96 protein-coding genes and 7 pseudogenes (1 of these 103 running past the window's edge) are annotated in these 115,343 nt (G+C 51.0%); 56 read left to right on the forward strand and 47 right to left on the reverse strand.

The window, feature by feature from the left end:
* Positions 1 to 300: 300 nt before the first annotated feature.
* Positions 301 to 1,449, reverse strand: coding sequence for an ABC transporter ATP-binding protein (locus ACGG90_RS07375; RefSeq protein WP_390407806.1), 1,149 nt, complete (start codon positions 1,447 to 1,449; stop codon positions 301 to 303).
* Between the two features lie 146 nt (positions 1,450 to 1,595).
* Here ACGG90_RS07375 and ACGG90_RS07380 point away from each other — a divergent pair, with 146 nt between their 5' ends.
* The 3 genes from ACGG90_RS07380 to metG all read left to right on the forward strand — a co-directional run bounded on the left by ACGG90_RS07380 (position 1,596) and on the right by metG (position 5,150).
* Positions 1,596 to 2,054: an NUDIX hydrolase gene (locus ACGG90_RS07380; protein WP_390407809.1), complete on the forward strand. Its 459-nt coding sequence runs from the start codon at positions 1,596 to 1,598 to the stop codon at positions 2,052 to 2,054.
* Complete coding sequence (locus ACGG90_RS07385; protein WP_390407811.1) at positions 2,051 to 2,869, forward strand: DUF72 domain-containing protein; 819 nt, start codon at positions 2,051 to 2,053, stop codon at positions 2,867 to 2,869. Before ACGG90_RS07380 ends, ACGG90_RS07385 begins: the two co-directional genes overlap by 4 nt.
* A 304-nt stretch (positions 2,870 to 3,173) precedes the next feature.
* Positions 3,174 to 5,150 (forward strand): methionine--tRNA ligase, encoded by a 1,977-nt coding sequence (metG, locus tag ACGG90_RS07390; RefSeq protein ID WP_390407813.1) that lies wholly within the window; start codon positions 3,174 to 3,176, stop codon positions 5,148 to 5,150.
* A 51-nt stretch (positions 5,151 to 5,201) separates the two neighbouring features.
* Here metG and ACGG90_RS07395 read toward each other — a convergent pair whose 3' ends face one another.
* A complete protein-coding gene (locus tag ACGG90_RS07395) occupies positions 5,202 to 6,140 on the reverse strand; it encodes an alpha/beta hydrolase (RefSeq protein ID WP_390407816.1) in 939 nt (312 codons plus the stop codon).
* A 91-nt stretch (positions 6,141 to 6,231) separates the two neighbouring features.
* On the opposite strand from ACGG90_RS07395, the gene ACGG90_RS07400 reads away from it, so the two are divergent.
* The 9 genes from ACGG90_RS07400 to ACGG90_RS07440 all read left to right on the forward strand — a co-directional run bounded on the left by ACGG90_RS07400 (position 6,232) and on the right by ACGG90_RS07440 (position 18,731).
* Positions 6,232 to 6,594, forward strand: coding sequence for a MerR family transcriptional regulator (locus ACGG90_RS07400; protein ID WP_390407819.1), 363 nt, complete (start codon positions 6,232 to 6,234; stop codon positions 6,592 to 6,594).
* Positions 6,595 to 6,637: 43 nt separating this feature from the next.
* Positions 6,638 to 7,189 (forward strand): TIGR01440 family protein, encoded by a 552-nt coding sequence (locus ACGG90_RS07405; protein ID WP_390407822.1) that lies wholly within the window; start codon positions 6,638 to 6,640, stop codon positions 7,187 to 7,189.
* Between the two features lie 437 nt (positions 7,190 to 7,626).
* Positions 7,627 to 12,093 carry a glutamate synthase large subunit gene (gltB, locus tag ACGG90_RS07410; protein ID WP_390407825.1) on the forward strand — a complete coding sequence of 1,489 codons (4,467 nt, stop codon included), beginning with the start codon at positions 7,627 to 7,629 and terminating at the stop codon, positions 12,091 to 12,093.
* 616 nt (positions 12,094 to 12,709) lie between these two features.
* A complete protein-coding gene (locus ACGG90_RS07415; RefSeq protein WP_390407828.1) occupies positions 12,710 to 14,167 on the forward strand; it encodes a glutamate synthase subunit beta in 1,458 nt (485 codons plus the stop codon).
* A gap of 167 nt (positions 14,168 to 14,334) precedes the next feature.
* On the forward strand, positions 14,335 to 15,111 hold the full coding sequence (locus ACGG90_RS07420) for a TatD family hydrolase (protein ID WP_390407831.1): 777 nt from the start codon (positions 14,335 to 14,337) through the stop codon (positions 15,109 to 15,111).
* Entirely contained in the window at positions 15,108 to 15,677 is a 570-nt protein-coding gene (gene rnmV / locus ACGG90_RS07425) for a ribonuclease M5 (RefSeq protein WP_390407832.1), read from the forward strand. The genes ACGG90_RS07420 and rnmV overlap by 4 nt, the downstream gene beginning before the upstream one ends.
* The gene (rsmA, locus tag ACGG90_RS07430; RefSeq protein WP_390408034.1) at positions 15,664 to 16,542 is read left to right on the forward strand and encodes a 16S rRNA (adenine(1518)-N(6)/adenine(1519)-N(6))-dimethyltransferase RsmA; all 879 of its coding nucleotides are present in this window, start codon (positions 15,664 to 15,666) and stop codon (positions 16,540 to 16,542) included. The genes rnmV and rsmA overlap by 14 nt, the downstream gene beginning before the upstream one ends.
* A gap of 135 nt (positions 16,543 to 16,677) precedes the next feature.
* Complete coding sequence (locus ACGG90_RS07435; protein WP_390407834.1) at positions 16,678 to 16,929, forward strand: Veg family protein; 252 nt, start codon at positions 16,678 to 16,680, stop codon at positions 16,927 to 16,929.
* A gap of 491 nt (positions 16,930 to 17,420) precedes the next feature.
* On the forward strand, positions 17,421 to 18,731 hold the full coding sequence (locus tag ACGG90_RS07440; protein ID WP_390407836.1) for a D-serine ammonia-lyase: 1,311 nt from the start codon (positions 17,421 to 17,423) through the stop codon (positions 18,729 to 18,731).
* Between the two features lie 83 nt (positions 18,732 to 18,814).
* On the opposite strand, the gene ACGG90_RS07445 is transcribed toward ACGG90_RS07440, so the two are convergent.
* Positions 18,815 to 19,783, reverse strand: coding sequence for an alpha/beta hydrolase (locus tag ACGG90_RS07445; protein WP_390407839.1), 969 nt, complete (start codon positions 19,781 to 19,783; stop codon positions 18,815 to 18,817).
* Positions 19,784 to 19,949: 166 nt separating this feature from the next.
* Here ACGG90_RS07445 and ACGG90_RS07450 point away from each other — a divergent pair, with 166 nt between their 5' ends.
* Positions 19,950 to 22,112 carry a glycoside hydrolase family 65 protein gene (locus tag ACGG90_RS07450; protein WP_390407840.1) on the forward strand — a complete coding sequence of 721 codons (2,163 nt, stop codon included), beginning with the start codon at positions 19,950 to 19,952 and terminating at the stop codon, positions 22,110 to 22,112.
* Positions 22,113 to 22,873: 761 nt separating this feature from the next.
* Here ACGG90_RS07450 and ACGG90_RS07455 read toward each other — a convergent pair.
* Positions 22,874 to 23,047: a hypothetical protein gene (locus tag ACGG90_RS07455; RefSeq protein WP_390407843.1), complete on the reverse strand. Its 174-nt coding sequence runs from the start codon at positions 23,045 to 23,047 to the stop codon at positions 22,874 to 22,876.
* Between the two features lie 229 nt (positions 23,048 to 23,276).
* Between ACGG90_RS07455 and ACGG90_RS07460 the strand changes: the two genes are divergently transcribed.
* The 9 genes from ACGG90_RS07460 (at position 23,277) to ACGG90_RS07500 (ending at position 33,312) form a co-directional block, all read left to right on the forward strand.
* Complete coding sequence (locus ACGG90_RS07460; protein WP_390407845.1) at positions 23,277 to 23,459, forward strand: hypothetical protein; 183 nt, start codon at positions 23,277 to 23,279, stop codon at positions 23,457 to 23,459.
* A 467-nt stretch (positions 23,460 to 23,926) separates the two neighbouring features.
* Positions 23,927 to 24,775, forward strand: a complete 849-nt coding sequence (gene ispE, locus ACGG90_RS07465) for a 4-(cytidine 5'-diphospho)-2-C-methyl-D-erythritol kinase (RefSeq protein WP_390407848.1) — start codon at positions 23,927 to 23,929, stop codon at positions 24,773 to 24,775.
* 76 nt (positions 24,776 to 24,851) lie between these two features.
* Positions 24,852 to 26,021: a DUF2075 domain-containing protein gene (locus ACGG90_RS07470; protein ID WP_390407849.1), complete on the forward strand. Its 1,170-nt coding sequence runs from the start codon at positions 24,852 to 24,854 to the stop codon at positions 26,019 to 26,021.
* A gap of 103 nt (positions 26,022 to 26,124) precedes the next feature.
* A complete protein-coding gene (locus ACGG90_RS07475; protein ID WP_390407852.1) occupies positions 26,125 to 27,003 on the forward strand; it encodes a cation diffusion facilitator family transporter in 879 nt (292 codons plus the stop codon).
* 400 nt (positions 27,004 to 27,403) lie between these two features.
* On the forward strand, positions 27,404 to 28,252 hold the full coding sequence (gene purR, locus ACGG90_RS07480; protein WP_390407855.1) for a pur operon repressor: 849 nt from the start codon (positions 27,404 to 27,406) through the stop codon (positions 28,250 to 28,252).
* A complete protein-coding gene (locus ACGG90_RS07485; RefSeq protein WP_390407858.1) occupies positions 28,249 to 29,397 on the forward strand; it encodes a VanZ family protein in 1,149 nt (382 codons plus the stop codon). The genes purR and ACGG90_RS07485 overlap by 4 nt, the downstream gene beginning before the upstream one ends.
* A 902-nt stretch (positions 29,398 to 30,299) precedes the next feature.
* Positions 30,300 to 31,688, forward strand: coding sequence for a bifunctional UDP-N-acetylglucosamine diphosphorylase/glucosamine-1-phosphate N-acetyltransferase GlmU (glmU, locus tag ACGG90_RS07490; RefSeq protein ID WP_390407860.1), 1,389 nt, complete (start codon positions 30,300 to 30,302; stop codon positions 31,686 to 31,688).
* 192 nt (positions 31,689 to 31,880) lie between these two features.
* Positions 31,881 to 32,861 carry a ribose-phosphate diphosphokinase gene (locus tag ACGG90_RS07495; protein ID WP_390407863.1) on the forward strand — a complete coding sequence of 327 codons (981 nt, stop codon included), beginning with the start codon at positions 31,881 to 31,883 and terminating at the stop codon, positions 32,859 to 32,861.
* A gap of 184 nt (positions 32,862 to 33,045) precedes the next feature.
* Entirely contained in the window at positions 33,046 to 33,312 is a 267-nt protein-coding gene (locus ACGG90_RS07500; protein ID WP_390407865.1) for a hypothetical protein, read from the forward strand.
* Between the two features lie 76 nt (positions 33,313 to 33,388).
* Here the strand turns inward: ACGG90_RS07500 and ACGG90_RS07505 are convergent, their stop codons facing one another.
* The 3 genes from ACGG90_RS07505 to serC all read right to left on the reverse strand — a co-directional run bounded on the left by ACGG90_RS07505 (position 33,389) and on the right by serC (position 38,572).
* On the reverse strand, positions 33,389 to 36,115 hold the full coding sequence (locus ACGG90_RS07505; RefSeq protein WP_390407868.1) for a YhgE/Pip domain-containing protein: 2,727 nt from the start codon (positions 36,113 to 36,115) through the stop codon (positions 33,389 to 33,391).
* A 217-nt stretch (positions 36,116 to 36,332) separates the two neighbouring features.
* Entirely contained in the window at positions 36,333 to 37,493 is a 1,161-nt protein-coding gene (locus ACGG90_RS07510) for a phosphoglycerate dehydrogenase (RefSeq protein ID WP_390407871.1), read from the reverse strand.
* On the reverse strand, positions 37,493 to 38,572 hold the full coding sequence (gene serC / locus ACGG90_RS07515; protein ID WP_390408036.1) for a 3-phosphoserine/phosphohydroxythreonine transaminase: 1,080 nt from the start codon (positions 38,570 to 38,572) through the stop codon (positions 37,493 to 37,495). The genes ACGG90_RS07510 and serC overlap by 1 nt, the downstream gene beginning before the upstream one ends.
* A gap of 288 nt (positions 38,573 to 38,860) precedes the next feature.
* Between serC and ACGG90_RS07520 the strand changes: the two genes are divergently transcribed.
* The 6 genes from ACGG90_RS07520 to ACGG90_RS07545 all read left to right on the forward strand — a co-directional run bounded on the left by ACGG90_RS07520 (position 38,861) and on the right by ACGG90_RS07545 (position 46,029).
* A complete protein-coding gene (locus ACGG90_RS07520) occupies positions 38,861 to 39,484 on the forward strand; it encodes a histidine phosphatase family protein (RefSeq protein WP_390407873.1) in 624 nt (207 codons plus the stop codon).
* Between the two features lie 901 nt (positions 39,485 to 40,385).
* Positions 40,386 to 42,380, forward strand: coding sequence for a transketolase (gene tkt, locus ACGG90_RS07525; protein ID WP_390407876.1), 1,995 nt, complete (start codon positions 40,386 to 40,388; stop codon positions 42,378 to 42,380).
* Positions 42,381 to 42,401: 21 nt separating this feature from the next.
* Positions 42,402 to 43,385, forward strand: coding sequence for a 3-deoxy-7-phosphoheptulonate synthase (gene aroF, locus ACGG90_RS07530; protein ID WP_390407878.1), 984 nt, complete (start codon positions 42,402 to 42,404; stop codon positions 43,383 to 43,385).
* Positions 43,382 to 44,443, forward strand: a complete 1,062-nt coding sequence (aroB, locus tag ACGG90_RS07535; RefSeq protein ID WP_390407881.1) for a 3-dehydroquinate synthase — start codon at positions 43,382 to 43,384, stop codon at positions 44,441 to 44,443. Before aroF ends, aroB begins: the two co-directional genes overlap by 4 nt.
* Before the next feature lie 6 nt (positions 44,444 to 44,449).
* Positions 44,450 to 45,175 carry a type I 3-dehydroquinate dehydratase gene (aroD, locus tag ACGG90_RS07540; protein ID WP_390407883.1) on the forward strand — a complete coding sequence of 242 codons (726 nt, stop codon included), beginning with the start codon at positions 44,450 to 44,452 and terminating at the stop codon, positions 45,173 to 45,175.
* Entirely contained in the window at positions 45,172 to 46,029 is an 858-nt protein-coding gene (locus ACGG90_RS07545; RefSeq protein ID WP_390407886.1) for a shikimate dehydrogenase, read from the forward strand. Before aroD ends, ACGG90_RS07545 begins: the two co-directional genes overlap by 4 nt.
* A 421-nt stretch (positions 46,030 to 46,450) precedes the next feature.
* Here the strand turns inward: ACGG90_RS07545 and lepB are convergent, their stop codons facing one another.
* From lepB to ACGG90_RS07560, 3 genes are read right to left on the reverse strand one after another with little or no spacing between them, the layout of a single operon-like run.
* The gene (gene lepB / locus ACGG90_RS07550) at positions 46,451 to 47,035 is read right to left on the reverse strand and encodes a signal peptidase I (RefSeq protein WP_390407888.1); all 585 of its coding nucleotides are present in this window, start codon (positions 47,033 to 47,035) and stop codon (positions 46,451 to 46,453) included.
* Complete coding sequence (mscL, locus tag ACGG90_RS07555; RefSeq protein WP_390407890.1) at positions 47,032 to 47,406, reverse strand: large-conductance mechanosensitive channel protein MscL; 375 nt, start codon at positions 47,404 to 47,406, stop codon at positions 47,032 to 47,034. The genes lepB and mscL overlap by 4 nt, the downstream gene beginning before the upstream one ends.
* Before the next feature lie 39 nt (positions 47,407 to 47,445).
* Positions 47,446 to 48,480 carry a YdcF family protein gene (locus ACGG90_RS07560; RefSeq protein ID WP_390407893.1) on the reverse strand — a complete coding sequence of 345 codons (1,035 nt, stop codon included), beginning with the start codon at positions 48,478 to 48,480 and terminating at the stop codon, positions 47,446 to 47,448.
* 70 nt (positions 48,481 to 48,550) lie between these two features.
* Between ACGG90_RS07560 and ACGG90_RS07565 the strand changes: the two genes are divergently transcribed.
* Positions 48,551 to 49,003 carry an NUDIX hydrolase gene (locus tag ACGG90_RS07565; protein WP_390407896.1) on the forward strand — a complete coding sequence of 151 codons (453 nt, stop codon included), beginning with the start codon at positions 48,551 to 48,553 and terminating at the stop codon, positions 49,001 to 49,003.
* Positions 49,004 to 49,052: 49 nt separating this feature from the next.
* Here the strand turns inward: ACGG90_RS07565 and yidA are convergent, their stop codons facing one another.
* Genes yidA through ACGG90_RS07580 form a run of 3 tightly spaced genes read right to left on the reverse strand, consistent with a single transcriptional unit; the run spans position 49,053 to position 52,017 of the window.
* Positions 49,053 to 49,862 carry a sugar-phosphatase gene (yidA, locus tag ACGG90_RS07570; RefSeq protein WP_390407899.1) on the reverse strand — a complete coding sequence of 270 codons (810 nt, stop codon included), beginning with the start codon at positions 49,860 to 49,862 and terminating at the stop codon, positions 49,053 to 49,055.
* Positions 49,863 to 49,886: 24 nt separating this feature from the next.
* Entirely contained in the window at positions 49,887 to 51,203 is a 1,317-nt protein-coding gene (locus ACGG90_RS07575) for an HD domain-containing protein (RefSeq protein ID WP_390407902.1), read from the reverse strand.
* The gene (locus ACGG90_RS07580; protein ID WP_390407905.1) at positions 51,193 to 52,017 is read right to left on the reverse strand and encodes a lipoyl protein ligase domain-containing protein; all 825 of its coding nucleotides are present in this window, start codon (positions 52,015 to 52,017) and stop codon (positions 51,193 to 51,195) included. The genes ACGG90_RS07575 and ACGG90_RS07580 overlap by 11 nt, the downstream gene beginning before the upstream one ends.
* A gap of 171 nt (positions 52,018 to 52,188) precedes the next feature.
* Between ACGG90_RS07580 and ACGG90_RS07585 the strand changes: the two genes are divergently transcribed.
* The 5 genes from ACGG90_RS07585 (at position 52,189) to ACGG90_RS07605 (ending at position 58,064) form a co-directional block, all read left to right on the forward strand.
* Positions 52,189 to 52,635, forward strand: a complete 447-nt coding sequence (locus ACGG90_RS07585) for a DUF1934 domain-containing protein (protein WP_390407908.1) — start codon at positions 52,189 to 52,191, stop codon at positions 52,633 to 52,635.
* A 91-nt stretch (positions 52,636 to 52,726) separates the two neighbouring features.
* Positions 52,727 to 53,290, forward strand: coding sequence for a DNA-directed RNA polymerase subunit delta (gene rpoE / locus ACGG90_RS07590; protein WP_390408039.1), 564 nt, complete (start codon positions 52,727 to 52,729; stop codon positions 53,288 to 53,290).
* A gap of 1,197 nt (positions 53,291 to 54,487) precedes the next feature.
* Positions 54,488 to 56,089, forward strand: a complete 1,602-nt coding sequence (locus tag ACGG90_RS07595; protein ID WP_390407911.1) for a CTP synthase — start codon at positions 54,488 to 54,490, stop codon at positions 56,087 to 56,089.
* 358 nt (positions 56,090 to 56,447) lie between these two features.
* The gene (locus tag ACGG90_RS07600) at positions 56,448 to 57,731 is read left to right on the forward strand and encodes a UDP-N-acetylglucosamine 1-carboxyvinyltransferase (protein ID WP_390407914.1); all 1,284 of its coding nucleotides are present in this window, start codon (positions 56,448 to 56,450) and stop codon (positions 57,729 to 57,731) included.
* A gap of 81 nt (positions 57,732 to 57,812) precedes the next feature.
* Positions 57,813 to 58,064 carry a type B 50S ribosomal protein L31 gene (locus ACGG90_RS07605; protein ID WP_390407917.1) on the forward strand — a complete coding sequence of 84 codons (252 nt, stop codon included), beginning with the start codon at positions 57,813 to 57,815 and terminating at the stop codon, positions 58,062 to 58,064.
* A gap of 130 nt (positions 58,065 to 58,194) precedes the next feature.
* On the opposite strand, the gene ACGG90_RS07610 is transcribed toward ACGG90_RS07605, so the two are convergent.
* The 6 genes and pseudogenes from ACGG90_RS07610 to ACGG90_RS07635 form a co-directional block, all read right to left on the reverse strand.
* A complete protein-coding gene (locus tag ACGG90_RS07610; protein WP_125754397.1) occupies positions 58,195 to 59,457 on the reverse strand; it encodes a tyrosine-type recombinase/integrase in 1,263 nt (420 codons plus the stop codon).
* Between the two features lie 51 nt (positions 59,458 to 59,508).
* Entirely contained in the window at positions 59,509 to 59,823 is a 315-nt protein-coding gene (locus tag ACGG90_RS07615; protein ID WP_225357439.1) for a helix-turn-helix domain-containing protein, read from the reverse strand.
* Between the two features lie 307 nt (positions 59,824 to 60,130).
* Entirely contained in the window at positions 60,131 to 60,388 is a 258-nt protein-coding gene (locus ACGG90_RS07620; RefSeq protein ID WP_019899265.1) for a helix-turn-helix domain-containing protein, read from the reverse strand.
* A gap of 20 nt (positions 60,389 to 60,408) precedes the next feature.
* Positions 60,409 to 60,807, reverse strand: coding sequence for an RNA polymerase sigma factor (locus tag ACGG90_RS07625; protein WP_005691070.1), 399 nt, complete (start codon positions 60,805 to 60,807; stop codon positions 60,409 to 60,411).
* Positions 60,808 to 61,134: 327 nt separating this feature from the next.
* Positions 61,135 to 61,818 (reverse strand): IS6 family transposase, encoded by a 684-nt coding sequence (locus ACGG90_RS07630; protein ID WP_049152355.1) that lies wholly within the window; start codon positions 61,816 to 61,818, stop codon positions 61,135 to 61,137.
* Between the two features lie 66 nt (positions 61,819 to 61,884).
* A pseudogene (locus ACGG90_RS07635) lies at positions 61,885 to 62,337 on the reverse strand (transposase); the annotation flags it as partial.
* 209 nt (positions 62,338 to 62,546) lie between these two features.
* Here ACGG90_RS07635 and ACGG90_RS07640 point away from each other — a divergent pair.
* The 5 genes from ACGG90_RS07640 (at position 62,547) to pglX (ACGG90_RS07660) (ending at position 71,511) form a co-directional block, all read left to right on the forward strand.
* Positions 62,547 to 62,804 (forward strand): hypothetical protein, encoded by a 258-nt coding sequence (locus ACGG90_RS07640; protein WP_125754390.1) that lies wholly within the window; start codon positions 62,547 to 62,549, stop codon positions 62,802 to 62,804.
* Positions 62,805 to 62,935: 131 nt separating this feature from the next.
* Positions 62,936 to 63,535, forward strand: a complete 600-nt coding sequence (locus ACGG90_RS07645) for a BrxA family protein (RefSeq protein WP_125754391.1) — start codon at positions 62,936 to 62,938, stop codon at positions 63,533 to 63,535.
* Complete coding sequence (locus ACGG90_RS07650) at positions 63,535 to 64,116, forward strand: DUF1788 domain-containing protein (RefSeq protein ID WP_125754392.1); 582 nt, start codon at positions 63,535 to 63,537, stop codon at positions 64,114 to 64,116. The genes ACGG90_RS07645 and ACGG90_RS07650 overlap by 1 nt, the downstream gene beginning before the upstream one ends.
* Positions 64,117 to 64,127: 11 nt before the next feature.
* The gene (brxC, locus tag ACGG90_RS07655; protein ID WP_390407925.1) at positions 64,128 to 67,811 is read left to right on the forward strand and encodes a BREX system P-loop protein BrxC; all 3,684 of its coding nucleotides are present in this window, start codon (positions 64,128 to 64,130) and stop codon (positions 67,809 to 67,811) included.
* A 52-nt stretch (positions 67,812 to 67,863) separates the two neighbouring features.
* A complete protein-coding gene (pglX, locus tag ACGG90_RS07660) occupies positions 67,864 to 71,511 on the forward strand; it encodes a BREX-1 system adenine-specific DNA-methyltransferase PglX (protein ID WP_390407928.1) in 3,648 nt (1,215 codons plus the stop codon).
* A gap of 57 nt (positions 71,512 to 71,568) precedes the next feature.
* Here the strand turns inward: pglX (ACGG90_RS07660) and ACGG90_RS07665 are convergent, their stop codons facing one another.
* Entirely contained in the window at positions 71,569 to 72,648 is a 1,080-nt protein-coding gene (locus tag ACGG90_RS07665) for a tyrosine-type recombinase/integrase (RefSeq protein ID WP_390407931.1), read from the reverse strand.
* Positions 72,649 to 72,709: 61 nt separating this feature from the next.
* The gene (gene pglX / locus ACGG90_RS07670; protein ID WP_390407934.1) at positions 72,710 to 75,061 is read right to left on the reverse strand and encodes a BREX-1 system adenine-specific DNA-methyltransferase PglX; all 2,352 of its coding nucleotides are present in this window, start codon (positions 75,059 to 75,061) and stop codon (positions 72,710 to 72,712) included.
* Here pglX (ACGG90_RS07670) and pglZ point away from each other — a divergent pair.
* The 6 genes and pseudogenes from pglZ to ACGG90_RS07700 all read left to right on the forward strand — a co-directional run bounded on the left by pglZ (position 74,974) and on the right by ACGG90_RS07700 (position 83,619).
* Positions 74,974 to 77,508 carry a BREX-1 system phosphatase PglZ type A gene (pglZ, locus tag ACGG90_RS07675; protein WP_390407936.1) on the forward strand — a complete coding sequence of 845 codons (2,535 nt, stop codon included), beginning with the start codon at positions 74,974 to 74,976 and terminating at the stop codon, positions 77,506 to 77,508. The two genes, pglX (ACGG90_RS07670) and pglZ, sit on opposite strands and share 88 nt — an antisense overlap.
* Positions 77,509 to 77,554: 46 nt before the next feature.
* Positions 77,555 to 79,627, forward strand: a complete 2,073-nt coding sequence (gene brxL / locus ACGG90_RS07680; protein ID WP_185908109.1) for a protease Lon-related BREX system protein BrxL — start codon at positions 77,555 to 77,557, stop codon at positions 79,625 to 79,627.
* Between the two features lie 28 nt (positions 79,628 to 79,655).
* Positions 79,656 to 81,443 carry a GmrSD restriction endonuclease domain-containing protein gene (locus tag ACGG90_RS07685; RefSeq protein ID WP_390407938.1) on the forward strand — a complete coding sequence of 596 codons (1,788 nt, stop codon included), beginning with the start codon at positions 79,656 to 79,658 and terminating at the stop codon, positions 81,441 to 81,443.
* Positions 81,444 to 81,466: 23 nt separating this feature from the next.
* Entirely contained in the window at positions 81,467 to 81,760 is a 294-nt protein-coding gene (locus tag ACGG90_RS07690) for a hypothetical protein (RefSeq protein ID WP_018041538.1), read from the forward strand.
* 111 nt (positions 81,761 to 81,871) lie between these two features.
* Positions 81,872 to 82,090, forward strand: a pseudogene (locus tag ACGG90_RS07695) (recombinase family protein); the annotation flags it as partial.
* A 215-nt stretch (positions 82,091 to 82,305) separates the two neighbouring features.
* A complete protein-coding gene (locus ACGG90_RS07700) occupies positions 82,306 to 83,619 on the forward strand; it encodes an APC family permease (RefSeq protein ID WP_274784934.1) in 1,314 nt (437 codons plus the stop codon).
* 45 nt (positions 83,620 to 83,664) lie between these two features.
* Here the strand turns inward: ACGG90_RS07700 and ACGG90_RS07705 are convergent, their stop codons facing one another.
* Together ACGG90_RS07705 and ACGG90_RS07710 are read right to left on the reverse strand one after the other, a co-directional pair.
* Complete coding sequence (locus ACGG90_RS07705) at positions 83,665 to 83,859, reverse strand: hypothetical protein (RefSeq protein ID WP_345939667.1); 195 nt, start codon at positions 83,857 to 83,859, stop codon at positions 83,665 to 83,667.
* Positions 83,860 to 83,890: 31 nt separating this feature from the next.
* Positions 83,891 to 84,663 (reverse strand): IS5 family transposase gene (locus ACGG90_RS07710; protein WP_390408043.1). Its coding sequence is split into 2 segments (ribosomal slippage): positions 83,891 to 84,411 and positions 84,411 to 84,663, totalling 774 coding nucleotides; the frame shifts between segments, so codons are not numbered across the junction.
* A gap of 88 nt (positions 84,664 to 84,751) precedes the next feature.
* Between ACGG90_RS07710 and ACGG90_RS07715 the strand changes: the two genes are divergently transcribed.
* The 6 genes from ACGG90_RS07715 (at position 84,752) to ACGG90_RS07740 (ending at position 91,366) form a co-directional block, all read left to right on the forward strand.
* Entirely contained in the window at positions 84,752 to 85,768 is a 1,017-nt protein-coding gene (locus ACGG90_RS07715) for an IS30 family transposase (RefSeq protein WP_125766670.1), read from the forward strand.
* Positions 85,769 to 86,119: 351 nt separating this feature from the next.
* Positions 86,120 to 86,305 carry a hypothetical protein gene (locus tag ACGG90_RS07720; protein WP_125583057.1) on the forward strand — a complete coding sequence of 62 codons (186 nt, stop codon included), beginning with the start codon at positions 86,120 to 86,122 and terminating at the stop codon, positions 86,303 to 86,305.
* Entirely contained in the window at positions 86,295 to 86,672 is a 378-nt protein-coding gene (tnpB, locus tag ACGG90_RS07725) for an IS66 family insertion sequence element accessory protein TnpB (protein WP_179394485.1), read from the forward strand. Before ACGG90_RS07720 ends, tnpB begins: the two co-directional genes overlap by 11 nt.
* 64 nt (positions 86,673 to 86,736) lie before the next feature.
* Complete coding sequence (gene tnpC / locus ACGG90_RS07730; protein ID WP_390407944.1) at positions 86,737 to 88,287, forward strand: IS66 family transposase; 1,551 nt, start codon at positions 86,737 to 86,739, stop codon at positions 88,285 to 88,287.
* 201 nt (positions 88,288 to 88,488) lie between these two features.
* Complete coding sequence (locus ACGG90_RS07735) at positions 88,489 to 88,920, forward strand: CopY/TcrY family copper transport repressor (RefSeq protein WP_049145455.1); 432 nt, start codon at positions 88,489 to 88,491, stop codon at positions 88,918 to 88,920.
* Positions 88,921 to 89,170: 250 nt separating this feature from the next.
* Positions 89,171 to 91,366 carry a heavy metal translocating P-type ATPase gene (locus ACGG90_RS07740; RefSeq protein ID WP_202960464.1) on the forward strand — a complete coding sequence of 732 codons (2,196 nt, stop codon included), beginning with the start codon at positions 89,171 to 89,173 and terminating at the stop codon, positions 91,364 to 91,366.
* A 74-nt stretch (positions 91,367 to 91,440) separates the two neighbouring features.
* Here the strand turns inward: ACGG90_RS07740 and ACGG90_RS07745 are convergent.
* Both ACGG90_RS07745 and ACGG90_RS07750 read right to left on the reverse strand, forming a co-directional pair.
* Positions 91,441 to 91,767: pseudogene (locus tag ACGG90_RS07745) on the reverse strand (MFS transporter); the annotation flags it as partial.
* A 92-nt stretch (positions 91,768 to 91,859) separates the two neighbouring features.
* Positions 91,860 to 91,946 (reverse strand): annotated as a pseudogene (locus ACGG90_RS07750) (transposase); the annotation flags it as partial.
* A gap of 113 nt (positions 91,947 to 92,059) precedes the next feature.
* Between ACGG90_RS07750 and ACGG90_RS07755 the strand changes: the two are divergent.
* Positions 92,060 to 93,076, forward strand: a complete 1,017-nt coding sequence (locus ACGG90_RS07755) for an IS30 family transposase (RefSeq protein WP_125766670.1) — start codon at positions 92,060 to 92,062, stop codon at positions 93,074 to 93,076.
* Positions 93,077 to 93,135: 59 nt separating this feature from the next.
* Here ACGG90_RS07755 and ACGG90_RS07760 read toward each other — a convergent pair.
* Both ACGG90_RS07760 and ACGG90_RS07765 read right to left on the reverse strand, forming a co-directional pair.
* Positions 93,136 to 93,270: pseudogene (locus tag ACGG90_RS07760) on the reverse strand (IS5/IS1182 family transposase); the annotation flags it as partial.
* Positions 93,225 to 93,551, reverse strand: coding sequence for a transposase (locus ACGG90_RS07765; protein ID WP_003660034.1), 327 nt, complete (start codon positions 93,549 to 93,551; stop codon positions 93,225 to 93,227). The pseudogene ACGG90_RS07760 and the gene ACGG90_RS07765, both read right to left, overlap by 46 nt.
* Positions 93,552 to 93,747: 196 nt before the next feature.
* Here ACGG90_RS07765 and ACGG90_RS07770 point away from each other — a divergent pair, with 196 nt between their 5' ends.
* The 4 genes and pseudogenes from ACGG90_RS07770 to ACGG90_RS07785 all read left to right on the forward strand — a co-directional run.
* Entirely contained in the window at positions 93,748 to 95,280 is a 1,533-nt protein-coding gene (locus ACGG90_RS07770) for an ABC transporter permease/substrate-binding protein (RefSeq protein ID WP_118988791.1), read from the forward strand.
* Complete coding sequence (locus tag ACGG90_RS07775; RefSeq protein WP_390407947.1) at positions 95,280 to 96,218, forward strand: ABC transporter ATP-binding protein; 939 nt, start codon at positions 95,280 to 95,282, stop codon at positions 96,216 to 96,218. Before ACGG90_RS07770 ends, ACGG90_RS07775 begins: the two co-directional genes overlap by 1 nt.
* A 113-nt stretch (positions 96,219 to 96,331) precedes the next feature.
* Positions 96,332 to 97,015 carry an IS6 family transposase gene (locus ACGG90_RS07780; RefSeq protein WP_002816607.1) on the forward strand — a complete coding sequence of 228 codons (684 nt, stop codon included), beginning with the start codon at positions 96,332 to 96,334 and terminating at the stop codon, positions 97,013 to 97,015.
* Positions 97,016 to 97,078: 63 nt separating this feature from the next.
* Positions 97,079 to 98,014 (forward strand): annotated as a pseudogene (locus tag ACGG90_RS07785) (IS5-like element ISLrh2 family transposase); the annotation flags it as partial.
* Positions 98,015 to 98,071: 57 nt separating this feature from the next.
* On the opposite strand, the gene ACGG90_RS07790 reads toward ACGG90_RS07785, so the two are convergent.
* From ACGG90_RS07790 to ACGG90_RS07885, 20 genes and pseudogenes are all read right to left on the reverse strand, one after another.
* On the reverse strand, positions 98,072 to 98,605 hold the full coding sequence (locus ACGG90_RS07790) for a biotin transporter BioY (protein WP_265906404.1): 534 nt from the start codon (positions 98,603 to 98,605) through the stop codon (positions 98,072 to 98,074).
* 142 nt (positions 98,606 to 98,747) lie between these two features.
* Positions 98,748 to 99,725: pseudogene (locus ACGG90_RS07795) on the reverse strand (IS30 family transposase); the annotation flags it as partial.
* A 137-nt stretch (positions 99,726 to 99,862) separates the two neighbouring features.
* On the reverse strand, positions 99,863 to 100,228 hold the full coding sequence (locus ACGG90_RS07800) for a hypothetical protein (protein WP_265906406.1): 366 nt from the start codon (positions 100,226 to 100,228) through the stop codon (positions 99,863 to 99,865).
* An 82-nt stretch (positions 100,229 to 100,310) separates the two neighbouring features.
* A complete protein-coding gene (locus ACGG90_RS07805; RefSeq protein ID WP_265906407.1) occupies positions 100,311 to 101,075 on the reverse strand; it encodes an SHOCT domain-containing protein in 765 nt (254 codons plus the stop codon).
* Between the two features lie 33 nt (positions 101,076 to 101,108).
* Positions 101,109 to 102,098 carry an IS30 family transposase gene (locus ACGG90_RS07810; RefSeq protein ID WP_390407955.1) on the reverse strand — a complete coding sequence of 330 codons (990 nt, stop codon included), beginning with the start codon at positions 102,096 to 102,098 and terminating at the stop codon, positions 101,109 to 101,111.
* A 271-nt stretch (positions 102,099 to 102,369) separates the two neighbouring features.
* Positions 102,370 to 103,293 carry a conjugal transfer protein gene (locus ACGG90_RS07815; RefSeq protein WP_274784926.1) on the reverse strand — a complete coding sequence of 308 codons (924 nt, stop codon included), beginning with the start codon at positions 103,291 to 103,293 and terminating at the stop codon, positions 102,370 to 102,372.
* Positions 103,290 to 103,823 (reverse strand): hypothetical protein, encoded by a 534-nt coding sequence (locus ACGG90_RS07820; protein WP_390407956.1) that lies wholly within the window; start codon positions 103,821 to 103,823, stop codon positions 103,290 to 103,292. Before ACGG90_RS07820 ends, ACGG90_RS07815 begins: the two co-directional genes overlap by 4 nt.
* Before the next feature lie 9 nt (positions 103,824 to 103,832).
* Complete coding sequence (locus ACGG90_RS07825) at positions 103,833 to 104,828, reverse strand: bifunctional lytic transglycosylase/C40 family peptidase (RefSeq protein ID WP_390407959.1); 996 nt, start codon at positions 104,826 to 104,828, stop codon at positions 103,833 to 103,835.
* Entirely contained in the window at positions 104,825 to 106,918 is a 2,094-nt protein-coding gene (locus tag ACGG90_RS07830; protein ID WP_390407961.1) for a CD3337/EF1877 family mobilome membrane protein, read from the reverse strand. The genes ACGG90_RS07825 and ACGG90_RS07830 overlap by 4 nt, the downstream gene beginning before the upstream one ends.
* Positions 106,905 to 109,370, reverse strand: coding sequence for a conjugal transfer ATPase TcpF (tcpF, locus tag ACGG90_RS07835; RefSeq protein ID WP_390407963.1), 2,466 nt, complete (start codon positions 109,368 to 109,370; stop codon positions 106,905 to 106,907). The genes ACGG90_RS07830 and tcpF overlap by 14 nt, the downstream gene beginning before the upstream one ends.
* The gene (locus ACGG90_RS07840) at positions 109,354 to 109,746 is read right to left on the reverse strand and encodes a conjugal transfer protein (protein WP_265906414.1); all 393 of its coding nucleotides are present in this window, start codon (positions 109,744 to 109,746) and stop codon (positions 109,354 to 109,356) included. The genes tcpF and ACGG90_RS07840 overlap by 17 nt, the downstream gene beginning before the upstream one ends.
* Positions 109,747 to 109,807: 61 nt before the next feature.
* The gene (locus ACGG90_RS07845; RefSeq protein WP_057821181.1) at positions 109,808 to 110,305 is read right to left on the reverse strand and encodes an antirestriction protein ArdA; all 498 of its coding nucleotides are present in this window, start codon (positions 110,303 to 110,305) and stop codon (positions 109,808 to 109,810) included.
* Positions 110,306 to 110,308: 3 nt separating this feature from the next.
* The gene (locus ACGG90_RS07850) at positions 110,309 to 110,530 is read right to left on the reverse strand and encodes a hypothetical protein (protein WP_003606383.1); all 222 of its coding nucleotides are present in this window, start codon (positions 110,528 to 110,530) and stop codon (positions 110,309 to 110,311) included.
* A gap of 98 nt (positions 110,531 to 110,628) precedes the next feature.
* Positions 110,629 to 111,363: a DNA-methyltransferase gene (locus ACGG90_RS07855; RefSeq protein ID WP_265906415.1), complete on the reverse strand. Its 735-nt coding sequence runs from the start codon at positions 111,361 to 111,363 to the stop codon at positions 110,629 to 110,631.
* A 130-nt stretch (positions 111,364 to 111,493) separates the two neighbouring features.
* Entirely contained in the window at positions 111,494 to 111,820 is a 327-nt protein-coding gene (locus ACGG90_RS07860; RefSeq protein WP_265906416.1) for a hypothetical protein, read from the reverse strand.
* Positions 111,810 to 113,000 carry an XRE family transcriptional regulator gene (locus tag ACGG90_RS07865; protein ID WP_265906431.1) on the reverse strand — a complete coding sequence of 397 codons (1,191 nt, stop codon included), beginning with the start codon at positions 112,998 to 113,000 and terminating at the stop codon, positions 111,810 to 111,812. The genes ACGG90_RS07860 and ACGG90_RS07865 overlap by 11 nt, the downstream gene beginning before the upstream one ends.
* A gap of 315 nt (positions 113,001 to 113,315) precedes the next feature.
* Positions 113,316 to 113,576 carry a hypothetical protein gene (locus ACGG90_RS07870; RefSeq protein ID WP_390407968.1) on the reverse strand — a complete coding sequence of 87 codons (261 nt, stop codon included), beginning with the start codon at positions 113,574 to 113,576 and terminating at the stop codon, positions 113,316 to 113,318.
* Positions 113,573 to 113,848: a hypothetical protein gene (locus ACGG90_RS07875; RefSeq protein ID WP_390407971.1), complete on the reverse strand. Its 276-nt coding sequence runs from the start codon at positions 113,846 to 113,848 to the stop codon at positions 113,573 to 113,575. The genes ACGG90_RS07870 and ACGG90_RS07875 overlap by 4 nt, the downstream gene beginning before the upstream one ends.
* Positions 113,838 to 115,226, reverse strand: coding sequence for an FtsK/SpoIIIE domain-containing protein (locus ACGG90_RS07880; RefSeq protein WP_390407974.1), 1,389 nt, complete (start codon positions 115,224 to 115,226; stop codon positions 113,838 to 113,840). The genes ACGG90_RS07875 and ACGG90_RS07880 overlap by 11 nt, the downstream gene beginning before the upstream one ends.
* Positions 115,223 to 115,343, reverse strand: the 3' portion of a protein-coding gene (locus tag ACGG90_RS07885; protein WP_390407977.1) for a hypothetical protein. Its footprint extends 167 nt past the window's final position; only the last 121 of its 288 coding nucleotides appear in the window; its start codon lies off the right edge, out of view — the gene reads right to left on this strand; it ends in the stop codon at positions 115,223 to 115,225. The genes ACGG90_RS07880 and ACGG90_RS07885 overlap by 4 nt, the downstream gene beginning before the upstream one ends.

Below are 115,343 nucleotides of genomic sequence, written 5' to 3' on the forward strand. Positions count from 1 at the left end.
CGTCCAACTTGATACGAACAATCTCGGGTTGATCTTCGTCCATATAAATACCTCACCATTCTTATGATGAGGTCATGATACCGCTTGGCAATTGAGAGGGATAGGCGGTCTGTTATTAGGTGCTTACGCAAAGAGCGCCTTTGCGTCATCCCATCTTATATCCACCGCTAAAATCGCTTTGCTCCGCTCTGGTACACAAAAACGCCGTCCGATTAACTGGACGGCGCGCATTAAGGGGTATGGGTGGAAAACTACTTGCCGAGTGCGGCATCACCCGGCAAGTCCCAAAGCCTTCTGAAACTATGCCTTAGATTGTTCAACGGTCATGGCTTCTTCAGCTTCTTTAGTCACGATCGCGTTAGTGGTTTCTTTATCAAAGAAGTGAGCCTTGTTGACATCGAAGCCCATCTTAACTTTTTCACCAGGGTTGTGGAAGTCACGGGCGTCAACGGTGGCAACGAAGTCAGTACCGTCAACAGTTGCGTACAGTTGTGAGGTCGCACCCATTAATTCGGAAACGGTAACAACAGATTCAACGGTTTGATCTGGCCAAGTATCCAAGAAGGCTTGTTCAGTATGGATATCTTCAGGACGGATCCCTAAGGTCACGTCTTTATCGTTGTAGCCACGATCGTTCAAGATGTTAGCACGGCCTTCTGGGATGGCGATGTTCAAGCCTTTGCCATCGGAGATGCGGCCGTCTTTGTAATGAACAGCCATGAAGTTCATCGCAGGAGAGCCCATGAACCCAGCCACGAATTGGTTTCTTGGGTTGTCATAAACTTCCGCAGGGGTCCCAATTTGTTGCACTTTACCAACGGACATAACCACAACCCGATCAGCCATGGTCATCGCTTCAGTCTGGTCATGAGTAACGTAGATGGTGGTGGTGTTCAAGCGACGATGCAGCTTGGCGATTTCGGCACGCATAGAAACACGCAGCTTGGCATCCAAGTTGGACAAAGGTTCATCCATCAAGAAGATCGGGGCATCACGCACGATCGCACGCCCTAAGGCAACACGCTGACGTTGACCACCAGACAAGTCGGCTGGCTTGCGGGTCAAGAATTCAGTCAAGCCCAAGATCTCAGCGGCTTCATCGACCCGCTTCTTGATGTCATCTTTGGCGTATTTACGCAACTTCAACCCGAAAGCCATGTTATCAAACACAGTCATATGTGGGTACAAAGCGTAGTTCTGGAACACCATGGCGATATCGCGGTCTTTAGGCGCCACATCGTTCATGACTTTGCCGTCGATCTTCAATTCGCCTTTAGTGATATCTTCCAAGCCGGCGATCATCCGCATGGTCGTGGACTTACCACACCCGGAAGGACCAACGAAAACGATGAATTCCTTGTCCTTAACGTGCAGGTTGATGTCCATAACAGCATCGTGGTCGGCGTGGGGATATTGTTTGTAGATGTGCTCGAGGTCGATTTGAACCATAATATTCACTCCTATCGTAATTTACTTCTTGAGTATACGTGGAAGCGCTTCAACACACACGGGTCAACCTGCACAAAAATGCCCGGCTTTTTTTGCTCATTCTGCCGAAAAGCAAAACGTGCTAGACTACCAATTGAGGTGATCTTATGGCAAAACAATACACCCTAGTCTTAGTCCAAACACCTGATGGCTGCGTGCTGATCAACCGCGCTAAGCCGCCGTATATCGGGTTGTGGAACGCGCTAGGCGGCAAAATCGAAGCAAACGAAACGCCCCAAGCTGGTGCGATCCGCGAAGTGCAAGAAGAAAGCGGCTTGAACTTAAAGCAAATGCACGCCTGTGGCCTTGTGCATTGGTATGTTGACGATCAACTGCGCGGCGACTTGCATTTGTTTGCTGCGACTACTGACGCGCAAGTGGCGCCGAAGATGACGCGAGAAGGGGTGTTGGCCGCTTGGCCGCGCCAGTGGGTCGAAGATGCTGATAATTTGGGTTTAGTGCCGGATCTGCCTGCGATGCTGCCGCTTTTTAAAGCAGGTGTGCCGCGCGAATATGTGTCGCATTTTGTTGGGGAGCGCTTCGTTGACTTGACGGTGGCGCCATGATCGAAGTGGGCTTAACGGCGATCGCCGATCATCCAAGCTTGGCCGCTAATGGCAAAACCAGCACGCTGGCGGACTTGGCGCAATATTTTCCAATTGTAGAAATTGATTCGAGCTTCTATGGTTGTCCCAGTGTGCATACCGTGCAGCAGTGGCAGCAACAAGTGCCGCGTCAAATGCGCTTCATTGTCAAAGCCACGCAGTTGATGACGCGGCATAAAGAAACAGAGGACTTGCTGGGGCAATTCGGCGCGCTGCATGAGGCTTTGACGCCGCTGGCTGAAAGCAATCAACTGGCGGCGGTGTTGTTTCAGTTTCCGCCGTATTTTGGCGTGACTGCGGAGAATGTCCGCTATTTGCGCTTTGTGCGCGCGCAATATCCGAATTGGCCCATCGCTGTGGAGTTTCGCCATGACGGGTGGTACTTGCCGCAATACCGCAAGCAGACGCTGGATCTGTTGACAAGCTTGGCGATGAGTCATGTGGTGGTGTCTGAGCCGCAAACGCCGGCAGGCAGTGTGCCGCTGGTGCCAGTGGCAACGAATTCGGAGCTGACCATTATGCGCTTGCATGGTTTGAATGCCGCTGGGTGGCAAAGCCGCGGGCCAGGGAGCTTTTCGGCGCGCACAAATTATCGCTATACTAAAGAAGAACTGCGCAAGCTGGCGACGGTGGCGCAAGGCTTGAACAGCCAGCATGTGGCGGTGATCTTCAACAATAACGGCGGGCATGATGCGGCAGACAATGCCTTGGCGTTTATCGCGCTGCTGAATTTACATTGGCCGCATTTGGCGCCGCGGCAGCTGGATCTGTTCTAGGCAAATAAAGGGGGAGTTTGGTGATGGTTTATCTGAAATTTGGCACCGGGGAGGCCATGTTGGTGATTGCCGTGGGGATCGTCTTTATGCTTGACATTGTTACTGGTTAGCCGTGGTGGGGCTACGTGCTTTCAGTCGTGGCGACGATAATCGCCTTTTATGGCGGTGCATTGGCGAAGAAACAATAGTACGGCGTGGCTAATCTTTGCTGACAGTCACTTTTTCAGGCGTGAGCATCTATGCTATACTGGATGACATATGGCACTTAAGTAGAAAGTGCAAGGCTGCAGGAGGCACATTATTCATGGCAAAACCAACGTTCTACGTGACCACCCCGATCTATTATCCAAGTGGCAAGTTACATATCGGTAACGCTTATTCAACGATCGCCGCTGACGTGATCGCCCGCTACAAGCGCCTGATGGGTTACGATGTCTTCTTTCTGACCGGGACCGATGAACACGGCTTGAAGATCGAGCAGAAGGCTGACGCATTAGGCATCACCCCGCAGGCTTATGTCGACGGCATGGTGGCGCAAATCAAGTCCCTGTGGAAGCTGCTTGAAATCACCAACGACAAGTTCATCCGCACCACTGATGAAGAACACGTCAAGGCTGTGCAGAAAATCGTCGAACGCTTGATCAAACAAGGCGACGTGTATCTTGGCGAATACACTGGCTGGTATTCAGTTGAAGACGAAGAATACTTCACCGAACCGCAATTGGCTGAAGTTTACCGCGACCAAGACGGCAAAGTGATCGGCGGCAAGGCGCCATCAGGCCATGAGGTGCAATTGGTCAAAGAAGAATCTTACTTCTTCCGCATGAGCAAGTACGCCGATCGCTTGTTGAAGTACTACGACGAGCATCCTGACTTCATTCAACCAGTTTCCCGCAAGAAGGAAATGATCAACAACTTCATCAAGCCCGGCTTGGAAGACTTGGCGATGAGCCGCACCAGCTTCAACTGGGGCGTGCCGGTGCCGGAAAACCCGAAGCACGTGGTTTACGTGTGGGTCGACGCCTTGTTGAACTATATCACCGCGTTAGGTTATGGCAGCGAAAACCACGACTTGTTTGACAAGTATTGGCCAGCTGACATCCAATTGATCGGCAAGGAAATCGTGCGCTTCCACACGATTTATTGGCCGATCATGTTGATGGCGCTGGGTCTGCCGATTCCCAAGAAGATCTACGGTCATGGCTGGTTAGTCATGAAAGACGGCAAAATGTCCAAGTCCAAAGGCAACGCTATTTACCCAGAAATGCTGGTTGAGCGTTACGGTTTGGATGCCTTGCGCTATTATTTGATGCGCGCGATTCCTTTTGGCAGCGATGGCATTTTCACACCGGAAGACTTCATCGACCGCATCAACTTCGACTTGGCCAACGACTTAGGCAACTTGTTGAACCGTACCATTGCCATGATCAACAAGTATTGCGGCGGCAAGGTGCCAGCTTTGGCCTCTGGCGTGACGCCGTTTGACCAGGACTTGGAGCAAACCGCGGCTGATGTCATCGGCGCTTACAACGGCTTGATGGATAACTTACAGTTCACCGACGCGATGGATACCACTTGGAAGTTAGTGGCCCGCGCCAACAAGTACATCGACGAAACCGAACCTTGGAACTTGGCCAAAGACCCGGCCAAAGCTGACCAACTGGCTTCAGTGATGGCGCACTTGGCCGAAAGCCTGCGCCTGATCGCTTTGCTGATTCAACCGGTGATGACCCATGCGCCAAAGCAGATCTTCGGTCAATTAGGCTTCGACGATCAAGACGAAGCCCAAGAAACGCTTGAATGGGGCAAGCTGCCGGCTGGCGTGCAAGTGATCGCCCAAGGCACGCCGATTTTCCCACGCTTGGATGCTGAAGCTGAAGTCGCTTGGATCAAAGCGCAAATGACCCCGCCTAAGGCCAAAGCGACGGTTAAAGACGAAGACCGCAAGCCGGAAATCGACTTTAACGCCTTTGACAAGTCTGAGATCCGCGTGGCGGAGATCTTACAAGTCGAGAAGGTCAAAGGCGCCGACAAGCTGTTGAAGTTCACCTTGGATGCCGGGGATGAAGGCACGCGCCAGATCCTCAGCGGCATTGCCAAGTACTACCCGCACTTTGAAGAGCTCAAAGGCAAGAAAGTCATGGCTGTGGTCAACTTGAAGCCGCGCAAGCTGCGCGGGGAGATGTCTGAAGGCATGTTGCTGTCTTCTGAAGACAGCAAAGGCAAGGTCACCTTGGTCATTGTGCCTAACGAAATCGAAAACGGCAGCCTGATCGGCTAGCCTAACCACAAAAGCACCGCCATCCGAATTCGGATGGCGGTGCTTTTTGCGTTAAGCCAAATGGGTCTTGAAGAAGCTGTCGATTTTGTCAAACGGAATGATGTCCGTTTTGTCGTAAAGATCCATGTGATGGGCACCAGGCACAATGTACAACTCTTTAGGTTCTTTGGCGAGTTGGTAAACGTGTTCGGGGATGACCTTCAGCGGCGCGTGCTCGGCGGCAATCAACAAGATCGGCCGCGGACTGATCCAATCCAAATGCGTCAACATCGGGAAGTTCAGCAGCGGCAAATAGCTCGTTGCGGTAATTTGCGTGGTGTCTAACGGATGATAAGCCCGCGGGGTGCGGTAATATTCATACAAGTCCCAAGTTTCGGCATCGACTTGGGCCTTTTCCAGTTGTACCGGGGCAAAAGGCGCCCCTAACGCCGGATGGTCCCCGGCAAAGTCCAAATCGCGCTGCACGGCCAGATCTGCCAGCATTCCGGCGCGCTGGGTGTCATCCAGATTGCTGAAATCAGACGGGTTGTACATGCTGACGGTAGCCACAGCCTTGATTCGCGTGTCGACTTGGGCGGCGCTTAAGAAATAGCCGCCACTGGCACACACGCCTAAAGCCCCAATTTGTTCAGCGGCCACATAACGCAGCGTGCGCAGGTAATCGACTGCGGCGCTGACGTCTTCCACATAGATCTCAGGTGAATCCAAGTTGCGCGGCATGCCGCCGCTATAGCCGGTGAACGAATAATCAAAGGCGATGGTCACAAAGCCGCGCTTGGCCAATTCATTGGCGTAAAGGCCAGAGGTTTGTTCCTTGACTGTGGTGTTGGGCCCGCCTAACACCAACCCCGGATGTGGGGTATTGAGATCCAGATCCTTGCGGGTGTACAAGTCGGCTGAAAGCTTGATGCCGTAACGATTGTGGTACTGCACCGAGGTGCGTTTGACTGCTGGATCAACTTTAAAAATGTAATTTCCGTATTGTGCCATTGCGTTATCCTCCTAGAATGAACTTGTCTAATCACTGGTACTAGGCTAACATATCACCTAAAGTGCACTTGAGGTCAAGGAGGAAATACGCGTGAATTTAAGTATCGGCCAAGTGGCCAAACAGTTGAACTTACCGGTTTCAGCGATCCGTTATTACGACAATGCCGGCTTGATCCCAGGTTTGAGGCGCAACGCCGCAGGCAAAAGGCAATTCAATGATGCCAACTTGTTGATGTTAGAAACCGTCAACTGCCTGCGCGAAACCGGCATGCCGATTCGAGACATCAAGCATTATGCGGATTTGGTGCGGCAAGGTCCAAGCACCCATGAAGCGCGTCACCAGTTGCTGGTTGATCAACAAGCCCAAGTCCAACAACAAATCGCTGATTTACAAAAGAACCTGCATTACCTAGGCGACAAGCTGACTTATTATGATCAACACCCGCAAGTGTAAGCTGCGGCGTTTGTGCTAGAATAGGCGCAAGGGGTGAAATGACATGATCACACAAGAAGCATTACAAACCCAATTGGGCCAAACCATGGAAGAAGTCTTGGCGGCGGCCAAGTTGCAACCAGGCGATTTGTTCGTGTTAGGCTGTACCACCAGCGAAGTCGTTGGCGGCCAAATCGGTCAAGCCTCCAATCCCACTGTCGGGCAGTGGATCGTCGATACGATCTTGGCCAAGTTGGCGCCGCTTGGGGTCGACTTGGCGGTGCAAGGCTGCGAGCATATCAATCGCGCTTGCGCCATTGAACGCGCCGTGGCGATCAAGCGCGGCTATGAAATCGTTAATGTCGTACCTGGCTTGCATGCCGGCGGGTCGTGCTCCATGGCGGCATTCAAGACGTTCAAAGATCCTGTAGAAGTTGAGCACATCACAGCTCAAGCCGGGCTTGATATCGGCGACACCAGCATCGGCATGCATGTGCAATTTGTCCAAGTTCCAGTGCGGCCAACGCATAAAGAACTCGGCGGCGCCCACGTCACCGCCTTGCGTTCGCGGCCGAAATATATCGGCGGTCAGCGCGCTCAATATTTGCAACTGTAGATTCCTAAGCGGCCAAGCAGCCGCTTTTTGTTTGGCTAAGTTTTACTTCAAAAATATTGAATGGTTGATCTGGTTGCTTCAACGAAACACGATGGTCGGGCCCCTTGCATGTTAGGTTTGTGCAAAGTGCTATAACACCATACGCAGCAAAGGCTAAGCGTTGAATTTACGTGTGCTGTCAGCCGCAAATTATGTGTGGTTTCGGCGCTTAAACAAAGGCCAAGTCAGCTAATCTAACATGATTTTCAAATCATGTTAGTAAACCTGACAATTAGCACAATCCGCGCCTAAGTTGTTACTGTTAATCTATCGAAAATGTTGTGCCATTCATTCTACTTGCCTGATTTTTCACCTCAAGCAACTTGCAATCTGAAAATTCGATGAGTAAACTAAGCCTTAAACTCACGTGTTTTTAAAATTTGTTAGAGGTGAACGGAATGCGGCATAATCAAGAAACGATGTATGATCCAGAGTTCGAACACGCCGCGTGTGGCATGGGGTTCATCACCCAAATCGATGGGCGGGCCTCGCATGCCTTGGTTGAGCGGGCATTGGTGATGCTGGCGCGGATGAACCACCGCGGCGGCACCGGCGCAGAACCGGATACCGGTGACGGGGCTGGGATCTTGATGGCGATGCCAGACAGCTTCTTCCGCAATTACGCAGCAGAACAAGATTTTGATTTACCGAAATTCGGCGATTACGCCGTGGGCAACTTCTTCTTGCCTCAAGATGCTGAAGGCGAAGCGGCAGTGATGAAAGCCTTAGGCGACGCTGTGGTGGCGCGCGGCTTTCGGGTGTTGGCTTGGCGGTCGGTGCCATATTTATACGAAGCTTGCGGGCCCACTGCTCAACAAGTGATGCCAAGTTTCAAGCAGCTGATCGTGGCCCGTCCTGACGCCGTTGACGCCGGGCGCGAATTCGAAGACGCCTTGTTCAAGCTGCGCCGGCAATTAGAGCAGCTTTTTGCCGCCAATGACTTCACGATCGTCTCCTTATCCAGTCGCACGATTTGCTACAAAGGGATGCTGCATGCTTATCAAGTTGGGCAATTCTACCCAGACTTGCATGACGAAACCATGCAGTCATCGATTTGCCTGATCCACTCGCGCTTCTCTACCAACACCTTCCCCAGCTGGGATCGGGCTCAACCGTTCCGCTACTTGGCGCATAACGGTGAAATCAACACGTTAAAAGGCGCCGAAAACTGGATGGCGTCTAACAACATCCCGGTTTACAACGAAGACGACTCCGACTCTGCCAAGTTGGAAAACTGCATGGAATATCTCTACCATCACGGCCGCGATATCCCGCAAGCCTTGCTGATGATGATGCCAGAAGCTTGGGGCGAAGGTACCGGTATTCCAGCTAAGCAGCGCGCTTTTGACGAATATAACGCCAGCTTCATGGCGCCTTGGGATGGTCCAGCGGCGATTTGCTTCACCGACGGCATTCAAGTCGGCGCAGCGCTTGATCGCAACGGTTTGCGCCCAAGCCGCTACTTATTGACCAAAGACAACATCATGGTCGTGGCTTCTGAATCCGGCGTGTATGACGTCGCGCCTGAAGACTTAGTCGACAAAGGGATCCTCGGCCCGGCTGAAATGCTTTTAGTCGATACCAAAGAACACAAGGTTTATCACACCCAAGACATCAAAGACAAGTACGCCGATGCGCATCCTTATCAACAATGGCTGGATGATAACCAGCTGACCTTAGACAAAGTCCCAGAAGCAGACGTGCAAGAGAACCTGACTGACGACAGCTTAGAAACCTTATGGCGCCGGCATGGCTACACAGAAGACATCATCCAAGATGCCATCATTCCCATGGCTACCAAAGGCGAAGAACCAATTATCTCAATGGGCTTTGATTCCCCGTTGGCCGTGTTGTCCAGCAAGCCGCAAAGTCTCTTCACTTACTTCAAGCAGCAATTTGCCCAAGTTACCAACCCGCCAATCGATGCGATTCGCGAGCAGCTGGTGATCGGCACTGAAGTCTTCATCGGCCCAGATGCTGATGTCGCCACTGACGATCCCGCCAATGCGCGCAAGATCAAGTTGGATTCGCCAATGCTGACGACTTCTGCTTTTGAGAAGCTGCGCCATTTGGACACCGACGGCTTTCATGCGGTGGAATTATCCGTGTGCTACGCCAAGTCTGATCGCCAACACCGCCTGCAACAAGCCTTAGACGACTTGTTTAGAGCCGCAGAAACGGCCATTGATGGCGGCAAGAACTTATTGATCTTAACGGATCGCGACGCCGGCAAGTCCAAGCTGGTCATGCCGGTCCTGTTGGCGGTATCCGGCTTGAACAACTATTTGGTGCGCAAAGGCAAGCGCGGCCGCGCCTCGATTTTAGTCGACACCGGCGAAGCGTGTGAAGTGCACCATTACGCCGCTTTGATGGGCTATGGTGCCAGCGCCATTCATCCATATGGCGTGTACGCCACCTTGAAAGCTTACGGCATGGGCGATGACGCCTTAGAAACCTATCGTCATGCCGCTGAAAAAGGCATTGTCAAGGTCATGAGCCGCATGGGGATCTCGACGATCACCGGTTATCAAGGCGCCCAGCTGTTTGAAGCAGTTGGGTTGGCGACCCCGGTGGTTGAAGAATACTTCACCGGCACCCAAAGCCGATTAGGCGGCATCGGCTTGGATCAAATCGAAGCGGAATACTTAGCCCGCTATGAGCGCGCATTTGGCCCGAAAGCCAAATACGACCTGCCAAGCGGCGGCTCCTTCAAATACCGTGCAGAAGGCGAACACCATTTGTACAACCCGCGCACCATTTACAAGTTCCAACGGGCGGTACGCTTAGGCGATTACAAGCTGTACCAAGAATACGCCAAGGAAATGCACGAAGAGGAATTGTCTGACCCAACCACTTTGCGCTCCTTGTGGCACATTCACGCGGATCGGCCAAGCGTGCCGTTATCCGAAGTCGAACCAGTCAGCGCCATTGTGCGCCGCTTCAAATCCGGGGCGATGAGTTACGGCTCGATTTCTGAAGAAGCCCACACCACCATTGCCGAAGCGATGAACCGCTTAGGCGCCAAGTCCAACTGTGGTGAAGGCGGCGAACCGCGCTGGCGCTTCAAGACCCAAGGCCAGAAGCGTGACGTGAACTCCAAGATCAAACAAGTCGCTTCTGCGCGCTTTGGGGTCAACACCGAATACTTGATGCACGCTGAAGAAATTCAAATCAAAGTGGCCCAAGGCGCCAAGCCTGGGGAAGGCGGCCAATTACCTGGCACCAAGAACTTCCCATGGGTCGCTGAAGTCCGCGGTTCCGTGCCTGGGGTGCGGTTGATCTCCCCGCCGCCGCATCATGATATTTATTCCATCGAAGACTTGAAGCAGTTGATCTATGACCTTAAGCAAGTCAACCCAGACGCAGCCATCACTGTCAAGCTGGTTTCCTCCACTGGGGTCGGCACTATCGCCACCGGCGTGGTTAAAGCCGGCGCTGATAAAGTCGTGATCTCCGGTTACGACGGCGGCACTGGCGCCGCACCGCGCAACTCTGTGCGTGATGCTGGTTTGCCATGGGAAATGGGCTTGTCTGAAGCTCATCAAACCTTGGCGATGAACCGCTTGCGCCAACGCGCTGTGTTGGAAACTGACGGCAAGCTGATGGATGGCCGCGATGTGGCCGTTGCCATCATGCTTGGCGCTGAGGAGTTCTCTTTTGCCTCTTTGGTCTTAGTTTCCATCGGCTGCATCATGATGCGGGTATGCTCTTTGAACACTTGCCCAACCGGCATTGCCACGCAGAACCCGGCGCTGCGCAAGTTCTTCATCGGCAAGCCTGAATATGTTATCAACTGCATGAACTTCATTGCCGAAGACTTGCGTGAAGAAATGGCCCGCTTAGGCTACCGCACTGTCGATGAAATGGTCGGCCATGTGGAACACTTACAGCCGCGCTTCACCGCCACTGGTAAAGCCAAAACGCTGGACTTCTCACGGATGTTGTCCAAGACTTATGGCATCCAGCGCAAAGTCGCAGATCCTTTCAAGCCAGCCGACGAACGGCCTGCGTTGAACGCTTTTGCCGCAAGTGCGGTGCATTCTGATGAGCACACGGTGATCCGCGGTACCATCAACAACGTGGATCGTTCAGCAGGCGCACGGATCTCTGGTTGGCTGGCCAAGCGTTTCTCTGATGATCATTTGCCAGATGATCGCTTGACCTATGAATATACCGGGGTCGCTGGCCAATCCTTCGGCGCTTTTGCTGCAGAAGGATTGACGCTGCGCTTGATCGGCGAAGCCAATGACTATGTGGGCAAGTCCTTGTCTGGCGGCCGCTTGATCGTTCAAGCGCCAAAAGAAGCCGCAGCCTTATATGCCAACGCACCGATTGTTGGTAACGTGGCCTGCTTTGGTGCCACCAGCGGCGAAGCTTACTTCAACGGCCGCGCCGGCGAACGTTTCGCTGTGCGCAACTCTGGGGCCAGCGTCGTGGTTGAAGGCATCGGCGATCATGGTTGTGAATACATGACCGGCGGGACAGCCGTGATCTTAGGCTCAACTGGCCGCAACTTCGGCGCCGGCATGTCTGGCGGGGTCGCTTATGTTTACGATCCAGAACACAAATTGGCGCACAACGCCAACATGGACATGATCGAGTTCTTCAAGATCGGCGAAACTGCCGGTGATGAAGTCTTGCATGACCTGGTCGTGAAGCACGCTCGTTACACCAACAGTGCCAAGGCCTTAGAACTCTTGGCCAGCTGGGATCAAGCCCAAAAAGACTTCGTGAAGGTTTATCCTAAAGAATTCCACCGCATGAACGACTTGATGGCCGATTTAGCCAAGCAAGGCGTTGCGCAGAAGGATTTGGAACAAGCCGCGTTTGATGAAGTCATGGGCCCACAGCCAACGGTGAAGTAACCAGAGCCCAGAGCGGAGTGGCGCGTACTTAGCAGGTCAGGTAGCCTAGCTATCGCGCTTGAGGCGTACTTTGCCTCGAGTGCGATAGCGTAGCTAACTGTACCTGCGTTGCGCCACGCAGCTCGACGATGACCTAACCTGGCCGGAACCGGTAGGCGGCGGGCATTGAGGCTACGCTCAGATGGCGTGGAACGTGGTGGGCGGCGAGCGAGCTAACTCGACAACTCCGCTTCGCTGCGCCTGTCGAGTGGATCTCGCTCGCGCGCCTTCTTCTAGGCGCCTCCGTGCTGCGCACTCCGTTGCCAAGAAGAACGACACCACTGACGCCATCTGAGCTCCGCCTCAATGCCCGTCGCCTGCCGGTTCCTTCTGAATTCGTATCAGCAAACCTAAGTGGTGCGCGGATACAAGTTTTGTGGCAACGGTGAAACGTAGCAGCATGAGTCGTCGTGGCGCTAGGATGAGTATAAAAACCTTGGCATCATGGCTGTTCTGTACTTGAACGCTATGAATCGTCATTGATTTCAAAGCATCGCTCGCTGCCGTTTTGCTTCATTTTCCTTTGGTTAATTCCAGCTGATCAATCACACGCGCGTCAAAACAGGAGGACATGAAGATGTCAGATCCCTTCGGATTTATGAAATATACGCGCAAGGACAATCCTTGGCGCGACCCCAAGACTCGCATCTTGGACTTTAATGAAATGGAGATGCCTTTGTCAGAGAAGGATCGCCGTGAGCAGGCGCTGCGCTGCATGAATTGCGGCGTGCCGCATTGCCATGTCGGCTATGCCTACGCCGGCGGCAAGGCGGTGTCAGGCTGTCCTAACGACAACTTGATTCCTGAATGGCAAGACTTCATCGGCCGCAACGAAGACAAGCGGGCCTTCCAGCGCTTGACGCTGACCAATCCGCTGCCTGACTTCACCGGCCATGTGTGCCCGGCGCCTTGTGAGGTGTCGTGTAACGAAGCCTTGAACAACAAGGGCATCACCATTCGCAATAATGAACGCTTCATCATCGATCAAGCCTTCAAGTATGGCTGGGTCGAAGAATCTGGCCGCCCAACGCATCGCAACGGCATTAAAGTCGCCATTGTCGGCTCTGGCCCGGCTGGGTTGACTGCCGCATGGCGCTTGAACCAATTAGGCTATGACGTCACGGTGTACGAAGCCGCCGACAAGCCAGGTGGTTTGGTGATGTATGGCATTCCCAACATGAAGCTGCCTAAAGAAGACGTTGAACGCCGCATTGCGGTGATGGAAAAAGTCGGCGTCCACTTTATCTGCAACACTCGCGTTGGCGTCGACATTTCCGGTGATGCACTACAAGCCAAATACGCTCGCGTCTTGTTAGCCATTGGCGCGCGCATGCCGCGTGAACTCAACGCCCCTGGCCGCGAATTGGCAGGCATTGAACAAGCCTTAGACTTCTTGACTGAAGCCACCAAGGCTGTTGAGAAAGAAGGCACTGCCGCCAACACTAAGCTCGCCGGCAAGAAAATCGTGGTCGTTGGCGGTGGCGACACCGGTAACGACTGCATCGCCACGTCTTTGCGCTTAGGCGCCCGTGACATCTTGCAATTGGAAATCGTGCCAGCTGCCCCTAGTCAACGCCCAGACAACAACCCCTGGCCAGAATGGCCGCGGACGCAGCGCATTGGTTATGGCCAAAGCGAATACGCCGAATTGTCTGACAAGCCGCTGACCCGTTTTGCCCACACGATCACGCAGTTCCATGGTGACAACGGCAAACTCAAGGCCATTACCATCAACGAAGCCGATCACTTCCAGCCGGTTGCCGGCACGGAAGTCACCGAAGACGCTGATTTGGTTTTACTGGCGATGGGCTTCACCGGCGCCGACAGCAGTGTCTTTGATGACTGCGGCGTACACAAAGTCTATGACGATTACAAGACTGACAACGAACAAGTTTACGTTGCTGGCGATGCCAAGCGGGGACCATCATTGGTCATTTGGGGCATTCGCGAAGGTCGCATGGCGGCTGAAGCCATTCACCAGTCACTTAGCTCTGCAGCAGAGCTGGCTCCGGCGGTTGCTGGCAAACGCGCATAATCACAGGCTGTGACCCCAAGCGGTTGCGCCAATCACACAAGCAACGCTGCACCACGATTGGATCTTTTGAATCGCGGTGCAGCGTTGTTTGCGTGACTTGGCGTCGTGTCTTTGACGATTTTGTGTATAATAGGGAAGTTGATAAGACAGATGCATAAGGAGATAATATGCAGATTTTTGATTCACATACACATTTGAATGACACGCCATACGCCGTCCAAGAAGCCGCGTATGTGCAACAAGCAGCCGACCTTGGTGTGGTCAAAATGGCCATTGTCGGCTCAGACACCGCACTAAACGCTGGGGCATTGCGGCTGGCCCGCGAGTTTCCCAACCTGTACGCGATCGTGGGCTGGCATCCGGAATCAAGCAAAGATTACACCAAGGAAGCGGAAGCCTTGCTGCTCAAGCAGCTGGCGGAACCCAAAACCGTGGCGCTTGGCGAAATCGGCTTGGATTATCATTGGGACACCAGCCCCAGAGAGATCCAGCGCCGTGTGTTCAAGCGGCAATTGGCCATTGCCCGCGACTTGCACATACCGGTGTCGATTCACAGCCGCGATGCTTTCGAAGACAGCTATGACATTCTCAAAGCCGCCCATATCGAAGACTTCGGCGGCATCATGCACTCCTTCACCGGCAATGCCGAGTGGGCCAAGAAGTTCTTGGATTTGGGGATGTACATCTCATATTCTGGGATCGTGTCGTTTAAGAATGCGCCGGAAGAACACGAATCCGTGGCGGTGATCCCGCAAGACCGCTTGTTGGTGGAAACAGACGCGCCGTATTTGACGCCGACGCCATACCGCGGCAAGCCCAATCAACCAGCTTACACGCGCTATGTGGTGGAGGCGGTGGCCAAATACCGCGAAGATTCTGCCGAAAATATTGCTGCGATCACTTGGCGCAATGCGCATCATATCTTTAATTTGGGGGACAAATGAGCAAGTTCAAACAGATCATCGTCGTGGAAGGCCGCGACGATACCAAGCGCTTGACGGAAACTTTTGGGCCGATCGATACCATTGAAACCAATGGCAGCGCGATTTCTGAAGCGACTTTGGCGTTGATCGCCAAGGCGCAAGCCACCCGCGGGGTGATCGTGTTAACGGATCCGGATTTTCCCGGCACTAAGATCCGCAACACGATCACCGCGGCAGTGCCTGGGGTGACCCACGCGTTCTTGCCGCGCAAAGATGCCGCGCCTGATCGCGCCCATCAAAGCCTAGGGGTGGAACACGCCACGCCGGCTGCGCTTAAAGAAGCCTTGTCGCATTTGATCGTGGAAACCCCAGACGCCAAGGCCTTGATCGATTCGGCTGACTTGTACACAGCAGGGCTGATCGGCGGGCCTGATGCGGCCAAGCGCCGCGCGCGTTTAGGTGATTTGCTGCATATCGGCTACGCCAACGGCAAGCAATTGCAAAAGCGCCTGCGCCAGTTCAACATTACCCAAGCTCAACTCGGCCAAGCCTTGCAGACGATGGCCAAGGAGGATCAACATGCCTGAACATATTGCCAACCCGTCGCGCACCGCGGCGATCCTAAAGCGCCACGGCTTTACCTTCAAGAAAAGCCTCGGCCAGAACTTCTTGACCAACCCGACGATTTTGCAAAATATCGTCGATGCGGCAGAATTAACGCCGGCTGATGACGTGATCGAAGTCGGCCCTGGGATCGGTGCACTGACCCAATTCATCGCCGAAAACAGCCATCATGTGCTGGCCTTGGAAGTCGACGGGCGCTTGTTGCCGGTGCTTGCAGAGACGCTGGACGGTTATTTGAACGTTGAAGTGGTGTTGGAAGACGTCTTGAAAGCCGACTTGCCGGCGCTGGTGGCAGCGCATTTTGACGGGAAGCACCAGCTGAAGGTGGTGGCTAACTTGCCGTATTACATCACCACGCCGATTCTCACGCACCTGATGCGCTCACAATTGCCTTTCGCCAGCCTCACGGTGATGATGCAAAAGGAAGTCGCCGATCGCTTGACCGCCCAGCCGCATTCCAAAGATTACGGCAGCTTGACCATCGGCATCCAGCAGTTCATGAACGTGGCGGTGGCCTTTGAAGTCAAGCGTACCAACTTCGTGCCGGCGCCGAATGTGGATTCCGCCATTGTCACGTTGACGCGCCGTCAGACCCCGTTGGTCACGCCTAAAGACCAAGCCGGTTTTGACCGCTTGGTGCGCGGGGCGTTTGCCGCTCGGCGCAAGACGCTGTGGAATAACTTGCAGAATCTTTACGGTAAAGCCAACAAACCCGCGCTGCAACAGGCTTTAGACGCTTGTGGTGTCGACGCGACCAAGCGCGGTGAGGCGTTATCGATCCAAGAATTCGCCGCTTTAGCCGATGCCTTGAGTGCAAGCGGTTTTTAAGCAAGGCTGAGAACCTAAAAATTTGGTGAAAACGTTGATGCAGCGCGCATTTAATAGTTGCGTAAAAAGAGTTTGAATGGTATAATTGCATTTTTTTGCCGATTGTAGTATGATGTTAACTAAGAGGTGAAATGCATGCCAATGACTCTAGCAAGCATCAAGCAACAACTCGACGATAAAATCGGCGAGAATCTCACTGTCGTCGCCCAAGCAGGACGCAAGAAGGTCACCCGCCGTAAAGGGACGCTGAAGGAAACTTATCCAGCGATCTTCGTTGTCGATCTTGACCAGGACACCAACGCGTTTGAACGTGTTTCTTATAGCTACGCCGATCTGTTGACCAAATCGATCCAGATCACATTCGAAGACGAAGCCCAAGTATCCTAAGATCAGCCATGTTGCACTGTTGCACATGGCTTTTTTTGTATCCAGAGCGAAAAAAACCAGAGCGGAGTGGCGCGCACTTAGCAGGTCAGGTAGCCTAGCCCTCGTGCTTGTGGCGTACTTTGCCGCGAGTACGAGGGCGCAGCTCGACGAAGACTACAGTCGTATAGTGCGGGGACTTGATTGACGAGAGGGCCAAGCAGGTGTCTCTTCGGCGCGCGGTTTGACAAGACCGGCTGAGTCCAACTGATTAATTTGATGTCACGTTCTATGCCAATAAATGTAGCGTCTGCGCATGATTTGTTTTATCATAAACAATGATCAATTACGGGATGCACCAAAGTTTGGCAACAGCTGCTGAGGCGCATTGCCCATTAACAATCTTAGAGTTCCCCGCCAGACAAGTGGTGGCCGCTATTTGCGACCGCCGCTTGTTTTTTTTCGGATCGCGCAAGTCGTGCTTAAGGGTGGGGAAACTGGTCAAGGAGGACAATATGATAAACGTTGCAGAATTAGCTGCCAAATATCCGGTGGTTAAGGATTTAGCCGCGCAGAAGGAAACCCTATGGATCAATCCTGATTATGGCAAGGCTGCCGATTTGGGACTTACGCGTGCCGATTTGTTTGATGCTTCGGCGCGCTTTGAACGGTTTGCCCCGTACATGGCAGTTGCGTTTCCTGAAACAGCCGCAACAAATGGGATCCTGGAATCACCATTGCGTCGGCTGAAGGCCATGCAAGCTGACGTGATTAAGCGTGAAGGTTATGCTTTGCCTGGCGATTTGTACCTGAAAGCTGATAACGAACTGCCTATCAGTGGGTCCATTAAGTCCCGAGGCGGCATTTATGAAGTGCTCAAAATCGCTGAACAGGTGGCCATTGACCACAAGATGCTGGTTTACGGCGATAATTACGCCAAGCTCAACGCGCCTGAATTTAAGCACTTGTTCAGTCAGTATGGAATCGCAGTGGGTTCGACTGGGAACTTAGGGTTGTCCATCGGCATCGTGGCCGCCAAGCTTGGCTTCAACACCACTGTGCATATGTCCAGAGACGCAAAGCAGTGGAAGAAGGATACTTTGCGTTCAGTCGGCGTCAACGTGGTCGAATACGATGGCAGTTTCACCAAAGCCCTCAGCACCGGCCGCGCACTTGCGGCCAAGGATCCTTCCGTTTTCTTCATTGATGATGAAGGCAGCAAGGACCTCTTCTTAGGTTACGGGGTCGCAGCCATTCGCCTGCAAAAGCAGCTGCGGGACCAACATATTCCGGTAGACGCTGACCATCCGCTTTTTGTTTACCTGCCAGCTGGCGTCGGTGGTTCCCCTGGCGGTACGACATTCGGCTTAAAGCAGATCCTGGGCGCGCACGTCCACACGATTTTTGCAGAACCGACCCATGTGCCATCAGTTGTGCTGGGGATGGCGACTGGCATGAACGAAGGCATCTCCGTTTACGACATCGGTCTTGATGGGCTGACTGAAGCAGACGGACTGGCCGTTGGTCGGCCATCGCGGCTGGCCGGGCGCGTGATGAAGACGCTGTTGATGGGGATCGCCACTTTCAACGATGATCAGGTGATGGCATATACCGCCGAGATGATGGACACTGAAGACATCAAGCTCGAGCCTTCTGCCACTGCAGGGTTTGCTGCCATGGCGGCAAGTCAGCAATACCTGAGCAAGCACTTTGATATGCAGAATGCGACTCACATTGTTTGGGCCACAGGCGGGATGCTTGTGCCGCAAGCCGAACACCAACGCAACTATCAAATCGGCGAAGCCTTGCTGAAGCAAAGCAAGTAGCGGTTTTCGTCCAGATCGTGATGAAGACACAAAGCAGCCCCACGCTTGTCAGCCGCATGGCTAAGCAAGTGTGGGGCTGCTTTTTAATGATTGGCGTTGCTAAAATATTGTTCGGTGGCCTGCTTGAAGGCATTCTGCCAGGCTGTAGTGGCCTGCTTAGCAATCGCTGATTTGGGCGCAATGATGTCGACGCCGTGAAACCAGCCATCGTAGACATCGCAGTGCGCAGGCACACCGGCAGCTTGCAGATGCTTGATGTAAGTCAGCGTTTCCTGATAGAACGGTTCGATGGTGCCAACAAAAGTATAAGTCGGCGGCAAATTGCGATAGTCAGTCGCGCGAGCAGGGGCGGCGTACGCTTCAAGGTCAGGAGCGCGGTACTTATCACCAAGATACAGCTGCCAGGCCTGCTCATTGCTCTTCGTATTCCAGACTGGCGCGTCATTGTCGGCTGATGATTCCGTTGGCCGATCATCAAGCATCGGGTAAAGCGGCATCTGAAACGCAATTGGAATGCCGCCTTTGTCCCGCGCGTAAAGGGTCAACGCCGCGGTTAAGCCGCCACCGGCGCTGTCACCGGCCACAAACAGCTGCTTGGGGTTAATGCCCAGCGTTTCATGATGAGCTTGCAGCCACTGCAGCGCCAGATAAGCATCATCGAGGGCTGCTGGGTATTGGTGCTCAGTTGATAGGCGGTAATCCGGCAAGACAACCACAGAGTTGCTGACAGCCAGGACTTTGCGAGCATAGGCCAAGTCGATTTCTGGCAGTCCCATCGCATAGCCGCCGCCATGGAGCCAAAGCACACCAGTGGCCATTGGCTTAGGATGCAGCGGGGAAGCGACAAGGATCCGCAGTTGGGTGCCATCCGGGCGCTGGGCCCAGTGCTGCTCGACTTGCATATCCTTGGGAAAGCGGCCTTTGACGGTATGGTTCATGATCCAGTTGCCGCGGCGGAAGAATTTGGCGTTCATCGATGGCACCAGTTTGCGAATGATCGTGCCGATTCTGCGGACGTCTGGGTGAATTTGATTATTTGTAATTTTGGACATTGAATTTCCCCTTTCGCTTCCATGATAGTTGCTAAAGGCACCGCTTAACAGCAAAAATTATTCCCGCTTAGCCCAATTGTGAACTGCGCTGTGATGGTCTTTTGAAGCAACTGTGACATATTCGGGTCAACTCGTGTTACCATAACCGGTGAAAAGAGGCATTGTGATGGCTGAACAGAACGATATACTCACCTTGGATGCGGTAACCAACCGTGATCCGGCATATCTGGAGACGATTTTCTCATTGGGTAATGGGCACTTTGGCTTGCGGGCCGGCGACGTCTTGACGCCTAGCGCGACGGCAGGCACCATCGTCAATGGCTGGTATGAAACGGCGCCGATCCAATATGGCGAAGCGGCGTATGGCTATGCGACCATGCACCAAACGACCATGGCGCTGCCTGATTTGCGCGTGATTACCTTGCGCGATGCTGCCGGGGCACGTTTTGCCACCACCGCGATGCGCAGCAAAAAGTTGAATCTGGCCACTGGCGAGTTGGTGGAAACATGGGATGCGGCCACTGCCAGCGGCGAGCAGTTGACGGTGCAATTAAGCACAGTGCTTGAACAATCCGGTGGGCGCTTGGCGGCGCTGCGCTACAAGTTCACATCAATCAATTACACTGGCGCGTTGATGATCACCAAGTCCTTGGCGCTTTCGGCAGCCACTGGGCCAAGTGTTGATCCGCGCAAAGCAACGCTATTGGCGCCGCTGGCGATGGAAACCAAGCGGCTTGATGCCAAGACACTGGTGGGGATCATCCGGACGCGGCACAGTCAACAAACGCAGCTGATCCAGCTGCGCACCGATGCTGGTTTGTCAGCGGTCGCCGACATGGTGCCAGGGGCCAGCTTCGATTATTCAGTAGTGGCGGTGGTCAATGCGCTGAATGATTTGACGGTTGCGCCGGCCAAGCCAGCGGTGCGGGCGCTGGTTGCTTCAGTGACGCAAACGGCTCAGCAATATTGGGCAGCGTTCTGGCAGCACAGTGCCACAACAATTGATGGGGCACCTGAATTGGATCGCGACTTGCATTATAACTTGTTTCAATTGGCCAGTGCTGCCGGCCAAGACGGCCGGACCAACATCGCCGCCAAGGGCTTATCTGGTACCGGTTATGAAGGCCATTATTTCTGGGATACCGAGATGTATATGTTGCCGTTTCTGACCTACACCAATCCGCAAATCGCCAAGCGGCTCTTAGAATTTCGCGCGCGGATCTTGCCGCAAGCCAAAGTCCGCGCCCGCACTGTTGGCGTGAGCAAGGGGGCCTTATTTGCTTGGCGCACGATCAACGGCGAAGAAGCCAGCGCATATTTTCCTGCCGGCACGGCGCAATACCATATCGACGGGGATGTCGCCTATGCGGTCAACCGCTATTGGGAAGTGACTGGTGATCGTGAATTCATGGCCGCTACCGGTTTGGAATTAATGGTGGAAACCGCGCGCTTCTGGGCGGCGTTTGGCAGCTGGAGCACTAGACAAGGGCATAAAACCTTCGAGTTCTTTGCTGTTACCGGTCCTGACGAATACACGGCAATGGTGAACAACAATTACTACACCAATCGTTTGGCCAAGTTCAACCTCAGTCAAGCGGCGGCGTTGGCGCGTGAGTTTGCGCCTGCGGCCAAGCGGCTTGAAGTCAGCACAGACGAGCTGGCCGCTTGGGAGCGGATGGCGGCAGCGGTGTTCTTGCCGTATAGCGAAGCTAAGCAGATCAACGAGCAAGACGACAGTGCCTTCCACAAACCGATTTGGCCATTTGATCAAACCCCTAAAGACCACTATCCGCTGTTATTGCACTACCACCCCTTGGCGATTTATCGCTATCAAGTCAATAAGCAAGCCGATACCTTGTTGGCGGATTATTTATTTGATGATGTGCCGGCTGCGCAGCTCAAGCGGGAGTATGCCTATTATGAAGCCATCACCACCCATGATTCTTCGTTGTCGCGCTCAATTTTCTCAGCGCTGGCAGCGCGCATGGGGGAAGGTGAGAAGGCGTATCGCTACTTCATGGATACCGCAGCGATGGATCTGGTGGACTTGCAGCGCAATGCCGCAGACGGGCTGCACGTCGCCAACCTTGGCGGCAGCTGGCTCAGCTTGGCCACCGGCTTTGGGGGCCTGTCAATCAAAGCCGGTATGTTGACGGTGACCAATCATCTGCCCAAGCAGTGGCAAGGCTTGACGTTGCGGCTGCAATTTCACGGCCGGCTGTTGGCAATCGAGTATCGCCATACTGGCACTACCGTCACGCTGCTTGAAGGTGAGGCCTTGCCGGTGATTGTTGATGGCACTAAGCGAGTCGTTGCGATGGCGCAATGATAGACGGCTAGGCTACCCGACCCGCTAAGGGCACGCCACTCCGCAGTCGTATAAGGCGGGGACTTGATCGAGGAGTGGTTTTGGTCAGGCCCGGACAGGCATTGCTGCGGCGCGCGGCAAGCGTCGGCGCAGGCTGTGCGGCCGGCTTCAACCACGCAAAGTGCGCGTGTTTTACGCCTAAGAATTTAGCCGTGCGCTCGCTTTGCTCACCTGCACGTCTAAATTCTTACCGCGATCAGTGACGCGAGCCAAGCACAAACCGCTTGTCTCACGACGCTGATCGTTTCACGGCCTGACCGACGCTTACCGCGCGCCTCCGCAACGCCTGTCCTACATGATCTATATCAGGAGAATCAGCAGTGCGACGGAGATACTAAGATGCCCTGCGATCACCAGCCATGGCGGCTAATGATCGTAGGGCACTTTTTTTGATAGTCTTGGTGATTGGTCGCGCAAGGACAATCAATATTCTTGTATCGAAAGCCCATCGATCAAGTTTTCATATTCCGCGGCTGTCAACAAGCGGCCGTGGGCAACAACGACACCGTCTATCACGACCACCGGAAAATATGCTGCCCCTTGAACAGACGCCTTGTAGCGAGCCTGGCTGATTTAACCACCTGCAGAATCAGGTGGATGCCTTTGGTCGGCAAGAGTTGATTTGCGGCGAGTTGCGTAAAAAGTTGCCATTCAGCCGAGTGTTCGCCTGGTAATACACAACTGGTAATTTGCATGATGTCAACATCACCTCACTGGCGGAGTTAAGCGGCTTTTCGCAACTGCAGCGTGATCAGCATTGCTACGAACCCGACGATGATCACGGTAAATCCAAACTCGCGGTGGCCAGTCAAAACCAGCACCAGCCCGCCGATCGCGGAAAGTACGGTTGTCAGCCAGGTGCCAATGATCAGCCGCCGCTTGATGATTGCGCTCATATTGTTGCCTCCCTTAAGTTAAAGTCGATCGATATTTGCTTGAGCACGTGTTGTTAATATTTTTGTATCCGGTTACAATTTGCTGTGTGACTTGTTGCTGACCTGGATGTTAAGTGGGTGCATGGAGAGCTTGTCACGCGTAGTATAGCAAATTCAGGTAGGTAAAGACACATAAAAGATCGTTGAACAAAGCGCTGGATGTTCACTGGGGCATATAAAGGAGATCTTTGTGAAAAAGTACAATAAGCGAGGCAGATTAAGAACCATCCTGTTGGTAGTCGTTGTGGTCATTGTGATCGAATTGAAGTTTATGTTGACCCAGTATTCTCCTGTATGGTGGCTGGTTACCGGGGGCGTGATCTTGGTTTGGGTCATTGCGGATCAGATACTCAAGCGGCGGATGCAGCAGTAGGCGTTGACGAAGGCGCGCCGCGTTGCTCTGGGCATCGTCGAGCTGCGTGGCGCAACGCGGGTGCGGCTAGCTACGCCGACGCACTCGAGGCAAAGGGCGCCTCAAGCACGCCGGCTAGGCTACCCGACCCGCTAAGTGCGCGCCACTTCGCTCTGGTCTTTCGTCGAGCTGCGTGGCGCAACGCGGCGTGATATAAGTCGTGACGCCACTTGGGCAAAGAGCGCCCAAATGTCATCCCGCCTTATATCCATCGCTAAGTGCGCGCCACTTCGCTCTGGTCATCGTCGAGCTGCGCAAAGCAACGCGATTGCGTGTAAGCTGTCCCGAGCTTATGGCAAAGCCCGCCATTAGCTCAGGCCATCTTACACACATCGCTAAGCCCGCTTTGCTCCGCTCTGGGCTTTTTTGCCGTGTTTGCCAGAAACGGGTATACTATAAAGTAAATTCGAAACGAGACTGGTGGTTGTATGGCGATTATCCAAAAAGCCCCGGCCAAGATCAACCTAAGTCTGGACGCGCTGTATCGCCATCCTAACGGCGAACACGAATGGCGGATGGTGATGGCGTCGGTGGATTTAGCCGACTACGTTCACATCTGGCCGCATCATTCGCTGCGCGTGACTACAGACACTGGATTCCTGCCGGAAGACCCGCGCAACCTCGCGTACAAGGCCGCGATGGTACTGCGCCAACACGCAGGCGTTAACTTAGGCGCCAAGATCCATATCGAGAAACATATCCCCGTCGCCGCAGGCCTTGGCGGCGGCTCCAGCGATGCCGCGGCGGTGCTGCGCGGCCTCAATGAGTTGTGGGGGCTGCATTATAGTCTAGCGCAACTGGCCCACATCGGCTTGGCAGTCGATTCCGATGTGCCATATTGCGTCTATTCGCAAACAGCGCTGGTTACCGGCCGCGGCGAAGTGGTGGAGCCATTAGGCGGTTTGCCGAACTTCTGGGTGGTATTGGCCAAGCCCAAAGCTTCGGTGTCCACACCAAGCATTTTGAATGCCTTGGATTATACCAAAGATATTCCGCGGCCTAATACTGACGCCGTAGTCGCCGGGGTGAAAAGCCGCGATTTTGGCTTGATGACGCGCGGCATGGCTAACAGTCTGGAGCATTTGACTGCGCGGCGGTATCCGGAAATCACCGAACTCAAAGCCCGCTTCTTGCGCTTCGGGGCCCAAGCGGCGCAAATGTCCGGTTCCGGCCCTACAGTGTTTGCCTTGTGTGAGAAACACACGCGGGCGGTACGGGTGTACAACTCGATGAAAGGTTTCTGCCCGGAAGTTTACTTATTGCGTCCGTTAACGTAAGGCCCATGGCAGCATGGGCTGTTTGTTTGCCATCATTGTTTCACGTGAAACAATTGCCACAAAGTGAGGTGCACCAATGGATCTGAGTCAGTCAACGTTTATGTTAAGCCAAAGCGCGCAACTCACTGCGGCACAACAAGCCCTTACCGCGCGCATCGAAGCCTTTATCCAAGCGCACAAGCATGATGAACAAGCCGCGGTGTTTGTACTGTCAGGCGACGCCGGCTCTGGCAAAAGTGTCGTCTTAAACGCGGTGTTTACCAAATTGCGGCAGCCGGGGATGCATCTGCTGGTGAATCACAACGAAATGCTTAAAGTTTACAAAGAAGTTGCCGCCATCACGCCGAATGTCTTAAAGAAAGACTATGAAAAGCCCACGCCTTTTATCAATCGTATGACTAAGCAGCATCAACGTGCGTCGGTGGTGTTCGTTGATGAAGCGCAGATGTTGCTAAGTCATGCCGATCCTTTTAACGCCTATCGCGGCGACAATCAGCTCAGCGATTTGATGCGCTTGGCCCATGTAGTGGTGCTGGTCGAAGACTTCCACCAAGTTGTGAAATTTAAGAGCCACTGGGATGAGGCTTTGTTGACGAAAACCTTGGCGGGACACGTAGTCGAATTTGCCAGCCTGCATCAGCAAATGCGCATGCAAGACCCGCAAGTCAGCAATTGGATTAATGCTTTCATTACCAAGCGCCAGCTGCTGCCCATGCCGCATCCGCAAGCTTACGACCTGCGCGTGTTTGACGATGGGGTGCCGCTGTATGATTGGGTCAAAGCCCATGATGCAAAAGCTGGCCTTTCTCGCATGATCGCCACTACCGACTTTCCGTTTCGCGTGTTTGGCGCGCGCACCTGGTGGGTCGACGCCGGGCGCTTGCATTTGCCATGGGACAAGATCAACTTCACCGATCGCCCTTGGGCCAGCCGGCCGGAGACTTTGCATGAAGTCGGGTCGGTTTACACGATCCAAGGCTTTGATTTGAATTACGCCGGCGTGATCTTAGGGCCGAGTTTGGATTATGACCCAGTGGCCAAAAGGCTCATTGTCGATTCGACGCGCTTTGAAGATCAAGAGGCGCTGCGCCGCCGCGAAGGCTTAGGGGAGGCTGAGAAAGAAGCGGTGATCTTAAATGTCGCCAATATCTTAATGAAGCGCGGCCGTAAAGGTCTAGGCCTGTATGCGGTGAACCCGTGCTTAGAGAAAGAATTATTGCGCTGCTTTGGCAAACGACGTCGTTAGTGCGCCTAAGGGTGGCGACTTTATCGGAATGGTTACGCTAACTTTTGGTCGTTGACAAGGGGTGCGCGAATCGGCAAGATGAAGGCAAAAGGAGGCGCTTGCGATGACAAATCCGAAACCCAATGCCGCATTCCGGTGGGGCATTATGCTCAACGGTTTATACATTGTTGCCGAAGTCGGCTTCGGGGTAGCAGTCGGCTCCATGGCCTTAGTGGCCGACGCCTTGCACAACTTAAGCGATGTGTTAGGTTTGGCGATCGCTTGGTTTGCAGCGTGGCTATCCTGCCGCCAGCCGACTGTGCGGCGCACTTATGGTTACAAAGGCTCTTCGATTTTGGCCGCGCTGATCAATGCAGTGTTCTTATTAGTGGCGATGGGTGCGATCATCGTGGAAGCTATTGGCCGCTTCGCGCATCCCGCACCGATTCAAGGCGGCACGGTGATGCTGGTGGCTGGCGTTGGGATCTTGGTCAACGGCGTCACGGCGATGTTGTTCCACCACGGCCAAGGCCATGATTTAAATATTCGCGGGGCCTTCATGCACATGGCCGCAGATGCCGGCGTCTCCTTAGGGGTAGTGCTGGCTGGCGGGTTATACTTGTTGACTGGCTGGGAATGGCTGGATCCAACCGTATCGATCATCGTGGCCATTGTGGTGCTGATCGGCACTTGGGGCTTGTTAAAAGACGCCGTGAATCTCGCTATGGCGGCAGTGCCTAAAGCCATCGACATGGCTGCGGTCAAAGCCTGCATCGAAGATTTTCCAACGGTAGTCAGCTGCCATGATTTGCATGTGTGGGCGCTAGGCACCACCGATGTGGCCTTGACGGTGCATGTGATGCGCGACAGTGCCGAGCAGAACGATTGGTTTCTGGAGAAGCTAGGCGATCGCCTGCGCAGGCGCTACGACATCGCCCATGTCACGATTCAAGTTGAGTATGGCGATTATCAACCGCTGCGCGTTAAAGACAATCCATATTAAACCTTACCGTCTGGCTTGACAGTTCACCAACTGCTAAGCGAGGCGGTTTTGTGTTTGGGGCCGGGCAAGTAGCGCGGCTTGACCGACGTTTTCCCCGCGATGCTCCGCAACCCTTGCCTTACAAGTATGGATCAGGCGAGATTGCCGTTCACACAAGTCTTCGCATTTCCAAGAATATTCGGTAATATTCATGGTACCAGGCGATAATCCTTGACAATAGTGGTTATAAGTCGGAAAATATTAAACTGTTTGTGTGTTGGAAAATGCTTTTATAAGCGAACGTTCGTTAGAAATTATCAGAAAGTTCTATGAATTTCACGGACAACCGCCTATAATTAAGCACATTAGAGCACAGAAGTCCGTTAAAATGCAAATATTCGGAGTTAAGGAGATTAACCACATGAAAGTTCGTCGCAGTGACCGCTTGATCGATATGACGCGGTACTTATTAGAACGGCCCCACACCTTGGTGCCGTTGACCTTTTTCTCAAAGCGGTATGAATCTGCGAAGTCTTCGATTTCAGAAGATCTCGCCATCATCCGCCGTACCTTCGCCCAACGCCAAACCGGCATCTTAGAAACCGTTCCTGGCGCCGCTGGCGGGGTGCGTTACATTCCGTTCATGGGCAAGGTCGAAGCGACGTCTTTCATCGGCGCCATGGCCAATCGCCTCAGCGAAACTGATCGCCTGCTGCCAGGCGGCTATGTCTACTTATCCGATTTGCTGGGCACGCCTGATGTGCTGCGCCAAATCGGCCGCTTGATCGCCACGCAATACTTAGACCAGAAAGTCGACGCCGTGATGACCGTGGCCACCAAAGGCATCCCGATCGCCCAATCCGTCAGCCAATACCTCAATGTGCCTTTTGTCATTGTGCGCCGGGATTCCAAGATCACCGAAGGCTCCACTGTCAGCGTCAATTACGTCTCAGCCAGCTCTGCGCGGATTGAGAAAATGGAACTGTCCAAGCGTTCGCTTGCGGCAGGTTCCGGCGTGTTGATCGTTGATGACTTCATGAAAGGCGGCGGCACTGTCAACGGGATGCGCAGCTTGATCGCCGAATTCGACGCCAAGCTCGTCGGCATTTCCGTGTTTGCAGAAGGCAACTTCTCAGGGGATCGCATGGTGTCTGATTACACCAGCTTGATTCGCGTCGATGAAGTCGACACCAAGGCCAACACACTGCATGCCGTGGCTGGTAACTACTTGGACAAGAACCTTGCGCGCTTAGAGGCGCTTGCCAAGTGAGTGCGTACCTTTATCCGGTAAAAATGGCAGTGCTGACCTTCCCGATTCTGGCGTTGGTCTTGGCACTGCCTTTTTTGATCTTGCAATATCGCCGCTACGGCAGTTTCTTGTGGTGGCGGGCGATCGTCGTGTACAGCTTCGTGTTCTACATGCTGGCGGCGTATTTCTTGATCATTCTGCCGCTGCCGAGCCGAAGCAGTGTGGCGGCATTAACCACGGCGCATTACAACTTGGTGCCATTGACGGCATTGCGTGAATTCGTGCACACCACGGTGTTTTCGCCGCTGCATCCAAGCACCTGGCTGGCCGCATTGAAGCAGCCGGGCTTCATTCAACCGGCGTTTAACATCGTCTTGACGATTCCTTTTGGCGTGTACTTGCGTTATTACTTCAAGCGCCCGTTGTGGCAGGTGTGGCTGATGGCGTTGGGCCTGTCGCTGTTCTTTGAGTTGACCCAGCTGTCCGGGTTATATGGTTATTATCCGCGGCCGTATCGCTTGTTTGATGTGGATGACTTGATCTTGAACTCTAGCGGCGGTTTGATCGGGGGCTTATTGGCGCCAACGCTGATGCGGGCTTTTCCCACGCGTGATGAAATGGACGCTGCCAGCCGCCAGCGCGGCCAGAAGGTGTCGCTGACTCGGCGCTTGGTGGCTTTCATCATTGATAATGTGGTGTTGTTTGGTATCATCGCCGGCTTGTTAAGCCTCTTGGCACGCTTATTAGGCGTTGAAAACTTGTTGCCAGGCTTGGTGCTGCAAACGATCTTGCCGCTGTTTTTCTTGCATGTGCTGGTGCCGACGTTCAATCATGGTGCCACTTGGGGCAAAAGTCTGGTGCGCATTCGCGTGGTTGATCAAGCCGGCCAGCCAGCCGGTTTCTGGCGTTTGTTGTGGCGGGCCGTGTTGTTGTACGGCGTGGTGTTGCAAAGCGTGCGGGGCTTCTTGGTGATGTTTCAAGAAGTCTTCTCCAAGATGCATCAAAGCGAACTTAATGTGGCGTTAATGGTGCTGTTTGGCGTGATCGTGGGTTTTGTGGTGTTGAACTTCTTGTGGGAGCTGGTCACTCGCGACAATCATTATTTCTATGAAGTCTGGAGCAAGACCCATCAAACCAGCAGCATCAAAGCAGCAAAAGAGCAGTAACCACAGCCGGTGCATGACCTGTCAGGGTGATGCGCCGACTTTTTAGTTGTGGCGGCCGGTCAGGTGTTGCTGCGCAGCGTGGGGCAAGCGGTGGCGCAGGCGGCGCGGCCGGCTTCAACCCCGCAAAGTGCGCGTGGTTTACGCCTAAGTTCTGAGCCCGCATCGCTTCGCTCAGCGCGGTCTCAGAACTTGCCGCAATCAGCACAGCAAGCCTTGCACAGCCCGCAAGTCTCGCTGTGCTGATTGTTTCGCGGCCTGACCACCGCTTGCCCCACGCTGCTTCGCAACACCTGGCCTACATATTCGTGGTAGGGTAGGATCAAGGCAGCTCAACATTTCGAATGATAGATAGCGCAGGGCGAAACTGTTGTGGAGGAAGGGAGCGGCCAGGGTCAGTCAACTCAGCGCAGTGTAGTCACGTTGCGCTGTAACACCTATTCCAGATATCGTCAGCTCAATGTTTGCGTGGCGATTATCTTAATCTGAAACGTAAGATGGAGGAAAGGGCGACCGGGGGCAGCTGGGGCGGAGGCCAAATGGCGTCAGTGGTGTCGTTGTTCTTGGCAACGGAGCGCAACGCGCGTAGGCGCCTAGAACAAGGCGCGCGGACGAGATCCACTTTGCGCGCGGAGCGAAGCGGAGACGCAAAGTTAGCTCGTCCGCCGCCCACCACGTTCCACGCCATTTGGCCGTAGTCCCAGCTGCCCCCGGTCGCCCTTTCCGCCGCCCCCCCCTCTACTTCGGTCGCCACGCCATCTGACCGGAGCACACCGTGGCCACCAGGTACCGTTTCCGGCCCCCGGTCATTGGTATAGTCGCCAGTACCTCCCAGGCTTGTCCTTGTCATGAAGGCGGCGATTGGCTATCATATAAGTAAATCCGTTTCACCAAAGGAGTCTATCATGTCTGCTAAATTTACGATCATTCTCGCCGCCGGTAAAGGCACGCGGATGAAGTCTTCACTGTATAAAGTTCTGCATCAAGTATGTGGCAAGCCGATGGTCGACCACGTGTTGACCCAAGTTGAGAAGACCCACCAAGACGCCATCGTCACCATCGTCGGCCACGGTGCCGAAGCGGTGGAAGAAGCGCTAGGCGACCGCACCCAATTTGCCGTGCAAGCCGAACAACTCGGCACCGGCCATGCGGTGTTGCAAGCGGAGCCTTTATTAGGCGACAAAGCCGGCATGACCTTGATCGTCAGCGGCGACACGCCGTTATTTACCGCAGACACCTTCGAGAAATTGTTTGCTTATCATGAACAGACTCACGCCAAAGCCACCGTCCTCACCGCTGTGGCGCCGGATCCTTTTGGCTATGGCCGTGTGATTCGCAACGCAGACGGCTCGGTGCAAAAGATCGTCGAGCAAAAAGACGCCACTGAAGAAGAAGCCAAGGTTCAAGAAATCAACACCGGGGTGTATTGTTTCGACAACCAAAGTCTGTTTGCCGCACTCCATCAAGTCGGCAACGACAACGCGCAAGGCGAATATTACCTGCCTGATGTTATCGAGATTCTAAAGGCGCAAGGGGCCGTAGTCGGCGCTTATACCATGGCAGACTTCACCGAATCCATGGGTGTTAACGACCGCGTGGCACTGGCGGCAGCCACCAAGGCGATGCAAAAGCGTATCAATGTGGCGCATATGAAAAACGGCGTGACCATGGTCGACCCGGCAACGACGTATATCGATGCAGATGTCACCATTGGCAGCGACACGATCATTGAACCTGGCGTTTATCTTAAAGGCCACACCACCATCGGTTCCAACTGCGTGGTGGGCACGCATTCTGAATTGATCAACGCCACGATCCAAGACAATGTGCGCATCACCAGCTCCACCATTGAAGATTCGATCATGCGCACTGGTTCTAACATCGGCCCCAACTCTCATTTGCGGCCGCAATCCGACATCGGCGAAGGCGTGCATATCGGCAACTTCTGCGAAGTCAAGAAAGCCACATTAGGTGCTGGCACCAAGTTAGGCCACTTAAGCTATGTCGGCGATGCCACTTTGGGCAAAGACATCAACATCGGCTGTGGCGTGGTGTTTGTCAATTACGATGGGGTGCATAAGTTCCACACCACAGTAGGCGACAAGTCTTTCATCGGCTCAAATGCCAATATCGTGGCGCCGGTGACGCTGGATGCGCACTCCTTTGTAGCGGCTGGTTCAACGATCACCAAAGACGTGCCAACGCATGCTATGGGGATTGCCCGGGCGCGCCAAGAGAACAAAGCCGATTTCTGGAAGCGCCTGCCGATCGCCGATGCGCCGGAATGGAACTAGGCCGAATATTAACGAATCATGGCGGTGAGATTAATATCTGTTTTTTTCACCCGCTTACATTAAGATTTGTCTCCCCAGAGACAAATCTTTTTTGTTATACTAGAGCGTGTGTGAGCACAGGTCATCGGTGAATCGTTCGGATTCTGTGTTCCGTACTGTAGAACGTGCCAATTAAATCAGGTGGAGGAAACCATGCCAGAGCATTATGCTGATCCAAAGTTGAAGATTTTTGCCTTGAACTCAAACAAGCCCCTTGCAGAAAAAATCGCCAAAGAAGTGGGTGTTGAGTTAGGTAAGTCATCCGTCAAGCGCTTCTCCGACGGGGAAATTCAAATCAACATCGAAGAAAGTATTCGTGGGGATGATATCTATCTCATTCAATCGACCAGTGCGCCGGTTAATGACAACTTGATGGAACTCTTGATCATGATCGATGCCCTGCGTCGTGCTTCGGCGCACACGATCAACGTGGTATTGCCTTATTACGGTTACGCGCGCCAAGATCGCAAAGCGCGCTCGCGTGAACCAATCACCGCCAAGTTGGTGGCCAACATGCTGGAACGTGCCGGCGCTGATCGGGTCTTAGCGTTAGACTTGCATGCCGCTCAGATCCAAGGCTTCTTCGATATCCCAGTCGATCACTTGATGGGCGCCCCGCTGTTGGCGGATTACTTCTTGCGTAACCAATACACTGGTGACGACACTGTCGTTGTCTCGCCTGATCACGGTGGCGTGACCCGCGCGCGTAAGCTGGCGGAATTCCTCAAGGCGCCAATTGCCATCATCGACAAGCGCCGTCCGCGGCCAAATGTCGCTGAAGTGATGAACATCGTCGGTAAAGTTGATGGCAAGCGCTGCATCATCATCGATGACATGATCGACACTGCCGGCACCATCACCTTAGCGGCTGCAGCGTTAAAGAACGCCGGTGCCACTGAAGTCTTAGTGGCTGCGACGCACGCGATCTTCTCAGGCCCTGCCGTTGAACGCTTGGAGAACTCAGTGATCGAACAAATCGTCGTCACTGACTCCATCCAATTGGCTGAAGAAAAGAAGCAGCAATTGTCCAAGTTGGTCCAAGTTTCCGTGGGACCTTTAATCGGGCGGGCCATCACCCGGATCCAAGAAAACAAGCCGGTTTCCCCATTATTCGAAAACCGCTTCAAGAAATAAGCGTCTGCAGTCAACAAACGGCGATGCGTCACGATTCTTGGTGAATCGCGACGTATCGCTGTTTGTTTGGCGCAGAAGCTTGTGAAACAATCGACAATTCTCTTGAGAAACTGCTTTCATTCCGCAGCGGCAGGGCGTAAGGTGGTAATGGAAAGCAAACGCAACAAACTCAGGAGGCAAGATGATGTTTCAGTTTCTGACGTATCCGATGTTTGTCACAGAAGATGAAGACGATGCCGCCCACCGCTTCACCTTCACCAGCCCAGACGTTGCAGGGGTGACAGTCGTGGGCGAAACCATTGCCGGCACCGCGCACTTAGCCGGCGCCACCATCGCGCGGATGATCGATGCTGGGGTGCAAGTGCCAATGCCAAGCACTGCCGAGCAAGTCGCGCATTGCAATCGGCGAGTGGTGTATGTGTCTGTCGATCGGCGCGTGACCACGAATTAATAGCAGCAATACCAAATCAAAACGGCTATCCCTCACGAATTCATAAGGGATAGCCGTTTTGCGTTGGGCAGCAAGATCATTCCATGATCTTACTGCGTTTGGAAATTTCGTGCATTTTGTCGATCAGCGGGCGAATCGGGCCTTTGAGCAACAAGCCGCCAACAAAGAACACAATGCCGAATGCGGCCAGGCGCCACAAGTCGCTCCACAAATTCGGCCAGTAAATACCGCCAACGGTTTCGCGCAGCATATTCACCGCGTAAGTAAAAGGCAGCCACGGGTTGATGGCCTGGAAGAATTTGCCAGACAAGACCACCGGGAAATTCCCGCCGGCCCCGGAAATCGACAGCACTAAGATAATGATGCCGATGCCTTTGCCAATGTTGCCAAACAGCGAGATCAAGCTGTATAAAATTGACACGAACACCACCGACAAACCCATGGCAAACAGCAGATACAGAGGCTTGTTGACCACATAAGTGCCGATCAAGAAGATGTTGCCTAAAGCCGCGATCAGCCCTTGGCCCATCCCCAACCCGGCAAACGTCAACCAGCGCGCGATGTATTGCTGCTTGATGGTGGCATCAGCCAGCTCTTCTGGCAGGTGGTATTCGGTGATCAAGATCGCTCCCAGCAGCAGCGCCCCGACCCAAATGCACAACGCCAGATAAAACGGGGCGCTTTGCGAGCCATATGTTGGGATCGGGTAGAGATCTTGTTCGTTAAGCGAAACGGGATCAGCCAAGAAGTTGGCTTCTTTGCCGGCATCGCGGCGCAACAGCTTCAGCAACTGCGACAGATCCACCGACTGTTGGCCTTTTTTGATCGCGACAGCACCTTTTTGAATCGCGTCTTTCAAAGTCGGCCAGTCGGTTTGAATCAAGCCATGCGCCTGGTTTAAGCCGCTTTCAAGCACCGGCAGCTTCTGATTGGCCAAGTTCAACGCCGTGGTCAGCTGGGTTTCGATGCCAGGCAAGTCGTGGTTCACAAAAGCCGTCGCCGTGGCCAACTTGGTTTTCAGCGTAGGGAAATCATTCTGATACAGTGCCGCGATGGTGTTGATGCCGCCGGTGATTTGGGTCATGTGGCCGTTAAGCAAGGTATTGGCATCAGCCAGTTCAGTCTTTAATGCCGGCAGCTGAGTTTGCACGTGCTTCAGCATCGTTTGGGCTTGTTGCAATAAGTCCTTGGTGTTATGTAGTAAGCCAGGGAGCTTGGGCAGCACTTGATCGTTAATATCGGCCAAGGTGGTGCTGGCGCTGGTTAAGGCTTGTTTGAATTGGCCGATCAAGGCGGTCACACTCGCCGACAAACCGAGATTTTGCAGCTTGGTGGCATCGCCGGCAAAAGTGTCCGCAGTTTGCTGCAAGGCGGCCACGCGGCTTTGCAAAGCCTGCGTGGATAAGCTTGGCGCCTGTTGGGCCAAAGCAGCCGCTTGGCCGGCCAGTTTGGTGGCTACTGTACTGATGGCGTTAAGCTGGGCAATGGCTTGATCCAGCGTTGCGCTTTGCGCGCCGTGATGCAAGGCGTTGTAGCTTTGTTGCACTTGGGTGAGGCTTGCGGCGAGTTTTTCAGCGACGGCGGCGGTATTGGTTTGCCGCGTGGCCACGCCTTCAAGCAAGGTGGCGATGGCTTGTTTGTCAGAAGCAGATAATTCGTTATTAGCCAACAAGCTGTTGAGGCTTTGCAAGTCTTGGCTGAGCTTGGTGTTGGCGGTGTTGATCAAGGTCAAGCCGGCATCGGTGGCATTTTGCACGATGCTTAAGCCGGATTCAACTTGCGGCACGACTTGATCTTTGGTGGTGGCCAAGGCACTTTGCGTGTGCTTGCCAAAAGCAGTGAGGCTAGGCAAGGTGCCATCGACGCTGTCGATCACCGCCAAGCCTTGATTGGTGACGGTGATGGCTTTGCCAACGCCTGCTTGCAAGGTGTCAAAATGGTCATTGACCATTGCCAGCTGCTGGCCGGCTTGTTGCACTTCCGGCAGTTTGCCTTGGACTTGCACCGCCAATTGGCCGGCATCTTCGGCCATCGGCAAATAATCGTTGGCTTTGACCAGCTTATGGGCCATTTGGTTGACTTCCGGCAGGTAAGCGGCCATGTCGTTGGCGGCTTTGAGCTTGGTTTTGATCTCAGGCAGCTGGTGGCGCACGGTTTCGACTTCTTTAAGATAGCCTTCGATCGTCGGCAGCTGGCGGTTGGTGTTGGTGACCAGCGTGGCAAAGCGGCGGATCATCGGCAAGTTGTCGTCTAATTTAATGCCGGCTTTGTTGAATTCGGTCATCAAAGTCTTGGCCACTGTGTCGACAAATTGCGTGGAAATCGTTGATTGCAAAGTCGTCGCACCACTGGCGGTGATTTTCGGGGCGATGGCGTTGATCTTTTCGTTGACGTAATAATCCAGCTTTGGCTTCTGGACTTTGCCTTGGACAATGGTCAACAAGTCTTTGGAGAAGTCTTTTGGCACCACGATGCCGGCGTAGTATTTGCCAGAGCGCACGCCTTTGGTGACAGCTTGTTTAGAATCAACGAAGCGCCACCCCAGCTTCTTGTTCTTATGCAGTTGCGTCACCAATTCGTCACCGATCGCGACTTGCTTCCCGTTAAAAGTCGCCGATTGATCGGCTGAATATACTGCTACCGTCAAGTCTTGTGTGTTGCTGTAGGGGTCCCATAATGCCCATACGTTGAACCAGCAATACAAAGACGGAATCACGACCAGCGCCAACACCAACAGAAACGCCGGCGGACTTTTAAGCAGCCGGCGCCAGTCCAGCACGAATAATTTCCCAATATTTCGCATCGTTATCCTCCAAGAATTTTCTTAATAATAGCATGAATGAAGGCGCTGTGCATGATTCGTTAATGAGAATATTGCTCTGGGGCCGGCGATGACAAAAGCGGGCAAGCAATCAGGCACATCGGCGCGTTTGACAAAGCAACGCCAAGACACAAAAACGGCTTTGCGCCGCGATTCAAGTGCAAATCGTGGGGCAAAGCCGTGGCGCAATTGTTAGTGATTAATGTTTCAGCAAGCGTACGCGATAAACCGCGTCAATAGCGCGCAGCTGCGTGAGCAAAGTGTCTTTATCAAAAGAGTTATTGGTGTCGATGATCGAGTAGGCGACCTTGTCGCGGGCAGCATTAGACATCGATTCGATGTTGACGTTGGCGTTGGCTAAGCACGTGGCGATTTGCCCGACCATGTTGGGGATGTTCTGGTGCATCACGGTTAAGCGATACTTGGAAATGAACGGCACTTCGATCGTTGGCAAGTTCACCGAATGCACGACATTGCCGGTTTCTAAGAAGTCCATGATCTGCTGGGCGCCTTGCACCGCGCCGTTGGCTTCGGCTTGCAAAGTCGAGCCGCCGATATGCGGGGTGACCAACACGTCGTTGCGATTCAACAATTCGTCTTCACCAAAATCCGTCATGTAGCGCTTGATATGCCCGGCATCAAGTGCTTGGCATACCGCGTGGTTATCCACGATGCCGCCGCGCGCGAAGTTCAACACCACGCAGCCTTTTGGCATCATGGCCAGTTCTTTGGCACCAATCAAGTTGATGGTGTCTGGGTTCTTTGGCACATGCACCGAAACATAATCGGCGTCTTTGATCGCGTCTTCCAAGGTGGCGGCGCGTACGGTGGTGGTGGGGATGTGCCATGCGTCGTTAGCCGATAGGTAAGGATCATAGCCGATGACTTTCATCCCTAAGTCGCCAGCTGCTGTGGCCACGCGGGCGCCGACGTGGCCGACACCAATGACAGCCAAGGTTTTGCCGGTGAGTTCGGTGCCGTTGAATTGGGTTTTCTCAGCTTCAGTGCGGGTGGAAATATCTGCCCCAGAGTTATGTGCCGCATAGCGCGCTGCGGAGAACAAGTTGCGGCTGGCGATGATGAGCATCGCAATCACCAATTCTTTAACGGCATTGGCGTTAGAGCCTGGGGTGTTGAAAACCGCTGTGCCATTATGGGTGGCGACATCTAGCGGGATGTTGTTGAAGCCGGCACCGCAGCGCACGATAGCCTTAAGCTTTTCGGGAAAAGCATAGTCGTGTAAGTTTACCGAGCGAATCAAGAACGCATCGGCGTCTTCGGTTTGATTGAGTTGATAATTCGGGCCAAAAGCCTTCAAGCCGGCTTCGGCAATGGCGTTAAAAGTTTTGATTTGATACATTAGCGGTGCTCCTTTTCATAGTGGTATAAGCAATCGATCAAGGCATCAACACCGGCCAGCGGCATGGCGTTGTACAAGCTGGCGCGCAAACCGCCAACGCTGCGGTGGCCTTTGAGGTTCATCAAGCCGTGGGCAGCGGCGAGTTGCACCACATCGTTATCCACGGCGTCATCGTTGGTGTTAAACACCACATTGGTCAAGCTGCGATCTTGTGGCCGCACGTAATTGTGGAATAATTGCGATTGATCTAAGAAATCGTATAATTTGCCGGATTTCTCAAGGTTGCGCCGCTGCATTTCCGCCACGCCGCCTTGTTCCTCCAGCCAGCCCAGCGTCAGGTTCAAGGCATAAATTGCAAATACCGGCGGCGTGTTATACAACGAACGCTTCTTGTCAAACAAGCTGTAATCTAACGCGCTAGGCACCGCGACGACATCTGACAACAGGCTGCGCTTGACGATCACCACCGTCACGCCAGCCGGTCCCAGATTCTTCTGCGCTCCGGCGAAGATCATCCCAAAATCTTGCACGTTGTATTGTTGGGCCATGATATTGCTGGACATGTCTGCCACCAGCGGCGTGGTACCGGCGTCTGGCAAGGTGGTGTAGGCGGTGCCTTCAACGGTGTTGTTGACGCAAATATGTAAATAATCAAAAGTGTTCTGGGCAAGCGGCGCAGGCAGCTTAGGCAAGTGGCGATAGTGGTCGGCTTTGGTGGTGGCCAGCACTTGCGCCGGTACGTCTAAGCGCACGGCTTCGGCGGCGGCTTTGCTGCTCCATTGTCCAGAATCAAGCACAGCGATTTGGTGATGCTTGGTGGCCAGATTCAATGGCGCTGCGGCGAATTGGCCGGTGCCGCCGCCTTGCATGAACAACACCGCATAGTCATCGGGGATGGCCATTAAGCGGCGCATGCGCGCTTGGGCTTGGTTGATGATCGCATCGAAATCGGCGCTGCGATGTGAGATCTCCATGATGCTCATGCCGCTGCCGTTTAAGCTGGGCAGCTCTTGTTGGATCTGTTGGACAACCGGGGCAGGCATGACAGCCGGTCCCGCGGCGAAATTATAAACCATGATAATCCTCCTAAATTGAATAAAAAAACGCGCCTTCACAATAATCCTGTGAAGGCGCGTGATGATACAAGATTCACGGTCTCACAGTAAGCAACTGTGAGACCACTTGGCGTGAGCACAAAGATGGTCTACACAGCTGATGTGTATGACCATGATGATGACTTAGCATTGATAAAGTTGAATTTAAGCATTGCAATCATCCTCCGCTTCGTTGTTAACTAAGATAGCACGAAGCGAATATCGCGTCAACAGGAAACATTAAAAAACGCTGATAATCATGAGGAGAATATTATGACGACTTTCTATTTCATTCGCCATGGCCAAACCACAGCCAACGCCATGGGGCTCAAACAAGGCACCATTAATGACGCGCGCACGCACTTAAGCGCCATCGGCCAGGCCCAAGCCCAACAATTGGCCACGCAGTTCTCCTTACAAGACAAAGCGGCCTTGTTTGTCTCGCCGCTTGACCGCACTCAAGAAACTGCGGCCTTGCTTGACCCCAAGCAGCTCTTGACGCCGCAATTAGATGCGCGGCTGTTGGAGATCTCTTATGGCAACTGGGATGGCCGGCGCAATGCTGAGCTTGAAGCACAGTATCCGCAAGTGTTTGATACAGTATTAAACGATGTTTTGCCCAGTTATGTTGAAGTGGCCCAAGGCGGTGAAAGTTTTGAAGCAGTGCAAACGCGCGTCGCCGACTTTATGCAAGACGTGGCCAAACATTATGTGGCCCAAAGTGTGGTGTGCGTGACCCATGGCTTCACCGTCAAAGCCGCGGCGTTAGTGGCCTTGCAGCCTAAAGATCCCATGAGTCTGCCAGAGCCGGACAACACCAGCGTGACCAAATTGACTTTGGCCAACGGCAAATATTATTTAGATTACTATAACCGCTTCGACGCGCAGACTTACTGATAAGCAGCGTGTGAAAAGGGCCGGGCAGGGGTTGTTGCGCGGCATGGGGCAAGCGTCGGCGCAGGCGGTGCGGCCGGCTCCAACCGCGCTGAAAGGCGCGCGTTTTGCGCCTAAGAATTGAGCCAAGCGCTCGCTGCGCTCACCTGCTTGTCTCGATTCTTGCCGCGATCAGCAGCGCAAGCCAAGCATAGCCCGCTTGTCTTGTGCTGCTGATCGTTTCACGGCCTGACCGACGCTTGCCCCATGCCACTCCACAATCCCTGCCCTACATCATTGGCATGAGTTGGAACGTTGTAGGATTAACGTTCGATCGGTGAAGGTATGAACTTAGACGAGTGACAAAGGAAAGTGCGACCGGGGGGCAGCTGGGGCGGAGGCCAAATGGCGTCAGGCGCCCGCCCTGCTACTTCGGTCGCCACGCCATTTAGCCGTAGTCCCGGCCGCACCGCCTGCGCCGCCGCTTGCCCCACGCCGCGCAGCAGCCCCTGCCCGGCCTTGCTCGGCCTTTCCCCACTTTTGCCATAATTAGCCATGCAGCTCTAATTATTTCTCACCAAATTTACATTTTTGGGTTGACTTTGGCTGCAGACGGCGGTAAGCTCATTTCAACACATGAAGAAGGGGTTTTGATGATGAACATGAAGACGAACACAGTTGTCTATTATGCCTGGTATGCGTATTTTCTCTAGCGAGTAGGAGCACACGAATGTGTCCCTGCTCGCGAGGGATACATTCGTCTGCATGCCAGGAATCATCGGAACCACACGGCAAGCACACGGATGAGCGAATTTCAGCCGTGTGCCTTTTTATTTCTCCAGGACTAACTGGATCAAATGGCGCTATCGGCTGAAGCTGACAGCGCCATTTGCGTTCTTGTTGCCACATTTAGGAGGAGAACACCATGAAATTTGATTCCACCGACGACTTAGCCGTCAATACGATCCGCATGCTCAGCGTCGCGCAGATCCAAGCAGCCAACTCAGGCCACCCAGGCCTGCCGCTTGGGGCCGCGCCAATGGCTTATGTGTTATACCGCAACCACTTGAATGTCACCCCACAAGACACCAAGTGGTTCAACCGCGATCGCTTCGTGTTGTCAGCCGGCCACGGCAGTGCGATGTTATACAGTTTGCAGCATTTGGCAGGCTTTAACGTCACCACCGACGACTTGCGCCATTTCCGCCAGTTTGGCAGCCGCACGCCAGGACATCCGGAATACGGCGTGGTCGATGGTGTTGAAGCCACTACCGGGCCGCTGGGCCAAGGCTTAGGCATGGCGGTGGGCATGGCAATGGCTGAACGCCACATGGCCGCACGCTTTGATGGCTTGGTGGATCATTACACTTACGTCATTGCCGGCGATGGCGACTTCATGGAAGGCATCTCTCATGAAGCCATGGGCTTGGCGGGGCATCAAGCGTTAGGCAAGCTGATCGTGTTGTTTGACTCCAATGATGTTTCCTTAGATGGCGGCAAAGCCCGGGCCTTTGGTGAAGACATGGCAGCGCGTTGTGCCGCAGAAGGCTGGTCTTACAGCCGAGTTGAAGATGGTAACGACTTGAATGCCATTGATGAGGCCATCACCGCTGCCAAAGCCGTCACCGATCAGCCTTCGATGATCGAAGTGCGCACGGTGATCGGCTTTGGCGCCCGCGAACAAGGCACCAACGGCGTGCATGGCAAGGCGTTGTCTAAAGCCGACTACGCCGCGTTGAAAGTCACCTTCAACTGGCAATTGCCTGATTTTGAAGTGCCAGAGGCCGTGACCCAGCGCTTCGCCGACACCTTAGGCCAACGCGGTCAACAAGCTTGTGCAACATGGCATGCGAAGGTCAAACAACAACCCGCAGCTGTTGCGGCAGCCCTTGGCCGCGCCACACAGAATCTCTTGCCGACTTTGCCAGAACAGCCGAACACCTTGATCCCAGAACTTTGCTCCGGACGGGATGCCGGCAAGATCGCGATGAACGCTTTTGCCAAGTTGGCCCCGGAAATGTGGGGCGGCGCCGCTGATCTGGCCAGCTCCACTAAGACGGTGATCGACGGCTCGCCGCTGTTCTCCCCAGAGCATCCAGAAGGCCGCAACATTGCCTTTGGCGTTCGTGAATTCGCCATGGGCGCTGCGTTAAACGGCATGGCCTTGCATGGCGGCTCGCGCGTCTTTGGCTCAACTTTCCTGGTGTTCTCCGATTACCTCAAGCCAGCAATTCGCTTGGCAGCGATGCAGCATTTGCCAGTGACCTTCGTGTTCACCCATGATTCCATTGCCGTTGGCGAAGACGGGCCGACCCATGAACCTGTTGAGCAGCTCACGATGTTGCGCAGCATCCCCAACACTGTGGTTTTGCGCCCAGCCGATGGTCAAGAAACTGCTGCAGCCTGGCGTGTGGCGTTGACTCGGCAGAATGGCCCCACGGTGATCGTCTTGACCCGCCAAGACTTGCCGCAATTGTCCAAGAAAGTCCCGCCGGTTTCCCGCGGTGCTTATGTGGTTTCCGGCGTTCCTGCCGGCAAGCGCCAAGAAGGGATCTTAATGGCCAGCGGCTCAGAAGTGCACTTGGCGATGCAAGCGCAAATCGAGTTGGCCAAGTCCGGCCGCTTCGTATCGGTGGTATCGATCCCAAGTTTTGAATTGTTCGCCCAACAATCCCGCGATTACCAACAAAGCGTCTTGCCAAACAACATCACCCGCCGCGTGGCTGTAGAAATGGCCAGCCCATTAGGCTGGGGCCAGTTCGTCGGCCTTGATGGCGCAGTGGTGGGCATGGATACCTTTGGCGCCAGCGGCAACGCTGAGCGCGTCATGAACCATTTTGGCTTCACCCCGCAACATGTCGCTGACACTTACTTGCAATTGTCCGCCGCGCAAGAATTGCGCAGCATGAACTTACGCTAAATTAGAAGGAGCATTCATCTTATGATTATTCAATTCAAAGCCCAATCCCCGCTCATCCAACAAGTTGCCCAAAAGCTCGCCGCCATTCCGGCCCAAGTTGAAGTCGTTGGCACTCACTTAGCTGCTATCGGCGTGAAAGACTTCACCCCGACCCCAGAAGAAGCAGCTGAGATTGAAAGCATCACCACCAACGACCCAAGCTTTGTCTTAGGCAGCCGTCAGTTCCAGCCGGAAGACACGGTGATCAAGCTGCCGCATACCACTATCGGCGGCGGCAGCTTCGTGATGATGGCCGGCCCGTGCTCTGTTGAATCCGAAGCCCATGTGCGCAAAATGGCCAAGCTCGCCAAAGAAGGCGGCGCCACAGTCTTGCGCGGCGGGGCCTTCAAGCCGCGCACGGTGCCATACTCTTTCCAAGGCTTAGGCGAAGACGGCTTGCGCTTCTTGCGTGAAGCTGCTGACGAACAAGGCATGGATGTGATCACTGAAGTCATGGATGTGCCGCATGTGGCGATGGTTGGCAAATACACCGACATCTTCCAAATCGGGGCCCGCAACATGCAAAACTTCAGCTTATTGAAAGAAGTCGGCAAAACCAAAATCGCCGTGGGCTTAAAGCGCGGCATGTCTGCCACCATCGACGACTTGTTGAACGCCGCTGAATACATTCGTGCTAACGGCAACCCGAACGTGTTCTTGATCGAACGCGGGATCCGGACTTTCGACAACAAATACACCCGCAACACCTTCGATTTGGCGGCGATCCCAGTGCTTAAGCAGTTATCGCATTACCCAGTGATCGCTGACCCAAGCCATGCGGTAGGCGTGCGGGACTTGGTGACACCAATGGCAGTGGCGGCTGCGGCGACTGGCTGCGATGGTGAAATCGTTGAGATCCACGACGACCCGGCTCATGCTTTCTCTGACGGCCCGCAGGCGTTGACCCCAGACTTGTACTTGAACATGACCAAGCGCGTTGCTGCAGTGCGTCAGGCGCTTAAATGAGTACGCAACACGTTGCCTTAGCCGATCATCCTTATGACATCATCATCGAAGCCGGCGCCTGCAAACGGCTGGGGGAATTGGTGGCTAAGGTGTGGTCCAAGCGCAAGTTGATGATCGTTTCGGACACCAATGTGGCACCGCTGTATTTGGCTGAAACCGTGGCGAGTTTAGAACAAGCCGGTTTCACCACCGCCACCACGGTGATTGAAGCCGGAGAAGCCAGCAAGACGCTGACTGGCGCAACACAGGTGTATACCAACTTGATCGCCCAAGGCTTCTCGCGCTCTGACGCGGTGGTGGCCTTAGGCGGCGGCGTCGTTGGCGATTTGGCCGGCTTTGTGGCTTCCACATTCATGCGCGGCTTGCCTTACATTCAAGTGCCGACGAGTTTGCTGGCGCAAGTCGATTCCAGTGTCGGCGGCAAAACGGCGGTGGATTTTGGCGCCGGCAAGAACGTCGTCGGTACTTTCTATCAACCGGACTTAGTCGTCATTGATCCGGATCATTTGCAAACCTTAAGTCAGCGCAACTTGGTGGAAGGCTACGGCGAAGTGGTCAAAATGGCCGCGATGTCTGATCAGCCAGGCTTTTGGCAATTGATCATGCAAATCGATTCGCCGCAAAGCCTCTTGGCCCATGCTGCAGAATGTTCAGCCTATGCCATTGCCGCCAAAGCGGCGCTGGTGGTTGATGACGAACGGGACACCGGTGCGCGGCGCTTCTTGAACTTTGGCCACACTTTAGGGCATGCCGTGGAGTTATTGGTGCCAGACACCTTGCATGGCGAAGCTGTCAGCATGGGGATGATCGCGATTACCCAAATCAGCGAACGCCGAGGCTTAACCGCCTCTGGTACCGCCGATCAATTGCGCGCGCGGCTTGAGGCAGTTGGCTTGCCGACACATTATCCCGACATTCCGGTGGCTAAATTAGTCGCCCAAATCCGCATGGACAAGAAGGTCAAACACGATACCGTGGTGTTAGTCTTATTGAAGCAGCTGGGCGAGCCAGTGCTGCATCCGGTGGCATTGGCGGACTTGCCTGCATTCTTGGAGTGAAGACGCATGAAGAAATTTGTTCAAGCGCTGTCAGCTCAGGTGCCAGCCATTGCGGTGCCGCTGGTGGCAACTGATCCTGAAGCGTTGTTACAAGCGGCACAAGCAGTGTGCGAAAGCGACGCGCAAGTGGCAGAATGGCGGCTGGACGCTTGGCCCACAGTAGATGATGACACCGCTGCACATTTGCTTTTTCGCTTGCATCAAGCCGGCAAAATGGTGCTGGTGACCATCCGCACCAAGGCCCAAGGCGGGGCGTTTGGCGGCGATGTGGCCGAATATGTGGCCTTATATCGGCGGATCCTCGATTTTGGTCCGGATGCCATCGATATTGAAGCCAATGTCCCGCCGGTGCCGCGGCAAAGCTTGGTTGAAGCTGCACACGCCAATGATGTTGCAGTTGTGGCCAGCCAGCATGATTTTCACCAAACCCCAGGCTTTGAAGACGGCCAAGCGCTGTTGCAATCGCAAAGCCGCTGGGGCGATGTGGTGAAACTTGCGGCCATGCCGCAACAAGCCACAGACACCTTGAACTTGTTGGCGCTGTTGGCTTGGGCGAAATTGACCCTGCCGCAGCCGGCAATCATCATCGGGATGGGCGAATTAGGCCAACTGACGCGGGTGGCTTCTGGGGCTTTTGCCCCGGGCTTAACGTTTGCCACATTAGGGGATGCCAGTGCGCCAGGGCAGCTTTCAGTGGCGACGATTCTACAATTACAGGGGGAACAGGCTTGATCGACGGACACACCACACTTTACGGATTATTCGCACACCCGGCGGCGCATTCGCTGTCGCCGGCGATGCATAACTTGGCGTTTGACCGACTTGGCATCAATGCGCGTTATTTGGCTTTCGATGTTACGCCAGAAACCTTGCCGGCAGCCATTGACGGCTTGCGGGCCTTACATATGGGTGGGGTGAACTTGTCGATGCCGCTGAAACAAGCGGTGTTGCCGCTGTTAGACCATATCGATCCGCTGGCGCAATTGGCCCATTCAGTTAACACCATCGTTAATCGCAATGGCGAATTGACCGGCTACACCACCGATGGTATCGGTTTGGTGCAGGCCTTGCCGCAAGCGCTGGTGTTAAGCAATTGCGAGGCAGTGTTGTTTGGCGCAGGCGGCGCGGCCCAATCTGCTGCGCTGGCCCTAGCCCAGAACGGTTTGGCCAAGTTGACCATTGTTAATCGCACCCAAACTTCTGCTCAAGCGCTGGCTGAGCATGTGCGTGCCAATGCGCCAAAGTGTCAGATCATAGTGCTTGCGCTGAGTGATACGGCGTCTGTCAATGACGCGGTGGTCAATGCTCGAGTGGTGATCAATGCGACCAGCTTGGGGATGGCTGAGCAAGCAGCCCTGTCGCCGCTAAATGACCCCAGCGTGTTGACGCCGCAGCATGTGGTGTTAGATATGGTGTATGCGCCGCTGCACACCCGGTTGTTGGCCCAAGCCCAAGCTGCCGGCGTGACACATGCGCTTAACGGTTTGGCCTTGCTAGTGGCGCAAGGCGCCGCCAGTTTCAAGTTGTGGGCCGGCCAAACCATGCCCACAGACGCCGTTGAGGCACATTTGGCGACGTTGTTGTGAGCTGCCGAACAGGGCTCGCTGCGCGGCGTGGGGCAAGCGGCACTACGCAATACCAGCCCTACATGATTCGTCATTGGATAGAATTCCGCCGGATCAATGTTAATCGACAAATTGCGTCACTTGAAACAAACTCAGAAGGAAAGGGTGACCGGGAGCGGCTGGGGCGGAGGCCAAATGGCGTCAGGGGTGTCGTTGTTCTTGGCAACGGAGCGCAAAGCGCGTAGGCGCCTAGAACAAGGCGCGTGGACGAGATCCACTCGACAGGCGCAGCGTAGCGGAGTTGTCGAGTTAGCTCGTCCGCCGCCCACCCCGTTCCACGCCATTTGGCCGTAGTTCCAGCTGCTCCCGGTCACCCTTTCCGGCCTGGCCCATATCAAAAATGCCGTTCCATCGCGATTATGCGGTGAAACGGCATTTTTGATCAGTACGTCTTCATTTGTGTCAGTGGCCAATAGCGCCACACGACAACGGATTGGATCTTGCTCTTAGGGATGAAACCAAAGGCGCGGCCGTCGTGGGAAACGAAGCGGTTATCCCCCATGACGAAGTATTCGCCTTGCGGCACGTGTTCGGATTGCGTCGCCTTATCTGTAGCGATATCGAAGTCTTGCGTGAACTGGACGCCGGTGCTGGAGCGGTTATTGGCTTTGGCCCAGTCGGTGATTTCTTTGCGCATGAAGCTGGTTTTCAAGTAAGGCTGCTTTTGCAGCTTGCCGTTGACATACAAGCGTTCATTCTGGACTTTCACAGTGTCGCCAGGCATGCCGATGACACGCTTGATGTACAATTCGCCAGGTGCGTCTGGGGCGTTGATCACCACGATATCGTTGCGCTTGACTTGCTTGTGGCGCAGCGAGTATAGGCGATCACCGTTTTCCAAAGTCGGCTGCATGGAGTTGCCAGACACGACATCTTTGGAAACCACTTGCGTCATCAACAGCTGAACGCCGACGAACACCGCCACCAATAAGACGACGAGTTCAATTAACCATCTGTATTTTTTCAATTATTGCCTCTTTTTGCGAGTAGGTCACGGATCTCCGTGAGTAACGCTTCTTCTTTGGTAGGGCCAGCAGGTGCAGATTTCTTGGCTGGCAGAACTTTGTTGGCGGCTTTGACCAGCAGGAACACCACGAAGGCGATGATCAAGAAGTTGATCACGTCGTTAAGGAATACCCCATAAGTGAACTTGGCGCCAAGCAAGGTGAAGCTTAACGACTGCAAGTTGGTGCTGCGGGTGAACAGCGCCAAGATCGGATTGATCAAGTTCTTAGTCAAGCTGGTGACCAAACCGGTGAATGCAGAGCCGATGATGACCCCAACGGCGAGGTCTAAGACGTTGCCGCGCATAATGAACTGTCGGAATTCTTTGAGCACGATGAAAGCCCCCTTTAGGTCAATTATACAAAAATTGTTTCACCGTGCCAATGCTTGAACCAACCCGATACCGATACTGAGTAAGCTGATCAAGCCAAAAATCACCAAATGCCGCTTCTTGTGCAGCACCACCATGGCTAAGTACTCGCGGATCACCGCATTGGGCAGGAAATAGAAACTGGTTTGGGCCCCATGGCCGTTAGCAGCTAAACCGGCTTGCTTGGCGTAGATCCCGGCGCGAAACAGGTGGTAATTATTGGTGAAAAAGGCCGCCTTGCCGCCGCCAAGGGCTTGGATCATTTTGGCAGAAAAGCGCATGTTCTCAAGCGTGGTGGTTGAGCGGTTTTCCACCAAGGTGTCTGCTTCAGGGATCCCTTGGGCTAAGGCGTAGCGCTGCATGGCCAAGCCTTCTGGCAACAATTCATCTGGCCCTTGGCCGCCGGAGAACAGCAGCTTGCAAGGGCGGTTGAGGGCTTGCTGCTTGCGGTAGAAGCGAATGCCGGCATTGATGCGGGCTGCCAGCAAAGGACTGACGGTGTCGCCATGCAGCAAACCGGCGCCTAGCACGATCAAGAAGTCTTTGTTGTGCCGCAGCGGGCGCAGGTTGTATAACACCAGCACGGTTAAGAAATTGTACAAGCCTAACAACACATACAAGATCGTTAAGCTAAAGAATACTGCTAAGCCGTTATACAGCGGATCTGGCAGGTATTGGCGGCCGAAGCTGGCGCCGATTTCCAGCAGCAACAAGCCTATTGCCAACAGCAAAGTCAACATGTTGCCGAGATTATGGCCTTCGCGCCGCCACACCAGCCAAGCATTCCAAGCCAGCCACAGCAAGTGCAAGGCAAACAACAAGGCCACCAGCATGATGGCGATGATGAACAGTGTGGCTGATACTGCGATCAACAGGCGGTTTCGACTGTTGAGGATCAAGAACGCGGCAGTGCCTAATGCCGCCGCGGCCCACAAGTTGAACAGCCAGCCGTTTAACAAGCGGCGCGGTTCGATGCTGAAGCTGGCGGCAAAGGCGATCGTAAGCACGATCAGCGGCAAGAAGAGAAGCGGAGACATTGAAATTCCTCCTATGAATTAGACTTTCGTAAGGCTATAATGAGAGAAAAAGTTGGAGGCTGACTGACTCATGGTACACGATCCGGTATTCGGCATTAAAGATCCTAAGCTTGATTATAAGAAGCGCGTAGGTGTCTACGCGGTGATCCCGGATCACACCGGCAAGCGGTTGTTGATCTTAGGGGCGCCTGATCATGCCTTATTTCTGCCAGGCGGGGGAGTCGAACCTGGTGAAAGTGATGCCGAAACCATCCGCCGAGAATTGCTGGAAGAATTCGGCGTGGCGGTGACCATCGGTGAGAAGCTCGGCACGGCGTCTGAATATTTCTATTCACACCACCGCCAAACAGCTTATTATCACCCGGCGACGTTCTATGCCTGTTCTGACTTGCATAAAGTTCAAGAACCCTTGGAAGACTTCAACACCTTGATGTTAATGCCGCTGGCAGAAGCCGCCGCGCAGCTTAAGCGGCCGACGCAACGCTGGGGTGTGGCGCAGTGGTTGAAATTGCAACAACACTAAATTTTTGCACGCGGCTTGGTCATTGCTTGACCAAGCCGCTTTTTTTGCGTTAGAAGGCGTATTGGCGGATCGCTTGGGCCACGCCGTCTTCGGCGTTGGTGGCGGTGATCACTTGCGCGGCGGCTTTCACCTCTGGAATCGCATTGCCCATGGCGACACCTAAGCCGGCGACTTGGATCATCGGCAAGTCATTGGCTTGATCGCCAATGGCCATTACTTCAGTCAAGTCTAAGTTAAGCTTGGCAGCCAAGTCAGCTACGGCATTGCCTTTGGAAGCCTTGGGGTTTAAGGCTTCTAAGAAGAACGGCTCGGAGTTGACGAAATAATAGCGGTCAAAGAAATTTTGCGGGATCTGGGCTTTGGCCTTAGCTAATAGTTCAGGCTCGTCGATAAACATTACCTTGGCGAACTGCTTGTCAGCGGCGAATTCTTCCGGCTGGCGATAAAACAGCGGCATATTGACCAAGTAAGACTCGCGCACGCTGTAGCGGGAAATGTCGCGGTTAGGCGTGTACATGTTGGCTTCGTCTTCGGCATGGGAATGCACATGCAGCTGGTTGGCCAAGTTCGTCAGTTCCAAGAATTGTTGATAGTTTAACGTGTGCGCCAACAAGACTTTGCCGGAATCGGCTTCTTGCACCATCGCGCCGTTATAGGTGATGGCGTAATCGCCAGGGTCGACTAAGCCCAGCTGAGGAAAGAAGGCCTTCAAGCCGGTCAGCGGCCGCCCGGAGCACAAGACGATTTTGATGCCGCGGGTTTTGGCTGCTTTAATCGTGGCGATGGTGTTGGCAGTAAGCAGGTTGTGTTCGTTTAATAAGGTGCCATCCATGTCGATGGCGATCAGGCGAATACTCATGAGGATCCTTTCTGTAGGCGAGAGTTATTTGATCAGCGCGCCATTAAGCAGGTGCGCTTGGAATTGTTGATAAGTGTTGGCAAACAAGCTTGGCCCGCGGCTAAGCATGATCTTTGGGAAATAGAAGCGTTTGTCACCGGCTAAAGAACCGGAAATCGCCGCCACCAGCGGCGACAAGGTGGATAGTTCTTCCATGGTGCCACCCAGCTGCATGATCTCGATTTGGGTCTTGGGATTGGCGCTGGAAGGGTCATAAGCGTCATAAGGCAAGTCAAAAGAGTCATTCTCTGCTGTGTAGTAGTCCGGCTCAAAGCCGGCTTCTGCCACCAAGTTGCGCAAGGTCGGCAACAAATCTTCCGTTTCGTCGGTAAAAGTCACAGACTTCAGCGGCCGGCGCGACAAGAAGCGATCGGCGAAGTCCTTCAAGATCGGATCCGGATAATCCAGCCAGTAGGTGAAGTAGGTGTTTAACACCCCATCATCCAGCCGCAAATAATCCGCCAAATCAAAGCGGTGTTCGAAAAACGGGATCAGCAGCCGCGGCGTGAACCCGCGATCAAAGCGCCCAGCTTCATACAAGGTCTTGGCACGCTTGAGCAAGTGGCCTAACACCACTTCTTGGCCGCGCGACACCGGATGAAAATAGATCTGCTGATACATTTGAAAGCGGCTGACGATGTAGTCTTCTACCGCATGCATGCCGTTGGCGTCGAAGGTGATGCCTTCTTTATAAGGCCGCATCACCCGCAAGATGCGCGTCAAGTCGAATAGCCCGTAATTAGTGCCGGTGTTATATGCGTCGCGCAGCAAGTAATCCATGCGATCGGCGTCGATTTGACTGGAGATCATTTGGACCACTTGCGGGTTAGGGTAGGTGTGGTCGATGACGCTGGCCACTTGTTCAGGAAAGTCTGGTGCCACGGTGCGCAAGATCCGATTGACATTGGTGCTTTCATCGCACAGAATGCGCCGGGTAATGGCTTCATGATCGGTGTTGAAAATATGCTCAAAAGTGTGCGAATACGGGCCGTGGCCGATGTCGTGCAACAAGGCGGCACACAAGGCGACTAAGCGCTGTGAGTCGTCCCAGTCGTTAGGGTAATTGGCCACGAAGTTATTACAGATCTCGCGGGTGATTTCATAGACCCCTAAGCTGTGGGTGAAGCGCGAATGCTCGGCGCCTTGAAAGACTTGCGAAGCCACGCCGAGTTGTTTGATGCGGCGCAAGCGCTGAAATTCTGGGGTGTTGATCAAATCCAAGATCACGCGGTGGCGGACATGGATATAGTTGTGAACCGGATCGCGAAAGACTTTCTCGCGGGGTAATAATTCATCGTGCATGAAGCGCCTCCTGTCGTTGGGTCATATCACTAGCCGCCTCAGCCAATGCCGCTTGATAAGCCGGCTGCTGAATCGCGTTTGGGAGAAGTAATGGGTCAATTGCGGCGTGTTGGGCCAAGACCCGCACCAGCCGCGCTTGCATCAAACCAACCGTTAATGGCTGATCGAGCAATTGGTCCAAGCTGTTCATGCAAGTGGGGTCGATTGTTGGATAGTGAAACTTGGCAGCTTGGGCAGCAGCGCCGGCTTGATAGAAAGCGCGCATCAATTCACCGCGCTTGAATTGGTTTCCGGCCACTGACAGATAAGCCATCACGGCAATACCTTGGCTGGTGCGGCGCTGGGCCAAACCGGCAAACTTCTGACCATTGATACTTAAGTCATAGCTGCCTGGGCAATAGGAATGCGCCACTTCGCCAATGGTCATGTCAGCTTCTGGCAAGGCTTGGCCGATCAAATCAGCCAGCAGCTGATAAGCGGCTTGAATGGACAAGCTTGCCTCAGCCGGCAGAAACAAGGAACAATTCAACACCAAGTCGTCGCTGACCACGCCTAAGCCCCCGGAATTGCGGACAAAAGGATGCCAATTGGCCAAGGCAGCAAGCGCTTGGGGCAGTTGCGGCAAGCGCAGGTCTTGCATACCTAAGATCACGGTTTGACTGGTCGTCCAGAAATGTACAAACACCGGCGGCAACGCGACTGGCCGCTTTAACAAAGTGTTAGTGTGCGCAAAGCTGTCGCGGTTGTGATCAGCTGGATAGTGATGGCTGAGTAAGCCGATGGGTTGGTGATCAAGATAATCTTCAAGTGCCATGAGACGCCGCCTTTGGGGTTTGATATGACTCCATTATAGTAGATGGTGCAAAATATGCATAATACGTTACAATAAGATGGATGACATGCGCGGCCATTTGCTTGGGCGCGTGTTTGAGTTGTGCAAGCTTTGCACATTATTCAGCGTTAAACAGAAAGGAAGGATACGCCGATGGACTTATCACGTGGGATCCCAGTGACGATTCATTTACAAACTTATGTTACGCAAGAAGGCCAAACCGAAGAACATGTTTTTGATGAGCCAGGCAGTGTCGTTGAACTTAATGATACCTTATATATTCGCTATCGGGAGATCAATGAAGAAGAACACACCAATTATCCGGTAACATTAAAGCTGCGCGGGGATGGGGATGTACAATTGACCCGTGGCGGCAGCGATGACGATATGCAGTTGAAGCTGCATTTTGCCAATGAGAAGCGGATCTTGACGCGCTATCGGACGCCTTATGGGATGATCCCGGTGGAAACGGTGACGCCGCGCTTGGATGTGCGCATTACCGATGCGCCGCTGGCTGGGGAGATCTATATTGAATACGAATTATTCGCCAATGGTGATCACCTGGGAAATTATCGAATGAATTTGCAATTTATGGCGTGAGCGCGTATAGTTTGGAATAGACTGTGGAAAGGGCGTGTACCGGTTGAAACTAGACGAAGTATTTGCCGATGCGATTAAATCTGAACTGTCCATGATCGAGGTGGCACACGCCATTCTCGAACAGAAAGGCGAAACAATGCCCTTTGTGGACATTGTTAACGAGATTCAGACTTATTTAGGCAAGAGTGACAGTGAAGTGCGTGGCCGTTTGCCGCAATTCTATACTGACCTCAACGAAGATGGCTCGTTCATCTCATTAGGGGACAACGTTTGGGGCCTGCGCGCTTGGTACCCATACGAATCCGTTGATGAAGAGGTCAACCATCCCGACGAAGAAGACGAAGCACCGCGCCGCAAGAAGCGCAAGAAGGTCAATGCCTTCTTGGCCGACGTTAGCGACGATGACGATGTGATCGACTATAACGACGATGATCCAGAAGACGATGACTTCGCCGAAGATGACGATGATGAAGTGGCTGCTGATGACTTCGATGATGAAGAAGACGCAGACGCTGATGGCGACGATGAAGAAGACGCCTTACCAGACGGCATCGAAGGTCAGTTGGCAGAATTCTCCGACGACGATGAAGAAGATGACGACGATGATGACGACACCGCCGTTGATCCAGACGCTGATGACGACGACAAACTTTAATAATTGACAAACGCTGTGGCCGCTGGCTGCAGTGTTTTTTTGTGACCAGAGCGAAACAAAGCGGTTTTAGCGGTGGATATAAGACGGGATGACGTTTGGGCGGTCTTGGCCCAAGCGGCGTCACGCCTTATATCACGCCGCGTTGCTTTGTGCAGCTCGACGAAGGCCACAGTGTGCAAAGTGCCGGAAACAGGCCGGGCAAGGGTTGCTCCGCGGCGTGGGGAAAGCGTCGGCGCAGGCGGTGCGGCCGGCTGCAACCCCGCAAAGTACGCGTGGTTTACGCCTAAGAATTGAGCCAAGCGCTCGCTGCGCTCACCTGCTCGTCTCAATTCTTGCCGCGATCAGTACAACAAGCCAAGCACAACCCGCTTGTCTTGCTGTACTGATCGTTTCACGGCCTGACCGACGCTTTCCCCACGCCGCTGCGCAACCCTTGCCCTACACTGTGAGCGGTGGGCTAGGTTGTTGTCAGATCAGCCTACTAGTGGTACTCGCTGTGAGCTGAAATGTATTTTGGAGGAAAGGGTGCCTTGATGGTCGCGTTGCGCTCCGTTGCCAAGAACAACGACACCCCTGACGCCATTTGGCCTTCGCCTCAGCCGCCTCCGGTCGCTGTTTCCTTCATAGTTCGGTTCAGACGATGATGTTCTTCGATCAAATGTTGATTTGACAATATTCTAGTCGGTTACGAATTAAGTAAGGCAGGAGTTACGGAGCGGCATGGGGAAAGTCCTACATTGATGACGGTATGGCAGACGTTATCAAATTAACATTTTGGTGATATATAGCTGAAGCTGAAACGTACGCTGGAGGAAATGGCACCTGGTGGGCGCATTGTGCGGAGGTCAGATGGCGTCAGTGGTGTCGTTCTTCTTGGCAACGGAGCGCAACGCGCGGAGGCGCCTAGAAGAAGGCGCGCGGCAGAGATCCACTTTGCGTACGGAGCGTAGCGGAGACGCAAAGTTAGCTCTGCCGCCGCCCACCACGTTCCACGCCATCTGAACGGAGCACAATGTGACCACCAGGTGCCATTTCCGGCCATTTTTGCTAAGCACTTGACGCGTTGCTGGATTTTCGTTATTATACTGCTTGGGCGCTTTACGATTTACAGTAAAGCATTACGGTTACAAGCTCTCCGATATGTAGGAGAGCTTGTTTTTGTTTTTTCCCGTCAATACAATCAAAAGGAGTTATCACATGACCAAGTATATTTTTGTTACCGGTGGCGTTGTGTCTTCGCTTGGCAAAGGGATCGTCGCGGCCAGTCTCGGCCGGCTGTTGAAGAACCGCGGCTTAAAGGTAACGATCCAGAAATTTGATCCGTACATCAACGTCGACCCAGGGACGATGAACCCGTACCAACACGGGGAAGTCTTCGTTACTGACGATGGCGCCGAAACGGACTTGGACCTTGGCCACTACGAACGCTTCATCGACATTAACCTGAACAAGTACAGTAATGTCACGACTGGGAAAATCTACTCTGAAGTTTTGGAGAAAGAACGCCACGGCGAATACCTTGGCGCCACTGTCCAAGTGATCCCGCACATCACCAACATGCTCAAAGAGAAGATCATGCGTGCGGCCAAGACCACCGATTCTGATGTGATCATCACCGAAATCGGCGGGACGGTTGGCGATATCGAATCACAACCATTCCTGGAAGCCATTCGGCAGATGAAGAACGATGTCGGCGCGGAGAACACTTACTACATTCACGCCACCTTGGTGCCTTACCTGCGCGCTGCTGGCGAAATGAAGACCAAGCCAACACAGCACTCCGTCAAGGAATTGCGTAACATTGGGATCCAGCCGAACATGTTGATCTTGCGGACGGAAAAGCCGGTTACTGAAGGCATGAAGAAGAAGATCGCCTTGTTCACCGACGTTAAGGAAAACGAGATCATCGAATCTCGCGATGCCAAGACGCTGTATTCCATTCCGTTGGCGATGCAGGCGCAAGGCATGGACCAACGTGTCATCGAGCATTTTGGCTTAGATGTGCCAGCTGCTGATATGACGGAATGGACCAACTTGTTAAACAAGGTCCAAAACCTCGACCATAAAGTGAAAATCGCCTTAGTCGGCAAGTATGTGGCGTTAAAAGATGCTTATATCTCCGTGTCTGAAGCCTTGAAGCATGCCGGCTACTATTGGGACAGCGATGTTGAAATCGCCACTTTCCAAGCCGAAGATGTCAACGACGACAACGTTGAAGAACTTCTAGGCGACGCTGATGGGATCTTGGTTCCAGGCGGCTTTGGCGATCGCGGTTTGGAAGGCAAGATCGCTGCCATCCGTTATGCCCGCGAGAATGATGTGCCATTCTTAGGGATCTGCTTAGGCATGCAAATGGCCTCCATCGAATTTGCCCGCAATGTGCTGGGCATCAAAGATGCAGCCAGTGCTGAAGTGCAACCAGACGCCAAGAACCCAGTGATCTGGTTGATGCCAGACCAAGTCAACGTTGAGAACATGGGCGGCACTTTGCGCTTAGGCTTGTATCCATGCGAACTCAAGCCAGGTTCTGTGGCCGCTGCTGCATACGACGGCGCCAAAGAAGTCCAGAAGCGTCACCGTCACCGTTATGAATTCAACACCAAGTACCGTGCTGACATGGAAAAGGCCGGCATGGTCTTCTCCGGGGTTTCACCTGACAACCGGTTGATGGAAGTTATCGAATTGCCGAAGAACAAGTTCTTCGTTGCTTCTCAATATCATCCAGAATTCCAGTCTCGCCCAACCAAGCCTGAAGGTTTGTTCAAAGCCTTCATCCAAGCAGCAGGCGACTTTAAGTAAATCACTGCAAGGGCCGTCCGAGTAATCGGGCGGCTTTTTTGATCCGCCAGTACGAGGCATTTCTGGACACGCTTGCAATAAAATAACAAAATGACCGGTCAACTTGGGTTAACCGTTTTCCCAATTATTGCAGCGCTTAAGCTAAGTTGCAGGTTTGTTAATGTAACATGGCAAGCGCGTGATTTCGCTGATTCGCGCTTGTTTTTTGGCAGTAAGTTCATTAGAATTAAACGGTGAATGTGTTTTTTAGAAACAGCCTACCAGTGAACGATAACGGCGACGATCGCCGAATGAAGCAAAACTTGTGGTCAGCTTCAGCCAACGCTTCTCTACACATGCGAGTGAGGAATAAAACAACATGAAGAAAATGCTGATTCACGGGGGCAAGAAGCTCTCTGGCTCGGTTGTCATTGGCGGGGCAAAGAATAGTACTGTGGCTTTGATCCCAGCTGCGATCTTGTCGCGCACGCCAGTTACACTAGATTCAGTACCGCAGATTCAAGACGTTTATAACTTAATGGATATTCTGGAAGCGATGAATGTCCATTCGACTTTCGAAGATTGCGTGCTTAAGATCGACCCGACGCATATCAAAGAAGTGCCGCTGCCAGAAGGTAAGATCAAATCGCTGCGCGCGTCATATTATTTCATGGGGGCCTTGTTAGGCCGCTTCGGCAGCGCTAATGTCGCCTTACCCGGTGGCGATGACATTGGACCGCGGCCAATCGATCAACATATCAAAGGTTTTGAAGCGCTTGGTGCAACGGTATCCAACGAACATGGCGCCATGGTGGTCAAAGCGCCTAAAGAAGGCTTGCATGGCGCGCGGATCTTCTTGGACATGGTGTCCGTTGGCGCCACCATCAACATTATCTTGGCGGCGGTGACGGCCAAAGGCCAAACCGTGTTGGAGAATGCTGCCAAAGAACCTGAAATCATTGATTTAGCGACTTATTTGAATAACATGGGCGCGCATGTTCGCGGCGCCGGTACCGATGTGATCCGCATCGACGGTACGCCGACTTTGCGTGCGCACAATGCCCACACCATCATCCCTGACCGTATCGAAGCCGGGACTTATTTGGCAATGGCCGCGGCGATCGGCGACGGCGTCAATGTGAAGAACATCATCTCTGAACATTTGGATTCCTTCTTAGCCAAGCTTGAAGAAATGGGCGTGGTGATGGATGTCGGTGAAGACAGCATTTTCGTGTACCCATCAGGTGATTTGCGGATGGTGCAGATCAAGACGATGCCATATCCCGGTTTTGCCACAGACTTGCAGCAGCCGATCACACCGTTGCTGCTTAAGGCGCAAGGCGAAGGCATCATTGTCGATACCATTTATCCCAAGCGCGTGCGCCACGTGCCGGAATTGATCCGCATGGGCGCTGACATCACCGTGGAGAATGACGTGATCATCTTGCATCATGCCGATCAATTGCAAGGAACTGAAGTGGCTGCCGGCGAGATCCGCGGCGGCGCTTGTTTGATGATCGCCGGGTTGATGGCAGAAGGCACCACGACGATCACTCAAGTGGAACATATCCTGCGCGGTTACGATCGCGTGGTCAAGAAATTGCATGGTTTAGGCGCCGATGTGGAAATCGTCGAAGATGCCGAAGTTGCATCGATGGGCTAGGCATGCTATAATTTTGCGGTTGACCAACTACTAATATCTCTCTAGGTCAGGCAATGACTTAGGGCAAAGGAGAACATCACTATGAAGCAAGGCATCCATCCAGATTATCATGAAGTTGTATTTATGGACTCTTCGACCGGGTTCAAGTTCTTGTCCCGCTCAACTAAGGGTTCTAACGAAACTGTTGAATGGGAAGACGGTAACACTTACCCATTGGTTCGTGTCGAAGTCACTTCCGACTCCCATCCGTTCTACACTGGCAAGCAGAAGTTCAACAAGGCTGATGGCCGTGTTGATCGCTTCAACAAGAAGTACGGGCTTACCAGCAAATAAAGACCACTTTGTCACATTGCGGCCACGAACCGCGGCGTGACGAGAATCTTAAAAGTTGGTTTTCGTACAAATTCATCAAAACGGGTGCGATTTGTACGAGAATTTGGCTCAATATGGGGACGTTTGGAATTCAGTTTGAATTCTGAACGTCTTTTTGTTTTTCTAGTCTTGCGGAATTTAGCCGATCTAGGAAGCGTTGGTGGGTGACCGTTGTTATTATATCCGGTGTGTTCACGTAAGTTCGCGTGGTTGAAACATTGGAATGGGTGAGCGCACTGGAGATGTCTTCCATCGACGCACCGCCTTGTCGTGCTAGGGTACTGAACGTGTGCCGCATCTTGTGTGGATGCAGGTAGACCAATTCAGGGTGCCGCCGATTGACTGACTTGATCCGTGCGTTGAGGTAATCAGAGTAAAGCGGCTGGTTGCGAACACCCTCACGAGTGACGTAGGTGAACAGCCACTGCTCACCATCTTGCTCTACTCCGATTGCTTCGAGCTGCTTGGCTTGTTCTGCCTTCCAGTCGGCCAGTAGATATAGAATATTCTGTGGCAGGGTCATAATGCTTTGCTTGTGTCCCTTGGTGTCCTTCGCGTCGCGGTCACCATCGAGTGACTGAACCAGATACAACTTGCCAGCTTCCAGATCAATGTGCTTCCACTGTAAAGCGTAGGATTCGCTCTTACGGTCGCCTAGGTGCAACGTTAGCAAGAACAGGGTGTAATCGGCTAGAGATAGCTTACTGCGCTCATAGTCCTCTTTTGTGGCTTGTAGCCAGTCCAGAAGTTGCTCTGCGGTCAGGAACTCACCTTTCTTCACTCGCTCCTTCTTGAGCTTGTCCTTGTGTGGTTGCCCGACAAGGCGGAGGGACTTGCCTACGCGGTCATATTCGATGTAGTCGAGGATCTCGGCGACTTCAAACATTTGGCGCACATACGCCTTAACCGTTTTGATATTAGCGAAGTGCTCTGACTTCTCCTTGAGCCGATCGACGACGAACTCTTTGTTGGAGTTCAGGTAGGTCATGGAATAGGAGCCGAACATTGGCAGTAGGTGGTTCTTGAACAACCCACGCTGGTATTCGACAGTAGCCTTCGTTGGGACAACCGGTGCCCGACCAGTGGAACCGGTCAAATACAGTGGCATGAAGACATCTTTGTAGAACGTCTTGAACAGAATCTTACCTTTAAGCTCAAGAGAACGGGCATTACCGTTCTTTTGGGCTTCTTTAATTTTCTTGTTGATCTCACGCTCCTTTGCGACTGCTGCTTGTTTGGTCGAGATGGTTTCCCGAAAACGGGTCTGTCCGGCGACGCCCATGAGTTCACGAACGGCTTTCGGATAGAAAACGCTGACCTGATAGGTACCAGCTTTGGTTTTGGTGATTGACATAATGATTGACCTCCTGCTCAATAAGGCAGTGAGGCGTAAGACATCATTATTTTAACATCCAACACTCATGCCTTGCATCCATTTATCAAGTTCAATGCGATCAAATCTGACCGAGTTACCGATTGTGATCTTGGGCAAGCCCAGCATGATCCAAACGTCTAACGTGTTGTACGAAACGTTGAGATATTTGCAGGCTTCACCTTTCTTGAAGTAGCGGACGTTTAGCAGTGTTTCGTGCCGAACGCTGTTTACTTCTTCACGGATAATCTCAAATACCTTGTTGCGGATCGTATCGATCTGTCCGTCGCTCAAAACGAAGGACATTTCATGGCGAATTTCTTGGCTGATAGTGCCACTTCCCTTCAAGAGTTAGTGTGCAAGGTGAGCGTATCACCTCCATTCAGTAAATTGGTGAGGCGGCGTTGTTCAACCCGGTTCCGACCGGCTAACTGATCCACAGTGAATCAGCTCTCCCGTTGCGTGGGAGTGACGTGTAAGTATCTGGCCTTGGTATTCGCTCACTCATGCGAGGTCATGGCGACGGCTGTTGTTGCTGAACAACGCTATTCAGTTGTCAAAGGACACAGCGAGCAAAAGAAAATCCCGCTTCTGCATATACAGACAGCGGGAACGGGTCGAAATGAAACCAAAATCAGAAAAAAGTTGAAATTGATTATGTGCGAGTTAGTTGTGAACTTGATTGAGTGGACGGTTGCGATAGGTGTTCAGCCACGTTGAAGCGCTGAACGCTGAATACAAACTTGATTTGAAGTTCCTGCCTCAAATCGGGATCGATATAGCTTTTTCCGTATGCAGCCTCGCGATCGAAATCGTAGCTGAACATATCGAGTAGTTGGGACATTGCCTCTGCGTCTCCGTCCTGCGCTGCCAAGATAACCGGTATCAGGTTATCGACCTCTGTATAATGCATTGAACACTCCTCCGTATTCATTACATATTTTCGTATGCTTCCTTAATCCGCGCTAGTGCCCGTCGCCGCCTCTTGTTCACCCCCTGACTTGTTTTGCCACTACGGTTGCCAATTTCGACGTCGTTGAGTTCGCCATAATAATATTGATACAAGACAGTTTTATCTGTCGAAGAAAGGGTGGAAACTGCTCTTGATAATTTCTCACTTTCGATGAAGTCTTCAAGATGCTCGATTTCCTCATCGGTCAACCTGAATTCATCGAGATGATAGGAATCTTCGATTTCTTCCAGTAGCCAGGCCTCCAGTGGTATTTCCTTGATTTGCCGAAGAGAGGCCTTATACCGATTGATTCGTTCATTTTTGAGGGCTTGTTGTACATAGCGAATAAACATTCGCGTCACTTCTTGCTCACTACTCATTGGGTTATCCTCCTCGTCTGATTTATTGGGTTACATAATTACAGACAAATTTTCTGGTCACTTATGAAAGCAATTTCCAAATATTTCTTTGACGAATTACCTGATGGAGAATTGCTGCGCGAAAAAAATCGACCGGTAGCAGTGAATGCATACAGGTCAATTCTTAATCAATAGCTTATGAAATCAGTGTTTTGAGCTGTTCGTGGGAGAGATTCTTATCGAGAGGATGGTGGTCATTCGGAAACAACCCGGTAGTAGATATTTCGGCTCTGGTGAAAATAGTCTGAGAGTGTGCCTTTTACCTAGTTGTTGATAGGGTGTTGTAGGTTATGCTGGCACCATCGCTTTTAATTCGTCCACGGCTGAAAACCCGATGAGGCTTAGCTCTCGTCGGGTTTTCTTGCGTAATGCATGGATGACTTCAATGCCGCTGAGTGTTGCACTAGCGGTTCGGATGCTTTGGAAACTTGCTGACCGCACCCGGTGTCGTTTAATGAATCGATGATCTTGTTCGATTAAATTGTTTCGATACTTGGAACATTGGTGTGCTGATTTGCTCAAGTAGTCTTGTTTCATCAGGTGCTTCACTGCCTTAAGTGTTGCTCGATATTGATCGGTGACTAAGCGATCAGGACGACCATTGGTCGTCAAAAGCCGTTTCAAAAAGTGATAGGCTGCCGCATAATCACGATGCTTTCGCAGTTCGAAGTCGAGCGTCAGACCGTTGCTATCAATTGCACGATACAGATAAGTCCAATGACCTTTGACGTTAATGTAAGCCTCGTCTATCCTCCAACTTTTGGTATGGGAGGTTTGATGTTGGCGCCATAAAGCCTTAAAGATGGGGCCATAATGATGAACCCAACGCATGACCGTGGTGTGATGCACACTAACCCCGCGATCACGTAGCAATTCAACGATATCACGGTAGCTGAGACTGAACCTAAAATAGTAGCCAACGGCTACTATAATGATATCCTGTTGAAAGTGGCGTCCTTTAAAGTAATTCATGCGCACAATCCCTCGTTTCTTGTCACTCAGTATACTAGAATGAAGTTGCCAGGCAAACTTTGCACCAGAGCCCACTTGAGAATGTTTATCCTTGATTTGCCGTAGCGCTTGAACGCGCATCTGGTCCATCGCTCGACCTAGCAGTTGAATGATATGGAAACGGTCGATGACAATCTCGGCGTTAGGGAAGAGCTCGTGAACAAAGTTCTGATACGCAGCGTTCATATCCATACAGATATGCTTCACCTTCGCTCTTTCGTCTCTAGAGTAGTTTTCCTCGAAGAATTTTTTGATGGTGTCTGAGAGCCGATCACCAAGCACGGTCACACGTTTGTGTGTATCAGCGTCGATACAGATAAAGGCCATTTGTGGGTGAGTTGAGCGAAACTCATCGAAACAAAGGTTGGTTGGGAGATAGTTGAGCGGTCGCGGATTGATATTATCATCAAGGATGCGTCCAACGGTCGTGGTCGAAATGCCAGTGATTGAGGCAATGCTCTTACTAGTAATCGATTTCATTGCGAGCTTTAAGGCGTACTCAACTAGGCCATTTGAGATTGAATACTTGGGCTTAACTAGTGGCTGTTGAACTAGGCCACCATATCTTCGACCCTTGTAGTAAATTTATAGCGAATTTGATACCCCAGAAATATTTTGAAAAATATGGGCCCTTAGTTTTCCAGGGGGTTGAGGTTCGTCCACCGAAGGCTCTTGGGGAGATTGACTATATGACAAATCGTGAGTTGATTGACTTAAAGGTGTCCTCACACCAACCCAATAAGACGCAGACCTTTCAAGTTCTGATGTATTATCTGATGGCATACTATAGTGGCGAACCGCAGTTTCGAGCAATTCAGTATTTAACTCTGCTCAATCCTAGACGAGGTATTGATTATCGAGTAGCCGTCAATGAACTTTTCGCCGGTGCCGTTGGCATTGTGAGTAAAGGAATTCTTGGATTTCCAGATTCTCCACGGGATATGTGAAAAGTCTGATGGGACGCACGATTTAGCCGTCCAGCTGGTATACTAAGTCCAAACGAGTAAAATGTATTTTGACACACATGTAAACGATTCACAAGTGACTTTTTCACATTTCACAAGCAAGGAAGGTAGACATGAAACGAATATCGGCCGGAGCGGTTAAATTCCAGTTTTGGTTCACAGAATTTGTTCAAGCAATGGGTATGGCTAACGATAACGATGATTTCACAGTGTTGCGCCAACAGATCCTGGCAGAGAATACGTTCCATGCCTCCTCCCATGCCCGGCTGATCACCACGACCGGTGTGGTTTTACGGCGCGTGGGCTCACTCACGCCAGCGATGCGGGCACTCTTTGATCAGCTCGATCCAGTCAATCAGCGCATTATGAATCTTATCGCCATCATGAATACGGAGCAGTTGATGTATGCCTTCATGTATGACGTCTTCCGTCCGGAACTAATCCTGGGTGACCGACAGATTGAAGCTTACGAAATGGCAGCTTTTTTTAAGAAACTGCCGTTGACGCATAAAGAGGCTGCCCATTGGACCGAGGAAACATTGAGGAGACTGCAGTCCACTGTGGCGCAGTATCTGCGCCGGGCCCAAATCGTTAAGGACTACAAGGGCACACTGGTGGTTGAAAACTATTTGCTCGATGAGCGCTTGGCAGACCGGCTGCGCGAAGAAAACCACTTGGATTACTTAGCAATCCTGACGGGGAGGACGTCGTAATGGTACCACTGAAGAAGAAGTTTCAGGACTTGCGGGAAAAGATCCAAACGCAGTCATTTCAAGAGAATCGGGGCCTGTCGAACGAGGTTGGTTACTATATTTTCGATTATGATCCCGAGAAAGAACTATATGTCCGCGGCGAAATTGGCGATATTATCCGCCAAGAAAAAGCGGCGCCCACGGGTGTCACCATTCAAGTGTTCGACCTGTTCACCATCATGTTGACGATTGTTGATCAGTTCGGCTACCGGGAAGCATTCATTGATCTGGAAAAAAGTAATGGTATCACCCAAGTGATTGACTGGATGAACAACATCATGGAGATGAACGAGGAACATAACCTAGTGGTGCAGTATATCAGCGACCATTTGAACAAAGATGGTACCACCATCGTGTTCATTACCGGTGTTGGGCAGGTTTATCCAATTATCCGGGCCCACAAGGTGTTGAACACCATGACCCAGGTCATTGACCAAATTCCGGTCATGATATTCTATCCAGGTAATTACAACAGTGTGCGGTTGCAGGCCTTCGGGGAGCTGCAGGAAGACAACTACTACCGCGCGTTTCATTTCGAATAGGGGAGATAACAATGCAAATACGCGACTTATTTGTTAAACCGATTGATCGAAATATCCAAGGCGTCATCAAGGTTGGCCAGGATGCAGACGCTAACGTGAAGCAAGAACTGGACGAGTACGTTGTTACCCGAGAATTGAAAGGCCACTTTGATGACTTCTTTGCGGCCTATGAGAAAAGCATCAACCATGATACTGATGAAATGGGGGTCTGGATCTCCGGTTTCTTCGGTTCTGGTAAATCACACTTTCTGAAGATCCTTTCCTATCTGTTGGAGGATCGGAAAGTTGACGGCAAGAGCGCCATTGATTATTTCAAAGAGAAAATCAATGACCAGATGACGATCAACCGTATTGAGCTGGCTGCGCAACAGCCAACCGACGTGGTGCTGTTCAATATTGATTCCAAAGCTAAGACTGGTGCCAAGTCAGATGACAATGCCATCATCAATGTTTTCCTGCAAGTGTTTAACGAAATGCAGGGCTTTTCGAGCACCAATTTTTGGATTGCTGAAATGGAGCGCCAACTAGTTGCGCAGGGTAAGTACGACGCCTTTAAGGACAAGTTCACGGAGTTGGATAACACTCACATGGATTGGACGGTTGGTCGGGATCATGCCATTTTCAAGAAAGGCACGATCAAAGATGCCCTAGTGCAAGTCGATGCATACAGTGAAGAGGATGCCCAGGGCTTGATGGATCAATTGACGACATCTTATCAAGTCAGTATTGAGGACTTCTCTAAACTGGTGGCCGCCTATATCAAGAAGACCGGTAAGCGGGTCGTTTTCCTGGTGGATGAAGTCGGCCAGTTTGTTGGAGAAAGTACCCAGCGGATGCTTAACCTGCAAACCGTCGTTGAGGACTTGGGGGCAGCTACCCATGGTAAGGCTTGGGTAGTTGTTTCTTCCCAGCAGGCTATTGATACTATTACGGACAAAATCAGCGGTCAGGACTTTTCCAAGATTCAAGGCCGGTTTGCGACCAAGATCAGCATGAGTTCGGCCAACGTGGACGAAGTCATTCGCAAGCGGCTGTTGGCAAAGACAGAGCCGGCTACAACACAACTTGCGGCAGACTACGAGGCTAACGCAGCCGCAATCAATAACATGATTGATTTTGACGATGGCGTGGATCGGCCTAAGTTCCGTTCAGGGGAAGATTTTGCGGCGACGTATCCGTTCGTTCCGTATCAGTTTAACTTGCTGCAAAATGTGCTTACAGCGGTCCGGACCCACGGCTCTGATGGTAAGCACTTGTCTGAAGGTGCACGGTCGATGCTGTCCCTGTTCCAGGAATCTGTGGAAGCTATCATGGACCAGCAGGATACGGCACTGGTGCCATTCAGCTTGTTCTTTGAAGGCCTGCGCCAGTTCTTGGACCACACCCATAGCATCGTGATTGCCCACGCGGTGGACAACGACACCGTTGATCCCACCCATGAAGAAGATAACTTCAACGTCCAAGTACTGAAAGCACTGTTCATGGTCAAGTACTTGAAAGACTTTGACGCGACGCTGAACAACATCGTGACGTTGATGATTGACTCAGTGGATACTGATCGGGTTGAATTGCAGAAAAAGGTCCAGAATGCGTTAGCCATTCTGCGGCAGCAACGGTTTGTCGAGAAAAACTTGGATAACTACGAATTCTTGACCGATGCGGAACAGGAAGTCAACCAGGCCATCAGCCGGGAAGAGGTTCTGTCAGGCGAGTTGGAAGATCGGATGGGCAACTTCATTTTCGATCCGAAAACGGGCATTACTAATAAGTACACTTACCCCAAGCTGAAAGGCCGTTACAATTTCACGTTGAATCAATACGTGGATGAAACTCCCCAGGGGCGGACCAACAATGACATGACGATCCAAGTCATCACGTCTTTGGATGGCGCCAATAATCGGAATGAAGCCAACCTGCTGCTTCTGTCCATGGATCCGTCTAAACATAAGATCGTGGTTGATCTGCCGAGCACGGACGACTATCTCGGCGACTTGCGGCGGGCGGAGCAGATTGGGAAATTTGTCATGCTTGGCAACGCCCATGCCGACGCTCGGTTCAACTTTATCAAGGAACAGCGGACTGCTGAACGGAAGCAGCTGTTAGTCAAGGCCCGGGAGCGGATTATGACGGCCTTGGAACAAGCAGACGTTTATGTTGCCGGACATAAGATTGAGGGCGGCAAAGACTTCCAGGGGCGCTTCACAGATGGTTTGAAGATGTTGGTGGATGATACGTACCGCAGTTTAGGACTCATTGATGCGGCCAAGTCGTCGTCAGATATTACGCAAATCCTGGATCAGGATAATGAGTTGGCAGTATCCACGCAGGAAAACGAGCGTGCGGTCCAAGTAGTGTACAGCTGGCTCCAGCGGACGATGCAAAAGGACAAGCATGTTACGTTGCAGGCCATCTTGAACAACTTCAAGGCCATTCCCTATGGTTATATTGAGGACGACATCGAATGGCTGGTGGCCAAGCTGCTGGCGGATGGCAAGATTCAGGCTAATCTACAGGACCAAGTACTTTCTCCGGTCAATCCGGCGTACAAGCCTCAGGATATTGCCAATTTCCTGACCAAGAAGCAATACGCGGAACAGATTTCGATTCAGGTGAAGAAAGACATCAATCCGCGTTATCTGCGGGAAATGAAGGACGTCGCCGATCAGGTCTTCAATAAGCGGTCATTCAGTGCAGCTCAGCCGGATCTGATGGTGGCTGAATTGAAGGAGAAGATTGCCAAGGACAATGGGACGCTGCAGTTCTTTGATCAAAAGAATAGTTCCTTCCCGGGCCATGAACTGCTCAAAAAAGGCAGTAAAATGTTCAGTGAATTACTGGCCATTAATGATGCGGAAACTTTCTACGACAAGATCCATACTCGTTATGATGATTTGCTGCAGTGGGCGGATGACATGAGCGACAAGGGTATCATGGACTTCTATTTCAGCGATCAGCAGCAGACAATCTGGACGCGGGGATTGGATGACATCGCGCGGTACAAGGCATCCCATGACTTCTTTACCAGCACGGCTTTGGCTGAGAACTACCAGCAGCTGAACAAACTGCTGAATGAGGACCGAGCTGGACGTGTTATCCAAGAAATTGATGGTGTTCATCAGAAGTTTGTGGATACCTTTGCCAAGATTATGGACGATCACCAGAAACAAGTGACCGACAAAATCCAAGCAGTCAATGAAAAGGCCAAACAGCGGATTAACGATTCTTCCACCGGAGATAACTTCAAACAGCAACGGCTGGCGACGTTGACGGAGCAGATCAAGCGAATTATGACCGAGGCTGAGGAAGCGCCAGATCTGACGCGCTTAGAGGCCAAACCGGCAGCAGCTGATGCGGTGTTAAGGCGCATTACGCAGAGCTTGGAAAATGAGGAGCAGCGACTAGCAGAAGAACAGAAGCTGGCTGAGGTGGAGAAAGTATCCCCGAAGCCGAGTTCAGACGAGGAATCCATTAAGCTTGTGGATCCGCTTCCTGCTCCTGACCCCAATCCGGCGCCTCAACCAGAACCTGTAGCGCCTGTTGTTATTCAAACTAAGTATCTTGAAGCCGATCAACTCCCCATTGAACGGGAATGGTCCATTTCCTCTGAAGATGACGTAAACCGGTATGTTGAGAAGCTTCGGCAGGCATTGCTGGATCAAGTTAAAGAAAACCAGATCACGAAGTTTACCCTCTAGCAGACAATAACGGCTATTCGTGGGAGTGGCCGTTATTTTGAAAGGAATCGCAATGGATAAAAAGAAGATTCATGATTTCGCGGTGAAAGCCCGCCGCGAGCTCATCGAGAGTATTGAGTTAAAGCTGACCCAAGTGGGGATCACCAGAGACGGTGTAAAAGAGAAACTGCCAACATCGACGGCTGAGATTGCCTTCTATGTGCCAAACGACACGGAAGGGGTCAGTGGGCGGGATACGTCGCGCCGGGTCAGCTTAGTTCAGCGGTTGCAGACCGCGGCAGCCAAGGATGATTGGCATACCGCCTATGATAATCTCGTGGAAGAAGCGTCATACACCTGGTTCAACCGGATCATCGCATTACGATTCATGGAAGTGAACCATTATTTGCCAAGCCGGGTTGCCGTGCTTTCTTCCGAAGAAGGACGGGCAGAACCGGATATTTTGGCGCATGCACTGGAAATTGAAGACGATCTTGGCGGCTTTTCTGATGAGCAGCGAGATCTCATTCAACATGCGCAAGAAACTCAAGAGCCAGCGGCGATGGATAATGCGTATCGACTACTGTTTTTGAAGCAGGCCAACGCCTTGAACGCCAATTTACCCCATTTGTTTGAGAAAACAACTGATGCCTTCCAATTATTGTTCACTCCCAGCTATCAGAATGGGGTGATTAAGGAACTCGTGACCGAGGTGCCGCGGGATGATTTTGACGTGGAGAAGGAGGGGCAGGTCGAGATCATTGGGTGGCTGTACCAATACTACAATGAAGAACCCAAAGACGTTGCCTTCAAAAAAAGCAAGTACGCGGCATCAGATATTCCAGCCGTCACTCAGTTGTTCACACCAGATTGGATCGTCAAGTACTTGGTTGAAAATTCGCTCGGCCGCTATTGGATCGATGTGCTCCATACACGCGGTGATCAACGGTCTGAACAGGATATTGCCCAGAGTTTCGGTTGGCGATATTTCATGCCCGCTGCTCAGCAAACTGAGGATGTTCAGCAACAACTATTGGCTTTCAATAGTCATCTGTCAGGCAAGAAGCTTCAACAGATCACCTTTTTAGATCCTGCCATGGGTTCTGGCCACATCCTGATCTATGCATTCGATGTCTTCATGCAGTTATATCAAAGCGAAGGCTATTCAGCACGAGAGGCTGCCAATAGCATTGTTGCCAACAACCTGTTTGGTCTAGACATTGATCGGCGTGCCTACCAGCTCGCCTACTTTGCAGTGATGATGAAGCTCCGGCAATACGACCGGCGCGCACTGAATCAATCCATTGATCCGCAACTGTCGGATATTCCGCAAACTAATATTCTCAATGATGATCTCAACGAGTTAACCAGAGCCTATGCTAATCAGTTGCCACAGCAACAAGCCAAGTCCTTTCAGGGCACAGTGAAGGAGTTCAACCGGGGCGATGTTCTCGGCTCCTTGATCAAGCCTAGCCTCGATCAAGGAATACTATCTGAACTCCAAACGAGTGCAGCCACAGAGCCAGAATCAGCACAGCTTTCCTTTGCGACGACAAATTTCAATTTTGAAGAGATGTCCCGCATCACCCGTGTGCTTACTATCTTGGCTGCCCAGTACACAATCGTAGTAACAAATCCACCCTATATGGGGTCTGGCAAAATGACACCGAGCCTTTCAAAGTTTGTTAAAAGGGAGTATCCAGACAGTAAAGCAGATTTATTTGCTGTCTTTATGGAATTGGCACAGAAGTTGAATGTCCAAAATGGATATCACGCACTTATTACCCAGCACCAGTGGATGTTCCTGTCTAGTTTTGAAAAACTACGGGTTAAGCTCCGTAAGAATGTGCTCATCAATATGGCTCACTTGGGTACCCGTGCGTTTGAAGAAATTGGGGGCGAAGTGGTCCAATCAACTGCGTTCGTGATGAGAAATGCGTCTATACCGAGTTATGTCGGCACATACGAGAGATTGGTGAATGCTCCTTCTCAAACGGCTAAAGAGGACGCGTATTTGGAAATGGTGAAAGATCCCTCCTGCAAGGGTCTCTATCGAACTAACCAAACGAACTTCGGAAAGATTCCCGGAAGCCCAATCGCATATTGGAGTAGCATGAATCTCATACATGACTTTGAGGTTGGGACTCCAATGTCAGAAATCGTTGACCCGAGACAGGGCCTAGCAACTGCGGACAATGATCGATTCTTACGGCAGTGGTTTGAGGTTGCGTACCAAACAATAAAGTTTGATGCTAAATCAATCGATGAATCGATCTCATCAAACAAAAAATGGTTTCCATATAACAAAGGTGGTTCCTATCGTAAATGGTACGGTAACTATGATTATGTTATTAACTGGCATAACAATGGTGAAGAAGTCCGTAACTTTAAGTTTCCAAATGGTAAGCAACGTTCAGTAGTAAGAAACCCCAATTATTACTTCCGTGAAGCGATCACTTGGTCAAAAGTCACTTCGGGGCTTTTCAATGTGCGCTACCGTACCATAGGATCGATTTTTGACACGGGTGGAAATGAGGCCTTTTCACGGCAAGGCGCAGATCTGCATTTCTTCATGGGATTATTGAATTCTAAGATTGGTGGCTATGCCCTTTCTTTTATCAATCCAACAATTAACATGCTCACAGAAGACATAAAAAAAGTGCCGATAATCATTACGAATGAACCAGTGCGTGAAAGCGCCGCTATACTGGCAAAGATGAATACAAAGATTGGAAAGGACGAGTGGGATAGCTTTGAGGTTTCTTGGGACTTTAAGCTTCATCCACTCATCCATAACATCGTTGAGCATAATCGAAATTGGACCGTGGAAGCAGCTTTCAATCAGTGGAAACAAGAGGCCCAAGATCGGTTCGATCAACTGAAGAAGAACGAAGAAGAACTGAACAAGATCTTTATTGATCTGTACGGCTTGCAGGACGAGTTGTCACCAGAGGAGTCCGATAAAGAGGTTTCGGTACGTAAAGCAGATTTAGGACGGGATATCCGTGCCTTCATGTCCTACTTTATCGGAGTCACATTTGGCCGGTACTCGCTAGATACGCCAGGATTGGCATTTGCTGGTGGCGATTGGGATGCTTCGAAGTACACGAGCTATCAACCCAATGCGGATGATGTGATTGTGCTGACTGACTCTGATTATTTTGGCGATGACCGAGATATCATGCATCGCTTCCGAGAGTTTTTGACGGTTACTTTTGGCAAAGAACACTTGGAAGAGAATATCACGTTCATTGCCAAGGCACTGGGTAAAGCGGGCGACACAGCAGAAGATCAAATTCGGAGTTATCTGTTCAACGACTTCTACAAGAACCATCTGACTATCTATCAGAAACGACCGATCTATTGGCAACTGGACTCCGGTCGGCAAGGTGGCTTCAAAGCATTGATGTACCTGCATCGGTACGACGGCGACACGATGGCGATGATTCGCACGTCGTATTTACACACCCTGCAGGCTGCTTATGAAAAGCGGGTGACCACGTTGGACACCTTCATCGCCTCAGAGACCAACACGCGCCAGAAGAACCAGTTGATTAAACAGCGGGACCACACCCGCAAACAGTTAGAAGAATTGGTGAAGTATGACGCTCAACTCCAACACGTCGCCAACATGCATATTGCGATTGATCTGGATGACGGCGTCGTGGTGAACCACCAGAAAGTACAAGCAGACGTCAAGCTATTGACGCCCATAAAATAGATATTTCCCCCTCTAGAATTGATCTGGAGGGGATTTTTGTGCCAACAGATGTGCCAACTATGCATTCTTGAGAATTGCCAGGATTTTATCGGTATCTTTTGCCTCCAATTCCTTGATAATGTGCAGGTATGTAGATTGGGTAGTCGTAATGCTGCTGTGGCCGAGGCGCTTAGAGACAGAAAGAACACTCACACCTTGGTAAAGGAGAACTGAGGCATGGGTGTGGCGAAGTCCGTGGAATGTCACCCGAGGCAATCCCAATGCATGCAATTTATTAGTCAATACTTGGTTGATTTCAGCGCTGACCATGGCATGCCCGTTGACCAAGAAGAGCGGGGCATTCGGTGATGTGAGGTGGTTTTCTACGAAAACGTGCAGGTGGTGTAAGGAAATTGAATCAAGCGGCAATTTACGCATTGACGCCTTGTTTTTCGTCTTCTTAAAGCCGGCGTGGTATTTGTAGTCCCAGGTTTTATTAACATCCACGGTACCTTCTTGCCAATTGATGTCGCTAGTAGTCACTCCCAAAATCTCCGCATATCGCATGCCGGTAACAGTAGCCAAATAAATCATCATCTCGGGAATTTGATCCGGGTCTAGATGGTGAATCAGCTTTTGCCATTCACCGTAATCCAGCGCTTTTTTTGGCCGGTGTACTGCCACTCCTGTGACGACGGCCTTACGTGTTGGATCGTTGGAAATGATGTGCTCATCCAGGGCATCAAGCAGTGCCGCTCTGATCTGCTTATGGAATGCGGATACAGTACGAGGCGCGTGATTACGGGCAAAGACGTTCAACCGTTCTTGGTACACCGTTCGGGTAATATCCTTTAGTGGCATTTTACCGAAGATCTTGCGGATGTGGTTCAGCGTGTTTTCGTACTTGATAAAAGTGACGTTGGTCACAGAATTACGCTTATAAAGATTGATCCAGCGTTCAAAATAGACACTCAATGGGATTTCGCCAGCCTTAAACTGGCGTATGTCCGCATAGAGGGACTTCACCTGACTAGCCGCTAACTCCGCGTCAGACTTGAGCCGAAAGCCGGACTTACGTAATTTCTTGTAAGCACCATCCAAATCTTTGTATGAGATTTCGTACTGCCACACTTTTCCTCTTTTTCGGTAACTGACCATGTTAATGTCCTCCTAATCCAAATGTTTGGCACTTTTTTGGCACATTCTGTATTTTATCCTCTTACGTGGCCATTGTTTGGCTAGGAGGACTGGATGTTATGCGGATTAGGCAGGTGAACAACAGGATCAGCCAAATGGTCAATGGATTATGCTCAGCGATGTGATTTAATATTGGCGAGCGGTCAAAGTTTATGGATGATTCAAAAGAATTCCAATCATTTTTTGATAGTTGAATAGCAAGTGAGACAGAGGTTCTACAAAGGTCATCAGAGAAGGGTTTGAAAGGCAATCGTTTAACGTCACCTGCTTGAATATTTATAGTGGGATTCAAAGCATCTAACATATAGCGTGTTACTTTTGAATTTAAGAACGCTAGCATTTCACTATAGTTTTGATTTGAAAGATAAACGCTATATCCACCTGAGCCTCCCACCAATCCGTATTCTGAATATCTAAATGATGGTTGTCCTGACGTTACCGCTGACCATGTCAAAGCTGGAGAGAAGTAATATTCAGGGGAACGATGTCCCTTGTTTTTGTCAATTAAAAGATAAGCTTGATTATCAAATCGGATGATATACTCTTGATTCCCATACCATTTTCTAAAATTGCCGCCTTTATTTAGCCGAACATATTTTCGGGGAGAAATTACCCATTTCTTTTGGTTATCTGGATTCATGGCTATAGCATTAAAAGTGGGTTCTTGCCAGAATCGTAATAATAAAGCGTTATCTCCTGAAACCAATCCTTTTCTTACGGGAAAAAGAGAGCCGATAAGGCCTGATTTTGCCCACTTGTTTTCAAGTTTCCACGGCACCCAGTATGACAAGGGACTCCCCGGAATCTTCTCAAAGTTCGTTTGGTTAGTTCGATTATATCGGTTCCCAGCTACTGGCAAGGAAGCTGGATCTCCGTTTTGAACATCACGATATTTGATCTGGTGATATGTCCCATTGAACATCGTCAGGGGTATGTTTCTGAAAATTGAAACAGCTGTGCCAAACGCAATTCCCATTACGCCGTTTTCCATGTGCATCAAATTGGATAGGGTATATTTAGCCAGTAATCCTTTTCGGAGCTTCTCAAAACTAGATAAAAACATCCAGGATTGCATTGTCACTAAAGCTGAATACCCACCACGCTTCAGACTCCCCGTCATTTTTTCCAAGAATGCAGCAAACAGATCGGCTTTCGCATCTGAGTAGTAATGTTTCAGAAACTGTGAATAGCTGTTATTCAATCGGGCCGTTCCAAGGTAAGGGGGATTGGTCACAATAATATCGTGCTGTTCAGAAAGAATAAGAGCAATTTGAATCAGCTGATGGATTTTTTCACCGACACGAACGAAGGTCTGGTTGTAAGCACCTTGGTCAATTTTTTCGGCAATGTGCTGGAGTGTTTCTAGTGATAGCTTGCTCGTATCAACCAGCGAACCCACTTCTCGTCCGTTCTGGAACGCCGCCATCAGATCATAGATCGCCTGAGCCTCTTCCTTCGTGAAGTTGTCCATTAATAATTCAACACTACCTTTGGAAACTTCTGTAGATGAGGGAATGTCGTATACCTCCGGAGATATGTTTCTCGACAAAGCACGTTTATCGAATTGTCGCAGCTTCATCATGACCGCAAAGTACGCCAACTGTTGCGCACGCGCATCAATGTCGAGGCCTTGTAGATTATGCTTAACAATTTGGCCGGCCGCCTCGCGTTCACCGTATCCTTCAGCAGTATAAATGGCCATCAAAACGTCAAAAGCATAAACCAAAATGTGGCCAGACCCCATGGATGGATCTAAAAATGAAATGTCCTGTGGTTGAAGATTTGCCAGCTCTTGATCTGCCTTCTGGATGTTTACAACTGTCTCCGCTGTTTGGGGAGCGTCCGGCATGTAGTACTGCCAATTAAACTTGGCAACCAGTTCTGTCTCATTCTCCTCGGGATGACGAGTCATCAAAGCATGGATCCACAGCTTGCCCAATGAGTTCTGAACCATATATTTGACTATCCAGTCTGGCGTAAACAGTTGGGTGGCTGATGCTAATTCTTGATCACCGTATTTGTGTGATTTCGGTTGGGCAACGGCAGCGTTTTTGGGGACTTCATTATAGTATTGGTACAGCCACCCAATAATCTCGACTTGCCCCTCCTTCTCCACGTCAAAATCATCCCGCGGCACCTCGGTCACGAGTTCCTTAATCACCCCATTCTGATAGCTGGGAGTGAACGATAAGATTAGCGAAGTATGGCATTGGCGGGGGCCCTTCGTTATACTTAACACAGGTTGAGAACACGGATAAGCGGACACTGGAACGGAGAATGAAAAACATGGCGGAGCTAGACACCAAGAAGATCGTGGCGGGTATTGAGAAGCTGTTTGCGGACAATAATCATTTTGTCTTTTGGTATGACGCACAGGGCGAGTTTGCGGACAACATTGCGGATATTACGGAGCAACTGCGGGAACCGGTCGTGATCATGGGGAAAAACGAGCAGTTTAAGACCAAGCTGACGCTGGTGGCGATGGAGCGGCAAGGGCAGTCGGCCTTGATTTATTCGCCGGCGCCGAAGCCGGATCTGACGGAGAATTTCATGACGGACATGCTTTACTATTCGCGGGAATACACCGCTAATGCGCTGGTCATGCTGCGGCAGGAGTTGCGAGTGCCGGACGAGGATGCCGCGACCTTCCAGGAGCAGAAACGGTTTTTTGCCAGCAAAGACCGCCAGGCAAAATTTCAGAGACTCTATCAGCCGGGCAAGGATTTGCAGATGGCGATCATGGCTGCGCTGGCCGGGGCCAGTGACCACACCATGACGATGGTCTTGCGGGCCGTGCTGCAGGCCGGCATTGGTGATACCAATCCAGTTCTAGCAGAGTTTAAAAAATATGGTCTGCTCACCCAGTTCTGGGAGAACGTGCGGAACGCCTATGGCTTCAATGGCGCCACCAATTCGCTTCTGGATTTCACGACGGCCCTGTATTTGAACTTTGCCTATTACCAAATGGAGAAGGATCTGCCGCGAAGTATCGATAATTACAAGCTGACCAGTGCTAACAATGCCGTCACCTTTCTGTCGTTAGCAAGAAATGACCAGACATTTGCGGATACATATTGTCAGTTGGCCAAAACAGTGTGGCAGCATCTTGAAAACTTCAGTGGTGTTTCCCGGCAGCTCCAGCAACTGGATATTGTGGACTTGCTCAAGACGGATGTGTTTGCCAACTTTGACCGGCAAATCCTGGCGTGGGTTGTCGAGCGATTGCAGGCTGATGATTTCCATGCTGTGGCGGGGACGACGCCGTTGGCGGATGTCTTGACGCAACGAGAAAAGATGTACTTCGGTAAAACGTATCATGATGCGTATGCCTTACTGCAGGCTGCCTTGGTGATTCTCACGTACCGCCGGCGTGAGGTGAAAAACTTAGCGGCCGCCAAAGAACGATACATCACCACCGATTATGCGGTGGATACAGCGTACCGGCATTTCGTTCAGCGCTACGACCGGATTGCCATTGACCTTACGGATCTTCTGGAAGGTATCGCTGACAAAGTGGACAACACGTACGTCAACGAGTTTCTCACGCCGACAGTGACGGCTTGGACCACGGTGTATGATCCGCGGGACATTGAACCCAATAGCTGGCAGCGCAGTTTCTATCGGTCATTCATCAGTTCGGCTAAAGAGCGCATTGTCGTGATTATTTCGGACGCCTTTCGGTTTGAGGCCGCGGCCGAGCTGAAACGCAAGCTGGATGATCAGGATGTCTACAGTACAGAACTCGATACGGTATACTCTGAGCTGCCTTCTGTGACGTATTTCGGGATGCCAGCCTTGCTGCCGCATCAGACATTAACCTATCAGCCGGACAAGACGGTCTTAGTGGATGGACTCAAAGCAGACACGCTGGGGAAGCGCCGTCAGATCCTGCAAAATCGGGATCCGCAGAGCAACGCCGACCATGTGATGACTTTTCTCAAAGACTGGGATACGCCGCAAAGAAAACAACTCTTGGCGGGGCAAAAGGTGGTTTACTTGTACCACAACGAAGTGGATGCCACTGGTGATGACGCGAAGACTGAGAAGCAGATCTTTAACGCCACCGAGGAAGCCATCAACACAATTGCGCGGACAATTGGTTTTTTGCGTAATTTAAGTGTAGCGCACATCATCGTGACCGCCGATCATGGCTATCTGTACAAACGGTCTGGTCTGGATTCGGCGGACAAGATCGACATCAGCGGCCACGATCTGGACGTGTTGGGGCAGCGCTATGCAATCAGCAGCGAGACCATCGAGCAGCCCGGGGTACGGTCACAGCGTCTGGGGGCATTGCTAGATAATGATGATCAGCGGCGTGTCTACTATCCGGCCACAGATAGTATCTTCAAGTCCGCCGGAGCGGGACAAAACTACGTGCATGGTGGCGCCTCACCGGAAGAAATGATTGTGCCGGTGCTGCACGTGCGGACACAAAGTGGTCGATCCAAGGCCACACCGGTGTCAATCAAGGTTACGGAAGGCGCCCATCGCATCACCAGCCGCAGCGTGATGGTGCCCATTTCTCAAGAAAAACCGGTAACCGACAAAACCACCGCCGCCACCTATGTACTCTACTTTGTCGATAGCCAGGATCGGCCCATTTCTAACGAACAACGCTATGTAGCCGATAGTCGGGAGGATGATCCGCAGAGCCCGAGCCGGCGCCAGAGCTTCTACCTGACCTTACAGGATCGGGACTTCGACAACAGCGGCGCATACTACCTGATTATTCAGAATGCGGAAACCAAGGAAGAGATTCAGCGGATTCAATATCAAATGGACTTGACGATTAAAGGGGATTTCGGCTTTGACATCTGATAACAAGCAAGAGGAAGAAAAGTTGCGAGCGAAGAGTGACGGCGACGTGGCGGTGCCAGCGGAAGCCATTGCTCAGGAGCAAGCGGCAGAAAATGTGCAAACAGACTTGCTGGACAAGCTGGAGGCTTTTTTCCCCGGGCGCTTCGTGCGCAAGGATCTGACGCAAAAGATCAAAGAGGGGGCGAACGTCCCTACTTATGTGCTGGAATTCCTGCTGGGGCAGTATGCCAACAGCTCGGATCCGGTGATCATTGAACGGGGCGTGGAAAACGTCAAGAAGACGCTGGCTAATAACTACGTGCGGCCAGACGAGGCGGAAAAGGTGAAGTCTCGGATTCGGGAAGAGGGAGCGTATACGGTCATCGACAAGATCACCGTGACTTTGAACTCGGATAAGGACCGATACGAGGCGGCGTTTGGCAACTTGGGGATCACCGGTGTGCCGGTGGATGAGCGCTACGTCCAGGACTATGAGCGGCTGTTGGTGGGCGGCATTTGGTCCATCGTACGGGTGCGGTACGACCATACCAGCGATGACCATTTTCTCATTGATCAGCTGACCCCGGTTCAGGTGCCGTCTGTGAACATGCAGGAAGTTTATGATGCCCGGGAGAAATTCACGACCGACGAGTGGATTGACTTGTTACTGCGGACAATTGGCATGGAGCCGACACAATTTGACGATCGGGTGAAATGGCTCATGGTATCGCGGCTGATCCCGTTTGTCGAGAATAACTATAACTTCGTGGAGCTCGGGCCCCGGGGTACTGGGAAGTCCCACGTCTACAAAGAATTATCGCCCAATTCGATTCTGGTTTCTGGCGGTCAGACGACAGTGGCCAACCTGTTCTTCAATATGGCGCGGCATGAAGTGGGGCTAGTCGGCATGTGGGACGTCGTGGCCTTTGACGAAGTGGCCGGCATCAAGTTCAAGGACAACGATGGCGTGCAGATCATGAAGGACTACATGGCCTCTGGCTCCTTTGCTCGGGGCCGGGACGAAATCCAGGCGTCGGCCGGGATGGTCTTTGTTGGGAATATCAATCAGCCGGTGGACGTGGTGATGCGGACGTCCAATCTGTTTGATCCGTTTCCCGCTGTCATGGCTAACGACACGGCCTTTTTGGACCGGATTCACAACTACTTGCCTGGCTGGGAGATTCCGAAGTATCGGCCGAATTTCTTTACGAACGCCTATGGCCTGATCACGGACTATTTCGCGGAGGTCATGCGGGCCCTACGGAAGATTTCTTACGGCGATGCTTTCGACAAGTACTTCACCCTGGGTAATCAGCTGAACCAGCGGGATACGATTGCGGTACGCAAGACAGTGTCTGGGATGGTGAAGCTGCTGTATCCAGATGGTAAGTTCACGAAGGACGACATTGCCCAGATTTTGGCGTTTGCGCTGGAGATGCGCCGGCGGGTGAAAGAACAATTGAAGAAAATTGGCGGCATGGAGTTTTACGATGTTAACTTTTCTTACATCGACAAGGAAACGTTTGACGAACATTTCGTTTCGGTGCCAGAGCAGGGGTCGACAGGCTTGATTCCTGAGAATGAGGGCAAGCCTGGCCAAGTTTACACTGTTGCTTATGATGCGGATGAACGGTTGAGTTTGATAAAATTGGAGTCGCAGATGACGGCCGGCAACGGGAAGACGAGTTGGACCGGGATTCAGTCCAATCGGTTGGCGAAGGAAGAAATGGATACGGCGTTTAATTACCTCAAGGCCAATTTTTCCCAGGTTAGTCAGAATATTGCGCCGGCGCAGCATGACTACATTGTGAATGCGACCAACATGAATAATGGCGCCATGGCGGCGGAATTGTCGTTGGCGACCTATGTTGCGCTGGTATCCATTTCAGTGGGCAAGCCGGTCATCGGCGGATTAGCCATCCTGGGGGATTTCTCCATTGGCGGGACTATCAAAAAGATGGATAGTCTGGCAGATCGGCTACAGGTGGCCCTGGATAGCGGGGCGAAGGCGGTCTTGATTCCATCCAGTGCCACGAGTGAATTGGGTACGGTGCCGGGAGATTTGATTGCGGCTTTCTCGCTGAAGTTCTACAACACGATTGAGGATGCGGTGATGAAGGCATTGGGTGTGCAGCAGTAGCGTAGACGTATAAGGGAGGCAATCAGCCGTGGCAGATTCGAAATACGACGTACAGAATAGTCAGATTGGTACATTATTGGGGTGGATTAACTCTGGGGAGATTGGGCTGCCGGAACTGCAACGGCCATTTGTGTGGCCCTCGACCAAAGTTCGGGATCTAATCGATTCGTTGTTTAATGGTTTTCCGATTGGCTACATTATCACTTGGAATAACCCCGGTATTCGGCTTAAAGATGGGTCAATCTCTGTTGGAAAGAAGATCGTGATCGATGGGCAGCAGCGTCTCACAGCATTAGCCACCGCATTGTCGGGGCAGAAGATTATCGACCGAAGATTTAAGCGGCGGCGGATTAGTATTGCTTTTAATCCTTTGACCAGGGAATTTCAAACGGCTAATGCTTTGCTCCAGAAGGACAAACGCTGGATCAGTGATATCGCGGAAGTTTTTGCGGACGACTTCTCAAGCTTCAATTTCATTACCGCCTATTCCCAGGCAAATGACTGCCCACCAGACGAAGTGGCGCGCGCAATCGATGATTTGAAGCGCATTACGTCATACGGCGTCGGCAATATCAGCCTGTCAGATGCGCTGACGATTGATCAGGTGACTGAAATCTTTAACCGGATTAATTCACAGGGGACCCGACTATCCACTGCGGACTTCATCATGTCTAAGATGTCAGCGGACACTCTGCATCAAGGCAATATTCAACGAAAAATGGTTGAATATTTCACCAATCTGCAAGCTGACGCGTCGGCGTTGTCTGGTATTCAAGAGTCTGATCCAAAATTTGCACAATCGGCGGCAATGCAGAAGATTGCCTGGATCGTGAGCGAAAACACGACCCTTTATCAACCGACCTTTGGCGATATTTTCCATGTGATTTTGGGCAGCCATTTTGGTCGAGGAAAACATGCAGATCTTGTTGCCCTGATTTCTGGCCGTGATTTTGAGACCAAGAAATACACGGAAACAGCCATGGCGGCGGCATATAGTAAGTTGGGTAAAGGAATTGATGACTTTGTTAATCAGTCAGACTTTCGCCGATTTATTATGATTCTGGAAAGTCTCGGCATGATCAGCGGTAAGCTGCAATTCAATGGCACGGCGTTCCTGAATGCTGGATATATGTTGTTTCTGATCTTGAAAGGACAAAACGACATACCTCAGTCTGTCCGCGAGTCACTGGTTAAACAGTGGATTATTATGTCCGCTTTGACTGGCCGGTATAGTGGTTCCAGTGAAACACAGATGGAGCAGGATAGTCATCTGTTTCACCGTGCTGATGTCGTTGCAGCAGTGGAAAAAGAAATTGCGGATGCACTGCCAGAGACCTATTGGACAATTCAATTACCGAATAATTTAGCCACTCAAAGTACGCAGAACAACGGTTGGCGAATTTTTCAAATGGCTCAGGTACACAACCAGACCGTTGCCTGGTTGGAAAAGGATGTTACGGTGCGGACCGTGATAAGTCAAGAGGGCAATATTCACCATATTTTCCCCAAGGCGTATCTGCGTAAGCATGGTGCACAACAGAATGAGATCAATCAAATTGCCAATTATTGCTGGTTGACACAACCCCGAAATTTACAGATCAGTGATTTGGCACCAGAACGGTATATGAAGGATCCAGCAGTAACTGAATTTTCGGCTGCAAAAGGGTTGGCCGAGAATGCAATTCCGGTTGACATCGTGAACGGCAACTTCTCAACCTATCCAGATTTTCTCAATCAGCGGCGGCAACTCATGGCAACCGTGATTGCCGAGTACTTTTCTCGGCTAGAGCCATCAGCGGTACCGGGACAGAGTTGAAACAGCATAAAGAAGGGCTTTAGGTGAACTATTACAACGATTTAGGAACCAATCAGGCAGCAGTCTATACGTTTGGCCCAGCAGATGTCGTACAGACAGTCACCAACTTCATCGGGTCTAGAATTTTTGGAATGGAAATACTTTCCAACACCAAAAATTCTAGACCCAGATTTATTAGTACACTCTTTGTTGGAAATGCTCTCAAATCTATAACTGACTTTTGCAATATAAAATTGTTATTTGATAAAGGTTTGGGCAGCTACGTAGATAAACTTAAGCATGAAATTCAATTGAACATAGATGAACAAATGAAATGATAGTCCTCCTACTAAAAGGCCACTAGGGTATATCCTATTGGCCATTCTTGTTTCTGTGCTATACTAGGAATTACAAATGTTTATTAGAACTGTCCAAAAGGAGGTCTGAAAATAACTAAAATTGGTTATGCGCGCGTGAGTTCCAAGGAGCAACATTTAGATCGGCAGTTAGCGGCTTTAAAAGACGTTGATAAATTATTTACGGATAAATTAAGTGGGGCTAACACTAATCGGCCAGAACTGCAAAAAATGCTGGCCTATATTCGTGAGGGTGATATTGTCCTGGTCACTGAATTAGATCTTGGACAGCTTCTTAGACTAATTAACAGTCAATTAAAGAGGCCGAAGCACAAGCGTTTTAACTGGTGTTTCGGCCTTGATTGCGTATTTATGTATTCATGATTTAAGATAACTCAGCATCTGGAAGGGTCTTGATGGTGGGTAAAGCGATAATTACCGCCACCCAAACGATAAAATGGTAAGCTAACAGTAACTAGTAAAGCGATTACATTTGGCGAAATGCTTCATTTAAGGAAGTCCTCACCATGGCCCGTTCAACTCACAAACAACTTAACGCCCTCAGCATCTTTTTACTGGGAATTGACGGCATCATTGGATCTGGTATTTTTCTAATGCCCAGCCGGGTTTACGCAAAGCTCGGTGATTTGAGCATGGTTGTCATGCCGCTTGCTGGGATTGCAATTTTATCGATCGCCCTGTGCTTTGCAAACCTCGCCAGCAAAATCCCCGGGGATGGTGGCGCCTGGTTATACACCTACACGGCATTCGGGCGGTTTGCCGGCTTTGAGATCGGTATCTTTACCTGGTTACTAGGGATTATTACGATGGCAACGGAAATATCGGCCTTTGTGACCAGCTTACGGAGCCTTTTTCCGGTGCTTAACCAGCACGGGCCGTATCTGATTACCGCCCTTGGCATTTTAGCCGCATTAACGGGTCTGAACCTCATGGGATCCGGATTCATGGACTGGGTTGACAACGTTTCGACGATCGCTAAAGTGGGGGTTCTGGTGGCCTTTGTCGTGATTGGCCTGTTCTTTATTCATCCGGCGAACCTTGGAAATTTAACGGGAAATCCAGCAGCGACGCCACTTTTCAGCCGCTTTAACCAGGGATTTGGCATGGTATTCTACATGTTCACTGGTTTTTCGTTCTTACCAATTGCCGCGTCCAAGATGAAAAATCCCGAAAAAATGCTGCCCCGGGCACTGATCAGCGTGCTATTAACGGCTGCCGGGCTCTACTTAGTGGTTCAGCTGACGGCAATTGGCGTGGCCGGTAGTGGTCTGGTCGCCGCAAACGTGCCGATTGCCGTGGCTTTCAGTCACTTTGCCGGCACGGTGGGTTATGATCTGGCATTGATGGGGATGCTGATTTCGATTCTCGGCGTTGCTTTGTCGGTTTCGTTTTCAACTCCGCTGATCGCCAGTTCACTGGCCTCCGAACATCAACTGTTGCCGCGAACGCTGGGCAGGCAGAATAAACGCGGGGTCCCGCTGCAGTCACTGATCCTATCAGTTGTGATCTGCGCGTTATTCTTGTTGTCCGGCAACTACTTATTTCTGGCTTCCTGCATTGTCTTCACATCATTTGTGCAGTACGTGCCGACAATTTTAGCGGCGATCAAATTACGGCATCATAGTAAATTGCCGGTGGGGTTCAAACTTCCCGGCGGACTCACAATTCCAGTTCTGGCACTGTTGGTAACCATGTATTTGACACTCAGTTTTTCGGTCACCTTGGTTTTGACGGGGCTGGGGATTTTCCTGGTGAGTGCCCTGTGGTATCTGTACGATGACCGTGATCGCAAGGCAAACGGCTTGGAACGGGACATTTAGGCTAAGGATCGGCCATTTTAAATGATGAAGGCCGGCTATCGTTTTTCAGGATTGGACAAATTGAATCACAGCATCCACATCGTTGGCTTTGGCAAGTTTATTGGCCGTGGCTTGGATGGTTGCGCGTGACTTTTGACCGCGAGATGTTAGTTGAATCGCAATTAACTGGCGCTTGTGATTGGCCTTATCGACCACTTCACCGGTAAGCACGTTGGTAATTTGGCGGGGATACTGCTTCACCAAATCGGATTGCACCTGATTAAGAACCTGTCTAGTATCTTTTAAGAACTATCTTCAGGAAGGCCAATACAACCATTTGAAGACTGCTGTTAAGGGCACGTTCACAGTTTTTCCAAAGTCGCCGACATTTGTCTAGCCAACTCCATGAACGTTCAACGATCCATCGTTGCGGTAACACCGTGAACATATGCAACTCGTTGCGTTTAGCTACCGTCGTCTTAGCATTCAAAATGAGCTTCACCTGATCCGCAAAGTCATTGCCAGTGTAGCCACCATCAACCATGACATGCTGAACCAGCTCTAAATTTTGGCTAGCCAAACTAAGCATAGCCAATGCACCTGAACGATCTGATACATTAGCTCGTGTCACGAGGATGGCTTGTGGTAAACCGTTAATATCGACCGCCATATGACGCTTAATCCCTGAAATCTTTTTGCCGCCATCGTAGCCACTATTTTTCGTTAAATCAGTGGTTTTAACACTTTGAGCATCAACAATCACAAACGACGTTCGGGCCGATCGGCCCTGTGCAAAACGATAGGAAGCGACAGTTTTTTTAAAAGCCTTTCTAATAGCGAATCAGCTGTCGGGTCTGGTTTATCTCGCCACATATCGTAATAGCGGTAGACAGTGTGCCATTCCGGGAAATCGTGCGGTAATTCACGCCATTGACACCCTGTAGTAAGCGAGTAAAGGATGGCATTGAATACGTCATAAAGATCATAACGACGCGGTCTTGTATGCTTGCGGAAGTTTTCTAAATCAGGTTGTATTAACGCAAATTGCGCTCCCCAGTTTACAATTCAAGTGCAACACCCTGACGACTAGACCAAAAAGGCCATGAAGACCTATTCTTGTTAGTACTAGCTAAACAAGAAAGCAGGAATCTTCATGACCCACTCTCAGACTAACACCCACAAGCATTACCAACAACTCAGTTTTAGCGACCGTGCTACAATTCAGGCCCTTCGGGCTGCTAGTGACACCGCGACCGTGATTGCACAGAAGCTTCATCGCAGTAAAGCGACAATCTCACGAGAAATCACGCGTGGATCTGTAACTCAGCTCGACTCGAAGCGTCACTCGCATCAAGTCTATCTTGCGGAAACTGCCCAAGCCATGCACGACCGTAAACGCGATAGAACCGGTCACTACGCCTTTCTTAAGACCGGCCGTGCGTTCTTCAAGGCTCTCGCCAGGGAGCTTACTCGTAAGCCGCGCGTACACAGCGTTGATAGCTTCGTACACTTCTATCGCGACCAGGGCAAGGCTTGCCCTTCAACGACAACTGTGTATCGCTACATCGACGCCGGGCTGCTTGAGTTAGACAACATGACACTTCCCAAGAAGCTCCGACGCCGCATCAAAGGCTATAAGAACGCCCACAAGCGCAAGAATAAGAAGATATACGGCGACTCAATCGAGTTGCGTCCTGCGGCCGTGAATGACCGCACAGGCGTGGGACATTGGGAAGGCGACTTGGTCAAAGGTATTCGCTTAGCTGATGAGCCAGCATTAATGACGCTCACAGAACGGTACAGCCGGACTGAGATCATCGTCAAGATTCCTGACTATCATGCGGGCACCTGCCTTAAAGCCTTGCAGGACACAATCGACGACTACGGGGCCAAGGAATTTGAGAGTATCACTTTTGACAATGGTTCCGAGTTTGCCAAGTTATCAGAGATTGTTGGAACCCAGATTTACTTCGCACATCCGTACTCGCCTTGGGAGCGTGGCACAAACGAGAACGCCAATGGACTGCTTAGGGAATTCTTCCCGAAAGGGAAGTCTCTCAGAGCAGTTACCCTGGTTGAAATTCAAGCAGTCCAATCCGCACTGAACCATCGTCCCAGACGTATTCTGAACTATCTTCGCCCATGCGATTACTACCGATGCATGGCGTAACAGCCTAGACCACTATCAAGAATTCGTTATCATCGTTGCACTTGACTTGAAAATTGAGGACGCAAATTGCGCTCGAGAAATATTGCTTGGATAATCTGGCATGACAAACTCCTCAGTCGGTTTTCCACAATTCTACCAGATTCAGCAGATACTAGACAGGTTCTAAGAGGCATTTCACCATACTAACAAGAAAACCAAAAATTCCCAGATCATTAATTTAACATATCGTATCAAACCACGCCTGGAATATTATCTAGGCGTTTTTTTGTAAGCACCTAATAACAGACCGGATATGAATGCCAGCTTCTGGGCGATATGATTGCCTCATCAAATATGATGAGGTGATTTTTATTGGATGAGAAGCCAGAGATTGTTCGCATCAAATTGGAAGAGAATCAACGCCGGCAGACTCAGAGCGTGCCGACTAAGGCGTTCCAGGTCAGGATTGGTGACAATAAGACCGTGGTGGTCTATGGCCGGATTCAGGGTTACATTCTTGACGCCCTACTGAAAGCCGTGTTCAACGATGCTCATTGATGTGCGTAGACTAAGCGGCATTTATCTGATCTGTGGCAAGACCGACTTGCGTCGCGGCATCGATGGTTTGGCTGGCGTGATCAAGGAAGAATATCAACTTGACCCATACAGTCGAGCACTATTTCTATTCTGTGGCACACGCAAGGATCGGTTCAAAGCCCTCTACTGGGCTGGTGATGGATTCATACTGCTCTATAAGCGGATCGAAGACGGCCGACTTCAGTGGCCAACGACCCAAAGTGAGGTGAAAAAGCTACACGCAAAACAACTAGAACGGCTGTTATCGGGCTGGGGACTGGAGTCCACAGTTCGGCCTTACTGTCCACAAAGACAGGCGCCGAATTCTGGTAAAGTGTCCACTAAATAAAGCTAGGAAGCCTGTCGTATCAGTGGTACACTCAGCCCATCTTGATGAATTGAGGTCCACGCCGATGGCGAAAACGACTGAAGAATTACTCGAACAGGCGCTCGAGCAAAATAGCGAACTGACCAAACAGGTTGGGAGTCTGACTGACCAAATTCAGGCCCTGACGGAACAGGTCGCATATTTAACTCGGAAACTCTACGGGTCTCATTCAGAGAAGCTGGTTGATCCGAATCAGCTTTCTCTGTTGGAGGACAGTAGTGTTTTTACGGACCCAGAGCAGACTGGGGAACAAAGCGAAGAAGCAGTCGTAACGTCAACCCAGCGTAAAGCTAAACGGCGCCGCGTTGAAACCATTGATGTCAATCTACCGGTTGAAGAAACGGTTATTGAGCGCGAAAGCAGCGTTTGCGAACATGGACATCAGCTGATAAAGGTCGGCAAACACTTTGTTCGCCAGGTCGTGCAACACATTCCAGGTAGACTCTATGTTGAGAACATTTATGAAGCGACATACAAGTGCGCTGACTGTGAACAATCCGATGGCGTCTCTCACCTGTATCAAGGCCAGGCGCCGCAGGCGTTGTTTCCTCACAGCGAGGCAACCCCATCATTAGTCGCCGAGGTGCTTCATCAGAAATATACTCTGGGGACCCCACTCTACCGCCAGAAATTGGAGTGGGCGCGTGCTGGCCTGATCGTCAGCGAAACAACGATGGCCAACTGGGTCATTAACGCCGCAGAAATCGTCAGACCAGTTTATGATCTAATGCATGAACATCTCTTATCGCAGCGATTTCTTCAGGGTGATGAAACACCATTCCAAGTGTTAAGAGAACCTGGCAAGTCTGCCAGGAGCAAGTCTTACATCTGGGTCGAGCGCAGTATTCGTCTCGCCGACCAGCAGGTCGTCTACTACGCATATGGCAATACCCGTTCCGGTAAGTTCGCCCAGCAAATTTACTCAGGTTATACGGGTGTCCTGCAGTGTGATGGCTACGCCGGTTATAATCTCCTCGGCGACAGCGTCATCCGGGTTGGTTGTTGGGCCCACGTAAGACGCAAGTTCTACGATGACGCCGTGAAGGTCAAAGGTAAGTTCACTCGCACGAAGCCTTTAGAGCTGCTCAACCAGATGTTCCATTTGGAAGAACAGTGGCGCCTTCTCTCGCCAGAGGAGCGTCTGAAGTGTCGACAGACCGACCTGAAACCGCTGATCGATCAGTTCTGGGCATGGTGTGAACAAGCCGCTCCAGCGCCAAAGTCGCGATTGGGCGTCGCTTTGACCTACGCCTTGAATCAGCGCCAAATGCTCAACCGTGTCTTGGAGTTTGGCGAGATCGATCTGAGTAATAACGCTTCAGAGCGAAACATGAAGTCCTTCGTGATCGGTCGCAAGAACTGGTTGTTTGCGACGAGCCCGAAGGGTGCCGAGGCCAACGCCATCTGGATGACGATTGTTGAGACCGCAAAGGCCAACGGACTGGATCCAAGAACTTACATCGAACGTCTTCTGCACGAGCTGTCGCAGCTTCCCACTTCTCCTACGAGAGAACAAGCTGAGTCTTATTCACCTTGGAATCAGTATCTGAAGCCATCAAAACAAGAGATTGCTTGAACAACGAAGGGGCGTAATCTGAGAATGCGGATTACGCCCCTTCTTAGTTTGCCAGGCGGTCGGTTATTGGGTGCTTACGTTTTTTTAGTGTCATGGTATTTTCTGGCAGAAAGGTTGCATTATTGTGACTACAGTTGTAAACTAATAAGTGTTAAGAGACTACAAACGTAAACTTAGAATTCAATTAATGGAGGAAGCCAATTGAAGGATGCAAAGAATGTAACCATCACCGATTCTGAATGGATGGTTATGAGAGCAATTTGGACAATGGGACATGCGACTAGTCGTGAAATAATCGATGCTATGAACGAATTAGAAGGCTGGTCAGCTTCAACAACCAAAACGCTACTTCACAGGTTGATTCAAAAACAGGCGGTTGCGCAGCATGGCGGCAGTCGACCATTCACGTATAAGCCGGTTGTTGGCGAGAAGGAATCAATGGCGGCAGCGGCAGATGATTTGTTTGACCATATGTGTGCGATGCGGGCTGGTTCAACAATTGCCGGCGTTATTCAGTCAAGGGAACTCTCACGGGCGGATATTGCGAACTTACAGGCGATTCTAGCTGAAAAGGCCAAAACAGCGCCCGAGGAAGTTCAGTGTAACTGCTTGCCGGGTGATCAAACGTGTTAAGACTGTGGTGTTCTGTTTACTTTTAGGATTGCTGCACAAAAATCCAGAATCTGGGATTTCTGATGGCGGAAACTTATGAATTTTTGTCGTAATTCTCATTCATATAGTGGCATGGTGCTCCGCAAAGCAGAAGCCTAAATATAAGAACCTGGTGGAAAAATCCCGAGCCCGGGGATTTCCACACAAGGAACTTATATTCCGGCTTCTAACCGCTTTGCTACGCACACTTATTTTTAGGGGGTCGATAATCATGGCAAATAAAGAGGACCATATGAACATGAAAAACATGAGTGCTAAGAATATGGAAAATAATGAATCAAATATGAGTCATATGGATCACGATATGACCGAAACGGATCATAATCAAATGAACATGGACCACGATATGGCTGAAATGGATCACAGCCAAATGAACATGAATCACGGTGATATGGATATGGCTGGGACTGACATGATGATGCACGGTGGCTCAATGATGCATATGGGGAATTTGAAAGTTAAATTTTGGGTCTCCGTTGTCTTAGCGATTCCAGTTTTACTGTTAGCACCAATCATGGGTTTAAACGTTTCCATCCTTAGTTTCAGTTCACCGCTAATTGTTGGCATTATCATCGTTTTGTTTGATACAGCACTTTACTTTTATGGCGGAATGCCATTTTTAAAGGGGGCTAAAGCGGAAATTCAGAATAAATCTCCTGAAATGATGACGCTAGTAACCCTTGGAATTTCCGTTTCGTATTTCTACAGTTTGTACGCATTTATTGCCAACAACTTCTTGAACCCGGCAAATCATGTAATGGATTTTTCGTTCGAACTTGCAACCCTGATTTTAATTATGCTTCTAGGACACTGGATTGAAATGAATGCATTGATGGGGGCTGGGGATGCCTTACAAAAGATGGCGGCCCTGTTGCCTAAGACGGCCCATCTAGTTACAGATAATGGTGAAACAAAAGAAGTGCCAGTATCTGATTTAAAAGTTGGTCAAGCTTTCCAAGTGCGTTCAGGTGAGAGTATTCCAGCCGATGGTGTTATTACGGCTGGGGAGTCGACCGTGAATGAAGCACTGGTAACCGGTGAATCTGCTGCCGTTACCAAGAACGTTGGCGATAAGGTCATTGGTGGTGCAACCAACAATAACGGGACGCTAACGGTTAAAATTAGTGGTACTGGTGACTCCGGCTATCTTTCTCAAGTAATGAAAATGGTTCAAAATGCCCAGCAAACTAAATCTAAAGCAGAAGATAAAGCTGATTTAGTTGCCAAGTATCTATTTTACGCGGCATTTGTTGTTGGGATTATTGCTTTCTTTGCCTGGTTACCCCAGGGATTGGCGACTGCAATGACGATCATGGTGACCGTCTTCGTGATTGCTTGCCCGCATGCATTAGGATTAGCGATTCCATTAGTGGTTTCTCGTTCTACTACGATTGGCGCTCAAAATGGGCTATTAGTTCGAAATCGCCAAGCCATTGAAGCAAGTCAACATGTTAGCCACGTTCTCTTGGATAAAACTGGCACGTTAACAGAAGGTAAATTTACGGTGAATGCATTGATTCCAAATGATGGGATTGACGAAACAACGTTATTAAGCCGACTGGCCGCCCTTGAAAATAATTCGAATCATCCGCTGGCCCAAGCAATCATTACTGAAGCCCAAGCGAAGGACATTGAAGTCGTTGCGGCTGAAAAGTCTCAAAATATTCCGGGCGTTGGTATTTCCGGTAATGTTGATGGCACTGACTATACGATTGTTAATGGTAACTATTTAACGAAGCAAGGGATCAGGTTTGACGAGGCCGCTGCTGATAAATGGGCTGCTAAGGGTAATTCCGTCAGCTTCCTATTGCAGGGCACCCAAGTTCAAGGAATGGTTGCTGAAGGCGACACCATCAAAGCGGGTGCTAAGGAATTAATTAGTGGTCTTCAGAGGCGAGGAATTACCCCCGTAATGCTCACTGGCGATAATCCAAAAGCCGCGGAACACGTTGCTAACTTACTAGGATTGACGGAATTCCATGCAGGCCTATTACCAGATGATAAGCAAAAGATTATTGCTGATTATCAAGCAAAGGGCAATCACGTCATCATGGTTGGTGACGGCGTAAATGACGCACCAAGTCTTGCCGCGGCCGATATTGGAATTGCAATTGGCGCCGGAACCGATGTTGCCATTGATTCCGCTGATGTTGTGTTGGTTAAATCAGAACCCAGCGATATTTTACATTTTCTTGATTTGGCTAAAATCACAAATCGGAAAATGGTTCAAAATCTCTGGTGGGGAGCAGGCTACAATATTGTCGCAATTCCACTCGCTGCCGGTGTGTTGTCATTTATTGGAATCATTCTAGACCCAGCCGTTGGTGCTGCGGTCATGGCGATGTCGACAATTATCGTGGCAATTAATGCGATGGGATTGACTGGTGAAAAGATTAAAAACGTGTAATTAAGTGATGACAAAAAGAGGAGAAAGATCAGCTGGTAGTCTGGTCTTTCTCCTCTTTATGATCATCATGTTAATTACTTATCTGGTTGCTCAGTTAATTTCGCCAATTTTTGATGCAGCCTAATGTCATATTGCCTGGTAATTGGCATTAACACCGCGACCACCCCGCAAATGGCAGCACCGATTCCTGCAATCACAAATAGGCGTTCAATGCCAATCACATCAGCTAGGGGACCGGCAAAAATTAAGCCAATTGGTCCAGCTAGATTCAACAAAGAATTCAAAACGCCTAGAATCCGCCCTAACTCTTCTGCTGGATAACTTTGTTGAATCATTGCCATTAAAAGCGTTGTAAAAAATGGGGTCGCAATTCCTTCAATGATGTTTAAAGCTGCGAACCATGTTCGGGCCGATCGGCCCTATGCAAAGCGATAGGAAGCAACAGTTTTTTTAAAAGCCTTTCTAATAGCGAATCAGCTGTCGGGTCTGGTTTATCTCGCCACATATCGTAATAGCGGTAGACAGTGTGCCATTCTGGGAAATCGTGCGGTAATTCACGCCATTGACACCCTGTAGCAAGCGAGTAAAGGACCCCAGTTTACAATTCAAGTGCAACACCCTGACGACTAGACCAAAAAGGCCATGAAGACCTATTCTTGTTAGTACTAGCTAAACAAGAAAGCAGGAATCTTCATGACCCACTCTCAGACTAACACCCACAAGCATTACCAACAACTCAGTTTTAGCGACCGTGCTACAATTCAGGCCCTTCGGGCTGCTAGTGACACCGCGACCGTGATTGCACAGAAGCTTCATCGCAGTAAAGCGACAATCTCACGAGAAATCACGCGTGGATCTGTAACTCAGCTCGACTCGAAGCGTCACTCGCATCAAGTCTATCTTGCGGAAACTGCCCAAGCCATGCACGACCGTAAACGCGATAGAACCGGTCACTACGCCTTTCTTAAGACCGGCCGTGCGTTCTTCAAGGCTCTCGCCAGGGAGCTTACTCGTAAGCCGCGCGTACACAGCGTTGATAGCTTCGTACACTTCTATCGCGACCAGGGCAAGGCTTGCCCTTCAACGACAACTGTGTATCGCTACATCGACGCCGGGCTGCTTGAGTTAGACAACATGACACTTCCCAAGAAGCTCCGACGCCGCATCAAAGGCTATAAGAACGCCCACAAGCGCAAGAATAAGAAGATATACGGCGACTCAATCGAGTTGCGTCCTGCGGCCGTGAATGACCGCACAGGCGTGGGACATTGGGAAGGCGACTTGGTCAAAGGTATTCGCTTAGCTGATGAGCCAGCATTAATGACGCTCACAGAACGGTACAGCCGGACTGAGATCATCGTCAAGATTCCTGACTATCATGCGGGCACCTGCCTTAAAGCCTTGCAGGACACAATCGACGACTACGGGGCCAAGGAATTTGAGAGTATCACTTTTGACAATGGTTCCGAGTTTGCCAAGTTATCAGAGATTGTTGGAACCCAGATTTACTTCGCACATCCGTACTCGCCTTGGGAGCGTGGCACAAACGAGAACGCCAATGGACTGCTTAGGGAATTCTTCCCGAAAGGGAAGTCTCTCAGAGCAGTTACCCTGGTTGAAATTCAAGCAGTCCAATCCGCACTGAACCATCGTCCCAGACGTATTCTGAACTATCTTCGCCCATGCGATTACTACCGATGCATGGCGTAACAGCCTAGACCACTATCAAGAATTCGTTATCATCGTTGCACTTGACTTGAAAATTGAGGAAGCGAGTAAAGGATGGCATTGAATACGTCATAAAGATCATAACGACGCGGTCTTGTATGCTTGCGGAAGTTTTCTAAATCAGGTTGTATTAACGCAAATTGCGCTCGAGAAATATTGCTTGGATAATCTGGCATGACAAACTCCTCAGTCGGTTTTCCACAATTCTACCAGATTCAGCAGATACTAGACAGGTTCTTAGGATTTCGTTCTCCTCAGACAGCGAAGCCAGTCGCTTTTCCATCGCTTTGATTTCGTCTGGCGATTTACCGGATTGAGTTTTGGCCTGGCCCTGGATCCACTTATGAACTGTTGAATAGCCAATGCCATATTCTCTGGCCAGTTGGGCAGCTGATTCGCCTTGCTTATATAGGTTGATAATGTTTTGTTTGAATTCTTTGTCGTAACGAGTTGGCATGTAAAAATTCCTTCCTTTTGAGAGACAATTTATTCATTATACCCTCTCTTAAAAGTTGTCTCAGGAATCAGCTTACATCCAGAATGAGTTCTTTATAAATGGATCTTCACTTCCTATATTATGTGGCAGATTTAGTTATTTAACTATAAATATGTTAAGCTTACTTATATATATAAAAATTACTTGGAGGCATAACATGGCTGATTTGTGGCGGACAATTTCTGAACGGCACGGCGAGTTGCTTAGTGCCTTGGGGCAACATATCGAAATATCTTTAATTGCCTTGATGATCGCCGTTGTGATTGCGATTCCATTGGCCGTTTGGGTCCAGACGCATCACAAAACCGCGGCAGTGCTGCTGCAAGTGACTGGTGTTTTGCAAACCATTCCTTCGTTGGCCTTGTTAGGGTTGTTGATTCCGTTTGTGGGTATCGGGACACTGCCAGCGATTATTGCTTTAGTGGTGTATGCTTTATTGCCGATTTTTCAAAATACATATATCGGTTTACGCGATATTGATCCTTCCTATGAAGAAGCAGCCGATGCGTTTGGCATGAGTCGATTGCGGAAGTTGTTCAAAGTTGAATTGCCCATCGCCTTACCGGTTATCTTGTCGGGCGTCCGGACGGCAATGGTCATGATTATTGGTACCGCGACGCTGGCAGCTTTGATCGGCGCCGGTGGCTTAGGCACGTTCATTTTGCTAGGTATTGATCGAAATGATGCGGCGTTAACTTTAATGGGTGCTTTGGCAGCAGCGCTATTGGCGATTGTCTTTTCGTGGCTCTTAAATGTCATGCAAAAAGTGAGTTGGAAGGTCAGCGTCGGGGTTGTGGCGGTTGCCATCTTTGGTATGGTTGGCAGCCAAGTATACACTTATGTGACCGCACCAAAGGAAACTATCACGATTGCGGGAAAACTAGGCAGTGAACCGGATATTTTGATCAATATGTACAAAGAACTCATTCAAAAAGCTGATCCTGATGTCGGGGTCACGTTGAAATCGAACTTTGGACAGACGAGCTTCTTGTACAATGCGTTGAGAACCGATAAGATCGGCATATACCCTGAGTTTTCCGGGACGGTTCTGGCAAGTTTGACGAAACCATCTGCCGCTCAGCAACAACAGGTGACGGCTGGTAAAGATAATTATCCACTTGCAAAGAAACTGCTTGCTAAACAAGGCCTGAGCTATCTCAAACCGATGGCGTATAACAACACCTATGCTTTAGTCGTTAAGGAAAGTTTTGCCAAGCGTTATGATCTGCATACCATTAGCGATCTTGGAAAAATTGCACCATCCATTCGCGCCGGATTTGATTTAGAGTTCATTGACCGGCAAGATGGGTATAAGGGCATCCAATCAAAATACGGCTTGCAGTTTAAGGTGGATTCAATGGATGCTTCCTTGCGTTACCAAGCTTTAGATCGCGGGCAGATCAATTTGACCGATGGGTATACGACTGATGCGCAATTGCGGCAATATCATCTGGTGGCGTTGCAAGATGATAAGGGGTTGTTTCCGATTTATCGCGGTGCACCATTGATGCGGACGGCCTTTGCCGAAAAACACCCGCAACTTGTAGCTGCATTGAACAAGTTGGCTGGTCAAATTACGGAAAAACAGATGCAGACCATGAATTATGCCGTGAGTGTGAAGAACGAAAAGGCCGCAACTGTGGCTCACCGCTATTTGGTTCAGCATGGCTTGCTGAAGGAGGTGCGCTGATGGCATTGATCAGTCTTGAACACGTCACAAAGGAATATGACGGCAAGCCCGTGGTCAACGATCTTAGCCTGAAGGTCGATCAAGGGGAGTTGTTTGTGCTAGTCGGCACCTCCGGCAGCGGCAAAACCACGACGCTGAAAATGATCAATCGTTTGGTTGATCCAACGAGCGGCGTCATCGAATTTGCCGACAAACCGCTCACCAGTTACAAAATGCGCGACTTGCGGTGGCATCTGGGGTATGTCCTGCAGCAGATCGCCTTGTTTCCAACCATGACAGTGGCGCAAAACATTGCCGTGATCCCCGAAATGAAGGGCTGGTCGCGCCAAAAAATTCGGACGGCAACAGACGAGTTACTCACAACAGTTGATTTGCCGCCAGCCGAGTACCGCAATCGCATGCCAAGCGAATTATCCGGCGGGCAGCAGCAACGCATCGGTATTTTGCGGGCCTTAGCATCACGACCTAAGGTGGTCTTGATGGACGAACCGTTCTCAGCATTAGATCCGATTTCCCGCACTCAGCTTCAGGACATGCTGCTGCATTTACATCGTGCCTTGAAGACCACTGTCATTTTTGTGACCCACGATATGGCTGAAGCGATGAAACTTGGTGATCGGATCGGCGTGATGCGCGGTGGCAAACTCTTGCAGGTTGATACGCCGGAAGAAATTGCGACTAATCCAGCTAACGATTTCGTGGCGGATTTGTTCAAGGGAGCGCAAGCTAATCAGGGTCTGCAGGTCACGCTCAGTCAGTTAGCACCATTTGCAGCGGATGTTTCGGCCCGGCATGCGGTTGGCGGCAACTTGACGCTGGCCGAAGCGTTGCCGCTTTTAGATGCGCATGAGGCGTTGCGCGTGAATAGTGAACATGGTGCGTTTGTGGTCAATACCCATAGTGTTGTCGCTTATCTCGCAAGTGCATTCGTTTCGTAAACGACTAATATGAATTCTTAACTGTGACAATTACTTTTCAAGGTTCTGGTGCAAATTTTCCTCGCTGACTTGATTTTAGTATACTGGGTGCCAAGAAACGAGGGATTGCGCGCATGAATCACTTTAAGGGACGCCACTTTCAAAAGGACATCATCTTAGTAGCCGTTGGCTACTATTTCAGATTCAGTCTCAGCTATCGTGACATCGTTGAATTGCTTCGGGATCGGGGTATCACTGTTCATCACACCACGGTCATGCGTTGGGTTCATCACTATGGCCCCATCTTTAAGGCTCTATGGCGTCGGCATCAAACAGCTCACGCTAAAAGTTGGCGAATCGATGAGACCTATATTCGAGTTAAAGGCCGTTGGGCCTATTTGTATCGCGCTATTGACAGTAACGGTTTGACCATGGATTTTGAGCTGCGAAAACACCGCGATTATACCGCATCCTATCACTTTTTGAAGCGTCTCTTGACGACCAATGGTCGGCCTGATCGATTAGTCACTGATCAATATCGGGCAACACTGAAAGCAGTGAAGCACCTGATAAAGCAAGACTATTTGAGCAAATCAGCCCACCAATGTTCCAAATATCGAAATAATTTGATTGAACAGGACCACCGATTCATTAAACGTCATCGTGTCCGCTCAGCAAGCTTTCAAAGCATTCGAACCGCTAGTGCAACGTTGAGCGGTGTGGAAATTGTTCACGCAATACGCAAAAGAACCCGACGAGAGTTAAGTCTCATCGGGTTCTCAGTCGTGGACGAATTAGAAGCATTGTTAGCTGCATAACCTTCAACATAGGATCAATAGCTGGTTAGATGGTCATCTCTCACACTGTTTGCACCAGATCCTCCCCAAGATACAACGCTGCTTAACCAGAGTCGTTTGAAGCTCGAACAAATGGTCACAGATCTGGCCCACGGGTTAGGTGTGGAAATTCCGCGGACGTACAGACGTGAAGCAAAAGGTAAGTGGACCGCTTTTTCGAGGAAACCGCGGCGTCAAAACAAGGAACGCCGCAAACAGCTTCAGGCTCAGCTACAATACATCCGAAGAGATCTGCGATATGTGGCGGAACTGCTTGCGCAAGGCGGTCAGCTCACTGATTGGCAAGCACAGCGTCTGGAAGTGATTAAACAAGTCTATGAGCAGCAGCTCTTCATGTTTGAGAACCACACTCACCATGTCGAGAATCGCATCGTTAGCCTTCAACAGCCGTATATCCGGCCAATCGTGCGAGGTAAGGCAAAGCAGTCCGTTGAGTTTGGCGCCAAGATTGACTGTTCCATGTTGGATGGCGTGATTGATGTAGAGCGTTTCGACTTCAATTCATTTAACGAAAGCACTGATCTTGAAGTAACGCTTGACCATGCTTTTGACCTAGTGGGTGAATATCCGGATGAGGTGCTGGTCGATACTCTCTATCGCACGCGAGATAACATCAATCTGTGTAAGAAGCTAGGCATTAAACTTAATGGGCCAAAGCTGGGTCGAAAGCCCAAACATGTGGATCCGAAACAGCGCAAAGCCGATGTCAGTGCGGAAAATCGTCGCGGTGCCATTGAGCGCAAGTTTGCCTTCTTGAAAGGTTCACTTGGGCTTGACTTAGTGAACACCAGAACGGCTGAGTCCTTGGTGGTAACGGTGGATAGCGCGATTGCATTGGCAAATATCGACCTCCTCCTTAAGCTTTTTTCTATACCAATTTCTATTGTGGCCGAACAGGGTGACCTGCATTATCAAATCAACTATAAAGTGACTGAAATTCGGTCAGAAACCGCAGCCTAAATCACCAGGCACTAACTATTAATTTGATGCGAGTAGAAGAGTTGTTGATCTTGGGGGTCAAACAAATGAAACGATTGCCTTTTTTAGTCCTTCATATACTGCCGTTACAAGTATCACCTTTATGATTAGGGGAATAAGGAACGGGAAGAAGCCAATAGAGAAGGCTTTTAAAATTGAGGCATGCATGAATAACTGAATCCAAAGCGTTCCAAGGAACAGTTGAGCAATCGCCCCAATCGCGTTCATAAGAAATACAGCAAATGCCGATTTATCAGTTACTTTTAACAGTAGCGAGGTTATGAGTGCATAAACTAGAAAGGCCCATATATAGCCACCAGTTGGTCCTGCTAATACAGGTGCTCCGCCGGAAAGACCGGCAAAGACGGGTAAACCAATGGCGCCTAGAATGATATATGCCGATACGACTAAAACCGAATAGCCTGGGGACAACATGGTGGCGATGATGCCTACTGCCAATGTTTGGAGCGTTATTGGAACGATGGGAAGCGGAATGGTTAGCTGTGAGCAAACGATCAATACTGCTAACATCAATGCTGAGAGACTCAAATTGTGTGCTTTATTAGTTGTCAAAACATCCTCCTAATTTTAATGTTCTCTATTGGTTCAATGAAATTCGTTCTATTTCTGATACTCTGATACAGTGTAAGAATGTTCTGCGGGCAATTGCCCTCAAGTTTAAGTTGCTACGTTTTGCATCCTTGAATTGTAAAGCTAAGTGGAACATCTCTGACCAGAAGACTTCCAGTGAAGATTTCCATCCGAACATCTTGCGCGGCCGGGTATTGATTTGCCACACCATTCGGTTGATTTCTTCGTCTGTGATCGTAGCGATGTCTGTTCCCTTGGGAATATATTCCCTGATCAATCCATTTGTATTTTCGTTGCTTCCTCTAGCCCAAGGTGCGTGGGGATTGGGAAAGTAGAATTCCACTTGATACTGGTCCGTGAGCTCTCCATGCCGTCCAAACTCTTTTCCTCGATCAGGAGTGACTGTATGCAGAATTTCATGTGGGATCTTTGCGAACATTGCTTTCAATGTTTCAAGCACGGGCAAAGCCTTCCTACCTGTGGCTCTTTGCGCTAATAACAATCGGCTACGTCGGTCAATCATAGTGACCAGAACGTCACCACCGTCCCGGCCAACGACAGTATCAAGCTCCCAGTCACCAATGCGAGAACGTATATTAGCTGCTGAGGGTCTCTCAATCAGCTTGTGTGAAATCGGAATCTTGCCTCGTTTCTCGACGTAGCCTTTCTTATGTCTTGTTTTACCTCGGTGGTGCAATTTACGTGCAATTCCTCTTGCGCCGTGACTTTTAGGCATACCAAGGTTATTTCGATGTATTTCTCGGTAGATTGTGATGAAACTAAATGGGCTAGATCCATTGGCACGTTGGTAGTTTCCAACGATTTGTTCTGGGGACCAATGATCTTGGATGGCATTAATAACAGCACGTCGTAGCTCAGCGTTCTCAAAAATACGTGGACGGCGACAAGCCTTACGCCTCTTGAGATAATCTTTCTGTGCCGCTAAAGCCTTGTATTCCTTGATACAGCGATGGATTTCTCTGGAGATTGTGCTAACACTACGATTTAAGCGCGTCGCTATTTCGTGAAAAGATAGTCCAAGTTGAATAAAAGACTCTATACGACCGCGTTCAATAGCTGTAAGCTGGTTGTAATGGCTCATTAGGAAACCTCCGTAAGATGATGTTCTCGACAAACAACATTCTACGCTGTCTCCTAGTGGGTCAGTCTTTTTTCTTAGTGTTCCACTTCAATTGTAAATTCAAGTCCAATAAAAGCCCCAAGTAGGGGCTTCGATTATTACTTAGTTGCTTGTTTACGTAGTGCAATAAAGTGCCAAACGAAGAAGCCAACACCAATGACGAATGAAACCCAACCCCAGATTTGCAAGTCTGAATATACATGCGCGTTGCTGATCGCGAATAACCATGAAATGATCATCAAGACAAGACCGGCAATGTCACCACCAAGCTTTTCTGATTTGCGAGTGGCAATATAAATAATTCCAGAAGCGATGAACAGGATTGCTACCACAAAGCCAGCACTTCCACCCACGTCCTTTGACTTATCAATAGCATTACCAACACCCACGGCGCATGATTGTAGCAAGATAAACAAGGACAAAACAATCTGCAAAATCCCAACAACTAATTTTGTTGTTTTCAATATATAATGCCTCCAAAATATTCAGCTTTTATAGTCGTCAGTATTTGGACTGATTTTGAGTCACAGAAAGTGATTTTACAGGTTATAACCCTAATAGCTGCTTCTTTTTTGTGGAAAATTCCTCAGCAGTGATAATACCATCATCCAATAACTGCTTATATTTTCGAATTTCCTCAACAGGGCTCGAGGACGATGTATCGGTTTTTGAATTCGCCGACGTACGAGATGACGATTCACTTTGGTCATCGCTATCGTCCTTGTTGATAACTTCCATATTTACATGAAAAGACATCAGCCTCTGGTAATCTCTAGTTTTTGTTAAAAGAATAATTTGAACGTTTTCACCAGTGGCAGCATTTGTAAGCTTGACAATAGTAGACGAGTCGTCCTCAATCCGAGAAGTGATTGTTGACGCTTCGCCAATAGTGGAGCTGCTTCCCTTTGTTTTGTCTTTTCCAGAATGGCTGCCAACGATAGCCCCAGCAACAGTGCCGACACCTGGGGCAAGAATTGTCCCTATTACAGCTCCACCAAATCCATGTTGATGCTTTTTGGTTTTGGATTTGCCCTTGGTATCTGATTTGCTTTTGGTAGTTTGAATCTCATTATACCTTAGTCCTGCAAATTCTATGCCTGTTATCCAAAAGTGGTCCGGATTGTTAAGCCCGAAAATAACGGTATTATCTTTTAATTGGTAAATTCTGCTGCCGAATCCAGAAGCGCCAACAAGTTCGTGGCCGCTCACAAACTTGATGGGTTCCTCCAAAATGACTTCTGCTTTTAGGGCTATTTTGGCTTGTTTGCGTTCCTCCTTTTCTTCTGGTGTGAGTGAAGATGCTTCGTTCAATTTGTTTCCGGCTTCTTTAAGCTTGACGAATTGTCAACTCAAGTGCAACTTTTTACCCATGAAGACTTCTGATGGCGTCTTCCAGCCTAAGACCTTGCGTGGTCGATTATTCAGTTGTTCAATGTAAGTCTCAATTTCCTGGTCGCTCTGAAGGTCTAGGTCTGTGTTCTTGGGAAAGTATTCTCTAATCAGTCCGTTGGTGTTTTCGTTAGTTCCTCGTTGTTGAGGCGCGTGTGGGTCAGGAAAGAAGACCTTTGTATTCAGACGTTCTGCCAGCTCCCTGTACCGGGCAAACTCCCTTCCACGGTCAGGAGTCACTGTTCTTACTCGGTTAGCTGGTAAGGCACCAAGCAGCTCAATCATGACGTCTCTAACAGTGTCAGCTTTTGCGTTGGCCGTTCGCTTCGAAAGCAGATAGCGTGATTTACGGTCAACTAATGTTACTAATGCAGAGTGTCCTGTTTTACCGCGTACTGTATCGCCTTCCCAGTGACCAAACCAGCTGCGATTTTCTGCCGACCGGGGTCGGTCGTGAATTGATGGCACGTCATTGAAGCGCCCCCGGCGTTCATTTATGGTGCCTTTGATTTTGCGCGTCTTGCCTCGGTGTCGAAGCAGCCTTGGTAGCCCGCGAGCACCATGGCTCTTCAATGGAACGCCGAGATTATCTAGGTAGATACCTCTGTAGATAGTCGAATAGCTGACGCGAATAGGACTGCCTTCTAGTGACAAGCGACCGGCAATCTGCTCAGGCGACCAATGTAGCACCGTGATATATCGAATGACAGCCCCCAGTCGATCGAGGATCCGAGGACGCCTGCTAGCCAAGCAAACCCGCCGGTAGCGGTCCTGAGCGGTGGCTGCCGAATAGCTCCGCCAGCCGCCGTTACGTGCAATTTCACGGCTGACTGTACTCTTGGAACGACCTATCTCTTTGGCGATGGTATCAAGAGTTTTGCCCGTAGAGATACCAAGCAGTATCGATTCACGGTCTTTTAAGGTAAGATGGGTGTACGGACTCATAGTCGAGTTCTCCTTGTAGTTGGTCTTGTGGTGATTCCATTTTACAAGGACTCAGGCTATGAGTCTTTTCTATTTGACTAATTTGTTGCACTTGAATTGTAAATCCGTCATCTAAAAAGGGTCTAGCATCTCCAGTGTTGATTACTACCAACACCAAAAATTCTAGACCCCGTAAAGTCCGCGACCGTGACACTGCTACGCAAGCAGAATAACGACAAGACCCGGCACGACCCATGCGCATGCTTGCGTGGAGGCCGTGTCGGGTCTTTTGTCAGATACCGTCAGTGATAAACCAATTGTTGCTTTGCTTGGATAGGGTCAGGGTGTATTGCGAGACTTGGCTCATATCATTGTCAGTGTCGAGATACTTCACTGATAAGGTGACAGTCAGACCGCGCTTAGTCTGCTTAAAGACCGGATCTAGCAGTTCCACGAACTTGAGATTGCGTTCGATAGGCCGCGTGCCGTCCTTGACGTAATACTTGAGTTCGTTGCGGTCACTTTGTGGATACAAAGCAAAGAACGTCTTGAGAAACTTAGTTACGTCGTCTGCGGTGCTGCTAGCTACCGTGTTATCAGATTGGGTGTCTGGTAACTTGATTCGAGCTGTTGCTGGTTCCGCAGCAACGGTTGGGTTCTTGGTGACCACCATATCGCCGTTGTCATTTTGCATGACGTTGATGGTGTAGGTGCTGGTCACTGACTTCTTGTCTTTGCCCTTGGTGAGGTCTTGCTTCACCGTAAATAGTACGCGGAACGTGTCTTTGGCTGTCTTGCTCACGTCCCAGACCTTGACCTCACTCACTGTGGCTGTGGTGGGAATATCGCTCCGCACCGTATCCGCGTTCAGCGATTGCAGTTGTTCCACAAGATACGGCTGCAAGGCTTTCTGCCGCTGATCGAGGGCTTCATGGCTCGGCTGCCACGAGTAGTAGAGCTTAGCGAAGTCGGTAGTGAATGTCGCCAAGGCGTGCGTGTCGATCACCTTGGTCTTGATCACTTGGACTTCATGCACCGTGTGGGTGTCGATAGCGGTCATGTTCTTGTAGACGCCGAAGCTGGTGCTACCGATCAATACCGCCCAGCAAAGCAGCGTGACCGGACGACGCAAGCCGCGATGTCTGATCTTAGGCGGCTTTGGGACGGCTGGCTGTTTCTTGAACCAGCCTTTCTTTTGATTTTGATCTTTATTCAAGGTTTGTTCACCTTGTCCTTTCTTTTTTCATAGCAGCGGTAAAAGTCATTGTAAATATCGAGAAACCGTACGAACAGGCGTTGCAGCGAGATTCGTTTGTAGCCTTCATAGTCGGTTTCGATATACTGACCGAGTTCACGGTCATTGTTGAAGTATTCTTCGGCCAAGTAGCGTTCGCGGTTGAGGATATACTTGCGGTCTTCTGGTGCTAACACTTTGCCTTTGAGCCATCGATCAACGGCTACTTCATGCGCGACAGCGAGGCGATACTCGCGTCGGTGGCCGTATTCCATTTCCGGCATTCGATCAACGAAGCGATCAAGAACGTGGCACAAGTCGTCGGTATTGGGCAGGCGTTGTTTGAAGAACTTGATGCGTTCCCACTCGCCTGACGCAAAGTCGAGTTCCTTGTTGCGTAGTGCGCGGTTGTCACCGAATTTGAGATCGACGTGTGCCTTTTGCAGTGCATCGTCATAGGTGTTGGTGATGAGATCCATCCAGTCAAAGTAACCGATACCGTTTTGATCCATTGGCTTCACCTACTTCTTCACACGCCCAGCGCCGATCAGATGGGCTTGCCAATAGCTTGAGTTCAAGTCAGCGTAGCCGAGCGGATCACCTGCGTTGTACATCTTCATGCCGCCGACATAGATTCCAACGTGGGTCACATAGTCGGCAGTGTCATAGGTTGAGTGGAAGAACACTAAGTCACCGGGTTTGGCGTCTTTGATGTTCAGGTGTGCCGTGGCGTCGTATTGTGCTTGAGCGGTGCGGGGGAGTTTGATCCCAGCTTTGCCGTAGCACCAACTGGTCAGCCCGGAACAATCAAACCCTGTTGTCGGTGTTGAGCCGCCGAACACATACCGCGTGCCTTGATATTTGAGCGCTTCGTCCATGATCGCTTGCACCGTTTTGTCGTCAAACTTTGCGCCACCAGTGACAAGGTATTGCGAGATGACCGACACGTAGTACATATTCCCATAGGCATAGCGCCAACCGTCTTTGGCTACTGCGTTGGTGTAGGTGACTTTCTTACCACCAGACTTTTCTTTAGCAAAAGATGTTGCCAGCTCCAGCGTGTATTTTTTGCCGTGCTTAGCAACGTAGTCAATAAAGCCGCCACCGTAGTTGTAGCTTTGAATGGCAGTGTTGAGATCCACGCCCGCAGCTTTCATACTTTTCAGCAGCGATGCGAAATACTTCACGCCTTGTTTGATTGACGCTTCGGTATCTAGCGTATTGACCGGCAGTCCCAGCGATTCACTAGCTTGCATCACGTCGCCGCCTTTGCCGCCAGATTCAACCTGCATGATGGCGAGTATCACCATCACTTGGTCTGAAATGCCAAACTCCTTGCAATACTTTTCGACCGTCAGCTTGTGCTTGTAGACTTCAGCGGATAAGTTCATTGCGTCGGCTGTGATCGCAGAGGTAGGCTGGTCTTCGTCGTCATCAGAGGCAACGACCGCAAAAAACAGACCGCCAATCAACAGTATCGGGAGTGCGGCAAGCGCTAACCAGCGCCATAGTTTCATCGCTTCTTATGCCCCTTAGCCTTTTTGATCCGCTGTGGCTTTGGGTTGCGTGGCTTGGCTGGCTTTTCGGAAACGAGGGTCAGTGGTTTCTTGGTTTTATCCGTTGGCGGAGTGGGTTCTTGGTGTGGTGTGATGGTGGGATCTGCTTGCGGCTTCGTGGCTGGACGTGGAGGCCGAGTTGATGTTGGCTTCTTGGCAGCACGCTTAGGTTGCCCACTGGTATCAGTTTGTTCCGGCTTTGGCTTGGGAGGGGTGGCAGTTGTTGGCTTACGAGTTGGTTCAACCGGCGGCTTGGTAGCCGTTGGTTTTGGCTTTTCAGGATCAGCTTTAGGCTTGATCGCGAGCTTGCGTTCTTGCATTTGCTTGCGCCGCTGCTCAAGCTGTTTGTCGCGTTCCTGCTGATTGGCCTCACGCCGCCCCTTGAAGCTGTCCTTCGCAGTTTCGGCGGCCTCCTTAGTCAGTTGCTTACCACGATGCAGACCATATAAAACGTTGGTTGGTGCGTCCTTCACCTGATCAAGGCCGCGTTTAGTCTTGTCCTTGAGCTTGTTGCCGACATCAGATACATCGGCAAGTTTCTCACCCAGTCGTTGGCTGCGTGGCTTCTTGGGTTGTTGCGGTTTCGTGGCGTCCGCAGTCTGTTCGCGTTGCGTTCCTGTCGGGAGCTGCGGTGTTCCGCGCCCCTTGCCATAGCCCCGCGACAAGAAGCGTCCGGCCATTGCGCCACCCATGGCACTACCGACGAACTGTCGTAGCATGCGGTTCCCACGACGCGAGAAGCGTTGTGCGCCTTGCTGGGCGTCAGAGCTGTGTAGCTGCATCATGCCCATCAGGTCGCCGAGCTTCATCCAGATACCGGCGAAGATGGTAACTTGCAGGAAGGCCACGAGGAAGAACGGTGAGGTGGCCGATAATCCGTAGACCATTGCCGATAGCGAGAACGCCATCGTGATCACCAGCGTCACGCCAACTCGTGTCATGATGGTGTTAAAAAGCTTCATAATGTTCTGCTTCATCAATCCGTTAAAGGACGGCAGCATAGCGAGTAAGAACGACACCGGTAAGAACGTCGCGTAGATGATAAAGAGTATCTGGCTGAACAGCATCATTGCCGTCAGGAAGAAGACAAACAAGGTGATCGCAATGTTGAACAGGACAACAAAGGTCGTGGTACCAAGGCGATTGATCGTCATAGTTGGCGAGAGATTCTCGTTATCGTTGTCTTCAATTTCAGCCTTGACCACGTCGGTACGGGTTTTGCCTTTGTCGCCAAACGGGTCGGTTTTCATTAACGTGTTTACGCGATCCTTGCCAACGGTATCAGCGTCGCTGTCGCCAAACTGCAAAAGTGTCCACGGCTGCTTCACCTGAATTTCAAACAGAGTGTCACGGATCGCGTCGACGCCTGATTTATCGGTGGCTGTATCAGTGCCCATAATCATCTTGGAGCCAGTGTTGAGCGCGTTGGTGCTGATGTCTGAACTAAACTCATTGATTTTGCTGACGTAATCTGGTGCGTAGGCGATAAAGCTGGCTGACGTGATGAAAATCACTACGAAGTTGACGATCGCCGAAATGGCTTTAGAGGTTTCACGCTTGATGATGCCCGTGTAGGCCACATAGATACCGACGACGAGTGTGATCATCAGGAGTAAGCCCGGGTAAAAGCCGTCAGTGGTGAAGCCATCTTTTGACACCCCAGCCAAGAGCTGCATATTCTTCCCAATCGCGTCAGACGTATCTTTGATAAAGTCCAGCGAGTAGGCTTGCTGAATTAGGTAGCCCGCAGCGTTTGAGAGGTAGACAGAAAGTGTCCACAAGAAGTTGGTGATGGCATACAGGCCATAGCTCACAGACTTGCCGATACCATCGCCCCAGTTCCACGGGAGCCAGTCCCAACTCGTATCTACAAAGTAGTCGAGCTGGTAGTGCGACAGCGGGTACTTGGAATACTCGTTAGAGCCGCCAGACTGATCGTCTACCAGTCCCGCTGCGTGTACCGGCTGCCCACCGGCAAGTACCAACACCAACATGAATGCCGCGACAACACCGAGGAACAGCAGTAGCCGCCGACGGTTAGCTTTCGTCATCAGCAATCACCTCCACGGGTTTCGGTGGCCGAGTGTCGAAGGCGTGGTGTAGGTGCTCAAAGATATAGTCGAAGTGCAGCACGCCGACGTGTCCCCAGATGTCTTGGAACAAACACTCCCCGTTGTCTAGTGAACGGAGCCGGTTCTGATTACCTTCGTCTTCGGCATCAAGGCCAAAGAAGTTCAGCGTGTTCTTGATTTCCGTAATGTCGGTACTACGGAAGGCAAACTTCTGGGCTATATTGTTCTTCATCTTTTCGTCGAGTAAGTCGTCCGCATTTTGAGTGACGAGGTAGACCCCGGCATTCATGGAGCGGCCTTCACGAATTAGCTTCATGGACAATGCCTTACCCTGTGCCACGTTCAAGAAAGCCCAAGCTTCGTCCAAGTCCACAATCTTGAACTGGGCGCGGTCTTGGTGAATGAAGTCGATCGCAAACGTGCTGATTATCATGAGCATGGCGACGGATAACATTTCCGCAGTGATATATTCTTCCTGCGTCTTGTCGGCATCCGGCAGCACTAAGTCTGCGATTTGTACGATGTTGATTTTGCGGTCAAGCGCGATTGTCCGCCGCGCCGTTCCGTCAGAGAACAACAATGCCGCAAAATCGTAGTCCGTGAAGGATTCGATATGATCGGCAATGTTGCGCGCAATAGGCGTGTCTTCGCGGCGGAGTTCATCAATGACTTTCAACAACCCCGGTTCGGGTGCTTGCGTCACCGCCCGAATCGCCTTGCGCAGCGTCGGGAAGCGGTCGGCGTCGCGGCTTGAGATCCCCGTGAGGAAGGTTAGGGTGTCAACGGCCAACGATTCTGAATCTTTTAAATTAGACAAGATGATATAAGGGTCAAGCAGCCCACGGTTTTGTTCCTCACTGGTCAGGTTGACGATATTGATCTCGTTTTCCATAAAGTCTAAGTTCTCCGCCCAGCCGGTACGTTCCGACTTGGGATCAAGAATCAATGCCTGTGCCCCGTAAAGCACGGCGTAGTAGACGAGCAGATTGTTGGAGAAGGACTTACCACCACCCAAGCTACCAAGGAAGGCGGCGGATAAGGCATTGGTAACGGTACCCTTGATACCTTGCGCGGCAATATCTGGTTGGAGGTACACGTTCCGTCCAGTGTCTACGTTATATCCGATGTAGATACCTTCTTTTTCACCGAGCGATTGCGTCGCACCAAAGCCTAGCGAGGCGATGAAGTCGCTGGTCACGTACTGGATATAGTCGTTGATATAGCGTTTCGAGGCTGGAATAAACTCACTGTGCAGCCCCAGCATGTCGCCGAATGGTCGTACGAGCTTGATGTTGAGGCTGTCGTAGAAGTCGAGTAGCTGATCAGCGCGGCGCTTCATTTCGTCTTCGGATCGCCCAGCTACGCGAATGACATAGCTGATCTTGTACATCGCGTCCTTGGTTTGGTCGAGGTTGCTTTCAAGTTCATCGACTGAATCTAACGCGTCGCTGACGCCACGTGTCGTTTCGTTGCCGGACTGATAAGCGTGTTCGTCGAGGTCTTTCAATTCTTTCTTCTTGTTGCGTACCTTGGTCAGAGCCTTTTTGTTCGTCACGATCTCAACGTTCAAGCTGGTGTCGATTGGAAAATCGAACTGGCTTTGTTGGAAATAAAAGATTTCACTGCCGGGAAATTCGAGTTCACCCACGATGTCGGAAAGCGTCAGGTACGTCACGTAACTGCTATCCAGCCCGTGGGTGATCTTGATTGAGCGCTGGTGCTGCTCAATCAGTGAGCGGGTTGGCTTGATCAGGTCATAGCGCTTGATAATTGTGTCGTGCTTGGACTTCTTGCGGGGCAAGTGATAGTCATAGTCATCGTAGTCTTGACCCGTCATGCCGTATAAGTGCTCCAACAAGTAGCCGAAGTCGTTCTTATCGAGCGGACGGACTTTGAACCGGCGGCCAATTTTTTCGGCAAGGAACTTAGCGGACTTGGCGTAGCGTTCCACCTCTGCGTTGTTCATGGTGAAGAAGTCACCAGCGAACGTTGTGTTGAACTCGGCGAAGAAGTCCCGAATGCCTAGGGACATATCCTTGAAGATGGACTTAGCGGTGACCTCTGCGTCGTTCAGCAACAGCTTAAAGCCGATGAAGAAGCGGTAGTCCACTTGGTTGTCCCCGACGTTTTCGGTCAATGCTTCGGCTTGGCCGTCGATGTGCTGGAAGGCGATGTCTTTCAGCGACCCCTTGACCAACTTCTTCGAGCGGTCGAGAGTGTCCCGAACACTGGCCTCGGTGGCAAGCTGCAATAAATGGAGTTTGCCGTCGCGATTCTGGGAGATCAGTTGGCGGAAGTTCTCATGGACTTGTTGTTTCTGTTCAGGGCTTAGAAACGAGTAGTTGTACGGAATCAATTCAAAATAGGCAAAGCACTCGCCGTCAGCGTTCCAGACGAGATTGTCTTCGATATACTTAATTGGAAATTTCATTGTGGTACCTCCAAACGTAGGTCACAGCAGCGATTTGTTTCTCTTTCTGCGACTTCACAGGTTTACCAGCATAGGTGAGCTTCGGGGTAATGGCGTAGTTGATCACCGACCGCAAGAATCCCATTGGCTTCTTGTTGTCGAAGGTCTTCTGGCTCATGAACCACGTTAGCCCAGCCGGAATGCCGACGTACTTGAGAAACGCGCCGTCAATGAATGATAGTGGCGGCAAGTCGCCCAGCAACATGACCGCAAACAGACTGACGATGAACCACGTCATTTGCGTAAACGTAATTGGGAACGGTAGTTGCAAGTCATTGATGGCATACAGCACCTTTTCCACCGACCAGATGCTGGTGTAGGATCTGACTTTCTTCATGTGATCTCCTTTCGTAGTGAGATAAAAAGGCTGACGCCTTTTGCAGCGCCAGCCCAGAGAGTTAGTCTAATAATTGGTAGATGCCGTAAGGTGTTTCAACGAAACCTCCTTCAATTTCGAGGTCACGTCCGACCTTGGCATAGTCGATATAGTTTTCGACTTGTGGCGGAATGTCGCCGAACCAGCCTTCATCAGCTAGTTCTTCGGCCAACTCTGCCATGTTCGCGACGTGATAGCAGGCGATGTCGTCCTTGTGGGCAGCGAGTTCGATCACGTTGTCGTACCACTCGCCGATAAGCTCTTTGATGGCCGGATAAATCTCGGTGCCTTTCAACGCTTCAACGGCTGCAGCAGCTTCATTGATCTCGCCAATCGTTGAATACTCACTAAAGACAACAGGGCCTTCGTAGTCCTGAACCATGTATTCTTCATACTGATCGTTCAGCCCCAACTTTTCTGCGAGTTCCTCATTGTTGATTGGTGGCGTGAACCATGCGCCGACAATCTCACCCTCGTTATACTTGCCAAGATTAGCAATAAAGACTTTGATGTCGTCCATCGGCTAAGCCCCCATGACGCGGTTGAAAAGATTCAGCAACACATCTTTGACCCCAGCGGTGTTGAACACCAGCCCGACAGCGATGATCGCGATAACGAGAAAGCCGATCAGCTTGGAGAACTCGCGCTTGAAGCCAAGGTACACCCCGATAATGGCAATCGCCATCAGCACCAAGCTCTGGGCGTTGGAGGTGAACCAGTTAAACAAGTTTTGTCCGAAATTCATAATAATCATCCTTTGATTTTTAGTTTTGTGACTAAGGCTCCTTTCAAGATTGCCGCTGTTTTGGCGCGGTCAGCAGCGACCGGTTCATGAGTGACGAATCAGAAAAGCTCGGTCTGGGTTGCGTGGTGGTGCTTGATACGATCAAGGGCACGCCGCCAGTATTCTTCGCTAATTTCATAGCCGATGAAATGGCGGTCGGTGTCCATTGCCGCGATTGCGGTGGTGCCAGATCCCATACAGTTATCCAGCACGATCTCGCCGGGCTGGGTGTAAGTCTTGATGAGGTAGGCAAAGAGATCGACAGGCTTTTGCGTCGGGTGCCAGCCGGTGCGATCAGACTTGTAGTTGAGCACGTCAGACGGGTAGTTTGTCCACTCTTGCGTGTAACTGTCAGGTGCGTTCCACGGGTGCAACTGATTGGAATTTTCATACTTACGCGAGTTGACGATTTTGTTATAGGGGAGCAGTCCTTGAGGAAAATAATTCATGCCTTTGGTGTCAGGGGAGTTACCAAAGTTGGCCGTACCCGATTTTGAGAAGACGAGAATCTCCTCGAACCGGGATAGCGGACGGTTCTTGGCATTGACGAAGTTTGTAACTGTATTCTTGATCCAGACCCACTTGTAGCGATACAAGGCTGGGTTTGATTTCACTAGGTCCGCAGAGAACCGTTCAGTTGCGGTGAGTACGATGGCACCTTGGGGCTTGATGAGCCGTTCGTATTGACCCCAGAGGTATTCAAACGGGATCACCTTGTCCCAAGCGTTGGCTGTGGTGCCATACGGCAAGTCGCACAGGATTATGTCGATGGAGGATGTCGGTAAGTCCGCCATGCCTTCCAGACACTCGCGATTGTAGATGACGTCTAGTTCGATTGCGTTGATACTCCTTTAGTTGAATTTATGACCATCACTCCTTTTTGAATTGCGATTGTTTTGTCACGGTCAATCGCGACCGAGTTGGTTAATCGAAAAATAGGTCTTCCACCGGTGTAGCGAAGACCGGCCAGCCTGAATCTTCGGCTGTCTGATAAAGCAGTCGGCGTAACTTGCCGTAGTTTAAGGCGCGTCCATCGCGGCCAATTAGCGCCCCCGGGTGTTCTTGTTGCTGGTGCCGCCAAGCGATATAGTCTTGTGCCGTGAAGCCAAAACTATTCATGTCACAGATGCGCCGGTACTTCTTGTGTTCGACGACACCGACTAGTGCTGCCTTGTAGACGTACACGTTCAGCACACAGTCCTTGAATGCTTTACCGCGCAGCGGGTGGGAAGCCAGCACGTCATTGACCAAACATGTCACCTCCTAGCTCTTCGCTACCAACAGTCTGTTGTTCAATCAGCTTGAGGTGTTTGTCGGTCAGCTCGGCGTCCTTGATCATGAGCTGCAAGTCAGTGGTGCCAAAGTAGTTGTCGATTTCTTTGATGACTTTGAGCGTTGGCATGACTTGCTTTTGGAGCCACGCCTTGGTCTTGTTCAGGTCAAAGGGCTGGGGATCGGTGGTTAAGCGAATCGGCTGGCGTCCTTTGCCAAGGAAGTATGCCCAACGTTCGTTGACCGGCCACTTCAAGCGGCTTTTGTCCGGGACTTCATCCACGAAGCGCATATAGCGGGTGATGATACCAAACGCAACCTTTTCAGCGTCACGGGTTATCAGCATGTTCTCAATCGCCTTAATTGCCCGCTCGTTTTTCAAACGAATCTCAAATCGGTTGATGATTGGGGTATCGGCAATCGAGATGCCGCGCTTGGCCGCTTGTTCAGCAGCCTTTTCGTAGATGCAGAAATACACGTCGCTTTTCATCGTGCCGACGTACAGGGTATTGCCTCGGCCAACCTCGTCGAGATCCACGAGCTTTCCTGATTGCAGCCCTTGGAACGATCGCATGACGGAGATGCACTCGTTGTTCAGACACTTATCGACCAGTTCGGGGATATTCAGCAGGCCAACCATGTCGTTAATCGCAATATCAACTCGTTTGAAAATGCCACCAGCTTCATCGACCCGAAGGAAGTAGTCGTACCAGTTCTCACCGTGGCTAAGCAGAATGCCTTCAAACTCGCGGCAGCCTTGGCCTTTCATCTCAACCAATGTGCCGAGGTTGGAGTCAACCGGTGCCACCATGACCTGAATGTTGGAAAAGATATACATGGCCGAATAGCCGTAGAAGCCATGTTCCTCAAATATCAGGTGCTCTGGGGTCAAGCCGAGAATCTTGGTGATCACGGCCTTGGCGTCATGGGTCGGGAATCGCACGCGCATGTAGTCAAACATCAGCGTTAGTTCCGGTTCATCTTTCCAGTTCTTGAGCAGCCGGTCGATTTCCATTTGCAGCGACGCACTAGGGTTAGTCCGGCCGCTTTCAATTTGGCTAAAATGATGCGAGGTCACACCTAGCCGGCGGGCAACCTGTACTTGGGTCAGTCCCAGTCGTTTTCGGCGTGACCTGATTGTATCTGTCCATTCTTCCATGTACGAATGGCTCACTCCCTTCTTGATAAATAAAAATTGTGGATTGGAGGTGCCATCCACAATTTGCTAATTTTTATATGAACGCCGTCATATCAACCTTTCTACCCCGTGCTCAGGCACAGACGTTGTATTTAATACCCCCCTGTTAGAGTACTGGGGGTAAGCGGTCGGCTGGCGCCGACCGCTGCCACTCACGCTTGCGGCTTTCGCGCTGCACGCCGCGCGTGGCGGCAGGGTGCAGCCTTGCTGAACAGATTGGATAGTCATTGACTTGCTCCTTTCAAAGGCTTTGTTTTGGTGACGGCATGAAGCTGATTAGTAATGGTGCGCCCAGTCATGGTAAGTGAGAACCATGCTGTTGCCAGAAATATCGGCCGTGAACCAGAAGTACACGGGTTTGCCCGATACGGTACGGTCAGCGGTAAGCTCCATCCAGTGATCGCCATCTTCCCACGGCTCGATGTAATCGCAAAGCTCCATCAAGGCGTCTTCGGCATCACTCATTGTCCCAGCTTTGATTGTATTGGCGTAGTCTTCTGTAAACTGCATCTTATTTCTAAAATGTGGGGTAATCATTCTTCATCACCTTCATCTGCGACGTTGGTGTAAGTCATGATCAAGCCACCGTCGTCGCCAGTAGTGACGTTGAACCAAAAGCGCTTCGGAAAGCGATCAACGGTCAGGCCGCCGGGAGCGCCCATCCAGATTCGTGAATCCGGGTACTCGCGGGCGTGCATTGCCATCCATTCGAGTTGGTCTTCCGCGTCTTCATCAGACTGGAAAGGCACGTTCTCGTGAAAGTCGTTAAGGAATTGCGTGCGGTTTTCGATTTTGACATCAGTGCTCATTTGGCACCTCCTGTTCTGTTGGGGTTGCGGGTACGGTATTGGCTGCGGCACCAATTTCGGTGAGGAAATCATAGCCGCGCGGCACTAGTGGTGTGTAAAATTCAGAGATCACGCTACCGCCAGTGTCCACGTAGCCGCGTCCCTTGATTGGCTTTTGGAAGAAGTCCTTGTTGGTTTCACCAAACATCATGGAATAGCCCAGCTCGCTCATGCGCCCAAGCGCAACGCGGAACATGAACTGATCTCTTATCCCGTCGCCTAAATATTTTGCGTCAGGCCGTTGGCAAGCCAACACGAGGAAGAAGCCGGCTTGACGGCCAAGCATGACAATCTGTTTGAGCTTGGACATGACTTGCATGGCATCGCGACCAAGCATATCCATAAAGGCGACATATTCATCAAAAATCAGAAAATGGGCGGGTAGTCCAAGATAGGCGTAGTTCTCGCCGGTCTTGTACCCGTTCATTTGTTTCATCTCGTCATTACGTGCCATCATGTCCTGATAGAAGGTTTCAAGTGCACCCAGCATGGCTTCCTTCTTGGAATAGACCCCTGGCATCACGTCAGCTAAATCGGCGAGGTCAGCATTTTTCGGGTCAAGAATAGTGAGCTGGGCACCGTCTTTCAGCAACGCTTCAATCAGCGTCAGAATGAAGTAGGTCTTACCACCACCAGTGCCACCAGCGATCAGCATGTGGGGCAGCGCGTCATAGTGCCAAGCCACAGTTGCCATGAGCTGCATGGAGCCATGTTCACAGGTCACGTCAGCGATGGTGATACGCTTGCCGATCGTGTCGTAAAGCAAGGTGTACTCGACATAAGAATCGTGCAGGATCTTGTCGACCAGCTCACAGTAAAGACCAGCCTCTAGCTTCTTTTCCAAGTGCAGGAGCTGGTCTTGATAGGAAGACATGACGATTTCAACGGAAACGTGAATCAGCCCATCCTTGAGCTGGTAATAGATTTTTGGAAAGTGCGAGATCTTCTCTTTGGTGCGCGTTGAGCCTAAGTCCTTGAAGAAACTCTCGCTGTTGGACTGGTCAGTTTGGTACCACTTGTTCTCCATGATCATGCGGGCGAGCTTTTGGCGGTGTTCCATCTGCTTGTAGGAATCCGCAAACCAAGTTCGATAAGCCCACAGACCAACGCCAAAGAGTAGTGCCGTGCATAAACTGTTAATAACCAGCGGCAGCCATGACCAAGGCAAGGCCACCACGTCCGGCCAACTAAAGAATTTCCAGTTGATTTGTCTTAGCAGCGGCCAATAGGCAATCACAGCCCCAATTACCCACAAGCTAACCACAATGGTCATCGCAGTGTTGTAAAGCAGGTTGCGTTGACGCGGATAGACCCGTGTACCGCGATACGTGATTTTCATTCGTCAATATTTACGCCGTCGTAGCCAATTACAAGACCAAGTGGGCTACTTGAAACGTTGAAACTAAAGCGCGCGCCTTGGAGATAGGCTTCGGGTTTCGCACATTGCTCGTTGGCT

The organism is Lacticaseibacillus jixiensis (assembly GCF_042847315.1).
In the GTDB taxonomy this organism is placed as follows: Bacteria; Bacillota; Bacilli; order Lactobacillales; family Lactobacillaceae; genus Lacticaseibacillus; species Lacticaseibacillus jixiensis.

Bases quoted from the DNA above. Each gene is read 5' to 3' on its own strand.
- ACGG90_RS07375 (WP_390407806.1), bottom strand. From the start codon at position 1,449: ATGGTTCAAATCGACCTCGAGCACATCTACAAACAATATCCCCACGCC.
- ACGG90_RS07380 (WP_390407809.1), top strand. From the start codon at position 1,596: ATGGCAAAACAATACACCCTAGTCTTAGTCCAAACACCTGATGGCTGC.
- ACGG90_RS07385 (WP_390407811.1), top strand. From the start codon at position 2,051: ATGATCGAAGTGGGCTTAACGGCGATCGCCGATCATCCAAGCTTGGCC.
- metG (WP_390407813.1), top strand. From the start codon at position 3,174: ATGGCAAAACCAACGTTCTACGTGACCACCCCGATCTATTATCCAAGT.
- ACGG90_RS07395 (WP_390407816.1), bottom strand. From the start codon at position 6,140: ATGGCACAATACGGAAATTACATTTTTAAAGTTGATCCAGCAGTCAAA.
- ACGG90_RS07405 (WP_390407822.1), top strand. From the start codon at position 6,638: ATGATCACACAAGAAGCATTACAAACCCAATTGGGCCAAACCATGGAA.
- gltB (WP_390407825.1), top strand. From the start codon at position 7,627: ATGCGGCATAATCAAGAAACGATGTATGATCCAGAGTTCGAACACGCC.
- ACGG90_RS07415 (WP_390407828.1), top strand. From the start codon at position 12,710: ATGTCAGATCCCTTCGGATTTATGAAATATACGCGCAAGGACAATCCT.
- ACGG90_RS07420 (WP_390407831.1), top strand. From the start codon at position 14,335: ATGCAGATTTTTGATTCACATACACATTTGAATGACACGCCATACGCC.
- rnmV (WP_390407832.1), top strand. From the start codon at position 15,108: ATGAGCAAGTTCAAACAGATCATCGTCGTGGAAGGCCGCGACGATACC.
- ACGG90_RS07435 (WP_390407834.1), top strand. From the start codon at position 16,678: ATGCCAATGACTCTAGCAAGCATCAAGCAACAACTCGACGATAAAATC.
- ACGG90_RS07440 (WP_390407836.1), top strand. From the start codon at position 17,421: ATGATAAACGTTGCAGAATTAGCTGCCAAATATCCGGTGGTTAAGGAT.
- ACGG90_RS07445 (WP_390407839.1), bottom strand. From the start codon at position 19,783: ATGTCCAAAATTACAAATAATCAAATTCACCCAGACGTCCGCAGAATC.
- ACGG90_RS07450 (WP_390407840.1), top strand. From the start codon at position 19,950: ATGGCTGAACAGAACGATATACTCACCTTGGATGCGGTAACCAACCGT.
- ACGG90_RS07455 (WP_390407843.1), bottom strand. From the start codon at position 23,047: ATGAGCGCAATCATCAAGCGGCGGCTGATCATTGGCACCTGGCTGACA.
- ispE (WP_390407848.1), top strand. From the start codon at position 23,927: ATGGCGATTATCCAAAAAGCCCCGGCCAAGATCAACCTAAGTCTGGAC.
- ACGG90_RS07470 (WP_390407849.1), top strand. From the start codon at position 24,852: ATGGATCTGAGTCAGTCAACGTTTATGTTAAGCCAAAGCGCGCAACTC.
- ACGG90_RS07475 (WP_390407852.1), top strand. From the start codon at position 26,125: ATGACAAATCCGAAACCCAATGCCGCATTCCGGTGGGGCATTATGCTC.
- purR (WP_390407855.1), top strand. From the start codon at position 27,404: ATGAAAGTTCGTCGCAGTGACCGCTTGATCGATATGACGCGGTACTTA.
- glmU (WP_390407860.1), top strand. From the start codon at position 30,300: ATGTCTGCTAAATTTACGATCATTCTCGCCGCCGGTAAAGGCACGCGG.
- ACGG90_RS07495 (WP_390407863.1), top strand. From the start codon at position 31,881: ATGCCAGAGCATTATGCTGATCCAAAGTTGAAGATTTTTGCCTTGAAC.
- ACGG90_RS07500 (WP_390407865.1), top strand. From the start codon at position 33,046: ATGTTTCAGTTTCTGACGTATCCGATGTTTGTCACAGAAGATGAAGAC.
- ACGG90_RS07505 (WP_390407868.1), bottom strand. From the start codon at position 36,115: ATGCGAAATATTGGGAAATTATTCGTGCTGGACTGGCGCCGGCTGCTT.
- ACGG90_RS07510 (WP_390407871.1), bottom strand. From the start codon at position 37,493: ATGTATCAAATCAAAACTTTTAACGCCATTGCCGAAGCCGGCTTGAAG.
- ACGG90_RS07520 (WP_390407873.1), top strand. From the start codon at position 38,861: ATGACGACTTTCTATTTCATTCGCCATGGCCAAACCACAGCCAACGCC.
- tkt (WP_390407876.1), top strand. From the start codon at position 40,386: ATGAAATTTGATTCCACCGACGACTTAGCCGTCAATACGATCCGCATG.
- aroF (WP_390407878.1), top strand. From the start codon at position 42,402: ATGATTATTCAATTCAAAGCCCAATCCCCGCTCATCCAACAAGTTGCC.
- aroB (WP_390407881.1), top strand. From the start codon at position 43,382: ATGAGTACGCAACACGTTGCCTTAGCCGATCATCCTTATGACATCATC.
- aroD (WP_390407883.1), top strand. From the start codon at position 44,450: ATGAAGAAATTTGTTCAAGCGCTGTCAGCTCAGGTGCCAGCCATTGCG.
- ACGG90_RS07560 (WP_390407893.1), bottom strand. From the start codon at position 48,480: ATGTCTCCGCTTCTCTTCTTGCCGCTGATCGTGCTTACGATCGCCTTT.
- ACGG90_RS07565 (WP_390407896.1), top strand. From the start codon at position 48,551: ATGGTACACGATCCGGTATTCGGCATTAAAGATCCTAAGCTTGATTAT.
- yidA (WP_390407899.1), bottom strand. From the start codon at position 49,862: ATGAGTATTCGCCTGATCGCCATCGACATGGATGGCACCTTATTAAAC.
- ACGG90_RS07575 (WP_390407902.1), bottom strand. From the start codon at position 51,203: ATGCACGATGAATTATTACCCCGCGAGAAAGTCTTTCGCGATCCGGTT.
- ACGG90_RS07580 (WP_390407905.1), bottom strand. From the start codon at position 52,017: ATGGCACTTGAAGATTATCTTGATCACCAACCCATCGGCTTACTCAGC.
- ACGG90_RS07585 (WP_390407908.1), top strand. From the start codon at position 52,189: ATGGACTTATCACGTGGGATCCCAGTGACGATTCATTTACAAACTTAT.
- rpoE (WP_390408039.1), top strand. From the start codon at position 52,727: ATGATCGAGGTGGCACACGCCATTCTCGAACAGAAAGGCGAAACAATG.
- ACGG90_RS07595 (WP_390407911.1), top strand. From the start codon at position 54,488: ATGACCAAGTATATTTTTGTTACCGGTGGCGTTGTGTCTTCGCTTGGC.
- ACGG90_RS07600 (WP_390407914.1), top strand. From the start codon at position 56,448: ATGAAGAAAATGCTGATTCACGGGGGCAAGAAGCTCTCTGGCTCGGTT.
- ACGG90_RS07605 (WP_390407917.1), top strand. From the start codon at position 57,813: ATGAAGCAAGGCATCCATCCAGATTATCATGAAGTTGTATTTATGGAC.
- ACGG90_RS07610 (WP_125754397.1), bottom strand. From the start codon at position 59,457: ATGTCAATCACCAAAACCAAAGCTGGTACCTATCAGGTCAGCGTTTTC.
- ACGG90_RS07620 (WP_019899265.1), bottom strand. From the start codon at position 60,388: ATGCATTATACAGAGGTCGATAACCTGATACCGGTTATCTTGGCAGCG.
- ACGG90_RS07625 (WP_005691070.1), bottom strand. From the start codon at position 60,807: ATGAGTAGTGAGCAAGAAGTGACGCGAATGTTTATTCGCTATGTACAA.
- ACGG90_RS07630 (WP_049152355.1), bottom strand. From the start codon at position 61,818: ATGAATTACTTTAAAGGACGCCACTTTCAACAGGATATCATTATAGTA.
- ACGG90_RS07640 (WP_125754390.1), top strand. From the start codon at position 62,547: ATGACAAATCGTGAGTTGATTGACTTAAAGGTGTCCTCACACCAACCC.
- ACGG90_RS07645 (WP_125754391.1), top strand. From the start codon at position 62,936: ATGAAACGAATATCGGCCGGAGCGGTTAAATTCCAGTTTTGGTTCACA.
- ACGG90_RS07650 (WP_125754392.1), top strand. From the start codon at position 63,535: ATGGTACCACTGAAGAAGAAGTTTCAGGACTTGCGGGAAAAGATCCAA.
- brxC (WP_390407925.1), top strand. From the start codon at position 64,128: ATGCAAATACGCGACTTATTTGTTAAACCGATTGATCGAAATATCCAA.
- pglX (WP_390407928.1), top strand. From the start codon at position 67,864: ATGGATAAAAAGAAGATTCATGATTTCGCGGTGAAAGCCCGCCGCGAG.
- ACGG90_RS07665 (WP_390407931.1), bottom strand. From the start codon at position 72,648: ATGGTCAGTTACCGAAAAAGAGGAAAAGTGTGGCAGTACGAAATCTCA.
- pglZ (WP_390407936.1), top strand. From the start codon at position 74,974: ATGGCGGAGCTAGACACCAAGAAGATCGTGGCGGGTATTGAGAAGCTG.
- ACGG90_RS07700 (WP_274784934.1), top strand. From the start codon at position 82,306: ATGGCCCGTTCAACTCACAAACAACTTAACGCCCTCAGCATCTTTTTA.
- ACGG90_RS07715 (WP_125766670.1), top strand. From the start codon at position 84,752: ATGACCCACTCTCAGACTAACACCCACAAGCATTACCAACAACTCAGT.
- tnpB (WP_179394485.1), top strand. From the start codon at position 86,295: ATGCTCATTGATGTGCGTAGACTAAGCGGCATTTATCTGATCTGTGGC.
- tnpC (WP_390407944.1), top strand. From the start codon at position 86,737: ATGGCGAAAACGACTGAAGAATTACTCGAACAGGCGCTCGAGCAAAAT.
- ACGG90_RS07740 (WP_202960464.1), top strand. From the start codon at position 89,171: ATGGCAAATAAAGAGGACCATATGAACATGAAAAACATGAGTGCTAAG.
- ACGG90_RS07755 (WP_125766670.1), top strand. From the start codon at position 92,060: ATGACCCACTCTCAGACTAACACCCACAAGCATTACCAACAACTCAGT.
- ACGG90_RS07765 (WP_003660034.1), bottom strand. From the start codon at position 93,551: ATGCCAACTCGTTACGACAAAGAATTCAAACAAAACATTATCAACCTA.
- ACGG90_RS07770 (WP_118988791.1), top strand. From the start codon at position 93,748: ATGGCTGATTTGTGGCGGACAATTTCTGAACGGCACGGCGAGTTGCTT.
- ACGG90_RS07775 (WP_390407947.1), top strand. From the start codon at position 95,280: ATGGCATTGATCAGTCTTGAACACGTCACAAAGGAATATGACGGCAAG.
- ACGG90_RS07780 (WP_002816607.1), top strand. From the start codon at position 96,332: ATGAATCACTTTAAGGGACGCCACTTTCAAAAGGACATCATCTTAGTA.
- ACGG90_RS07810 (WP_390407955.1), bottom strand. From the start codon at position 102,098: ATGAGTCCGTACACCCATCTTACCTTAAAAGACCGTGAATCGATACTG.
- ACGG90_RS07820 (WP_390407956.1), bottom strand. From the start codon at position 103,823: ATGGATCAAAACGGTATCGGTTACTTTGACTGGATGGATCTCATCACC.
- ACGG90_RS07825 (WP_390407959.1), bottom strand. From the start codon at position 104,828: ATGAAACTATGGCGCTGGTTAGCGCTTGCCGCACTCCCGATACTGTTG.
- ACGG90_RS07830 (WP_390407961.1), bottom strand. From the start codon at position 106,918: ATGACGAAAGCTAACCGTCGGCGGCTACTGCTGTTCCTCGGTGTTGTC.
- tcpF (WP_390407963.1), bottom strand. From the start codon at position 109,370: ATGAAATTTCCAATTAAGTATATCGAAGACAATCTCGTCTGGAACGCT.
- ACGG90_RS07840 (WP_265906414.1), bottom strand. From the start codon at position 109,746: ATGAAGAAAGTCAGATCCTACACCAGCATCTGGTCGGTGGAAAAGGTG.
- ACGG90_RS07845 (WP_057821181.1), bottom strand. From the start codon at position 110,305: ATGGACGACATCAAAGTCTTTATTGCTAATCTTGGCAAGTATAACGAG.
- ACGG90_RS07850 (WP_003606383.1), bottom strand. From the start codon at position 110,530: ATGAATTTCGGACAAAACTTGTTTAACTGGTTCACCTCCAACGCCCAG.
- ACGG90_RS07855 (WP_265906415.1), bottom strand. From the start codon at position 111,363: ATGGCGGACTTACCGACATCCTCCATCGACATAATCCTGTGCGACTTG.
- ACGG90_RS07865 (WP_265906431.1), bottom strand. From the start codon at position 113,000: ATGGAAGAATGGACAGATACAATCAGGTCACGCCGAAAACGACTGGGA.
- ACGG90_RS07870 (WP_390407968.1), bottom strand. From the start codon at position 113,576: ATGATTACCCCACATTTTAGAAATAAGATGCAGTTTACAGAAGACTAC.
- ACGG90_RS07875 (WP_390407971.1), bottom strand. From the start codon at position 113,848: ATGAGCACTGATGTCAAAATCGAAAACCGCACGCAATTCCTTAACGAC.
- ACGG90_RS07880 (WP_390407974.1), bottom strand. From the start codon at position 115,226: ATGAAAATCACGTATCGCGGTACACGGGTCTATCCGCGTCAACGCAAC.